The 115,343-nt window shown below is 53.5% G+C and carries 89 protein-coding genes, 1 tRNA gene, 4 pseudogenes and 3 riboswitches (2 of these 97 only partly in view); of the genes and pseudogenes, 62 read left to right on the plus strand and 32 right to left on the minus strand.

Translation table 11 applies throughout. The annotated features are described in order from the left end of the window. Positions 1-140, plus strand: the final stretch of a protein-coding gene (locus KDC22_RS02075) for a heavy metal translocating P-type ATPase (protein WP_173134966.1). 2,314 nt of this gene lie to the left of the window's left edge; 140 of the gene's 2,454 nt are visible here — the last part of the coding sequence; its start codon lies off the left edge, out of view; its stop codon occupies positions 138-140. A 259-nt stretch (positions 141-399) separates the two neighbouring features. Here the strand turns inward: KDC22_RS02075 and KDC22_RS02080 are convergent, their stop codons facing one another. Continuing rightward, entirely contained in the window at positions 400-834 is a 435-nt protein-coding gene (locus tag KDC22_RS02080) for a hypothetical protein (protein ID WP_211721919.1), read from the minus strand. 152 nt (positions 835-986) lie between these two features. Further along, positions 987-1,937: a DMT family transporter gene (locus tag KDC22_RS02085; RefSeq protein ID WP_211721920.1), complete on the minus strand. Its 951-nt coding sequence runs from the start codon at positions 1,935-1,937 to the stop codon at positions 987-989. 201 nt (positions 1,938-2,138) lie between these two features. Between KDC22_RS02085 and KDC22_RS02090 the strand changes: the two genes are divergently transcribed. From KDC22_RS02090 to KDC22_RS02125, 8 genes are all read left to right on the plus strand, one after another. After that, positions 2,139-3,482 carry an aminotransferase-like domain-containing protein gene (locus tag KDC22_RS02090; RefSeq protein ID WP_211721921.1) on the plus strand — a complete coding sequence of 448 codons (1,344 nt, stop codon included), beginning with the start codon at positions 2,139-2,141 and terminating at the stop codon, positions 3,480-3,482. An 84-nt stretch (positions 3,483-3,566) separates the two neighbouring features. Next, the gene (nfsA, locus tag KDC22_RS02095) at positions 3,567-4,319 is read left to right on the plus strand and encodes an oxygen-insensitive NADPH nitroreductase (RefSeq protein WP_173134955.1); all 753 of its coding nucleotides are present in this window, start codon (positions 3,567-3,569) and stop codon (positions 4,317-4,319) included. A gap of 428 nt (positions 4,320-4,747) precedes the next feature. Continuing rightward, entirely contained in the window at positions 4,748-6,010 is a 1,263-nt protein-coding gene (locus tag KDC22_RS02100) for an alpha/beta hydrolase family protein (protein ID WP_211721922.1), read from the plus strand. 92 nt (positions 6,011-6,102) lie between these two features. Continuing rightward, complete coding sequence (locus tag KDC22_RS02105; RefSeq protein ID WP_211721923.1) at positions 6,103-6,690, plus strand: TetR/AcrR family transcriptional regulator; 588 nt, start codon at positions 6,103-6,105, stop codon at positions 6,688-6,690. Positions 6,691-6,965: 275 nt separating this feature from the next. Then, positions 6,966-7,877, plus strand: coding sequence for an ABC transporter ATP-binding protein (locus KDC22_RS02110; protein WP_211721924.1), 912 nt, complete (start codon positions 6,966-6,968; stop codon positions 7,875-7,877). Then, complete coding sequence (locus KDC22_RS02115) at positions 7,877-8,614, plus strand: ABC transporter permease (RefSeq protein ID WP_211723861.1); 738 nt, start codon at positions 7,877-7,879, stop codon at positions 8,612-8,614. Before KDC22_RS02110 ends, KDC22_RS02115 begins: the two co-directional genes overlap by 1 nt. Before the next feature lie 6 nt (positions 8,615-8,620). Beyond that, positions 8,621-9,775, plus strand: a complete 1,155-nt coding sequence (locus tag KDC22_RS02120; RefSeq protein WP_211721925.1) for a sensor histidine kinase — start codon at positions 8,621-8,623, stop codon at positions 9,773-9,775. Then, positions 9,772-10,374 (plus strand): response regulator transcription factor, encoded by a 603-nt coding sequence (locus KDC22_RS02125; RefSeq protein ID WP_211721926.1) that lies wholly within the window; start codon positions 9,772-9,774, stop codon positions 10,372-10,374. The genes KDC22_RS02120 and KDC22_RS02125 overlap by 4 nt, the downstream gene beginning before the upstream one ends. A 928-nt stretch (positions 10,375-11,302) precedes the next feature. Here KDC22_RS02125 and KDC22_RS02130 read toward each other — a convergent pair. The 5 genes from KDC22_RS02130 to KDC22_RS02150 form a co-directional block, all read right to left on the minus strand. Continuing rightward, positions 11,303-12,139, minus strand: coding sequence for an ABC transporter ATP-binding protein (locus tag KDC22_RS02130; RefSeq protein WP_211721927.1), 837 nt, complete (start codon positions 12,137-12,139; stop codon positions 11,303-11,305). A 49-nt stretch (positions 12,140-12,188) separates the two neighbouring features. Continuing rightward, positions 12,189-12,950 carry an ABC transporter permease gene (locus KDC22_RS02135; protein WP_211721928.1) on the minus strand — a complete coding sequence of 254 codons (762 nt, stop codon included), beginning with the start codon at positions 12,948-12,950 and terminating at the stop codon, positions 12,189-12,191. After that, complete coding sequence (locus KDC22_RS02140) at positions 12,947-13,240, minus strand: thiamine-binding protein (RefSeq protein WP_173134931.1); 294 nt, start codon at positions 13,238-13,240, stop codon at positions 12,947-12,949. Before KDC22_RS02140 ends, KDC22_RS02135 begins: the two co-directional genes overlap by 4 nt. Before the next feature lie 52 nt (positions 13,241-13,292). After that, a complete protein-coding gene (locus KDC22_RS02145) occupies positions 13,293-14,363 on the minus strand; it encodes an ABC transporter substrate-binding protein (protein WP_211721929.1) in 1,071 nt (356 codons plus the stop codon). Positions 14,364-14,492: 129 nt separating this feature from the next. Then, positions 14,493-14,603, minus strand: a riboswitch (TPP riboswitch). A 72-nt stretch (positions 14,604-14,675) separates the two neighbouring features. Beyond that, the gene (locus tag KDC22_RS02150) at positions 14,676-16,127 is read right to left on the minus strand and encodes a hypothetical protein (protein ID WP_211721930.1); all 1,452 of its coding nucleotides are present in this window, start codon (positions 16,125-16,127) and stop codon (positions 14,676-14,678) included. 278 nt (positions 16,128-16,405) lie between these two features. Here KDC22_RS02150 and KDC22_RS02155 point away from each other — a divergent pair, with 278 nt between their 5' ends. From KDC22_RS02155 to KDC22_RS02190, 8 genes are all read left to right on the plus strand, one after another. Further along, the gene (locus KDC22_RS02155) at positions 16,406-16,852 is read left to right on the plus strand and encodes a pyridoxamine 5'-phosphate oxidase family protein (RefSeq protein ID WP_173134922.1); all 447 of its coding nucleotides are present in this window, start codon (positions 16,406-16,408) and stop codon (positions 16,850-16,852) included. A gap of 172 nt (positions 16,853-17,024) precedes the next feature. Continuing rightward, positions 17,025-18,065: an EAL domain-containing protein gene (locus KDC22_RS02160; protein WP_211721931.1), complete on the plus strand. Its 1,041-nt coding sequence runs from the start codon at positions 17,025-17,027 to the stop codon at positions 18,063-18,065. Positions 18,066-18,087: 22 nt separating this feature from the next. Continuing rightward, complete coding sequence (locus tag KDC22_RS02165; protein ID WP_173134916.1) at positions 18,088-18,762, plus strand: response regulator transcription factor; 675 nt, start codon at positions 18,088-18,090, stop codon at positions 18,760-18,762. Continuing rightward, positions 18,759-20,180 carry a sensor histidine kinase gene (locus tag KDC22_RS02170; protein ID WP_211721932.1) on the plus strand — a complete coding sequence of 474 codons (1,422 nt, stop codon included), beginning with the start codon at positions 18,759-18,761 and terminating at the stop codon, positions 20,178-20,180. Before KDC22_RS02165 ends, KDC22_RS02170 begins: the two co-directional genes overlap by 4 nt. A 79-nt stretch (positions 20,181-20,259) precedes the next feature. Next, entirely contained in the window at positions 20,260-21,171 is a 912-nt protein-coding gene (locus tag KDC22_RS02175; RefSeq protein ID WP_211721933.1) for an ABC transporter ATP-binding protein, read from the plus strand. Then, positions 21,168-21,884, plus strand: a complete 717-nt coding sequence (locus KDC22_RS02180) for an ABC transporter permease (RefSeq protein ID WP_173134905.1) — start codon at positions 21,168-21,170, stop codon at positions 21,882-21,884. Before KDC22_RS02175 ends, KDC22_RS02180 begins: the two co-directional genes overlap by 4 nt. A 1-nt stretch (position 21,885) precedes the next feature. Beyond that, positions 21,886-22,623, plus strand: a complete 738-nt coding sequence (locus tag KDC22_RS02185) for an ABC transporter permease (protein ID WP_211721934.1) — start codon at positions 21,886-21,888, stop codon at positions 22,621-22,623. A gap of 113 nt (positions 22,624-22,736) precedes the next feature. Next, positions 22,737-23,102, plus strand: a complete 366-nt coding sequence (locus KDC22_RS02190; protein ID WP_173134898.1) for an ArsR/SmtB family transcription factor — start codon at positions 22,737-22,739, stop codon at positions 23,100-23,102. A gap of 320 nt (positions 23,103-23,422) precedes the next feature. On the opposite strand, the gene KDC22_RS02195 is transcribed toward KDC22_RS02190, so the two are convergent. Beyond that, a complete protein-coding gene (locus tag KDC22_RS02195; protein WP_211721935.1) occupies positions 23,423-24,400 on the minus strand; it encodes a cation diffusion facilitator family transporter in 978 nt (325 codons plus the stop codon). A gap of 367 nt (positions 24,401-24,767) precedes the next feature. Here KDC22_RS02195 and KDC22_RS02200 point away from each other — a divergent pair, with 367 nt between their 5' ends. Beyond that, entirely contained in the window at positions 24,768-27,089 is a 2,322-nt protein-coding gene (locus tag KDC22_RS02200) for a heavy metal translocating P-type ATPase (protein ID WP_211721936.1), read from the plus strand. Positions 27,090-27,304: 215 nt separating this feature from the next. Continuing rightward, positions 27,305-29,299, plus strand: a complete 1,995-nt coding sequence (locus KDC22_RS02205) for a methyl-accepting chemotaxis protein (RefSeq protein WP_211721937.1) — start codon at positions 27,305-27,307, stop codon at positions 29,297-29,299. A 500-nt stretch (positions 29,300-29,799) separates the two neighbouring features. On the opposite strand, the gene KDC22_RS02210 is transcribed toward KDC22_RS02205, so the two are convergent. The 3 genes from KDC22_RS02210 to KDC22_RS02220 form a co-directional block, all read right to left on the minus strand. Continuing rightward, positions 29,800-30,762: an L-lactate dehydrogenase gene (locus tag KDC22_RS02210; protein WP_173134886.1), complete on the minus strand. Its 963-nt coding sequence runs from the start codon at positions 30,760-30,762 to the stop codon at positions 29,800-29,802. Between the two features lie 223 nt (positions 30,763-30,985). After that, entirely contained in the window at positions 30,986-31,492 is a 507-nt protein-coding gene (locus KDC22_RS02215) for a CcdC family protein (protein WP_173134883.1), read from the minus strand. 203 nt (positions 31,493-31,695) lie between these two features. Next, positions 31,696-31,956, minus strand: a complete 261-nt coding sequence (locus tag KDC22_RS02220; protein WP_036732764.1) for a GlsB/YeaQ/YmgE family stress response membrane protein — start codon at positions 31,954-31,956, stop codon at positions 31,696-31,698. Positions 31,957-32,224: 268 nt separating this feature from the next. Here KDC22_RS02220 and KDC22_RS02225 point away from each other — a divergent pair, with 268 nt between their 5' ends. Next, a complete protein-coding gene (locus tag KDC22_RS02225) occupies positions 32,225-33,277 on the plus strand; it encodes a lactonase family protein (protein WP_211721938.1) in 1,053 nt (350 codons plus the stop codon). Positions 33,278-33,368: 91 nt separating this feature from the next. Here KDC22_RS02225 and KDC22_RS02230 read toward each other — a convergent pair whose 3' ends face one another. Next, positions 33,369-35,699, minus strand: a complete 2,331-nt coding sequence (locus KDC22_RS02230) for an alpha/beta hydrolase (RefSeq protein WP_211721939.1) — start codon at positions 35,697-35,699, stop codon at positions 33,369-33,371. A gap of 430 nt (positions 35,700-36,129) precedes the next feature. On the opposite strand from KDC22_RS02230, the gene KDC22_RS02235 reads away from it, so the two are divergent. The 4 genes from KDC22_RS02235 (at position 36,130) to KDC22_RS02250 (ending at position 39,504) form a co-directional block, all read left to right on the plus strand. Next, the gene (locus tag KDC22_RS02235; RefSeq protein ID WP_211721940.1) at positions 36,130-37,251 is read left to right on the plus strand and encodes a sulfate ABC transporter substrate-binding protein; all 1,122 of its coding nucleotides are present in this window, start codon (positions 36,130-36,132) and stop codon (positions 37,249-37,251) included. A 114-nt stretch (positions 37,252-37,365) separates the two neighbouring features. Continuing rightward, entirely contained in the window at positions 37,366-38,211 is an 846-nt protein-coding gene (cysT, locus tag KDC22_RS02240; protein WP_173134871.1) for a sulfate ABC transporter permease subunit CysT, read from the plus strand. A 106-nt stretch (positions 38,212-38,317) separates the two neighbouring features. Next, positions 38,318-39,181: a sulfate ABC transporter permease subunit CysW gene (gene cysW / locus KDC22_RS02245; RefSeq protein WP_211721941.1), complete on the plus strand. Its 864-nt coding sequence runs from the start codon at positions 38,318-38,320 to the stop codon at positions 39,179-39,181. A gap of 101 nt (positions 39,182-39,282) precedes the next feature. Then, positions 39,283-39,504, plus strand: a complete 222-nt coding sequence (locus KDC22_RS02250; RefSeq protein WP_173134866.1) for a YezD family protein — start codon at positions 39,283-39,285, stop codon at positions 39,502-39,504. Between the two features lie 92 nt (positions 39,505-39,596). On the opposite strand, the gene KDC22_RS02255 is transcribed toward KDC22_RS02250, so the two are convergent. Continuing rightward, positions 39,597-39,902 carry a hypothetical protein gene (locus KDC22_RS02255; RefSeq protein WP_173134863.1) on the minus strand — a complete coding sequence of 102 codons (306 nt, stop codon included), beginning with the start codon at positions 39,900-39,902 and terminating at the stop codon, positions 39,597-39,599. 429 nt (positions 39,903-40,331) lie between these two features. On the opposite strand from KDC22_RS02255, the gene KDC22_RS02260 reads away from it, so the two are divergent. The 3 genes from KDC22_RS02260 (at position 40,332) to KDC22_RS02270 (ending at position 44,842) form a co-directional block, all read left to right on the plus strand. Then, positions 40,332-40,964 carry an NAD(P)-dependent oxidoreductase gene (locus tag KDC22_RS02260; RefSeq protein ID WP_173134860.1) on the plus strand — a complete coding sequence of 211 codons (633 nt, stop codon included), beginning with the start codon at positions 40,332-40,334 and terminating at the stop codon, positions 40,962-40,964. An 863-nt stretch (positions 40,965-41,827) separates the two neighbouring features. Continuing rightward, a protein-coding gene (locus KDC22_RS02265) for an IS630 family transposase (protein ID WP_211720575.1) occupies positions 41,828-42,968 on the plus strand; the annotation gives its coding sequence in 2 pieces (ribosomal slippage) (positions 41,828-42,267 and positions 42,266-42,968; 1,143 coding nt in all). A 47-nt stretch (positions 42,969-43,015) separates the two neighbouring features. Further along, on the plus strand, positions 43,016-44,842 hold the full coding sequence (locus KDC22_RS02270; protein ID WP_211721942.1) for an NAD(P)H-hydrate dehydratase: 1,827 nt from the start codon (positions 43,016-43,018) through the stop codon (positions 44,840-44,842). 100 nt (positions 44,843-44,942) lie between these two features. Here the strand turns inward: KDC22_RS02270 and KDC22_RS02275 are convergent, their stop codons facing one another. Together KDC22_RS02275 and KDC22_RS02280 are read right to left on the minus strand one after the other, a co-directional pair. Beyond that, the gene (locus tag KDC22_RS02275) at positions 44,943-45,398 is read right to left on the minus strand and encodes a hypothetical protein (protein WP_173134854.1); all 456 of its coding nucleotides are present in this window, start codon (positions 45,396-45,398) and stop codon (positions 44,943-44,945) included. 67 nt (positions 45,399-45,465) lie between these two features. Further along, positions 45,466-46,362 carry an SDR family oxidoreductase gene (locus KDC22_RS02280; RefSeq protein WP_211721943.1) on the minus strand — a complete coding sequence of 299 codons (897 nt, stop codon included), beginning with the start codon at positions 46,360-46,362 and terminating at the stop codon, positions 45,466-45,468. A 111-nt stretch (positions 46,363-46,473) separates the two neighbouring features. Between KDC22_RS02280 and KDC22_RS02285 the strand changes: the two genes are divergently transcribed. The 3 genes from KDC22_RS02285 to sdaAA all read left to right on the plus strand — a co-directional run bounded on the left by KDC22_RS02285 (position 46,474) and on the right by sdaAA (position 48,598). Then, positions 46,474-46,893: a GNAT family N-acetyltransferase gene (locus KDC22_RS02285; RefSeq protein ID WP_211721944.1), complete on the plus strand. Its 420-nt coding sequence runs from the start codon at positions 46,474-46,476 to the stop codon at positions 46,891-46,893. A gap of 119 nt (positions 46,894-47,012) precedes the next feature. Next, a complete protein-coding gene (gene sdaAB / locus KDC22_RS02290; RefSeq protein ID WP_211721945.1) occupies positions 47,013-47,723 on the plus strand; it encodes an L-serine ammonia-lyase, iron-sulfur-dependent subunit beta in 711 nt (236 codons plus the stop codon). Beyond that, complete coding sequence (gene sdaAA / locus KDC22_RS02295) at positions 47,720-48,598, plus strand: L-serine ammonia-lyase, iron-sulfur-dependent, subunit alpha (RefSeq protein ID WP_173134842.1); 879 nt, start codon at positions 47,720-47,722, stop codon at positions 48,596-48,598. Before sdaAB ends, sdaAA begins: the two co-directional genes overlap by 4 nt. Positions 48,599-48,635: 37 nt before the next feature. Here the strand turns inward: sdaAA and KDC22_RS02300 are convergent, their stop codons facing one another. Beyond that, positions 48,636-48,938, minus strand: coding sequence for a hypothetical protein (locus KDC22_RS02300; protein ID WP_173134839.1), 303 nt, complete (start codon positions 48,936-48,938; stop codon positions 48,636-48,638). A 71-nt stretch (positions 48,939-49,009) separates the two neighbouring features. Between KDC22_RS02300 and KDC22_RS02305 the strand changes: the two genes are divergently transcribed. Then, a complete protein-coding gene (locus KDC22_RS02305; protein WP_173134836.1) occupies positions 49,010-49,204 on the plus strand; it encodes a YwbE family protein in 195 nt (64 codons plus the stop codon). A 1,324-nt stretch (positions 49,205-50,528) separates the two neighbouring features. On the opposite strand, the gene KDC22_RS02310 is transcribed toward KDC22_RS02305, so the two are convergent. Beyond that, positions 50,529-51,338, minus strand: a complete 810-nt coding sequence (locus tag KDC22_RS02310; RefSeq protein WP_211721946.1) for an HNH endonuclease signature motif containing protein — start codon at positions 51,336-51,338, stop codon at positions 50,529-50,531. A gap of 267 nt (positions 51,339-51,605) precedes the next feature. Between KDC22_RS02310 and KDC22_RS02315 the strand changes: the two genes are divergently transcribed. The 11 genes from KDC22_RS02315 to KDC22_RS02365 all read left to right on the plus strand — a co-directional run bounded on the left by KDC22_RS02315 (position 51,606) and on the right by KDC22_RS02365 (position 68,076). Further along, positions 51,606-52,112: a hypothetical protein gene (locus KDC22_RS02315; RefSeq protein ID WP_246553253.1), complete on the plus strand. Its 507-nt coding sequence runs from the start codon at positions 51,606-51,608 to the stop codon at positions 52,110-52,112. 52 nt (positions 52,113-52,164) lie between these two features. Further along, a complete protein-coding gene (locus KDC22_RS02320; RefSeq protein WP_211721947.1) occupies positions 52,165-53,181 on the plus strand; it encodes a LacI family DNA-binding transcriptional regulator in 1,017 nt (338 codons plus the stop codon). A gap of 93 nt (positions 53,182-53,274) precedes the next feature. After that, positions 53,275-54,618 carry a glycoside hydrolase family 30 protein gene (locus tag KDC22_RS02325; RefSeq protein ID WP_211721948.1) on the plus strand — a complete coding sequence of 448 codons (1,344 nt, stop codon included), beginning with the start codon at positions 53,275-53,277 and terminating at the stop codon, positions 54,616-54,618. A 598-nt stretch (positions 54,619-55,216) separates the two neighbouring features. After that, positions 55,217-58,444: a cellobiose phosphorylase gene (locus tag KDC22_RS02330; RefSeq protein WP_211721949.1), complete on the plus strand. Its 3,228-nt coding sequence runs from the start codon at positions 55,217-55,219 to the stop codon at positions 58,442-58,444. Positions 58,445-59,168: 724 nt separating this feature from the next. Beyond that, positions 59,169-60,158 carry an ABC transporter permease gene (locus tag KDC22_RS02335; protein WP_173140772.1) on the plus strand — a complete coding sequence of 330 codons (990 nt, stop codon included), beginning with the start codon at positions 59,169-59,171 and terminating at the stop codon, positions 60,156-60,158. Between the two features lie 18 nt (positions 60,159-60,176). Continuing rightward, positions 60,177-61,067, plus strand: coding sequence for a carbohydrate ABC transporter permease (locus tag KDC22_RS02340; RefSeq protein ID WP_173140774.1), 891 nt, complete (start codon positions 60,177-60,179; stop codon positions 61,065-61,067). A 96-nt stretch (positions 61,068-61,163) separates the two neighbouring features. Further along, entirely contained in the window at positions 61,164-62,867 is a 1,704-nt protein-coding gene (locus tag KDC22_RS02345) for a type 2 periplasmic-binding domain-containing protein (protein ID WP_211721950.1), read from the plus strand. A gap of 88 nt (positions 62,868-62,955) precedes the next feature. Beyond that, complete coding sequence (locus tag KDC22_RS02350) at positions 62,956-64,851, plus strand: sensor histidine kinase (RefSeq protein WP_211721951.1); 1,896 nt, start codon at positions 62,956-62,958, stop codon at positions 64,849-64,851. After that, positions 64,848-66,431 carry a response regulator gene (locus KDC22_RS02355; protein WP_211721952.1) on the plus strand — a complete coding sequence of 528 codons (1,584 nt, stop codon included), beginning with the start codon at positions 64,848-64,850 and terminating at the stop codon, positions 66,429-66,431. Before KDC22_RS02350 ends, KDC22_RS02355 begins: the two co-directional genes overlap by 4 nt. A gap of 130 nt (positions 66,432-66,561) precedes the next feature. Beyond that, positions 66,562-67,365 (plus strand): AAC(3) family N-acetyltransferase, encoded by an 804-nt coding sequence (locus KDC22_RS02360; protein WP_211721953.1) that lies wholly within the window; start codon positions 66,562-66,564, stop codon positions 67,363-67,365. A gap of 69 nt (positions 67,366-67,434) precedes the next feature. Continuing rightward, positions 67,435-68,076, plus strand: coding sequence for a histidine phosphatase family protein (locus KDC22_RS02365; RefSeq protein WP_211721954.1), 642 nt, complete (start codon positions 67,435-67,437; stop codon positions 68,074-68,076). Between the two features lie 756 nt (positions 68,077-68,832). Here the strand turns inward: KDC22_RS02365 and KDC22_RS02370 are convergent. From KDC22_RS02370 to serS, 4 genes are all read right to left on the minus strand, one after another. Further along, positions 68,833-70,107 carry an MFS transporter gene (locus tag KDC22_RS02370; RefSeq protein ID WP_211721955.1) on the minus strand — a complete coding sequence of 425 codons (1,275 nt, stop codon included), beginning with the start codon at positions 70,105-70,107 and terminating at the stop codon, positions 68,833-68,835. 5 nt (positions 70,108-70,112) lie between these two features. Continuing rightward, a complete protein-coding gene (locus KDC22_RS02375; protein WP_173140788.1) occupies positions 70,113-71,018 on the minus strand; it encodes an ArsR/SmtB family transcription factor in 906 nt (301 codons plus the stop codon). A gap of 287 nt (positions 71,019-71,305) precedes the next feature. Then, complete coding sequence (locus KDC22_RS02380) at positions 71,306-79,219, minus strand: 5'-nucleotidase C-terminal domain-containing protein (RefSeq protein WP_211721956.1); 7,914 nt, start codon at positions 79,217-79,219, stop codon at positions 71,306-71,308. Between the two features lie 763 nt (positions 79,220-79,982). Beyond that, a complete protein-coding gene (serS, locus tag KDC22_RS02385; RefSeq protein WP_211721957.1) occupies positions 79,983-81,269 on the minus strand; it encodes a serine--tRNA ligase in 1,287 nt (428 codons plus the stop codon). Positions 81,270-81,677: 408 nt separating this feature from the next. On the opposite strand from serS, the gene ssuE reads away from it, so the two are divergent. Next, positions 81,678-82,247, plus strand: coding sequence for an NADPH-dependent FMN reductase (gene ssuE / locus KDC22_RS02390; protein WP_173140797.1), 570 nt, complete (start codon positions 81,678-81,680; stop codon positions 82,245-82,247). Between the two features lie 90 nt (positions 82,248-82,337). Here ssuE and nrdG read toward each other — a convergent pair whose 3' ends face one another. Both nrdG and KDC22_RS02400 read right to left on the minus strand, forming a co-directional pair. Then, positions 82,338-82,865, minus strand: coding sequence for an anaerobic ribonucleoside-triphosphate reductase activating protein (gene nrdG / locus KDC22_RS02395; protein ID WP_173140799.1), 528 nt, complete (start codon positions 82,863-82,865; stop codon positions 82,338-82,340). Further along, positions 82,862-84,847 (minus strand): anaerobic ribonucleoside triphosphate reductase, encoded by a 1,986-nt coding sequence (locus KDC22_RS02400; protein ID WP_211721958.1) that lies wholly within the window; start codon positions 84,845-84,847, stop codon positions 82,862-82,864. Before KDC22_RS02400 ends, nrdG begins: the two co-directional genes overlap by 4 nt. Positions 84,848-85,095: 248 nt before the next feature. Beyond that, positions 85,096-85,328, minus strand: a riboswitch (cobalamin riboswitch). 351 nt (positions 85,329-85,679) lie between these two features. On the opposite strand from KDC22_RS02400, the gene KDC22_RS02405 reads away from it, so the two are divergent. From KDC22_RS02405 to KDC22_RS02415, 3 genes are all read left to right on the plus strand, one after another. Continuing rightward, on the plus strand, positions 85,680-85,988 hold the full coding sequence (locus KDC22_RS02405; protein ID WP_173140803.1) for an MTH1187 family thiamine-binding protein: 309 nt from the start codon (positions 85,680-85,682) through the stop codon (positions 85,986-85,988). Positions 85,989-86,034: 46 nt separating this feature from the next. Beyond that, positions 86,035-86,814, plus strand: coding sequence for a sugar phosphate isomerase/epimerase family protein (locus KDC22_RS02410; RefSeq protein ID WP_211721959.1), 780 nt, complete (start codon positions 86,035-86,037; stop codon positions 86,812-86,814). 91 nt (positions 86,815-86,905) lie between these two features. Further along, positions 86,906-86,977, plus strand: a tRNA-Thr gene (locus KDC22_RS02415). A gap of 93 nt (positions 86,978-87,070) precedes the next feature. Here KDC22_RS02415 and KDC22_RS02420 read toward each other — a convergent pair. Together KDC22_RS02420 and KDC22_RS33245 are read right to left on the minus strand one after the other, a co-directional pair. Beyond that, a pseudogene (locus KDC22_RS02420) lies at positions 87,071-87,412 on the minus strand (tyrosine-type recombinase/integrase); the annotation flags it as partial. Positions 87,413-87,491: 79 nt separating this feature from the next. Beyond that, positions 87,492-88,007, minus strand: a pseudogene (locus tag KDC22_RS33245) (transposase); the annotation flags it as partial. A 21-nt stretch (positions 88,008-88,028) separates the two neighbouring features. Between KDC22_RS33245 and KDC22_RS33250 the strand changes: the two are divergent. Then, a pseudogene (locus tag KDC22_RS33250) lies at positions 88,029-88,189 on the plus strand (IS3 family transposase); the annotation flags it as partial. A gap of 28 nt (positions 88,190-88,217) precedes the next feature. On the opposite strand, the gene KDC22_RS02425 reads toward KDC22_RS33250, so the two are convergent. Next, positions 88,218-89,027: a hypothetical protein gene (locus KDC22_RS02425; RefSeq protein ID WP_211721960.1), complete on the minus strand. Its 810-nt coding sequence runs from the start codon at positions 89,025-89,027 to the stop codon at positions 88,218-88,220. Positions 89,028-89,560: 533 nt separating this feature from the next. Here KDC22_RS02425 and KDC22_RS02430 point away from each other — a divergent pair. Then, positions 89,561-89,746: a hypothetical protein gene (locus KDC22_RS02430; protein WP_211721961.1), complete on the plus strand. Its 186-nt coding sequence runs from the start codon at positions 89,561-89,563 to the stop codon at positions 89,744-89,746. A gap of 476 nt (positions 89,747-90,222) precedes the next feature. Next, positions 90,223-90,705, plus strand: coding sequence for a hypothetical protein (locus tag KDC22_RS02435; RefSeq protein WP_211721962.1), 483 nt, complete (start codon positions 90,223-90,225; stop codon positions 90,703-90,705). 228 nt (positions 90,706-90,933) lie between these two features. Here KDC22_RS02435 and KDC22_RS33255 read toward each other — a convergent pair. Next, positions 90,934-91,194, minus strand: a pseudogene (locus KDC22_RS33255) (cupin domain-containing protein); the annotation flags it as partial. A gap of 621 nt (positions 91,195-91,815) precedes the next feature. Here KDC22_RS33255 and KDC22_RS02440 point away from each other — a divergent pair. After that, entirely contained in the window at positions 91,816-92,964 is a 1,149-nt protein-coding gene (locus KDC22_RS02440) for a hypothetical protein (RefSeq protein WP_211721963.1), read from the plus strand. Here KDC22_RS02440 and KDC22_RS02445 read toward each other — a convergent pair. After that, the gene (locus tag KDC22_RS02445; protein WP_211721964.1) at positions 92,943-93,689 is read right to left on the minus strand and encodes a YukJ family protein; all 747 of its coding nucleotides are present in this window, start codon (positions 93,687-93,689) and stop codon (positions 92,943-92,945) included. The two genes, KDC22_RS02440 and KDC22_RS02445, sit on opposite strands and share 22 nt — an antisense overlap. Before the next feature lie 79 nt (positions 93,690-93,768). Here KDC22_RS02445 and KDC22_RS02450 point away from each other — a divergent pair, with 79 nt between their 5' ends. Then, positions 93,769-94,191 carry an ASCH domain-containing protein gene (locus KDC22_RS02450; protein ID WP_173140811.1) on the plus strand — a complete coding sequence of 141 codons (423 nt, stop codon included), beginning with the start codon at positions 93,769-93,771 and terminating at the stop codon, positions 94,189-94,191. A gap of 368 nt (positions 94,192-94,559) precedes the next feature. Here KDC22_RS02450 and KDC22_RS02455 read toward each other — a convergent pair whose 3' ends face one another. Continuing rightward, on the minus strand, positions 94,560-94,928 hold the full coding sequence (locus KDC22_RS02455) for a YhjD family protein (RefSeq protein ID WP_211721965.1): 369 nt from the start codon (positions 94,926-94,928) through the stop codon (positions 94,560-94,562). Between the two features lie 714 nt (positions 94,929-95,642). Beyond that, positions 95,643-95,735: riboswitch (cyclic di-GMP riboswitch) on the plus strand. A gap of 88 nt (positions 95,736-95,823) precedes the next feature. Between KDC22_RS02455 and KDC22_RS02460 the strand changes: the two genes are divergently transcribed. The 11 genes from KDC22_RS02460 to KDC22_RS02510 all read left to right on the plus strand — a co-directional run bounded on the left by KDC22_RS02460 (position 95,824) and on the right by KDC22_RS02510 (position 110,550). Continuing rightward, positions 95,824-98,781 carry a choice-of-anchor A family protein gene (locus tag KDC22_RS02460; RefSeq protein WP_211721966.1) on the plus strand — a complete coding sequence of 986 codons (2,958 nt, stop codon included), beginning with the start codon at positions 95,824-95,826 and terminating at the stop codon, positions 98,779-98,781. Between the two features lie 796 nt (positions 98,782-99,577). Further along, positions 99,578-100,537 carry an alpha/beta hydrolase gene (locus KDC22_RS02465; protein WP_211723862.1) on the plus strand — a complete coding sequence of 320 codons (960 nt, stop codon included), beginning with the start codon at positions 99,578-99,580 and terminating at the stop codon, positions 100,535-100,537. Between the two features lie 495 nt (positions 100,538-101,032). Beyond that, the gene (locus tag KDC22_RS02470; protein ID WP_211721967.1) at positions 101,033-102,559 is read left to right on the plus strand and encodes an HD domain-containing phosphohydrolase; all 1,527 of its coding nucleotides are present in this window, start codon (positions 101,033-101,035) and stop codon (positions 102,557-102,559) included. Between the two features lie 217 nt (positions 102,560-102,776). Then, complete coding sequence (locus KDC22_RS02475) at positions 102,777-103,166, plus strand: NusG domain II-containing protein (RefSeq protein ID WP_173140817.1); 390 nt, start codon at positions 102,777-102,779, stop codon at positions 103,164-103,166. Then, positions 103,150-103,713 carry a Gx transporter family protein gene (locus KDC22_RS02480; RefSeq protein ID WP_173140819.1) on the plus strand — a complete coding sequence of 188 codons (564 nt, stop codon included), beginning with the start codon at positions 103,150-103,152 and terminating at the stop codon, positions 103,711-103,713. The genes KDC22_RS02475 and KDC22_RS02480 overlap by 17 nt, the downstream gene beginning before the upstream one ends. 19 nt (positions 103,714-103,732) lie before the next feature. Further along, on the plus strand, positions 103,733-104,599 hold the full coding sequence (locus tag KDC22_RS02485; RefSeq protein WP_173140821.1) for an ATP-binding cassette domain-containing protein: 867 nt from the start codon (positions 103,733-103,735) through the stop codon (positions 104,597-104,599). Beyond that, positions 104,575-105,477 carry an energy-coupling factor transporter ATPase gene (locus tag KDC22_RS02490; RefSeq protein WP_173140823.1) on the plus strand — a complete coding sequence of 301 codons (903 nt, stop codon included), beginning with the start codon at positions 104,575-104,577 and terminating at the stop codon, positions 105,475-105,477. The genes KDC22_RS02485 and KDC22_RS02490 overlap by 25 nt, the downstream gene beginning before the upstream one ends. Beyond that, the gene (locus KDC22_RS02495; RefSeq protein WP_173140857.1) at positions 105,470-106,261 is read left to right on the plus strand and encodes an energy-coupling factor transporter transmembrane component T family protein; all 792 of its coding nucleotides are present in this window, start codon (positions 105,470-105,472) and stop codon (positions 106,259-106,261) included. The genes KDC22_RS02490 and KDC22_RS02495 overlap by 8 nt, the downstream gene beginning before the upstream one ends. 21 nt (positions 106,262-106,282) lie before the next feature. Then, the gene (locus tag KDC22_RS02500) at positions 106,283-108,208 is read left to right on the plus strand and encodes a peptidase U32 family protein (RefSeq protein ID WP_211721968.1); all 1,926 of its coding nucleotides are present in this window, start codon (positions 106,283-106,285) and stop codon (positions 108,206-108,208) included. Positions 108,209-108,342: 134 nt separating this feature from the next. After that, positions 108,343-109,647, plus strand: a complete 1,305-nt coding sequence (locus tag KDC22_RS02505; RefSeq protein WP_425516988.1) for an aspartate aminotransferase family protein — start codon at positions 108,343-108,345, stop codon at positions 109,645-109,647. A gap of 18 nt (positions 109,648-109,665) precedes the next feature. Continuing rightward, positions 109,666-110,550: a UbiA-like polyprenyltransferase gene (locus tag KDC22_RS02510; RefSeq protein WP_173140827.1), complete on the plus strand. Its 885-nt coding sequence runs from the start codon at positions 109,666-109,668 to the stop codon at positions 110,548-110,550. Between the two features lie 1,324 nt (positions 110,551-111,874). Here KDC22_RS02510 and KDC22_RS02515 read toward each other — a convergent pair. The 3 genes from KDC22_RS02515 to KDC22_RS02525 all read right to left on the minus strand — a co-directional run. Then, positions 111,875-112,855, minus strand: a complete 981-nt coding sequence (locus KDC22_RS02515) for a polyprenyl synthetase family protein (protein ID WP_211721969.1) — start codon at positions 112,853-112,855, stop codon at positions 111,875-111,877. An 18-nt stretch (positions 112,856-112,873) separates the two neighbouring features. Then, positions 112,874-113,323 carry a hypothetical protein gene (locus tag KDC22_RS02520; protein ID WP_173140831.1) on the minus strand — a complete coding sequence of 150 codons (450 nt, stop codon included), beginning with the start codon at positions 113,321-113,323 and terminating at the stop codon, positions 112,874-112,876. A 238-nt stretch (positions 113,324-113,561) separates the two neighbouring features. After that, positions 113,562-115,343, minus strand: the 3' portion of a protein-coding gene (locus tag KDC22_RS02525; protein WP_211721970.1) for an FAD-dependent oxidoreductase. Its footprint extends 96 nt past the window's final position; 1,782 of the gene's 1,878 nt are visible here — the last part of the coding sequence; its start codon lies off the right edge, out of view — the gene reads right to left on this strand; it ends in the stop codon at positions 113,562-113,564.

Raw genomic sequence — 115,343 nt, forward strand, 5'->3', positions numbered from 1 at the left:
GGGCGCTTGCTTACAATACCATTGGAATCCCCATTGCTGCGCTGGGCTTCCTGGCCCCTTGGCTGGCCGGAGCCGCGATGGCCTTCAGCTCCGTATCTGTGGTGCTGAATGCGCTGCGGTTGCAGCGCGTTAAGCTGTAAGAATCATAAGACCTGCCGGGGCCGGGGTGTTTCCGGACGGAAGACGGGCAAACTAAAGAATCGCCGGGCGTAATTGCCGGCGGTTCTTTGAGTTATTTGAGGGAATAAGAAAGACTGGAGGAAAGTAGGGAGAGGGAAGAGGGGAGAGGAGAAGGTGAGAAAGTGAGAAAGTATGAAAGAAAATGAAAAGTAGAAAATTTTAAAATTAAGATGTTAGGAATAGTCAATTAGGCAAAAGGAGATCCACCCCAGTAGCCAACTATACGGGATCTAAGGGATAAATCCCCTTGAATCCGCCGGAAGCAGGCGATGTGCGGAAATGAGAGGGAGAAATCCCTCTGATTCCTCCAGAAGCAGGCGATGTGATGAAATGAGAGGTATAAATCCCATTGAATCCGCCGGAAGCAGGCGATGTCATGGAATGAGAGGTATAAATCCCTCTGAATCCGCCAGAAGCAGGCGTTGCGATGAAATGAAAGGGATAAATCCCATTGAATCCGCCGGAAGTAGGCATTGTGATGGAATGAGAGGGATAAATCCCTCTGAATCCGCCAGAAGCAGGCGTTGCGATGAAATGAAAGGGATAAATCCCATTGAATCCGCCGGAAGTAGGCATTGTGCTGGAATGAGGGGGATAAATCCCATTGAATCTCACCAAAAGCTGGCGATACGAAAAATGAAGAGCAAAGTACACTTGAATGCTCCAGATGTTGGCCGAAGGAGGGACTGAGGAGCATTAATAGTTAGTGTTCTTGATTTCATCAGGCGCTCCCCCGGGGCAGCCGCCTAAGCCTAACAGTTGGCTTAGACTCCAGCCTGATTCACCTGTTTAGGTGATTTCCCTCCTTATGTCAGCCTTGTACCCTGCTTGTTCCGCCCCCGGGCTCCTCCCTTATACCGCCCCAGCCAATTCGTACCGACTACCCCGGCGATGATCAGGAATGATCCGATCCAGTGATAGACCGTAATCTTTTCCTCCAGGAAAAGTGCGCCGGCCACCATGGATACGATGGTGGAGAGGTTGGTGAATACGCTCATGAGCGAGGCTTCGATTTTGGATAAAATATAGGTGGAGGTCAGCGTGGTGACCAGGGAGGCGATAACGCCCAGATAGACAGCCGACAGGATAAAGGTTCCGCTCTTCAGCGGGCTCAGAAAATCCCCGAGGGTGCCGCTGGCGGTATGCCCGGTGAGCGACAGGATCAGGAAGGTGGCGAAGCCGATTCCCATCATCAGGTAGCTAAGCTCAGCGGGACTGAAGTGGCTGGAGAGTGACCGGGCCAGCACGCTGTAGCCAGCGAAAGCCAGACAGGTCAGGAACAACAGCACAATCCCGGTCATATTGGACAGCTCAATGCGGCTCCCTTTCATGACGAAGATAAATACAACGCCAAATACCGACAGGAAAATACATAGCTTTTGCAGCAGAGTTGTCTTCTCCTTCAGGAATATAGAGGCGATAATCATCGTCACCACCGGAGTAAACGAATAGAGAATTCCACCCTCGGCTGAGGTTGCACGCTGAAGTCCAAATACCTGGAGGGTGAAAAAGCCCAGCGGGTACATGGCTGCCAGCAGCAGTGCCCGGCCGATCGGCTTGCCCCGGTAGGAGATTTTGACCCAGCCGAAGGCGACGGGAACCGACATGACGGCAAAGGAGGCGGCGAAACGGTAAGTTAGAGTATCCAGCGGTCCGGCATGAACCAGAGCCACCTTGGTGAACAGGAATGAGAAGCCGATAATGAACGCATTAAGTACGGCGAAGCTGTAGGCCAGCTTAAGTCCTTGCTGCTGCATGGGTGCATCTCCTTTGGGTTAAGTGTTACTTTAAAATTAAAGGGAAATGACCGGTCCAACAATACCAGCTTTCTGCGACTGTACCGGTACAAATTGCTTATTCCAGTATCATGAGGGAAGAATAATAAGGTAACATGAACAACAGGATACGGAAGTCACAGGGAAAGTGTAAGTGACAGTGACAGCGAACGGAGGCAGGCGATGAACAGGTATCACTGGGTAATCACCGAAATGGAGAAGCGGATGAAGGAAGGGCAATACCGCCCGGGGGATAAGCTGCCATCTGTGCGCAGTGCGGCGGAATTGTACGGCTGCAGTGTCAGCACTATTTTGCGGGCTTACGGGGAGCTGGAGAGAACACATACGATCTATTCTATTCCGCAGAGCGGCTATTATATGGTGGAGAAGGCGGAAGACCCGGGGGCTGCCGCGAGCGGCGGGAAGATCGACTTCGCTTCGGCTTCACCGGACCTGAACGTATTTCCTTATCTGGACTTCCAGCATTGCCTGAACAAAGCGATTGACCAGTACAAATACAACCTGTTCACCTATGGTGATTCTCTAGGGCTGGATACGCTGCGCCGCACCCTGGTGTCTCATTTGGCGGAGTATCAGGTGTTTGCGGGGCAGGAGCGGATTCTGATTACCTCGGGGATTCAGCAGGCGCTGGAGATTCTGGCCAGGATGCCGTTCCCAAGCGGCAGGACAGAGATTCTAGTGGAACAGCCGGGTTATGACATTTATCAGCGGTATCTGGAGGCGGAGGGACTGTCTGTCAGCGGAATCGCACGGTCGGCGGCGGGGATTAACCTGGAGGAGCTGGAGGAGCGGTTCGCCAGCGGGAGATTCAAATTCTTTTACACTATGCCCAGGTATCATAATCCGCTCGGGACCTCCTACAGCACAGAGCAGCGCAGAGCCATTGCCGGACTGGCGGCCAGATACGATGTCTATATTGCGGAAGATGATTACATGGCGGATCTGGGGATCGGCCGGCGTTATGACCCTATCTATGCGTATGATCAGACCTCACATGTCATCTATCTGAAAAGCTTCTCCAAAATCATCTTCCCGGGCCTCCGGCTGGGTGCGGTTGTGGTGCCGGAGCCGCTGCTGGAGACCTTCCGCTCTTATAAGGGATACACGGATACCTCGCTGCTCTCGCAGGCTGCGCTTGAGGTATACATCAAGAATGGCATGTACGGGCATCACCGGCACAAGATAAAGGCCATGTACGCCAAAAGAATCCGGGCGGTATATGAGGCGCTCGGGCGGCATAATACGAAAGGCTTAGTAGAGCCTTCTGCGGACAGCTCCGGCACCTATATCCAGTTCAAGCTGCCGGTAACCGTGAATCTGGAACGTCTGGTCAAGCGGCTGGGCGGGCGGAAGATCAGTGTGGTGTCCGGCAACAGCTTTTATCTGCCCGCCTGGAAGTCCCGGGAGAAATTCATACGCATCAGTATTTCCCGCGCCGGAATGGATCAGATTGATGAGGGAATTGAGGCCGTTATCCAGGAGGTAGAGCGCGGGAGCGGGTGGTAGAGCAGAAGCAAATGTCTCCTGTTGTCTGAACCTTCTGATGAGATCATAATATGTCTATACACGAGTGAAGAGAGGCGATGGATTGTGAAACCTGTAAATGAAACCCTTGAACTATTGAACCGTCATACCTCTGTCCGTCAGTATCAGGACAAGCCAGTCAATGAGGAGCTGCTGGCGGCCATTATCGGAGCGGGCCAGATGGCTTCAACCTCCAGCACTGTCCAGGCCTACACAGTGATTGCCGTGACGGAGCCGGACCTGAAGGCGCAGTTGTCCAAGCTGTCCGGCAATCAGGCTTATATTGAGCAGTGTCCGGTGTTCCTGGTCTGGTGTGCCGATCTATACCGTCTGCGGGAAGCAGCGGCCCCTCATTTGCAAGGAACCCCATCCTATGAGGACACGACAGAGAACCTGATCGTAGCTACAGTCGATGTGGCGCTCGCCGCACAGAATGCAGCCGTCGCCGCTGAATCGCTGGGTCTTGGCATCGTATATATTGGCGGAATCCGCAACGAGATCGCTGATGTATCGGAGCTGCTGAACCTCCCTGAGCTGGTCTACCCGGTATTCGGCATGTGCCTCGGTTATCCGGCTGCTGTGAACGGCATCCGTCCGCGGCTGCCGCAGGCGGCGGTGCTGCATCATAACGGCTATCAGGCGGCAGCGGCGGTAGATCAGGCCAAGGTGTATGACGGTATCTCCAGAGACTATATGCGCCAGCGGACCGGCGGACAGAGCGAGATCTCGTGGTCTGAGATGATGGCCAAACGCCAGGCCCAGCCCTCGCGGATGCACATGAAGGAATTCCTGCTTAGCAAGGGATTCATGCAGAGGTAGGGAATAAGTAAGGCCTTCTCCGGAGTCTGTGGGAGAGGCCTTTTTTGATTGGAGGCGAGTGGGCCGAATGTATGCGGAAAACCGAACACAATCGGGCTGGAGCGGGTGAGTGGGCCGAATGTACGCGGAAAACCGAATACAATCGGTCTGGAGCGGGCGAGTGGGCCGAATGTATGCGGAAAACCGAATACAATCGGTCTGGAGCGGATGCGTGGGCCGAATGTACGCGAAAAAATATTGCTTAACGAGAAATTTTGCGTGTTGCGCAAATTTTTAGATCGTGCTAAAATCTGGTCAGAGGTTGGATTTCGCTGGACGCCAACACCCGGGCCCGGAATCGCGCCGTAGCCTAATTCCCTCTTCCGCTCCGCGGCTGTTTCTGCTGTGGATGATCTTGAAATGATAGATTGGAGAAGGAGGAGAATGGTATGGTACAGGTAGATGGGCAAGAGACAAAGGTGGCTGCACGTTTGACGCACAAGGTATTCTTCGAACGCGATGATATTGACTTCACGTTCCAGTGGCTGCTGTCGTTCGCACACTGCGGCGGCGTGGCACAGGGGGAATTATTCAAGCTGGCGCGGCAGATCGACCCGAACTCTATTACCAGCTGGAAGAATGAATTCGAGCAGGAAGCGGCCAAGGTGGAGGCAACCGCAGAACAAAGTCTGAAGAAGGGCCATCTGATCAGCGCCAGTGAGGCATTTATACGTGCCCACTCGTACTACAGAGCAGCTTTCTATGGAACTTTTCCCGGCGAACCGGATTTCGCGCGGTATCACGGCAAAAGTGTGGAATGCTTCCGCAAGGCGCTTGATGCGAAGTCTGAGCAGATTCCCCATGAGTGGGTCGAGGTGGAATACAAGGGGTACAAGTTCCCGGGCTGCTTCCTGAAGGCGGAACACGGTAATGCGCCTAAGCCAACGATTATTTTCCATAACGGCGGGGAAACGCACAAGGAAGATACCTATTTTCTCGGAGGGCAAGCGGCTATTGACCGGGGATACAACGCGCTGATCGTAGATCTTCCTTATGATGTATGTGTCAGATTCTATGAGCCTGAGGCGACAGCCCGGAACTTCCCGCGCGAGGAGCTGCATAATGTCTACAGAGCCACCACGGATTTTGTTCTGGCCCGTCCGGATGTGGACCCTGAGCGGCTGGTGGTCAGCGGCATGAGCTATGGTGGGGCCAAGACGATGGTGCATGCCAGCTGTGACGACCGCTTCGCAGCGGCAGTGCCCAACTCACCGGTGTACTCCATGGCGTCCTTCATTGAACGCGGCATGCCTTCGTTTCTCCGGGGCAGTGCAGAAGAAGCGGCGGAGCATACTAAGAAAATGCCATACACCGGCCAGGTCCTGTTCGCCGGATCGGCTTGGTCGCACGGCTTCGACAGTATTGCCGAGTGGTATCATGTAGCCAGGGAAGCCATCGAAGTGGACCCGAAGGACGTCAAATGTCCCCTGCTCTCCATGTATTCTGAAGCGGAGCATCCTGAGATGCAGCGGCAGGCGAGAGACACTTACGAGAAGGCTCCGAACAAGAAGAACGCGATCTTCAAGGGGACGGAAGAGGATGGTGCCGACCTGCATTGCCAGCTGAACAATTTGCCGCTCAGCTACCAGGTGATGTTTGACTGGCTGGACGAGGTTCTGGATTATAACATTCAGCTACAGACGGCGCAGTAAACGATTCTGCAGGATGATATCGGATCTGTGGTGCTGTGATTGCAGCGCCGCAGATCTTTGACTACATATAAGGATTGGAGCAATAGAGTGCCATGATGACTGAGAAACCGGGCTTGAGAGAACGCAAGAAAGAAGAGACCAGGCGGACGCTAAGCGATGTAGCATGTAGTCTAGCCATGGAGAGAGGGGCCAGTCAGGTCCGGGTGGAGGATATTGCCGCAGCCGCCAATGTCTCCATGCGGACATTCAATAATTATTTTGCCTCCAAAGAGGCCGCAATGGTTGGCAATGCGTATCAACGTTCCGAGCGGATAGCGGCTGCCCTTGCCGGCCGTCCTTCAGGTGAACCGCTTCAGGACTCGATCCGCGCCGCTGTGATTGATGGATTCGCTGAGACTACAGACCGGCAGTGGTATGCACGCATCGTCCTCCTCCGCGATGATCCGGCATTATTCGGTGCGACGCGCAAGGTGGAGATCGAGATTGAGCAGGAGCTCGCCAAGGTGATCGCGGAACGTACACATAAGGATGTGAAGCTTGATCTTTACCCGACCTTGTTGGCCTCGCTGCTCATGGCGGCGATACGCGCAGCGGTCTTCCATTGGGTAAGTGCACCTCCCGGGGGACAGACACTGCAGAATACGCTGGATCAGGCGATCCAGCAGTTGAGGTTTGAGTAATATGCACACGGAGACGCTCCTGCTACGATAACGGAATCGTGGACAGGGGCGCCTTGTTTAATTATAAGAATTTATATGTTTCACATGATACATTAGCCTTCTATTTCTCGCTGAAACGAATGCCGTCCTTTAAAAGAACGGCAAAGCCGTTTCCACTTGTTGCCGGGTGACAGTTGTCACTTTGAATCAATGACAGTCCATACTGATGTTCCTCTCCGGTCTCCGGTACTATAGCCATATAGCCAAGAGGGCAGAAGGACACGGAGGGATACACGATGGAACATGTCATTGAAATGAAGAATGTCAGCCGCAGCTTCCAGGAGAAGCAAGCAGTGAAGCAGGTGAGCTTCAGCATTAGCCGCGGCTCGATCACAGCGGTGCTTGGCCCTAACGGAGCAGGCAAAACTACCACCTTGGCAATGCTGCTGGGGTTGCTTGAGCCCTCGGAGGGAAGCGTGAAGGTCTTCGGTCTTCCGCCGACCGACGTCAAGGTGAAGCAGCGGACCGGAGCCATGCTCCAGGAGGTCAGTGTCATGGACCGGCTGAAGGTCCGGGAGATTCTGGCCCTGATCCGCAGCTATTATCCGCAGCCCATGGAGATGGAGGTGCTGCTTCAGGCGACGGGGCTGGGGGCGGCGTATCTGAACCACTATGCGGAGAAGCTCTCCGGCGGGCAAAAGCGCAGTCTCAGCTTCGCGCTGGCGCTGGCGGGCAACCCGGATCTGCTGTTTTTTGATGAGCCGACGGTGGGGTTGGATACGACAGCGCGGCGGCATTTCTGGGAGAGGGTGCGGGGACTGGCCTATCAGGGGAAGACGATTCTGTTCAGCACCCATTATCTTCAGGAGGCGGAGGATATCGCGGACCGGATTCTGCTGTTCAGCCGGGGAAGCCTGGTGGCGGACGGAAGTCCCGGGGAGATCAAGGCGAGGATTGTGAAGAAGTCACTGTCCTTCCTGCCCATCGGCGATCCGCAGCTTCTGCGCAGACAATTGCTGGAGCTTCCAGCCGTGGAAGCCTGCACCGAGAAGGACGGACGGCTGCATGTGACGACAGGGAATACGGATGAGGCGCTGCGGGCTATTTTTGTGAGCGGGCTTGCGGTGCAGGATGTGCAGATCGACAAGGGGAAGCTGGATGAAGCGTTCGAGCAGCTGACCTTGAAGCAAGAGGGGGCGGCGGTATGATGAAACCCATGATGGCCCAGTGCCGTGCAGAGCTGCTGCGGATTATCCGCAATCCTTATTATGTGTTCTGGTCGCTGCTGATGCCGATAATGTTCTATTTCATCTTCACCAGAGTGGTGAATACAGGGACGGAGGATACCGGACAGTGGCAGGCGCATTATCTGATGTCGATGGCGGCCTTCAGCGTGATGGGCTCGGCGATTATGACCCTCGGCATCCGGCTGGTGCAGGAGCAGACGCAGGGCTGGAATACGTTTATCCGGATTACCCCGCTGCCGTCTTCGGTTTATTTTCTCGGCAAAATGTTCGGTCAGAGCGTGATGCATCTGTTCTCGATTCTGTGTATTTTCTCAGCAGGCTATCTGATCAACGGGGTATCGCTGAGCGCAGCTGAATGGCTGTTCAGCGGATTGTGGCTGCTCGCCGGTTCTGTGCCTTTTCTGGCACTGGGTACGATTATTGGCTCGATGAAGCGGGTGGATACGGCAAGCGGGGTGAGCAATGTGCTCTATATGGGGCTGGCGGTGGCTGGAGGGATGTGGATGCCCCTGGATATTATGCCTGCACTCATGCAAAAAATCGGCCGCTGGCTGCCTTCCTACAATTACGGGGATGGAGCTTGGGCCATTGTGAACGGAGGGTCCCCGCAGTGGAGGGCGGTGGTGGTGCTGCTCGGTTACCTGGCTGTATTTATGATATTATCGGTCTATATCCGAAAAAAACAGGAAGCGGTGTAATGTACAATGGCACGTAAGCAGTTCCGGTTCTTTCCGCAAAGATTCGGCTTCTTCCCCTATATCTGGCTGATCTATCTGGTGTTTCCGGTCCTTAACCTTAAGGGGTATAGCGGGTTCAAGCTGATGGCGGGTTATGCGCTGGTCCTGCTGTTTCTGGTGACTTACCGTCAGCTCTACTGGCAGGAGGGCAAAGCCTTCTCCGCTTGGCTGGGTCTGCAAATACTGATCATCGTAGTGCTGTTTATCCTGTACAGTCCCTACAATTTGTATATGGGCTTCTTCACCAGCAATTTTATCGGATGGTATAGCGATTCACGCCGGTTTTGGCGGGCCTTGACGGTGTTTGCGGGGGTGCTGATCGCATTGATCCTGCTGTCTTTGGCCCATATTCAGGGCACAGAGATCCTGTTCCTGCTGCCCTTTATCATGATGATGCTGGTCACTCCCTTCGGTATCCGCTCGATGAACCGCCGGCGTCTGCTGGAGCGGGAGCTGGACCAGGCCAATGAGGTAATCAGGCAGATGGTCAAACGCGAGGAACGGATGCGCATCGCCCGGGATCTGCATGACACCATGGGGCATACCCTCTCGCTGATTACGCTGAAAAGCCAGCTGGTAGAGAAGCTGGTCGTCAAGAATCCCGAACGGGCGCAGGCCGAAGCCAGAGAGATTGAGCGGACCTCACGGGCGGCGCTGCGCCAGGTGCGGGAGCTGGTGTCGGAGATGCGCGCAGTCTCTGTCGCTGAAGAGCTGGCAGAAGCAGCGGAGATGCTGCGCAGTGCGGAGATTGCGCTGGAGGTAGACGGGGATGCGGCGCTGCCGGGTGTATCTGATCTGACGCAGAATATTCTCAGCCTCTGCATTAAGGAGGCTATCACGAATATTGTGAAGCACAGCGGCGCGGACCGGTGCCGGATTGGCATCGGAATGACAGCCGGAGAGGTACGGATCACGGTGGAGGATAACGGAGTGGGACTCGGGCAGGACCGGGGGGCGGAGGAAGCGGAGCGGCAAGGCGGCAACGGCATGAAGGGGATGGCCGAGCGGCTGTCGCTGATTGACGGTTCACTCACGCTTGCTTCCAGGGCCGGCGGGGGAACGCTGCTGACTGTGGTCACACCTAGAGTAGTTAAGGATGGGAAGGATGGGGAAACGGGATGATCAGCATCATAATTGCCGAAGATCAGCGGCTGCTGCGCGGCGCAATGGCATCGCTGCTCGATCTGGAGGATGATATTGAGGTGGCAGGTGAAGCCGGGGACGGGGCAGAGGCACTGGCCTTGATCGAACGTCTTCAGCCGGATGTGTGTCTGATGGATATTGAAATGCCGCTGATGAGCGGCCTGGAGGTGGCGGAGATCCTGAAATCGCGGGGCTGCGCCACCAAGATTATTATCCTGACCACCTTCGCCCGTCCCGGATATTTCGAGCGTGGGGTGAAGGCGGGGATTCAGGGGTATCTGCTGAAGGATGAGCCGGTGGACAAGCTGGCGGAGGCCATCCGCCGCGTGATGGCCGGTGGGCGGGAGGTGTCGCCCGAGCTGGTGTTCGGCAGCCTGCGGGAAGAGAATCCGCTGACGGACCGGGAGCGGGAGATTCTGAAACTTGCCGCAGCGGGCCGTAGCGCCGGTGAGATCGCCTCGGCGCTCCACCTCTCCTATGGCACCGTCCGCAACTACATCTCCGAGATTCTCGGCAAGCTGCAGGTCGGAAGCCGGATCGAAGCCGTGCGGCTGGCGGAGGAGAAGGGTTGGATGTAGGGAGGGAAGTGAAGGTAAGCGAAGGTAAGCGAAGGTAAGTAGAGTGAGTGCGGGTAAGTGTAGGTAGTGCTGGTAGTGCAGTGAGAGTAGTGAATGCAGTGAGTGCTGGTAGTGCAAGTGAGAGTAGTGAGTGTAAGTAATTGCAGTAAGTGCAGGTAGTGCAGTGAGAGTAGTGAGTGCAGTGAGTGCAGTAAGTGGAGGTCAGTGCAGATAGTGCTGGTAGTGCAGTGAGAGTAGTAAGTGCAGTAAGTACAGTAAGTGCAGTGCAGTGAGTGCGGGTAAGTGTAGTGAGCGCAAGTGCTGGTGAGTGTACTAGGTGCGGGATGGATGTGTGGACGACGGATGGATGGTTGGGTGGATGTGCGGATGTGTAAGGTGCGGGGAATAAGGGGTTCCAGTACATACGGTATACTTAATTGCACTCCATACAACTAAATCGTCTGATGGATCACTAATGATCCCTATAGCTGCATTTCGTACAACTAAATTGCTATTTATAGCCTGATATTACTCATTCGGGCAGATTTAGTTGTACAGACTACAGTTATAGGAGGCGAGCGATTCTTTTTATTGTTTTTAAATGTACAGAATACAACTACACGGGCGAAGTGGTTCGCAACTTACATTACACGACCTGAGTTGTTCTAGCCCATTGTATTTACTACAACAGATGCTTCCTAAATCCGCCGCAAATTTGAATCTAATGCACTTCGTACAGCAGAAATCTGCGAAGAAGGCTTTTTGGGGCCCAAGAACAGAAATCTGCTGTATGAAATACAGCAGAATTGAATATGGCCGGGAGTATTACGGATTCTATTGTAGTAAATACAATCAGCTAGAAATAGGTTGCTGCAAAAGCGCAGAAGAGTTGTACAGCAATGAGCGCGGCGGAGGCAGCACGCAACGAGCCCAGCAGGCGAAGAGCCTGCTAACTCAGGCTCTTCGCCTGCTCCTCGCGCATCCACAGCGAGAGCTGGCGCTTGAGCTGGAGGAACTCGGGCGCGTCGGTAATCTCATCGCGGCGCGGACGCGGGAAGGGCACCTCCACGGTGTGGAGGACGGAGCCGGGACGCCCGGAGAAGACGTAGATGCGGCTGGAGAGCAGCAGCGCTTCTTCGATGTTGTGGGTGATGAACAGCACGGAGCGGCGGTTCTCCTCCCACAGCTCCAGCAGCCAGCGCTGCATCTGTTCACGGGTCAGCGCGTCGAGTGCGCTGAACGGCTCATCGAGCAGCATCAGCTCCTGCGGCGCGAGCATGGCCCGCAGGAAGGCGGCCCGCTGCTGCATGCCGCCGGACAGCATGTGCGGGTAAGCGCGTTCGAAGCCGCCCAGGCCGACCTTCGCCAGCCAGTGGCGCGCGGCTTCGCGGGCTTCCTGCAGCGGGGCGCCTTGCAGCTCGGCGCCGAGCACGACGTTGTCCAGGGTGCTGCGCCACGGGAACAGCGCGGGCTGCTGCGGCATGTAGCTGATCTTGCCGCGCTGCCCGGTAACCGGGAGGCCGTTCATGCTGACGGTTCCGCTATCCGGCAGCGTCAGACCGCCGATGATGTGGAACAGGGTGCTTTTGCCACAGCCGGAAGGACCGACAATGGAGACGAATTCCTGCGGCTCTACCGTCAGGGACACCTTCTCCAGCACTTGCGTCTCCCGGCGGCGGTGTGTGAATGATTTGGAGATGCCGCTGACTTCCAGCGCGGGCGGCGCACTCCGGATCTCCCCAAGGCTGCTGCCGGGACCGTTCGTCTTCAGGTGTTGGGTATTCATGAGATGAGACACTTCGGTCAGCTCCTTCTATATATTGTTATCGACTGCGTTAAATCTCCTTGCGCGGCTTCCAGCGCACGAGCCATTTCTCCAGCAGGGCAATGAGCGCGAACAGCACCAGACTCAGGAGAACGATGATGACGATGGCTACGAACATCCGGTCCGTACGGTAGGATGCCTTTTGCAGCAGCATATAGTAGCCGATGCCTTTGTCTGCGCCGATCCACTCGGCAACTACCGCGCCCATAACAGCATAGGTGGCGGAGATTTTGAGGCCCGAGAACAGGGAGGGCAGAGAGCCGGGAAGCTCCAGCTTGGTGAAGATCTGCCACTTGCCGGCCCCGGCCATCTTCATATAATTCATCATGACCCGGTCGCTTTGGGCGAGTCCGCCCATGGCGGCAACGGCTACGGGGAAGAAGCAGACGAGGGTGATCAGGATGATTTTGGGCAGGAGGCCGAAGCCGAACCAGATAATCAGCAGCGGACCAAGGGCGATGGAGGGCACATTCTGACTGAGGATCAGCAGCGGATAGATCGCTCTTCGGAGCCAGGGCAGCAGATGCAGCAGCAGGGCGGTAAGCAGGCCGATGCCGGTGCCTACCGGGAAGCCAATCAGGGTCAGCCGCAGCGTGGCAGCCGTGTGCGCCCAGATTCCCGAGGCGTTGCCCTGCGATTCACGCGCGATATCCGAGGGGCTTGGCAGCTGCCAGGCCGGGATATGGAATACCGATACAGCCACTTGCCATGCGCCCAGAAAAAAGATGACCGCCACAAGGGGCGGCCAGATTTGTCTCCAGGTGCTTCTCACGGCCGGTATTTCTCCGTCAGCTTGTCCATACTGATGCCGCCCGGGTTATGGGCGATCTTGATCTGGGAGATCACACTCGGGCTGCCGGAGGCGACCAGCGCCTCATGCATCTGACGCACAATATCCAGCAGTTCGGACAGCTCGCCTTCCATGGTGGTCTCCAGCGGATTCACCTGATGCTTGACCCCCGACTTCTGAATAACCTCAATCGCCGTGTCCACGTAAGGGATCGAATCCTCATTGTTTGGAGTCTTGGGAATTACCTGAATGCTAAGCAGTGTATTAGCCATTATTATTCATTCCTCTCATGTGAGTTAGTGTCAGTACTATTCCACCCGGTGTTTACTGGCCTTCCGGCAAAAACTCATTCGTAAACGTACTTTCGGCATCCAGCGGCTTATCCAGCAGCTTCAGGCCGTACATCCAGTCGGCATAATTCTTCCAGATCTCAAGCTTCTGCTCTCCCCAGCGGGCGGCATCGTCTTTATATTTCGGGCTGAGCCATTTCTGGCTGGCCAGCACCAGCTTGGGGTCCAGCTCCGGTACAGCATCGGACAAGACCGTGGCTGCTTCTTCCGGGTTGTCGATGGCATACTGATATCCTTTGGTCGTAGCCTTAAGGAAGGCCTTCACCACTTCAGGGTGTTCGGCGATTTCCTTCTCACTGGTGGTCAGAACCGGGGTGTAGTAATCCAGCTGCGGCGCGTAATCCTTCAGATACAGCATATCCAGCGGCTCGCCGCGCAGCTCGGCCTCCACTCCGGTCCAGGCGTAGAAGATCCAGGCGAAGTCGATATCCCGTTTCACCGCCGTGAAGAAGTCGGCTTCGCCGATATTCACCAGCTTCACCTTAGAGACGTCCCCGCTTTCGGGGTCCATGATGGCTTTCATGGCCGCCTGCTCCGCAGGGGAGCCCCAGCCTCCGTAGGTTTTGCCTTCAAAATCCTTCGGTGTCTTAATATTGCGGTCCTTCGGAGCGGCGAAGCCCGAGGTATTATGCTGAATGATAGCAGCGATAGACACGAGCGGCACATCCTGCAGACGGGCCAGGGTGAGCGCCTCCTGGGCGCTGATGCCAAACTGGGCTTCCCCGGAAGTGACCATAGTGTCAGACCCGGCAGCGCCAGGCTGTACAATCTCAACGTCAAGGCCCTCCTCCGCGTAATATCCCAGCTCCTTCGCGGCATACAGCCCGGTATGATTCGTGTTCGGCGTCCAGTCCAGGGCAATCTTGACCGGAATCAGCTCCTCTGGGGCATCGGTCGCAGTTGCTTCAGGGGCAGCGGTGCTGTTCCCGGCGGCAGGCGCACTGGCACCGGCATTTCCTGTGTTGCTGTTTCCGCCCCCGCATCCGGCTAACGCGATAACCAGCATGGAGCTTAGCAGCAGTGTACCTGTTTTTGTGACTCCCATCTCTCTCTTCTCTCTCCTTCCAGCAATCCCTATTCTTCCAACTTTCAAGTTAGACCATACCAAAAAAGCGCCCCGAAGATCGGGACGCCAGTTACTTGCGTGAGGGGATCAACTTCTGGGCCATGATGGCACAGTGCTGATTGAGATTCCTACGCTGGCATTATCCAGATCAGGTATAAGGGTCAGTATCTTATGGGATACAATCTCAGCCGGCCAATTCCAGCACCCCTGGTTCTATGAAGTTCACGGGTATTGCTATGTTCTTACGGTGTATTATAGACGGCGGCTTCGCGGTTGTCCAGAGCCGTCTGTTCAATCCTTATCATAGTACCGCCTTTTGCGGCGGCTGCGGATTCCATTCCGCGCCTCCCGCAGCGTTAAGCCGAGACTGACTGCGATCCCAGAGAAGGTCAGGAACAGAGCGAGATATTCGAACACGGAGTACTCCAGCATTTTGCTCCAGTCGATGTTCCCTTTCAGATCCTCAATGACCTGGTTCATGCCGTAAATCCCGCTGATTACCGTAAATACAGTCAGGACCATGAGCAGGGTATCCCGGCGTTTGGCCTGGAATTTGTCCTGATACTGAAACAGATCATTCAGGGTCATCTTCACTTCATCGAACAGGGCATCATTGCCGTAGACCTTGCGCAGCTGGAAAAAAATCTCCCGCCCCTGCGACTGCGAGATAAGCTCCAGAAAATAGAATTTGGCGGAAAATTTATTGATCAGAAAGATCAGATTCTCGATCTCTTCGTAATCGTGGTTGATGCGCAGCCGGGAATGCAGATTGGCGAGCTTCAGCAGCACGATTTTATGAAAAATACTCAGCAGCAGTCCATAATAATACTCTCCGTACATCTGGTTGACCAGCTCCGTGGCAATATCGGGCTTCGCCCGGCTCAGGCAGCAGAAGGTCTGCTCGTTCGTCATATAATAGGTGTCCGGCCCCCAGCGGCTATAGCAATGATCCCGGGTGTACTGCTCGATATACTCAGGATCACTCGCGCTGGTAAAAGGCTTACCGTCTATAGTCAGCCCATCCAGCTGGGAGGCGCGGTAGCGCAGCTCTACACTTATCTCATCCAGCTCTTCCTCACGGTTGAAGCCATAGAAGGCCTGCACCAGCATCCGTTCATCCACGAAAAAAGGCAGGGTCTCGAAATAAGCGCCATCAATCTCCGCAGGGTCGAGAAACGGCTCCAGACCGGAGACGAGATTCTTGAACACGAAATCCTCCACCCGGCCGAAGGACTTCTCCTGGCAATGGATAAAGGCATGTTTATCCTGATAACACACATCCTCCAGTGTTCGGAACCGGTCAGCGAATTCCAGCACAGTGCTGAAGGGAAGGTTTTTCTCCTCGATAGCCACTCTTATGGTCAGAAAGCCCAGTTCAAACGGACAGAGGAACACATCGGTGGACAGAATCCGGAAATTCACAGACTCGAAGAGCATTTCCAGCCGGCACGGCAGATCGTTTACCCGGGAAAAGCGGCGGAAGGAATCGCTGTCCTTCTCACGCGGAAACAGCACATGAGCGGCAAACGGCAGATAGCTGCGCTCCATTTTCTCATGGGACACGCAGTAGCCTTCTCCGTAATAGGCATTCTCCAGTTCCTTGTTGTCGAGAAAAAAACGCGTGAACCCCTCCTTCTGCAGACTTGCGATCAGCTCTTTATCCTGTCCGGGCTTGATGGAGAAGGGAAAGATAAATTGCAGCAACGCTGTATGCAGGGTGGGTTCGGAATGCAGTTCAACCATGTGGGGGTTCCGTCCTTATTCGCAGAATATGGATCTTGTTAGCTATATTACCCGATTCTCCAGGCGGTCACACTTAACAGGAATAACAGGGCGGCAAAAGCGGCCAATAGCCCCGAGGTCTGGGCAGCTCCTTATAGGTGAATTTATGAACAGGTTCCGGGATTCAGAACGAACCGGACGGGTACACTATATTAGGCACAGGTTAATCATAAATCCAAACTGCGGATGTGAATATATAAACTTATATTCACATGAATTTGAAAGGAGATTAGACGTCAATGGATAACAAAGAGCTGGAGAAGAAGATCATGCAGGCGCTGGATGACAACAAGTTCGGGTCCTTCGGGACGGTTGAAGCGGGCAATAAACCTAAGGTGCGCTATATGGCGGTATTTCATGACGGACTTTCCATTTATCTCGCTACCAATCGTAAGACCCATAAGGTAGAGGAGCTGAAGGATAATCCTAATGCTTGTCTGCTGCTGGGCTACGAGCAGGGCGGCGGCAAGGATGTGCTGGAGATTGAAGCTACAGTGGACGTGACCAAGGATGAGGGCCTGCGTGCCAAGGTATGGAATGAGTCGCTGGAGAAGTGGTTCAAGGGACCGGATGATCCCGATTATGTAATCCTTGAGCTGTCCCCGTCACGGATCGAATATATGGGCAAGAACCAAGAGCATGGCGTATGGCAGGCTTCGGCCTCAGCCGCTTCCTCCGGCAAGTAACAGCGGAAATAAACGGTTCAATGATTATAGCCGGCAGAGCTTACATGTGGGCCTCCCCTGAGCCTTTTCGGTTCAGGAGAGGCTCTTTCTGCTGCTTACCCAGATGATCGCGCAGGAGGAATCATGCTATAATTGCCTCAGGTTTTTGACATCATGAGGCGGAGGGATTGCCATGAACTGTGTTGACTGCGCTGACATCGGCCCGATAGAAGATGAAGGAGAGCTGAAGCTGCGCCCCTGTACTGATCCGCTGGCGGCGGCCATTAGGAATGCGGGGTATGAAGTATACAAGGCAAGGGAGACTTGCTTAATTCCATACCACCACAAGGAAGAAGTGCTGGAGCTTATAGAATGGCTGGAGGCGGAAGAGGCTACGCCCCAATCCTTATCCTTGTGCATCGCGGGCAGAGGCGCCCGTGCTGCGCTGGACCGGTGGCTGACTCTCGATCAGCTCAAGGTCCGGTTCTCGAATGAGAGCCTGATCTCTATCATCAGGGGTCATGATTTCTGCAGCCACATGCAGCCGATTGTGAATTTCAGCGAAGAGATTGTCGGCTTTGAATTTCTGCTGCGTCCGCTGCCCCAGGGCCATTATTTTCAGCCGTATGAACTGTTCGAGATCGCCCGGCGCACAGGCTTCCATTCCTTTCTTGACCGGGCCGCCAGAATATCGGCGATAGAGACCAGCACCAGACTGCTGCCCAAGGGCATCAAGCGGTTCATAAATTTCCTGCCCTCTTCTATTTATAATCCCAAGTATTGTCTGACTCATACCTTCGAGGCCATCCGCAGGCTGGACCAGAACCCGGAGGATTATGTATTTGAAGTCGTGGAGACTGAGAAAATAAGCGATATCCCGCATCTGCGCGCCATCTTCGCCGAATACCGCCAGCAGGGGATGCGGGTTGCGCTGGACGATGTCGGCGCGGGTTATTCGACGCTAGAGCTGATGTCCAGCCTGCAGCCGGATTATGTCAAGATTGACCGCAAGCTGATCAGCTTCTGTGATCAGGATGAGAATAAGCAGCGAGTCCTCAGTGAAATCGTCTCCCGGGCCGGAGATTTCGGTGCAAGGCTGCTGGCCGAGGGAATTGAACGCCGCGAGGAGTTCCTGGTGTGCCGCGATCTGGGCATGGATCTGGGGCAAGGGTATCTGTTCGGGAAGCCGGAGGACAAGCCGCCGGGCCATTTCGGATTCACTGCTGCGATATGAAGGGAAAGGGGCGGTGAACTGCGTGAGCGTAACCGTACTGTATGTAGAAGATGACCGTGATATCGGCAATGCCGTGTCAGCAGATCTGCGTGAACGGGAATATGCTGTCCGCTGGCTGGAGAGCGGGGAGGGGGCGCTTGAAGCCGCAGAGGGCTGCCAGCTGGCCATTCTGGATGTGATGCTTCCAGGCCTGGACGGCTTCACCGTCGGTCAGCGGCTGAAGCGGGCCTATCCGGACATGCCGATCCTGATGCTCTCGGCACGCACCTCCATTGATGACAAGCTGCAGGGACTGGATTTCGCCGATGATTATCTGACCAAGCCGTTTCATCCCGATGAGCTGGCAGCCAGAATGGAGGTCCTGTTAAGAAGAAGCGGCACTGCTGCACCTGCGCCCATGATGCTTAAGCATCTGGTGGTCCGGCCGGGCAGCAGTGTGGTTATGGAAGCTGCAAGCGGGCGGGAGATTATGCTTACCGGCAAGCAGTTCCAGATCTTCTCATACCTGCTGCGGCATCTTGGACAGGTTCTGACCAAGGAGCAGATCTATGAAGCAGTCTGGGGAGAGAGTTATATGGAAGGCGACAAGACGCTGATGGTACATATCCGGTATCTGCGCGAGAAGCTGGAGCTTGATCCGGCGGCGCCGGAGATCATTGAGACGGTCCGGGGAATCGGATACCGGGTGAGAGGATGAAGGGGGCAGGACGGTTCCAGCTTCTGCACCGTTCCCTGCTCTTCCGGTATCTGCTTATTCTTGTGGCCGCGTTGTTGTTTATCCCCGTTATTGTGCCGTTGACTATTATGCTGTACAGCATCTTTGGCGGACTCGCCCATGAAGCGCCTCCCAAGGAGTATGCGCTGTATTCCAGTGTCGATAAGCTGGAGATCATGTGGCATGAGGAAGCCCGCAAGCTCCTGGACCAGCCGCCTGAGGACATCACTCAGCGGCTCAGGACACTCAGTGAAACCTATCACCATGCCAGAATATTCTGGGTGGATCACGAGGGCAGAACACAGCTGGTTACAGAGCCCTCGGGTCCTCCGCTGCTGCTGGACGGACAGGCGGCCCGGGATATCCCTGCTTATTGGGGAGCTGCCGAGGCAGTCTCCTTCATGAAGGACAGTACAGCGCTTAAACCGCTGGCGATTGTTGCCTTTGTAGGGGATCAGGCGGAAGCCGGAGAAGGCTTCATGGTTATGCAGATTCCGGAAGAAATCAAGAACGGGAGATATGCCCCGGGGCTGGATAAGTGGTATTCGATTATGATGCTGGTATTCTTGATCGTCTTCGTCGTCAGCTCCTGGCTCTTCTTCGTCATGATCCGCAGACGGCTGCTGCGGCTGCAGACTGCTATGGTCTTTACCGGGCACGAGGGCTTGCCGCAGGTGGTTCCGCCGGGTAAGCCCGATGAGATTGGCCGTCTGGAGGAGGCGTTCAATACCATGGTCACCGAGCTTAAGGCCAGCCTTGCCAGAGAGGCGGAAGAGGAAACGCTGCGCAAGCGGCTCGTGGCTGATCTCTCCCATGATCTGCGGACTCCGCTAACTGTGATCCGCAGCCACCTTCATGTGCTGGGCAAGGAATCGCTGTCGCCGCGCGGCCAGTCCTCCCTTGAGCTGATGGATCAGCGGATAGAGGGTCTGGGCATCCTGATTGAGAACCTGCTGTCCTATAATCTGCTTAGCAGCGGGCGTACCCTGCTGAAGCTGGAGCAGCGGGATGTGCTGAGGCTGCTGCGGGAGAGCGCTGCTGCCTGGTATCCGGTCTGGGAGAAGGAAGGATTCGAGGTTGAGATTGACCTGGAAGGTGCGCCGCTCTACTGGGATGTCGATGACAGCTGGTTCCGCCGGGTGATGGATAACCTGTTCCAGAATATTCTGCGCCATGCACGCAGCGGGCTGTATGTAGGGATATTTACGGAAATCCGGGACGGCAGCCGGGTGATTATCATCTCGGACCATGGCGGCGGTCTGGAGAAGAGCTCCGACTCCGCCGGAGCCGGGCTCGGCCTGTCCATTGTGGATCTGCTGCTTAAGCGGATGGAGCTGGAATGGAGCATGGAGAGTACCGGGCAGGGCACCGAGGTGGTCATTTGGAAGCGGACGGCCTGATCATTTTTAAACAAAATTTAAACTTGCTGCTTCCGTGCTTTTAACCTTGGGGCGTTATGCTGTTACCGAGGTGAAGAGAATGAAGGATACAGTGATAGAGACTAAGAATCTTCTGAAGGAATACCGCGGCCGCGCGGCCGTGAAGGAACTGAATCTGAACATAGGCAAAGGGGAGATCTATGGCTTCCTGGGACCGAACGGCGCCGGCAAAACCACAACCATCCGTATGCTGCTCGGTCTGATCAAGCCGACCTCCGGCCGGATTGAAATCTTCGGCCAGGAGCTGCGCCGCAATAGGCTTCAGATACTGCGCAAGGTAGGCTCGCTGGTGGAATCCCCGTCGTATTACGGGCATCTGAGCGCGCTGGATAACCTGGAGGCGATCCGCCGCATTCTGGATGTGCCCAAGGCACGGATTGCCGAGGTGCTGGATATTGTATCGCTTACCGGCGAAGAGAAACGGCCGGTCAAGGGCTTCTCGCTGGGCATGAAGCAGCGTCTGGGAATTGCCGCTGCCCTGCTGGGCAGCCCGGAGCTGCTGATTCTGGATGAGCCGACCAACGGGCTGGACCCGTCAGGTATTCAGGAGATCCGCTCCCTGATTAAGCGGCTGCCGGGGGAAGAGGGAATAACGGTCCTGGTATCCAGCCATCTGCTTAGTGAAATAGAGCAAATGGCCGGTACGGTCGGGATTATCCGCGAAGGGCAGATGGTCTATCAGGATACCATTGCCCATCTGCAGGAGCAGGCGGCAGGTAATCTCAGTCTGGCGGTATCGGAGCCGGAAGCGGCACTGATGACTGCGGTGCGGCGCGGATGCGGCGGGGAGCTGCACGAAGGACGGCTGATCCTGCCCCGGATGAGCGATGCCAGAGTATCACTCCTGGTCAAAGAGCTGGTCGAGGATGGTCATGCCATCTACAGGGTAGAGGAGCACAGGCAATCCCTGGAGGAATTCTTCCTGCAGGTGGTTGGGGGAGGCGCGCTATGATGTGGCGTGCACTATCGGCCGACTGGCTGAAGATCCGCGGCAAGGGCATCTGGTTCCTGGCCTTCCTGGGCCCGGTTGGCCTGATCGCCATGCAGGGACTGAATTTCGGTCTCCGCTATGATTATCTGAGGGCACAGTACCAGGCGGATTGGTGGGGGGGCCTGATTGATAATATAATCCCCTTCGTACCGATTGCCCTGTACCTTGGCGGGACGCTGATCTGCTCGCTGATTGCGAATGTTGAGCATCAGACAAGCTCCTGGAAGCAGCTTCTGGCGCTGCCCATCTCACGTACCGCTGTGTTCATGGCGAAGCTGCTGCTCTGCCTGCTGCTGCTTGCCGTGTCTTGCCTGCTGCTGTCGGCAGGGACGGTCCTTCTCGGGCTGCTGCTCGGCTTCGGCGATCAGCCGATACCTTATGCTGATGTGCTGCGGATAGGCTTCGCTGCTTATGCGGCGGCTATGCCGGTCATTGCTTTGCAGCTGTGGCTGTCTCTGTCCTACCGGAACCAGACGCTTCCGGTGTCTCTGGGAATGACGCTGTCTCTGGTCAGCATGTTCGCCGTGTATCTTACGGAGTGGATGCCGCTCTCCTGGCCGACCCTGGCCCTCAGTGCAGAGCGCCCCTGGTTGTTCAGCGGTGCAGGATTGCTGCTGGGACTCCTTGTGCTGCTGCCGGGAGCCCTGCATTTCGCGCGAAAGGATGTGGACTGATATGGGGACTTTTCTACGAATAATCTCTGCGGAGCGCCTGAAGATGTCCGGGTCCCGGGTCTGGATCTTACTTCTGCTCAGCCCGCTGATCTCCCTGCCGATTGGTGCACTTTCAGACATGCAGGAGGATAAGGTAATCACATGGCAAGTTCTGCTCAGTACGATGTCAGCGGTTCATGCAATGCTGTTTCTTCCAGTGCTCTCGGGAATCTTCGCAGCCTTAATCTGCCGCAATGAGCATAGTGACGGCGGATGGAAGCAGCTCCTGGCCCTGCCGGTAACACGGACTTCGGTATACTTCGCCAAATATGTAATGATTATGGTACTCCTGGCTGCGGTTCAACTGCTGTTCTTGGGAGGAGTTCTGGGCATCGGATTGTACCGTGGAGCAGAAGGGGGAATTCCCTGGGGGCTGCTGCTGACCAGCCTGTTCGGCGGCTGGTTTGCCTGTCTGCCGCTGGCTGCATTGCAATTGGCTGTATCCCAGGGCTGGAGCAGCTTCGGCGCTCCGCTTGCCGTGAATGTCTGCTTCACTATTCCGAATATGCTGATTGCCAATTCTTCCACCTACGGCCCTTATTATCCATGGGTGCAGCCCATGCTGGCCATGTCGCCCTTTGGGGAGGAGCGGTTCGGCGCCTTCAACCTGCCTTTGGAGAGCTTGATGATGGTCGTGTCCGGGAGCCTGGTGCTTTTCCTGGCAGGAGGCTTGTTATTCTTTTGGCGTAAGGCGGTGTAATGCGATTTGCTCTCTCTCCATGGACAATGGGCGCAGTTTTTTCTATAATTAATCGTAGAAGATACTATTAAGCGCCGGGTGAAGCCGGATTAGCATATGGAGGAGGCGGAAGCATGGAGCCAGCGGCACTTGAAGAATGCGACAACACCTGTAATGGTTCCGAACTGGAACCGGAATCTATGGCATTGATTCTGCCGGACCGTGGAACTACGGACAAGATGGCAGAGATGTTCAAGGCGCTCGGTGATCCGACGAGAGTTCGGCTCATCTATGCGTTATCCCAGCAAGAGCTGTGCGTGCATGACTTGTCGTCGATACTGGACATGGGGCAGTCGGCAGTGTCCCACCAGCTCCGCTACCTGCGCAATCTAAGGATTGTGAAGCGCCGCAAGGAAGGCAAGACGGTGTATTACTCGCTGAACGATGCGCATGTGGAGCAGATCTTCCTGCAGACCCATGAGCATATCCGTCATGAATAGATGATCCCGAAATGAAGAAGGGAAGGTCCGGCAGCCGTGAATGGGCGGCTTGGGACTTTCCCTTATTTGTTGTATATAAGACACACTTACGTTTTGAACTTGAAGCTTCGTCGTCACTTACCTCAACAATCCTGCACAAATTGCAACAATCCCCATACGATAACAGCCCGAATTGAGAATTGTTGCACTAAAAGCAGGAATCTCACTCGTCCAGGCAGCCCGGCGGGATTATTCTTGTGTTTCATGCAACAATCCTCCGGTTACACAGGTAGCCATGGAGCAAAATTGCAATTGGTACAACATCTGTGCCCCTGCTCCGATCAAACGGGAAGCTCTCCATGCTTCAAGGAGGAGCCTTCGATTTGCAGCGTCGTGTGCCGGATGCCGAAATTCTCTTCCACCACTCTGAGCGCTTCCTGCAGCACCTGTTCATGATTCGCATTATCCCTGATCAGCAGATGGCCGCTGAGTGCATCCAGCCCGGAGGTAATGGTCCAGATATGCAGGTCATGCACATCGCTGACCCCTTCGATACCCAGCAGCGCCTGCTGCACATCACGGGTATTGACGTTAAGCGGAGTCCCTTCCATAAGAATATGGAAGGCCTGCTTGATGACGCCCCAGGCGCTCCGCAGGATAAGCAATGCAACCAGTACGCTGATAATCGGGTCTGCGGCATACCAGGAGAACAGGTTCATGATCAGACCGGCAATCAGGGCGCCGACAGAGCCGAGGGCATCGCCCATAATATGCAGATAGGCACTCTTGATATTGATGTTGTCTTTGGCCCCGCTTTGGCGCATCAGTGACCAGGCACTGACGAGATTAGCCAGCAGCCCCACTGCGGCGATCAGCATCATTGTTCCACTGGCTACAGCGGGAGGCGAGGAGAAGCGCTGGAAGGCTTCCCACATAATAAAGCCGGCGATAACAAACAGCGTCACCCCGTTGAACAAGGCAGCCATAATCTCGAATCTGTAAAAGCCGAAGGAATTCTTCGCGGACGGCGGCTTCACGGCCATAATCATTGCGACGAGACTCAGGGCCAGTGACGCTGTATCACTCAGCATATGGCCCGAGTCGGACAGTAGGGCCAGACTGCCGGTGACAAGGCCGCCGAAGAATTCAAGGAACATAATGCCGCCGGTGATGATTAAGGCGATCAGCAGACCCTTCTTGTTGTCGGGCGCATGGGAATGTGAATGGGAATGCGGGCCAGAGTGAGAGTGCGGGCCAGAGTGTGAATGTGAGCCAGAATGTGAGTGCGAGTGCTGTTTGGAATGTTTAGAGTTGTTCATTAGGAAAGACCTCTTTTCCGTTAACATATGAATAGTTGCTCATATGTTAATATTATGACGGCCGCAAACAAATTACAAGCATTTCATCAACTATTTTTCCAAAAGGTTTAACCTGTCATACCACAAGCTCCGCAATAAGCCGTAAGATATTTCTCGCCCTGCCTCGTCTCCCTCTATAGACTTGTTTTTCTCTACAGCCTCGTTTTCCTCTGTTTTCTTCTATAAAAACGGAAGAAACGAATAAAGAAATAGCCGCAAACTATGGGCAGGATGCATTGACACTGTATGATTCAGGGGAATATAATAGGTGTAAGTTAACATATGAACAAATACTCATATATAGGTTTATTCAAGGGAGATGAGTCATTTGAGTACGGCAGAAGGCAGTGTAAAGCGGAAGTGGGTCCTTGACGGGCTGGACTGCGCGAATTGCGCGATGAAGATTGAGAATAAGGTCAAGAAGATCGAGGGCGTGTCCTCCTGCTCCGTCAACTTCGCTACGAAGACTATGACACTGGAGACCGCGGCCACGGTTGCGGATGAAATAGCCGAGCAGGCTTCGCAGACGGTGACTAAGCTTGAGCCGCATGTGAAGCTGCGGGAGGTTGGTGGCGGTTCGCGGGCGGTCAAGAAGCCGCTGTCTGCAGGCGGCACAGCCGCAGCGGGGCGAGTAGCTGTACAAGGACAGGGCCATATTCATTCCCACGGGGAAGCGCACGGGCATGGGCATGAACACTCCCGCGAAGCTGGACATGGGCATTCTCATGCTGCGGCTGAGCATAATCATAGCCGCGAGGATTCAGAGGGACACGGGCATAGTCATGAGCATGGGGAAGGCGATACGCGCCGCATCCTGCTCCGGCTGGGGGGCGGCGCGGTTCTGGCGGCGGCCGGGATGTTCCTGCCGGTCAGTGGAATCACCGAGCTGCTGATTTTCCTTGCAGCCTATCTGATCGTAGGCGGTGAGGTAGTCTTGGCAGCGGTCCGGAATATCGTCCGGGGCCAGGTGTTTGATGAGAATTTCCTGATGGCGCTGGCGACCATCGGTGCCTTTGCCATCGGTGAATATCCGGAAGGCGTCGCGGTTATGCTCTTTTATCAGGTGGGTGAGCTGTTCCAGGGTATGGCGGTGAACCGTTCACGCCGTTCGATTACAGCACTGATGGATATCCGGCCGGAGTTCGCTTATCTGAAGGAAGGCAATAACCTGCGGAAGGTCTCCCCGGAAGAGGTTACAGTAGGAGACAGCATCGTGGTGAAGCCGGGCGAGAAGGTTCCGCTGGACGGGATTATTCTTGAAGGCAGCGCGATGATGGATACCTCGGCACTGACCGGAGAATCGGTTCCCCGTTCCACTCAGCCGGGAAGCCAGGTGCTGAGCGGATTCATTAACCGTAATGGTGTGATTACTATTGAGGTGACCAAGGATTTCGGCGAGTCGGCCGTCTCGCAGATTCTGGAGCTGGTGCAGAATGCCACCAATAACAAAGCCAAGACAGAGAACTTCATTACCAAATTCGCCCGTGCCTATACTCCGGTAGTGGTCATAACGGCGCTGCTGCTGGCAGTGGTTCCACCGCTGGTATTGAGCGGAGCTACGTTCTCAGATTGGATCTACCGTGCGCTGGTCTTCCTGGTTATCTCTTGTCCTTGTGCGCTGGTTGTGTCGATCCCGCTCGGGTTCTTCGGGGGAATCGGAGCCGCCTCCCGGAACGGAATTCTGGTGAAGGGCAGTAATTACCTTGAAGCGCTAAATGATGTGAAGATCGTTGTGTTCGATAAGACGGGAACCTTGACCAAAGGGCAATTCACCGTGACCGGCAATGTTCCGGCGGAAGGCTTCACGGAGCAGGAGCTGCTGCGTATAGCGGCTTACGCTGAGAGTCATTCCAGCCACCCGATTGCCGAATCCATCCGTGCCGCCTACGGAGAAGCGATCCCTGGTGAGGCTATTGCTGACTATAACGAAATATCCGGACACGGTATCGCTGTTACGGTGGAGGGGAAGGCCGTTCTGGCCGGGAATGCGCGGCTGATGGAGCGTGAAGGGATTGCCAGCCGGACTCCGGAGCAGTATGGGACGATTGTCCATGTTGCCGTGGATAAACGTTATGCAGGATACCTTGTCATCGCGGATGAAGTGAAAGAGGATGCGCAGAAGGCCATTCAGAACCTGAACTCGCTGGGCATCCGCAAGACCGTCATGTTGACCGGGGATGCGGCTCCCGTGGCCGAGTCTGTCGGCAGACAGCTGGGGATTCAGGAGATCCATGCCGAGCTGCTGCCCGGCGATAAGGTCGCAGCGATTGAACGGCTGGAGCGGGAGAAGGGGCCGCGGGAGAAGATTATTTTTGTCGGTGACGGAATTAATGATACCCCGGTGCTGGCCAGAGCGGATGTCGGGATTGCCATGGGCGGGCTTGGCTCGGATGCGGCGATCGAAGCGGCGGATATTGTCATTATGACGGATGAGCCTTCCAAGATTGCCGCTGCTATAGGGATCGCCAAGCGTACGCGGACGATTGTGTGGCAGAACATTGCTTTTGCGCTGGGAGTCAAAGCCATCTTCCTGCTGCTGGGGGCATTCGGCATTGCAACCATGTGGGAGGCTGTATTCTCGGATGTCGGGGTAACGGTACTTGCTGTGCTGAACAGTATGCGCGCTTTACAGCTTCCGAAATCGGGATAACGATTGTACAGGAATTGATTATGAAATAATTATGAAAAATAAGTCTTAATGATCCTAGATATTGGGTCTTAAGGCTTATTTTTTATTGGATGTATTATGTTTTTTGTCTATTTATGCCGATATATTAAATATATATTTACAGCATATGGAAGATTACAACGGGTATCTGGGGGGATTTTGCGGTGAATGAGGCAAGTGTGTGGACAAAATTGAAAATGAATGCAAAGAATGGAAAGTCGTTATCCCTGCAAAGCAAATGGTCGCTGGTTATTTTGGCCATTGCCATTGTACCTCTGCTCGGAGCAACGATTTTTTTCATGCAGTATTTCGGGGGTGTGACCAGAGACGACAGCGAGGAGCTCGCACAGAACATTCTGGAGATGAATACCTCCCGGATCGTGGAGTGGCTGAATACCAAAACTTCGGCGGTTCAGGAGCTGGTTGCGCAGCATCCTGAATTCGACACCTCCCGGCCGGACACTATATTTCCTGTGATCAAGGTGCTGGAGGAAAGTGACAAACAATCAGAGGGTTACAGTGTAATTAACAAGGACGGGGTACTAGCCAATGCCCTCAAACTTACGGCTGACGTTGGCAAATCGGCATACTTCCTGAAGGCCAAGGAGAGTCTGGCGCCGGAAGTGGCGGAGATGTCTTTTTTGAAGCAGCTCGATAAGTTTATCATTCCGGTATTTGTTCCGGCAGTGGATAAGGATAAGAAGTTCGCCGGCGGCATTGCCTTCTCGGTGACACCCGACATTCTGATGGAGATGAGCAAGAATATTCATGTGGCCGATACCGGCTATGGATATGTGATTTCGGGCCAGGGCGATTATTATGCTTATTCGGATACGGAGCGGATCGGCAAGAACATCGCGGATTACGCGCAGACCCCGGAGCTGAAGCAAGCGATTAAGCATATTCTCGGCAATGAAGCCGGTTCGGAAGCCTACAAGGGTGAGGACGGCAAACAGGTCATTACTTATTATCGTACGGTTCCCGGTACAGACTGGAAGCTGCTGATCACTGTTCCCAAAAGCGAGATTGTTGCCAAGGTAAGCTCAGCCCAGCGCATATCCACACTGTTCATTATCATCATCATCCTGGCGGTCATTGCCGTAGCGTTAACGCTGACCCGGCTGATTGTGAAGCCGATTGTGGCGATCTCCGGGGTGATGAAAAGAGTGGCGGAGGGCCATCTCAGTGAACGGGTTACGGTGCGTTCAGGTGATGAAATCGGCCTGATGAGCCAGAGTATTAATGATATGATCGAATCCTTGTCCGGCATTGTCAGCAAAATTGATGCCACAGTAAGCAAGGTAGCTGTCTCTGCGGAAGAGGTGCTGAATAACGCCAGTCTGACCTCGAATACGTCGGCAGAGATAGAGCTGGTGGTCCAGGACGTAGCCCAGGGAATGGGTGAGCAGTTCAAAGGCTCGGAGCAGGCGGCAAGAGCTACGGAAGAGATGGCGATCGGCCTGCAGAGAATTGCGGAATCCTCCGTCAATGTGTCCGACCAGGCGGAGAGTGTCAGTACCGAGGTGGAGCACGGATATGTGGAGATTCAATCCACACTGAAGCAGATGACCGTAATCAGCGGGGCGGCAGAGGAGACCTCAGCTCTGATCCGCAACCTGAGCGGGCAGTCTGAGCAGATCGGACAGATCATTGATGTAATCTCGGAAATTTCCAATCAGACCGGACTGTTATCCCTTAACGCTTCTATTGAAGCAGCCAGAGCAGGCGAGCACGGTCGCGGCTTCGGCGTGGTAGCGAATGAAGTCAAGAAGCTGGCGGAGCGCACGAACAGCGCGATTGTGAACATTGTGGAATTAATCCGCCAGATTCAGGAATCCACCAGGGCTGCTGAGGTCTCCATGGAGAAGAGCATTGCTGAAATCGGTGACGGTATGGGCAAAATGCAAAATGTGGGCACATCCTTCGATCATATCCGCTCTTCCATCCGTGAGGTGTCGGTTCAGATTCAGGATGTCTCTGCCGTGAATGAGCAAATGTCGGCCGGAACCGAGGAGATTACAGCCTCCCTCTCCGACATGCTGATCATTGCCAGAGATTCTGCCGAAAGTGCCGAGATGGTGGCCGAGGCTTCAACAGAGCAGCGGAATCTGATGGGCAGAGTCGTAACCTCAGCCGCATCGCTCAATCAGATGATGAGCGAATTGCGCGGCGAGATCGAGAAATTTCAATAAGTTTTATATAAGATGCACATAAGATTTGTACCTGAAGCTAAGCCGTCACTACGGTGAACATTTGGACTTCCGGCCGCAGACCGCCACCAGATTTCTTGATTTAAACCGCTCTTCGCGGGTGAAATCCGGTGACTGCTGAGTGCTTCTTATATTTCGGGGATATCTTCTTCCAGATCTATTGGCAAGCAAAGTGGGTCCATGGACTATTGAATGTACAAAAGAAACCTCTCCTTTGAAATGGTTGTGTGGTAACTCCATTTTACCAAAGGACGGTTTCTTTTGTGATTTTAGAAAGATGTGAAGAAACTTTTCCCGCTTAAACAGCGGAGAGAACGGAACGACCCGCGTAAAAGCGATAGCGGTCGCCTTGGTCTCCGGATTTTCACCGCTAAGGGGAATGAAAAAAATCTGGAGACCACAGCGATTGGAACAACGGTCCGTTCGCGCAGCGTCCACCCAAGTGCTCACGTTGATTCTACTCCAAAAATAGGGCTGTTAGGCTACAGCTTCTCCTCCAGCTGAAGAGAATCAATCCCCTTGCGGATGATACTGCAGGAGGCTGCGAACTTCGCCATCTCGTCGCCGCTGAGGTTCAGCTCCAGCAGCTCCTGAATGCCGCTGCTGCTGATAATGGCTGGAACTCCGGCGCATACGGCGTTTTGTCCGTATTCACCATCCAGAATGGCGGATACGGCGATGATTTTGTGTTCGTCATTCAGAATAGAGCGTGTGATATAGGCCAGCGCACTGCCGATACCGAAGTGAGTGGAGCCCTTGCGGGTGAAAATCTCCCAGCCCGCATCCTTCGTCTTGCGGGCGATATCCATAAGGTCGAGGCTGCTGAACCGCTCGCGGTGCTGCTCCATAATCTGCAGGATCGGCTTGCCGCCGATCGTGACATGGGACCAGGCCACGAACTGGGATTCTCCATGTTCGCCGAGTGCATAGCCGTTCACGCTGCGCGGATCAATGGTGAACACCTCGGACAGCAGGGTTTTCAGCCGGGAAGAGTCGATGGAGGTGCCTGTGCCGATAACCCGGTGCCGCGGCAGGCCGGAGATTTGCCAGACCATGTAGGTAACAATATCTACGGGGTTCGCGGCCACGACAAAGATCCCGTCGAAGCCTCCGGCCATAATCTCGGTGATGATCTCCCGGGTAATGACGGCGGCTGCCTCCAGGACATCCAGCCGGGTCTGCCCCGGCTTCGGATTGGCGCCTGCTGTCAGAATGACAACATCCATCCCTGCGCAATCGGTTGCGGTGCCGGCGTATACCTTGGTGCGTGTTCCGGTGAAGTCCATACAATGCGACAGATCAAGCGCCTGTGCCATGGCGCGGTCATAAGTGCGGTCGATCATCATAATCTCATCGCAAATGGCCTGATTCACCATGGAATAAGCAACGCTTGAGCCGACCATCCCGGAGCCGACGATTGCCACTTTTCTCGATTTACTTTTCAATTGCCTTGTCCCCACTCTCTACAAGTATGGTTATATTCTAACCGATCTGATCGCAAGTTACCTGACATGGAACCGATAATGCCATCTGTACCTATAGAATTAGAATATGCAGATAGTGGGCGTTAGTGAAGGCTGGGGTAAAAGGGTGTCCCCGGCGCTCATTACGGCTGCCGGGGACACCCCCTGTTGCACAACTATATTCGGTTTGTTCCGGTCCACAGGTCTACACCCGGGGCTGCGGGATCGGCCGCTCAGCGGGTAACATCTGGGTATAATGCTTATACATGAACACTCTCCAGTGGAGAATCATGCCGAAGGCCAGAATGAAGAATAATCCGCCGGATTGCGGAACGGAAACATACCGGTTGATGAATTCATGAAGAAGCGTGCGGACCAGCAGCAGTCCAAGCAGAATGAAGGCGAAGCTCTTGGAGCGCTGGGCGTAAATCTGCCCGTCACGTTCTTCAAACCGTGTACTGCGGATCAGCGGATAGGCAAATATAAACCAGCCGATCAGGAAAGCTGCAACAGCCCACCACCAGGGGAAGCGGACTTCAGGTACGACGAACATGGCGAAGCCGGTGGACATGCCAAGCGGCGGAATCCATATTTTGCGGATGGTCACCGGGCGGGCGCTGGCCTTCATGCGGATGAAAATAACCATCAGCGCCATGAGCACGGCTCCCAGCGTGGAGCCCACATGCAGAAGTGAGGGGTTGATATTACCCATAATTCACTTTCCTCTCTGTGATTTGGGTCACTCTTTTCCTTCATTATAGCAGATATTGAATCCATTTCAGAATGAAGCTTAGGCCCCGGTTTGTACAGGGTGCACCCTGCACCGCACACAGCAAACCCGCCAGGATCTAACCCTGGCGGGTTTGCACAATAAGTATGATCCAGCAGCTTCAGAATTGAATGCTGCCATCCGGCTTAAGAACGGCTACGTCCGCCAACCGAACGCAGAATCAGGCTTACGATAAAGATCAGAACCACGGCACCAATCAATGACGGGAAGACATAGTAATCGCTGATCTTAGGGCCCCAGCTTCCCAGCAGCATGCCGCCGAGCCATGAACCGAGGATACCTGCGATAATGTTGCCGATAATTCCACCCGGAATATCGCGGCCCATAATCAACCCGGCCAGCCAACCAATTACGCCACCAACAATCAACATCCATAGCAAACTCATTATACTTCAGCTCCTTTTTTCTTTTGTACTTGTTGTCTTCGATGGTTACTATTAACCTCATGCACAGCGTTTAAATCACGTGTTAAATTTTGCCGGGCACACATTATTTAGTATTCCAGTGTGCCCAGATTTATGCTGTTTAATCCCGGTAGGGTGATGGGTACATAAAGATGTTATAGTAAATTTAGTGATCATGCCTGAGTGAGGATAGCGCTGTTCAGGTTATATAAAGCTTATACAATATACTATGTATGAAGGAGCCGCTGCCATGCACCAGCCTAATGAAGTATTATTCTATATCGGAACTTACAATAGTGAGAAGGAAGAGGCCATCCTGTTAGGTGCGCTGGATAAGGAGACCGGAGAAATGAGGGTGATGGGCGGTACCAAGGGTATCTTGAATCCATCCTATCTGGCCGTTAATCCTGCACAGACTGTATTATATGCAGTAAGCGAGCAGGATGAGGGTGAGGTTCATGCCTTTGCCATTAATCCGGGCAGCAAAGCCTTGCAGCCGCTGGGCGGCAGAGCTACCGGAGGCGGCGCTCCCTGTTATGTCTCGGTCGCTCCGCAGGGAGACTACATATTCGTGTCTAACTATACGGGAGGCAACGTCAACGTGTTCCCGCTGAATCCGGACGGGGCCTTGCAGGAGATGTCTTCCCAGGTTAAGCATGAGGGTTCGGGAACGCGCAGTGACCGTCAGGAGGCACCGCATCCGCATTCCGTTATTCCGGATAAGACGGGTGGGCATGTGCTGGTCTGTGACCTGGGTCTGGATCAGATTGTGTTCTACCGTGTGGAGGAAGGGAAGCTGGCCACTCACCGGGAGGTAGAGCTTCCGCCCGGCTCCGGGCCGCGCCATCTGGCGGTACATCCTTCGCGGCAATGGATCTATCTGGTTAACGAACTGAATAATACGGTTACGGTATTCGCCAATGACGAGCCGCAGGGTAACCTGAAGCTCCTGCAGAATATCAGCAGCCTGCCGGAGCATTATACAGCCGGGAGTGATGATACTGCTGCGGATATCCATGTATCGCCCTGCGGACGTTACCTCTACGTATCCAACCGTGGACATGACAGCATTGCCTTATTCCATATTGATAATGCTACCGGGCTGCTGGAAGCGGAGGATTGGGTGATATCCGGAGGACGCACACCGCGCAACTTCGCCCTGATCGGCGGAATGCTGCTCGCTGCCAACCAGAACAGCGGGAATATTGCCTCCTTCCGGATCGACAGCGAGACCGGGCGGCTGATTCCTACCGGCAATGAACTGGAAGTGACGGCTCCAGTCTGCCTTATAGCATTAGACTAATCCGGGCGCAGTTTGTCCATAAAAGATAAAGACATAGAAATGCCCCCTCTCCGCCGAAGTAAGCGGGGCAGGGGGCACTTTGGATTGTCCGTTAATGCATTCCTTCCAGCAGGATGTCACGCTCGTAGAAGCCGATGTCGTCCAGCATGATTTTGTCGTCTTCCCCTTGCAGGTAGAAGGTGATGTCAGTCAGCTTGTCAGGATCGAGCGCCGGCTCCTCCTCCAGAAACAGCTCGAAGGGCAGCTTGTAGGTCTGGAATACGGCTTCCGAGACGTTCCCGAATTTGCCGTCGCTGATCCGTTCTTCCAGCCATGGACTGATCGTAAATTCTGTCTGCGGCAACGGCAGAATATCCATCACCTCGTCCAGGGGAATTCTTGCGGCGGTATCATTGCTGTCGGTCAGCTCGACCTCCACCTCCGGGGAGAGGGCAGCCTCCGGCTGTTCCTCCGCATCCTCTTCCTCATAAGGGCCGGAATTATGATTCGCCAGGGAGAAGGTCAGCCCCTCGGCAGCAGCGGATTCCGCAAGCCTGCGGGTAATCGTATCGTTAAGCTTGATCTTGTAAGCCGATTCTGGTTCTTCCGGCGTCTGATCCGGGCTGCTGCTGCGTTCCAGCAGGATGCCGTATGAGGGCTTATTGTTCAATTCGCGGTCTTTGGCGGCCTCTTCGCTCCAGAGCAGGCCTTCCACTGTGGCGGTCCCGCCTTGGACCGTACCTCTCTTGCGGTCTTCCTCATAGTCCGCAACCGGGATATAGGCCCCGCTCTGGAAGCGGTTATAGTAGGCAGTATCCGGCAGCCACTGGGCCCCGCTGCGGTAATCGCGGAACAATTGCCGGTATTCGGCCTTGCCGTTCAGCGTAGTCTCCAGGAAGGCGGAGATATAGACCTTGGCGAGCTGCCGCTGCTGCTCCCCGTCCATGATTCCCGAACGCTTCAGGAAGAGGCCGGTCGGCAGCGTCTGATCATACAATCCCCAGTCCGTATTGAACTGGCTGTGATTGGCGTCGGCAATATAGAGCGAGCTTTTGAAGGCAGCGGTGTTCCCGGTGTAGGAGGAGCGCATATATTGCCGGTCTCCATAGAAGTCATGCACATCACCGTCACGGGCGCCCTGGAGCGTCAGGTAGTTCACATCAGTCAGTGTGGCCTGCTTGCTGTCGATCATTTTATCGGTAGGGGCCAGCGCAATAAGAGAAGTGATATGGAACTGCCGGGTGGCGGCAAGCACCGGATCACCCGGGAACCAGCGCGAAGCATCCGCAGCCATCGCTACAGCCTGACCGCCGCGGCTGTGGCCCAGCAGCGCCGTAGAGTCATAATCCACCTTCTGGTAGAAGGGGGTGCCGGGCTGCTCCGCGAAGCTGGCGATTTGCTGCAGATGCTGGAGAATCACCCAGGTCCGCAGCTTGAAGTCATTGTCCGGGATACCCGACCAGGCGGAATAATTCAGGAAGTTCTCGTCCAGTGTAACGGCAATGAAGCCCCGGCTGGCTAATAATTCGCCAAGATAGGCATAGCCGCCCTCGGAGTAATCCTCCATCATATGGTTGCCGTGCACCATAAGCACGAGCGGATAAGGCCCTTCACCGTCCGGCATCCACACCCGGGCATTCAGCGGGAGCGCAGTGGGGTCGAACCCCCAGAACAGGGTTCGCAGCGTCGGCCAGGAGCGGATGTACTCCGTAGCATCCACCGAAGCGGAGACTAAGGCGACATCCCGGCTATACGCCTTACGCTGCAGATCCTTGCCGCTCCCGTACGTGAAGCTGTGAAACGGATAGTCTCCCGGCCGGCCGGGATCGGCAGCGGCCAGAGGAAGAACCTGTGCGTCTGCTGCCAGGGTCCGGACCGGTGGTGAAGGAGCAGGGCGGCTCCCCGTCCCATATCCGTAGGCCAGTGCGAAGGGGGACAGGAGCAGAGCCGCTGCCAGAAGTCCGCCGGTAAGCGTTCTGCGGGTCCGCAGCAGCCCGGCGGCCAGCCCCGCTATTCCGCTGGTTAAGGCTGCGATGCAGGCGATGACTGCTGCGGCAGCCAGCTCCAGGTCGGCAAAATATAGAATGAGCAGTACAGCCCCAAGAGCGCTGAGCAAAGAGCCTGCGAACAGATGCGGAATGCGCAGTCCGGTTAAGGAGAGCAGCACGGCCAGCAGATTGCCGGCCAGCGCCATGACCAGGGTCCCGGCTCCGGCGGCCAGGATCACATCCGCTGCGCTCCCGAGTCCGGTAGGGATACCCATAACTGCTATAGTAAAAGCCAGAATACATAGCGTCCAAGGACCGCTGAGTGCAATCCTCCATAACGTTGTATCCAAACTGTACGTCTCCAGGATGCGTCTGCCTATTTCTTCAAATATACGCCTGTGGAGCCGCGGCCCCTGCGGCTGCGGCCCGGGAGCGTACTCCAAATCCATTCCCATGATGATTTCCTCCGGCCAAATATTTCTCGCAGAAACGAATGCCGTCCTTTAAGAGGACGGCGAAGCCGTTTCCACTTGTATGAATTCGCTCTATTAACGCTCTATTAAGATGTAGCAATAATAGTACTTTGGGACATCAATAACAAGTGGGTACTAGAGGAATGGCCGCCACTTCCTGCCGCGGGTCCAGCCGAAACCTGACTTCACTCCAAATTGAAAAAAACGTTTGACAGCACGCGAAGCGTTCAGTATTATATCTGTATAACCTACTAAATAGGTAGGAATAATCGAATAAGTTCTTACCGTACAGACGGAGGAACGCCCGCTTCAGGCTTGCAGATACGTGTCGATCAGACCGGTTTGACTTGCCGCAAGCGGGCTTCCTGCGTCTTTTTTTAACCAGATGAACATTATGGGGGAGTGGATTGTGATGACAAAAGGGATCAAGAAGGGGCTTCTCGCCGGGTTCACACTATTATTGACGGCAGGGCTTACGGCTTGCGGGAACAACAGCTCAGGTAACAATGCTGGTGCAGGGACAACGGCCCCGGCTGCAACAGAGGCGTCTGCGGATTCTTCGGCTGCGCCGGAGGCATCCAAGGCTCCATCCAAAGATCCGGTCGAGCTGCTGAATGTATCCTACGACCCAACACGCGAGCTGTACGAGAATTACAACAAGGCGTTCGCCGCCTATTGGGAGCAGGAGACCGGCCAGAAGGTTACGGTCAAACAATCGCATGGCGGATCGGGCAAGCAGAGCCGTGCCGTACTCGACGGACTGGAAGCAGATGTGGTTACGCTGGCGCTCGGGTATGACATTGATGCCCTTCAGGAGACCGGGCTGATCAGCGCGGACTGGCAGAGCAAATATGAACATAACAGCTCCCCGTATACGTCCACCATCGTCTTCCTTGTCCGCAAAGGCAACCCGAAGGGGATCAAGGATTGGCCGGATCTGCTGAAGGAGGGCGTGGAGGTCATTACCCCTAACCCTAAGACCTCCGGCGGTGCGCGCTGGAACTACCTGGCCGCCTGGGGTTATGCGCTTGACCAGAATAATAACGATGAAGCCAAAGCGCAGGAATTCGTGCAAAAGCTGTTCAAGAATGTACCTGTTCTGGACACCGGGGCGCGCGGCTCTACAACGACCTTCGTGGAACGCGGCATCGGCGATGTGCTGATCGCATGGGAGAATGAGGCCTATCTGTCGATCAAGGAGCTGGGCCCGGATAAATTCGAAATTGTGAATCCTTCCGAGAGCATTCTGGCAGAGCCGCCGGTAGCCGTGGTGGATAAGGTTGTCGACAAAAGAGGAACCCGTGAGGTAGCCGATGCCTATCTGAAGTATCTCTACACCGAGGAAGGCCAGAAGATTGCTGCCGAGAACTACTACCGCCCTACGCTGGAGAGCGTGAAGGAACAGTATAAGGATCAATTCCCGGAGATCAAGCTGTTCACACTGGCCGATAAATTCGGAACCTGGAAGGAAACCCAGGAGAAGCATTTCAATGACGGCGGAATCTTCGACAAAATCTACGTACCGGGCAGCTAACATTAAGATGCGGTATGGAGCCAGGCAGAACAGGTAAGCTGAATCTTGCAGGGCGGGGTCCCGTCAAGGTGCTGATCGGCCACACGCCGAAGGCAGGAAAGGATGAATGGGCAAATGAATGTCACTACTAAAGCTGCTGCTGTATCACGGCGCAGGCTTCTGCCGGGGTTCGGGATTACGATGGGGTTCAGCGTATTGTATCTGAGCCTTGTCGTGCTGCTGCCGCTGTCGGCGCTGCTCTTCAATTCGACGGGGCTGAGCTGGGCCAAATTCTGGGATGTGGCTACGGATGCCCGTGTGCTGGCCTCCTACCGTGTCAGCCTGAGTACGGCTGCTGCGGCTGCCCTGATCGACGCTGGCCTGGGACTGCTGCTGGCCTGGGTGCTGGTGCGTTATGAATTTCCCGGCAAAAGAATCTTCGACGCCCTGATCGACCTGCCGTTCGCGCTCCCGACAGCCGTTGCAGGCGTATCGCTGACCGCACTCTATTCGCAGAACGGCTGGATCGGCTCCCTGCTGGAGCCGCTTGGTCTCAAGGTAGCATTCACGCCGCTCGGCATCACGCTGGCGCTGATGTTCATCGGCATTCCCTTTGTCGTCCGCACAGTGCAGCCGGTGCTGGAGGATCTGGACAGGGACATGGAGGAGGCGGCCGCCACGCTGGGGGCAAGCCGCTGGCGGACCTTCCTGCGGATTGTCATGCCGGAGCTGTTCCCTCCGCTGCTTACGGGCTTCGCCTTAGCGTTCGCCCGGGGCATTGGCGAGTACGGCTCCGTCGTATTCATCTCCGGCAACATGCCGATGCGTACAGAAATCGCCCCGCTGCTGATCATGTCCAAGCTGGAGCAGTTCGATTACGCCGGAGCCACGGCGGTGGCGCTGTTGCTGCTGCTAATCTCCTTCCTGATGCTGCTGGTGATCAACAGCCTCCAGCACTGGGCGCGTAAGAGCTCGCGGTAACGGGGGAGAATGCTTCATAAAACTTAAGTGAATGCTTCCGAAGCGAGTTTTATTGCGATGTTTATCAAGGAGCATATGCTTCATAAAACTTTTAGGAGGAATAATAATGGCCGGTACGGTTCCCCTGCATGTCCCCGGGCCGCGAACGGGCGTGTCTTCGCCCGCGGCAACAGAGTCACGAGCCGTGAAATGGGTGCTCATCTCCCTGGCTGGACTTGTATTGCTCTGGCTGATCGCCCTGCCGCTGCTGATCGTGCTGGTGGAGTCGCTGAAGCGGGGGCTGGATGTCTACTGGGCTGCACTGACCGACCCGGATGCGGCCTCGGCGCTGAAGCTGACCCTGCTGGTCGCCGCGATTACGGTTCCGCTGAATACGATCTTCGGGGTAACGGCGGCGTGGGCTGTAACCAAGTTCCGTTTTCGCGGCAAGGGCTTTCTGATTACGCTGATCGACCTGCCTTTTGCCGTATCCCCGGTCATCGGCGGGCTGATCTTCATTCTGGTGTTCGGCTCGCATGGCTGGTTCGGTCCGTGGCTAAGCAGTCATGATATCAAGATTGTTTTTGCTTTGCCGGGTATTGTGCTGGCGACGCTGTTTATCACGTTCCCGTTTGTGGCTCGCGAGCTGATTCCGCTGATGGAGGAGCAAGGCACCCAGGAGGAGGAAGCGGCGATTACGCTAGGTGCGCGCGGCTGGCAGATCTTCTGGCGCGTGACGCTGCCTAATATCAAATGGGGCCTGCTGTACGGCATTATTCTCTGTAATGCACGGGCCATGGGCGAGTTCGGCGCAGTATCGGTGGTATCCGGGCATATCCGCGGGGAGACGAATACGCTGCCGCTTCATGTCGAGATTTTGTACAACGAATATCAATTCTCGGCATCCTTCGCCGTGGCATCCCTGCTGCTCCTGCTGGCGCTGGTAACGATGATTGTCAAGGGCCTGCTTGTACGCAAAAATGCTCATTGACAGCACTTGGGGTCCGTGCTAAGTTAATTCATAGTATACAAGGTGGTAATTACGGAATTTGGGTGGAGTTACTTCCCTAACCGGGAAAGGGAGGCTGGAGAATGGCTAAGCCGCTGAAGGTGGATGAGGTATGGCTTGCACGGATAACGGAACTTCTCGACGATATGGAATTCGGCTCATTGCACATCGTGGTGCACGAAGGCCAAATCGTACAGATGGAGCGCACGGAGCGCAGACGTTTCGGGAACAGCACAGCAAATGCACGTAATAGTGGAGAGACCGGAAGCCGGCGGACCGATACCCAGGCTGGGGGACGAGGATAATACGAATCAATGAAAAAGACCTTCGCTGGGAGAACCAACGGAAGGTCTTTTTTGTTGTTCTTGTTGTTCCGGGCGGTGCAGCAGCTTCAGCTTTAGTAGCGTGTACGCCGTGATCCGCTTAGTCCTTCTACGAGCAGGATGATCGCGGTAATGGCATGCATAATCCAGCCGACAAAAGGAATCAAAGCAACCACTGAGGTGACCACACCGACTGCATTCCCGATGATAGGTCCGCGTTCCTTCAGCAAAATGATGATGGCTACAGCATGTAGCAGAAAAGCTACTCCAAGCGGTACCCAGGCATTAGCAACCACAAAGCTTCCCCCGATGATCGGCAGCGCCAGAAAAGCCTCATAAGCGAAAGTTCCCCATTTAAACAATTTTCCTGTAGGAGACATAATGATCCCACCAACTTTCCAAGTAGTAGTGTTAAGTGTCTATCCACAGTTTACCCAAGGATGAGGATAAAGAATAACCTGCCGGTAGACAACTGGTGCAATTGCGCACGTTTCTGAGTTATTGTACGCCGGAGAAGGCGGGACGTTTCATTTTCGGCGGATATATAGATGCTTGTGCCGCCTTGCGGGGGAACCTTGGAGTCATATATATTGGTATCTGTATGGCGGAGGGGTCTGCATGAAGATCGCGGGAAGAGGGAGGATAACGAATGGACAAGCATGCACAGCCGGATATCCGGCAGGAGCTGCCTTCCGTACCGGTGATGCCCGCTTCGCAGGGGATGTTCCTGCGGCGTTAATTTTGTGTAATTATATAGAATGTACTTGGAAATCTACAGACAGTGGATAGGAAAGTGAGGCGGCGGAAGAATGGATATTGTAGTGTTTGGTGCATCGGGCAAGATTGGAAGTGCCATCGTAGAAGAAGCGTTAAAAAGAAAACATGAGGTGACTGCTGCAGTACGCAGGCCCGAAGCCTTCACCCTGGAGCATGAACGGCTGCGCGTTGTTGCGGCTGATCTTCTGGACCCGGCTTCGGTAACGGCGGCTGTGCGCGGGCATGAAGAGGTGATCAGTGCATTCGGCCCTGCGGCTGGGCACGAGAATGATCTGCTGACGGTGGCTGCTTCGCTGCTGGAGGGGATGCGCGGGGCGGGACTTGAGCGTCTGATCGTAGTCGGCGGAGCAGGCAGCCTGAAGACGGAATCGGGTGAGTGGCTGATGGACACCGCCGATTTCCCTGAGGCTTACCGTGCGCTCGCATCAGCTCATGCGAATGCCTATGAGATTTATAGAGGCTCCTCGCTGGATTATACGTATCTTAGTCCGCCTGCCGCTTTTGTCGCGGGGCGCCGTACCGGCCAGTTCCGTATCGGCCTTGACCGCCTTATTGTTGACGAAGACGGACGGAGCGGCATCAGCATTCAGGATTTCGCCGTGGCGGTTATCGACGAGCTGGAGGAAGGCAATTTCAGCAGAGCCCGTTTCACTGTGGGATACTGACAGGTGCGCCAGGGCCAGGTCCGAGGAGAGCATCATCCGAACTGCGGAAGTGGATTCATTAATAATCCAGCAATGGATGGGGCTGGGTTTGAAGTGTAGATTCGGGTGATAGTTGTACAACGTACAATTAAAAACAGTGAAAAAGACCGCTTGCAGCATATAACTGTAGTCGGTACAACTAAATCTGCCCGAATGGGTGAGAACGAAGGTGCAGACGGTATTTAAATGTACGAAATACAGCTAAACGGTTCATCGGTGGTATATCAGACGATTTAACTGTACAGAGTACAATTCAGCTTACCGCATGTACAGCGTCAGATTGGGCGCGATGAGGCGTGTAGGACTATATGAGTGAAGTCAATGGGCCGGATGTATGCGGCAAACCGTGCACATTATGCTGGCGAGAAGGTAAACGGGTTAATGTCTGCGGAAACAAACATGTCTTTCAAGGCACAACTCCAGCATGAAAATGAGCAGCGCGCCTAAAAACAGAACGTCGTCTGTTTATCTATTTAACAAATTTTAACGGAAACCCGAACACAATTGGACTGGGAGCGCCGCGTAGGCGAAATGTAATCGAAAACCGACCACAATTGGACTGGGTGCACCGCGTAGGCTGTGCGTTTATCGCAGGTTGTGCCAGAAGTATTTTCACAGAAAAACCAAACGCAATGTGCTGACATGAAGGTCATTAGGCTGAATGTATGCGAATAACCGAACACAATAGTAGGTGGTTCGATCTTACTGATTCAATTTATTCAATTTACCGTATAAAGTCTGTTGCTCTACTAGTAGAGCATCAGATTTAAAATAGTTAAAATATGGTGAATGTGATATAGTCGAGATAAAAAGAGGTGTCGACTATGAGAAACCGTGAATATACCGTTTGCTTAACCGCAAATCAGCAGAATGAATTAGTGGAGATTTGCTCAAAAGGAAAGGTGGCCGCACGATCTCTTCGGCGAGCCCAAATTCTGTTGTGGGCAGATGAGAATCGACTGGACGGAAAACTTACAGATGTAGAAATTGCCAAGCAGCTACACATCCATACGAACACCGTATATCTGGTGCGCAAGTCCTTTGCAGTGAACGGAATGCAGGCGGCGCTTGAACGAAAAAAGAGACTGACTCCGCCCAATCCTCCAAAAGTGACTGGCGAATTGGAGGCGAGAATCATCGCGCTCAGTTGCAGTACACCACCGGTGGGAAGAAGTCGGTGGACCCTTCGGCTGTTGGCAGATAAGACCGTAGAACTGGGGTACATTGACAGCATTTCGTACGACACGGTCGATCGGATTTTAAAAAAACGAACTCAAACCCCATCTTCGTAAATGTTGGTGTATCCCGCCAAAGCAGAATGCGGCGTTTGTGGCAGCCATGGAAGATGTGCTAGAGGTCTACCATTTGCCCTACAATAGAGAATGTCCTGTCATTTGCATGGATGAGAAACCCTTCCAACTGCTGGATGATAGGCGCAACCCCATTCCGATGAAACCAGCCAAGCCATTGCGAGAAGATTCCGAATACGTACGCCATGGAACCTGTAGTATCTTTATTTTCACAGAACCACTTGCAGGCTGGCGGCATGTCAGCGTTCGTCCACGACGTACCAAAATCGAATGGGCGGAGCAAGTTCGGGAACTTTTGGACGTTCATTACCCGAGCGCACCGACCCTTCGTTTGGTGATGGACAATTTAAACACACATTCCATTGCCTCGTTATATGAAGCTTTTGAACCCGAGACGGCGCTGCGTCTAGCCAAACGGCTCGAGATCCACTACACGCCTAAACATGGCAGCTGGCTAAACATTGCTGAAATTGAGCTGAGCGTCATGACAAGCCAATGTTTAGACAGACGGATTCCCTCTATGGAAGAGCTCTCCAGCGAACTAACCGAATGGGAATCGACTCGAAACGCTGTTCAAAAAGGAGTGGATTGGCAATTCACTACGGAAGATGCACGAGTCAAACTCAAAAGGTTATATCCACAGTTTAAAGACTGATGAGCTACTAGCATACTCGAAGCAATGATAAGGGAGGTTCAAGGCCAATGGATGTAGTGACAGCGGAGGAGATGCGCGCATTCGACCGTGACACGATCGGGCGGCTGGGGATTCCGGCCATCGCGCTGATGGAAAATGCCGGACGGGCCATTGCCGAGGAAGTCATCGCCCTGTGCCGCCGGCGCGGGGCTGGCGGCGTTGGCGGAGCGCGGAGGGACGGCGCAGAAGCTGCCGGGACGGCTGACGGTGGTGCGGCGGGATGGAGCGGAGTTGGCGCGGCTCATGGTGGTGCTGGCGGCGGAGCGCGGAGTGACGGCGCAAGAGCGGCCAGGACGGCTGACGGCGGTGTGGCGGAATGGAGCAGCGTTGGCGCGGCTCATGGTGAGGCTGGCGGCGGAGCGCGGAGTGACGGTGCAGGAGCTGCGGGCAGAGGCGCAGCTCCTGCACGCTTCTCGGTCAGCGCAGATGCTGCGCTGACGCTGGCCGCTGCCGGCGGAGAGCACTGGCTCGTCCTCGCCGGCAAAGGCAACAACGGCGGCGACGGACTCGCCGCCGCCAGGCACCTGCGTGAGGCCGGCATCGCCGTCACGCTGGTGTACGCGGCCGCGCCGGAGTCGCTGGCCGGCGAAGCCGCCCTGCAGCGCGATGCCGCTGCAGCCATGGGCATTCCTGCCGTAGTCTACGGCAGGGACGCCCTGGACCTTGCCGCAGGCAGCGGCATCGTGGATGCGCTGCTCGGCACAGGCAGCGCGGGAGCCCCGCGCGGTGCCTATGCGGAGCTGATTGCCGCTGCGAACGCCAGCGGCAGACCCATCGTGTCCGCAGACATCCCCAGCGGGCTGGACGCGGACACAGGGGAGACGCATGAGCCCTGCATTCATGCAGCGGTGACCGTCTGCCTCGCGTTCCTCAAGCGCGGGCTGGTGCAGTATCCCGGCGCGGCGGCTGCCGGGCGGGTCGTGGTCCGCTCCATCGGCATTCCCGCTGCCCTGGCCCGTGAGAGCGGCGTCCGGGTCAGCCTGCTGACGCCGGAGGTGCTGGCGACACGCCTGCGGGTTGACCTGTCGCGCCACCGTTCGCCCGAGGGCCACAAGGGCACCTACGGGCATGTCCTGCTTGCCGCAGGAAGCCTGCGCATGAGCGGCGCAGGCCTGTTGTCCGCCCGCGCTGCGCTCCGCGCAGGCTGCGGCCTGGTGACCTGGGCGCTGCCGGAGAAGCTGCTGCCTTATATGATCGGCTCCGCACCGGAGGTGATGCTGGCCCCGGTCACGGGCGGCGACGGGGAGTGGAATGCCGGTACGGCCGCTGAAGTGCTGCGCCTTAGTGCCAGCCGCGATTGTATTGCCCTGGGTCCGGGGCTTGGCCGGTTTGAAGGAGATACGGAGTGGCTCCGCAGACTTTGGGAGGAGACGGACTCGGCCATGGTAATAGATGCGGATGCACTGAATATACTGGCGGATGCTGAATACAGAACCTGGAGCCGCCGCCATCCGGTAATCCTGACCCCTCATCCGGGGGAGATGGCCCGTCTGGCGGGGGTCTCTACCGCAGAGGTGCAGCGGGACCGGATTGGACTGGCGCTCTCCTATGCTGTTCAGCAGGGTGTGATTCTGGTGCTCAAAGGAGCCCATACCGTGATCGCAACGCCCGAAGGACAGGCTTATATCAATATCACAGGGCACCCCGGTATGGGTACCGGAGGTGCAGGTGATGTACTGACCGGAATCATCTCCGGTCTGCTGGCTCAGGGTCTGGAAGCTGTCCAGGCGGCAGCGTTCGGCGTCTATCTGCACGGGCTGGCCGGAGAACGGGCCGCCGGGAAGCGGGATAACCCGGCGGCCCTGATCGCCGGGGATATTATTGAGGCATTGTAATTATTGAAGCCGGTACTGTTGTCCGGCATTGTCTGGGGCGGTCTCTGGCGCAGCGGTGCCGTTTCTGCCGGAGACACGCTAGCCTGGCGGCGGAACGGATTCAGAATATGATCAGGCAGAGCAGCGGAATGAACAAGGCGAAGAAGGGAAGCAGGAGTGGATAGCGTTCACCGGCAATCTGGGCCAGCCGGAATAACAGCAGCACTACGAGTCCCGTAAGGCCGGAGACCAGGGCATCGCCGCCCTGCTCCGAGGCGAGCCAGAGGCCGGCGCCATAACCGGCTACAGCATACAGAGCCAAGGCCGGACTGAGTGAAGTGGAGCGTAACAGGCGGAGCAGCGCATCGGCAACGATCGCCGCCGGTAAGCCATAGGCGTAAATGGCATAAGGCACCGATACCGGCCATCCAGCCGGAATTCCGTCCTCGTAACCATGGAACAGCATGAACAGGGATACCAGAATAAAGGTCAATCCGGCGGCGGACAGTTTGGTCAAGGCGTACATGCCTGCAGTCAGGCGGACAGAGGGCAGATCATAATCCTTGTAGGGGGTCATCGCTTAACATCCTTTCTGGGTGGGGGATGAATACGGCCGGAATGACCGCTTGAAGCCGGAACGCGGATCAGCTTGTAACCATTTGCCCTCCGTTAACATGAATACAGGTGCCTGTCACATAGGACGCATCATCACTGGCGAGGTAGACATAGGCTCCTGCCAGCTCATAAGGCTGTGCCGCCCGTTTGAACGGGGTATCTGTCCCGAATACACTGACCTCTTCCGCAGAGAAGCTGGCGGGAATGAGCGGGGTCCACACCGGACCGGGAGCTACACTGTTCACACGGATGCCGCAGTCCGCAAGAGAAAGGGCGAGGGAACGGGTGAAAGAGACAATGGCGCCTTTGGTGGAGGAATAGTCAATGAGCTCCTTGTGGCCCTGGTAAGCGGTAACGGAGGCGGTGTTAATGATGCTGCTTCCATGATGGAGATACGGGAGCGCAGCCTGAGTCAGGAAAAAGAACGGGAAAATATTGGTGCGGTAAGTCTGATAAAGCTGTTCCTCCGAGATATCCAGAATGCTCTTCTGCGGATATTGAACGGCGTGGTTGTTCACCAGAATGTCGAGTTTGCCCAAGGTCTGTACGGTGTGTTCCACCGCCGCTGTGCAGCATTCTTTATAGCGCAGATCCGTCTCAATCCGCAGACAGCGGCGTCCCAGCTCCTCAATCCGGCGTTGTGTAGCTGCGGCATCCGAGGCTTCTTCCAAATAAGCGATAGCAATATCTGCCCCCTCTTTGGCAAAAGCGATAGCAGCCGCTCTTCCAATGCCGCTGTCCCCGCCGGTGATCAGAGCGGTTTTTCCTTGAAGCCGCCCGCTTCTGCCTTCCGGATTCTCGCTGATCGGACGCGGATGCATCAGGCTCTCCAGCCCTGGCTGGCGGTCCTGGTGCTGTGGGGGAAAAGCGATAGGCTGCACTTCGCATACCGTCTTTTCACCGTAATAAGGATAAACGGAATTCATCGGGTGAATCTCCTCCCTGCTTGCTTCTCTCCGTATATTGGTATGCATGCGCCCAGAAAAGCGTGCGGCGTTATCCTTACATAGAATAAACATAGAATTGGGGGAGAATGAATGCTATACAGATCAATGACTATTGACGATTACGAAGCAGCCTACCGCTTGTGGGAGAATACGGCAGGAATGGGCCTTAGTGAAGCGGACTCACGCACGGAGATTGCCCGTTATCTGGAGCGGAATCCGGGAATCAGCCAGGTATGTGTGGAGGAGGACGGTACCCTTGCAGGCACTGCGATGTGCGGACACGACGGGCGCAGAGGATATCTGTATCATGTGGCTGTCCACAGCGGCAGCCGGGGGAAGGGCGCCGGCCGTGAGATGGTGGCGCGCTGCCTGGAGAAATTGCGGGAAGAGGGTATTCTGAAATGCCATCTGATGGTGATCGGGACGAACAGCCTGGGCCGCAGCTTCTGGAACAGCATCGGCTGGCAGGAGCGGGACGGGCTGGTCCTGTTCTCCAAGAACAGCGGATAGGTCACAGTCAATGTAATAGTGTAGCATTGGTGCGGACGCAGTATAATATATAGGAGCTGTACAATGATTGGCATTATTCACTGTGCATTGCCCAATTTGGATAGCGGGAGATCAGAACTATGCGGTTTAAGGATGTTTTCTCAATCATAGGTCCGGCGATGGTCGGGCCTTCCAGTTCGCATACAGCGGGAGCCGCGCGCATCGGCCGGGCGGCGAGGCAGGTGCTTGGGGAATTGCCGGGAGAGGCCGAGGTCACGTTCTTCGGTTCCTTCGCCGCCACGTATCAGGGACACGGGACAGACCGGGCTATAGCCGGAGGTCTGCTGGACTTCGCCACCGATGACCACAGGCTGCCTGATTCCATAGAGCTTGCGGCCGAAGCGGGGATGAAGATTTCCTTCGGCCAGGGAACGGGGCTGTTTCCCCATCCCAATACGGTCCGTCTGCGTCTTGTAGGCAGTGAGAGCGGAACGGAGCTGACGCTTACCGGTACTTCGATCGGCGGGGGCAATATTGAGATTGTGGATATCGACGGCTTCAGTGTGAAGCTTACCGGCATGTATCCGACGGTGCTGATTCAGCATATGGATTATCTGGGTGTACTGGCCAGTGTAACGGATGTGATGCGGGAAGGCCAGTTCAACATCGGACATATGTCACTGGACAGGAAGAACCGCAGCGGAGCGGCCTTGACGGTGCTGGAGCTGGACGAGGCAGCCACGAAGGAACTGCTGGAGAAGCTGCAGGCGCTTCCGGCTGTGAAGACCGTCAAAGTGGTCGATTTGAACGAAAATGGACAAGAACAGAAGGGGAAGGACATCACACCATGAATTTTCAAACACTCAGCCAGCTGGCTGTATTATGTGAAGAGCGGGGGCTTGGAATCGGTGCGCTGATGCTTGAGGAGCAGAGTGCGGAATCCGGCCGTTCCAAGGAGCAGGAATTCGCCACGATGAGCCAGTATTACGGCGTCATGAAGGAAGCGGTAGAGCGCGGCATGACGGAAGATACCACTTCACGCAGCGGTCTGACAGGCTTGGATGCCCAGAGGGTGGGCGCCTATAATGCGGCCGGTGAACCTTGCCTGGGAGGGCCGGCTGGTCAGGCTATGGCCTATGCCCTGGCGGTATCTGAAGTGAATGCCTCCATGGGCCGGATTATTGCCACACCGACTGCCGGGTCCTGCGGAATTATTCCCGGTGTGTTCCTGAGCTGTCAGGAGCGCTTCGGCTGGGACGATGACTATATGGTATCCGGTTTATTCGCTGCCGGAGCGATCGGCTATGTTATCGCTAATAATTCTTTTGTATCGGGAGCGGAAGGCGGCTGTCAGGCCGAGGTGGGCTCAGCTATCGGCATGGCGGCCGGGGCTCTGACTGAGCTGCGCGGCGGGACGCCGGCAGAGGCTGTACATGCGGTAGGCCTGGCGCTAAAAAATACGCTGGGACTCATCTGTGATCCCGTTGGCGGACTTGTGGAGATCCCGTGCATTGTCCGCAACGGCTTCGGTGCCGTTACGGCGCTGGCGGCGGCAGATATGGCTCTGGCCGGTGTCCGCAGCGTGATTCCATCCGATGAGGTGATTAAGGTGATGCTGGAGGTAGGCTCCGCCATGCCCGAGAAGCACCGGGAGACGGCAGGGGGCGGGCTGGCCCAGACGCCAACCGGCCGCCGGATCATGAAGGATTTGCGGACGAAGAAATAACCGGCGGCCGATCGGCAGGGCGGCAGTCTGCCCCGCTTCAGAGCATGCGGAAGCGTTCAAGCTGATCCCACAGGCCCTCCTGCCGGAGAATCTCTGCCTGCTTCGGTCCCATAAGGTCGAAGTGGGGGAAGGGCTGGCGGTTATGAATATACCGCGCCGGAAGACCGTGCTTCCTGCACCATTCCCGCAGGCGGGGAAGATCGCTGCAGCCCACCTTGGTGACTGTGGTGATATCAGGGAAACGCGGGTCTATCCAGTAATGGGTCAAGAAAGCAATCTCCCCTGCGGAGACTGCCTGTTTCCAGCGGGTTAATTCTGCTCGGTTAATTCCAAAGGCCATAGCGGTTCATCCTTATCTTTAAGAGTAAGTTGATTCTATATTGCAAATCAGATGTGAAGGAAGTGAGAGATATGAACGGGCAAGTGAGAGCAGACATCCGCCCCGGACTTCAGGTGGATATCGTGCTGAAGCAGGACCAGGCGACCGGCAAGCTTACACATGGCACGGTTAAAGACATTCTGACCAACTCGCCCCGCCATCCGCACGGGATCAAGGTGCGCCTGACCGACGGCCAGGTAGGACGGGTTAAGAATATCACCGGCTGAACATAGCCGAACCAAGAACTAGACTTAAGAACTTAGAAGCGCCACGAACCGGGCGGTTGTGTAATAGGACAGCCGCCCGGGGAAGGGCGTTTTTTTGAAATATAAGCATTTATATGCTTCCTGCCTAGTAGAGTACCAGATTTAATTCTGTGAATAGGGCTGAACCCCGGAGGTTCCGAATCACGGAACTACAGCGCCCGGCCGAGTTTGCTCCTAACGGACCTGAGAGGCCCTATTCCCGGAAAACACCACGTTTTGCGGTTTAACGGACGGAGTGGATCTTATCGTCTCTCTACGAGAGGTTTAAGAGTAGCAATTCCAAGAATAAGCTCCATGGGGGCCGTTCCTTTGCCGAAGTGGTGACTTTCATCCGGAATAAGAGCGCCTTAGTCCGTAACGCCTTGCCAAACGCCCGAATGAACAACTCCCCTCTTTATCTGGGAATGGCACTTGAAGGTGGGAGCTCCACTCCTGTACTCCTTCAGGTATTAGTATGTTCGCTTATTCGTATACATTGAGCAGATTACCTTCGCGCCATCACATTGTGTTCGGTTTTCCTGTGAAAATACGTCTGGCACTGCGATAAAACGCACGGCCTACGTGGCACGTCCAGTCCAAATGTGTTCGGTTTTCCGATTAGATTCGGCCTACGCAGCGCTCCCAGTCCAATTGTGTTCGGTTTTCCGATTACATTCGTCCTACGTGGCGCTCCCAGTCCAATTCTGTTCGGTTTTCCGATTACATTCGGCCTACGTGGCGCTCCCAGTCCAATTGTGTTCGGTTTTCCGATTACGTTTGGCCTACGTGGCGCTCCCAGTCCAATTGTGTTCGGTTTTCCGTTAAAATTTGTTAAATAGATGAACAGACGACGTTCTGTTTTTTAGCCACGCTGCTCATTTTCATGCTGGAGTTGTGCCTTGAAAGACATGTTTGTTTTCGCATACATTGAGCAGATTACCTTCGCGCCAGTATAATGTGTTCGGTTTTCCGCATACATCTGGCCCATTGACTTCACTCTTATATTCCTTCACGCCTCATCGCGTGCATGAGCTATGCTCAATTGCACTCTGTACAGCTAAATCGTCTGATATATCACCGATGATCGGTTTAGGTGTATTTGGTACCATTAAATTCCGCCCGCACCTTAGTTCTGACCCATTTGGTCAAATTTAGTTGCACAGACTACAGTTATAAGCGGTATTCCTTCCTTTACCCTGTTTTTAATTGCACGTTATACAACTATCGCTGAGGTTCCCTTCAAACTCACTTCATAAATAAATAGCCGGTTTGTTGTTAAACTCACTTCCTCAGTTCCCAAGGGATACTACCGGCTCATGAACTGCTCGACAGACTGGTCGGCCTTGGTCTGATTGCATAAATTACAGGCACAGACGCAGTTATCAGGCGTGGTATGGCCGCCCTTGGCCCGGGGGAGCAGATGGTCGATCGTATCCCCGTATAAGCCGCAGAAATAACAGGTGTAGTTATCCCTGGAGAGAATATAGGCGCGGAAATCTTTGTTGCTGTACAGGCGGCGGATCGTACGCCGGTTGACGACGATGGCGGCATGCTCCTTGACCAGCGTTACAGCAAGCTCCAGGTCGATCTCCTGGTGCCAGCGGCGGCCTTTGTCACTGTGCCCGCGCATCAGAATCATGCCCTTCGCCGAAGGAATCAGGGCAGAGGCATCCTGTGGATCAGGCTTCGGCCCGCGCTGCTGCGGAAGGGTGCGGCCTGTCTCGGCAGCATTGCGGGGACGGGTCTTCCCCTTGAAGCCCGCAGCCCCCGAGCTGCCCCGGGCTTCCTTGGCGCGTTCGGGCCGGGAAGGCTGACGGAGCTGGGCAGCAGGAGGCTTTGCAGTGCCAGCACCTGCTGCTCCGGATATAGAGACCAGGGGCTTGTCCCGCTTCGCGGGTCCCAGGCCGGCCGGACGTTCCGGCAGCGCTGGCTCCGCGCTGGCACGTACCGGAGGCAATACAGCATCTGCTCCGCGAAGCTTGCGGCATTCCCGGCAGGCTCCGCGCCGGGACACTCCCTTCGAGCGCTTGCCTGTACGTCTGCGGAATTCAGAGAGCGGCTTAAGCTGATGACAATAAGCACATTTTTTGGATGTTGCGAGAATAGGTTCAGTCATAAGTATAGTTGGCAGGACGGCTCCTCTGCCGTCAACTGTCCAATCCCTTCTGTATTTTGAGATATAAATGTATATGTTGCATGCGGCTCATAGAATTTCGGTATTTGACCTGATTGATACTAGTATAGCGTAAAGCGCAGACATTCACACAGCAGGCACAAAATGGCGCAAAATCACCATCAGTGTGACATCCCTCCCGTCAGCCCTGAGGAAAAACCTGTAAAATATTAATAAAGCATGAGACTAGGATCTGAAACGATATTAATTATGAACCTGAAATGGGGAATCGGAATGACTTCTGCCACAAAAAAGCCGGGAGCTGTAATTCTGCTGTATGTCCTTCATGCATTTTTGAGTCTTGGGGCTGTCGCCGGAGGGCTGGCGCTGCTGGCTGATCCCAGCGGGGATATGCTCGGAATGCCGGCTTCGGTGCTGGAAAGATCGCCATTTGACAATTTTGTGATTCCGGGACTGCTGCTGCTGGCTTTTTTTGGGCTGCTCCCGCTAATGGTGCTGTTCGGCCTGCTTAAGCAGCCGCAGTGGAGGTGGGGCTATAGACTGACCCCATTCAGGTCGCTGCATGCTTCGTGGAGCTTCTCACTGTATATCGGCTTCGGACTGATTATCTGGATCTTGGTGCAGACCTATATGATGGATGCCGTCAGCGTGATTCACGTGCTCTATACGTCTCTGGGGCTGCTGATTCAGATCGTTACGCTGCTGCCTGCGGTACAAAGATATTTTATGCTGGACGGCTGTGCGGAAAGAAGTTAGAATGTCAGTGAACATAAAAGGGCTTACATTGAGCTGCGGGAGTGAACCGGAAATGACTACGATCTATGATATTGCCAAAAGGACCGGCTACTCACCAACCACGGTGTCCAAGGCGTTCAATAACTATTCTGATGTGCGGGAGAAGACGCGCCAGGAGATTCTGCGTACCGCCCAGGAGATGGGGTATCTCCCTAATGCGCATGCACGTACACTGACGACCAAGAAATCCTGGACCATCGGCGTGTTGTTTGTGGAGAATACGGGAGCGGGTATCCGTCACCCTTTTTTCAGCGCAGTGATTGAGAGCTTCAAGCAGGTTGCCGTAGCCAAGGGCTATGCCCTCATGTTCATCTCGAAAGATGTCGGAGGCAAGCAGAGCGGATATCTGGAGAACTGCCGGATTCGCGGAGTCGACGGAGTGGTTGTGTTTCTCTCTGATTATGATGACCCGTATTTCAAGGAGCTGCTGGAGAGTGATATTCCTACTGTGGTTCTCGATTTCGAGACGGAGCTGTCGCATACGGTCTGCTCGGATAACAGGAGCGGCGCCCTGCTGGCAGTGGAATATCTGACATCGCTCGGACACCGCAGAATTGCCCATATCTCGGGGGGCGGGAATACTTATCCGGGACAACAGCGTGAGCTGGGGTACAGAATGGCGATGGAGCAGAAGGGGCTTGAGGTACCGGACGAGTATGTTGCTGAGGGAGCCTTCTATTCACTGGAGAACGGCTACGGCGCAATGAAGTCTCTGCTTGAGCTGCCGCAGCGGCCGACGGCTGTTTTTGCTTCGGGTGACTTGCTTGCACTGGGTGCAGTTATGGCTGCCAAGGATCTGGGGCTTGCTGTACCGGGGGATATTTCCGTGATGGGTTATGATGACATTGAGCTTGCCGGATATGTAACACCTTCGCTGACTACTGTACGTCAGAATACGGAGCTGCTGGGAACACGGGCGGCTGAGCTGCTGCTGGCATCCATGAATGGTCCGCGTACCAGCCAGGAAGCAGTGGTGCTGCCGGTGGAGATCATTGTAAGGGATTCCTGCGCACCGCCGGGCCAGTCCTGAAAGTGCGTTCATTCGGGAACACCTTTTTTTTCGGCAAAATCGAAACCGGTTTCGATTTCTTTCGTTTTCACCATTCGAAGAGGAGTGATTGACATGTTCACCGTTCAAACCGTAGTAACTGCCAGAGATACGGGGGATCGCCTGAGTCCCAAAGCAGGCCTTCCCTTCAAAGCGGGCCTTCCCGGTGCAACACCGGAAATACGGCTGCACCCGGAGCAGGAGTATCAGACCATCCTTGGTTTTGGCGGCGCCTTCACGGAGGCAGCGGCCTATACCTTGTCGCGGATGAGCCCGGCGAAGCGGGCTGAGGTCATCGGGCGGTATTTTCACCCGGTGGACGGGCTGAATTACAGTATGGGCCGTGTGCATATCCATAGCTGCGATTTCGCACTCGGCAATTATACCTATGTGGAGGATGGCGATACGGAGCTGGCGACCTTCGACATCTCGCATGATCATCAGTGGGTGCTGCCGCTGATCAAGGATGCCATGGAGGTCCGGGGCGGACCGTTCACGATGCTGGCTTCGCCCTGGAGCCCGCCGGCCTGGATGAAGACGAACGGGGAGATGAATAACGGCGGTTCGCTGAAGCCGGAATATGCGCCAGTCTGGGCGAGGTATTATACCAAATTTATTGAGGCCTACCGCAAGGAAGGCGTTCCGGTCTGGGCGGTCTCTGTGCAGAATGAGCCGGCAGCGGTGCAGACCTGGGATTCCTGTGTGTACAGTGCTGAGGAAGAGCGTGATTTTGTCAAAAACCATCTCGGCCCCGTGATGCACGAAGCCGGAATGGGCGATGTGAACATCGTGATCTGGGACCATAACCGCGATATTATGATTGAGCGCGTGACCCCGATTCTGTCGGACCCGGAAGCTGCAAAGTATGTCTGGGGGACCGGTATCCACTGGTACGGCGGCGAGGAGTTTGACAAGGTAGAGAAGGTGCATGAGCTTTTCCCGGATAAGCATGTACTCTTCACTGAAGGCTGCCAGGAGGGCGGCGTGCGGCTGGGGGAATGGTTCACAGGAGAGCGCTACGGCCGGAATATGATTGGCGATCTGAATGCCTGGACCGAAGGCTATCTGGACTGGAATCTGGTGCTGGATGAGACGGGCGGGCCGAACCATGTGGGGAATCTCTGTGATGCTCCGGTGATTGCGGATACGAATACGGACGAGGTTCACTATAACAGCTCGTATTATTACATCGGGCATTTCAGCAAATTCATTGCACCGGGTGCGGTGCGGATCGGGCTGAATGCGGATGCTGAAGGTGTGCTGGCCGCAGCGTTCCGCAACCCGGACGGCAGCCTTGCTGTGGTGCTGATGAATGAAGGCGAGGAAGAACGCTCCCTGACGCTGGGCCTTGGGGATGAAGTAGCCGAATGCAGCCTGCCTGCGCACTCTATTGCGACACATCTGATTAGGCAGGGTTAGGCCTGCGGGGGAGACGGAAAGAGGATGAGTCGTTCCGGCAAAGTGGTGTGGGGATGAGTAGAAGCTGGGAGTTGGGGGCTAGTAGCTGACAGTATGGGGGTAAGGCTGGAGGGTAGGAGGTAGAATCTAGTGACGGATAGGCTGGCGCTGGGAGTTAGAGGCTAGTAGCTAAGAATAGGAGTTAGAAGCTGCAAGCTACAGTCTTAGTCGGAGCGGTTTCACCCCCCCTCTTTAGCCATCTATTGCACTATGTACAGTAGATGCCCCCTAAATCCGGCGAAATTAGCGATCAATTGCATTATGTACAGCAGAATTCAGCTGAAGAGGCCTTTTCGGGCAGAAAGCTGGAAATCTAATGTATGAAATACAACAGAAGGCTGGTCGGGAGCGTAATGAGACAAATTCTATTGTACAAAGTGCAATCACCCAGGCGAGTGGCCATTTTTCAAGAAGTGTAAAGGGGGGGCAGCAGCCATTCAGGGGTCGCAATTACCCAGAAGTTATATAGCACGAGAAAGTTCAGCCGACAACGTAGCTACTGCGGGCCGGTAGCTGAAGCGGGCTGCAAGCGTTTATTAATATTTCTAGGAGGATAAGTATGAGCAATTATTATTTTGATTCAGGTAAATTTGTAATCGAGCAGTTCCATGAAGGCAAGCCGTTCGCCAGCTTCCTGCCCGGCCTGGCCGGGCTGAAGGGGATACCGATGTGGACGTTCTATGTGAACCGCGGCCAGGGGATCAGCAGCTTCGGCGTGCGGGACAAAAACTCACCGATTATGGAGTTCTCTCCAGCCAATATCTCCTACAAGAATGTAAGCTCCACCGGCTTCCGCACCTTCATCAAGCTTAAGGGCAGCACGGAGATCTATGAACCGTTCCAGTCGGCACGGCCGGACCCGGCCGCGAAGCGGATAATGACAATCCTGCCGAACGGCCTGACCATTGAGGAGTCGCATGCCGGACATGGGCTGAAGACAACGGTCCACTATTACAACCTGCCGGGTGATGACTATGCCGCACTGGTCCGTCAGGTGGAGATCGAGAATACCGGCAGTACAGAGCTTGCGCTGGAGCTGCTGGACGGTCTGCCGGAGGTGCTTCCATTCGGGGTGGAGAACAGTAACTATAAGGAGATGGGGAACCTTCTCCGCAGCTGGATGGATGTGTTCAACCTGGAGAATGGAATTCCGTTCTACAAGCTGCGTTCCAGTACGAATGACGATGCGGAAATGAGCTCGATTGAAAGCGGACACTTCTATCTCTCCTCCACGGCAGAAGGGGAGCAGTTGTATCCGATCGTGGACTATGAAGTGATCTTCGGCGGGAATACTTCATTGACATATCCCGACCGCTTCGCGGCGCTGCCGCTGGCCGAGCTGCTGGCACAGGAGCAGTATCCGGTCAACAAGGTGCCGTGCGGATTCAGCGGCGCCGCCAGAACGCTTGCCCCGGGCGCTTCTCTGAAGCTGAACACCATCATTGGACATGTGAATGATATTGGCAGAATCAATCACCGGGCGGCGGAGCTGTGCCGTGAGGAGTATTTTGCCGCCAAAGCCCTTGAAGCTGCCGCTCTAACCGAGGATTTAACGGCGGATATTGCTACCCGGACGTCCTCGCCGGTATTCGATGCCTATTGCCGCCAGTCGTATCTCGACAATCTGCTGCGCGGGGGCTATCCGTTTATCTTCGATAATGGGGCTGAGGGCTTCGTCGTACACCTCTACTCACGCAAGCATGGCGATATGGAACGGGATTATAATTTCTTCTCGCTGGCTCCGGAGTATTATTCCCAGGGCAACGGTAACTTCCGTGATATGAACCAGAACCGGCGTAATGATGTCTTTTTCCATCCCAAGGTGGGCAGCTTCAATATCAAAATGTTCTACAGCCTGATTCAGGCGGACGGCTATAATCCGCTCAGTGTGCAGGGCACCAGCTTCGAGATTCTGCCGGATGCGGGGGATCAGCTTAAGGCGTGGCTGGCCGGAGCGCTTGCAGGCGGTGATGCAGGACTGGAGCGGCTGCTGGCCGGGCGCTTCACGGCAGGCAGTCTGATTAACTATATTGCCGATCATCAGATTACGCTGCAAATAAGCGAGCAGGAGTTCCTCAGTGGTGTGCTTGCCCTGTCGCAGCAGAATATTGAAGCCGCCTTCGGGGAGGGCTTCTGGTCCGATCACTGGACGTACAATCTGGATCTGGTGGAAGGCTATCTTGATATTTATCCTGAGCGCTGCGGGGAGCTGCTGTTCGGGGATGAGACCTATGCGTTCTACGACAGTGCAGCGTATGTCCTGCCGCGCAGCGAGAAATACGTGATCAGCGGCGGCAAGGTCCGGCAATTTGGAGCCTTGCTGGAGGATGAGGAGAAGCTGCATAAGCTAAAACGCAAGGCCTCTGATACCCAGTGGCTGCGGACACAAGGCGGACATGGGGAGATCTACCGGACCAGCTTGTTCGTGAAGATGCTGTCGCTGGCCCTGAACAAATTCACCACTCTTGACCCGTACGGCATGGGTGTTGAGATGGAGGCGAACAAGCCAGGCTGGAATGATGCCATGAACGGGCTGCCGGGACTGGTTGGCTCCGGTATGAGCGAGACGCTGGAGCTTAAGCGGATGCTGGTGTTCATGCTGGAAGCACTGGAGAACACTGCGGATCTGCCTTCAGCAGTGGCACTTCCAGCGGAGATAGCGGCGCTGCTGACGCAGGTAGACCCTGCTGTAACTGAAGCGCTGGACGGCTCACTGGATTCATTCCTGTATTGGGACCGCGTGGCCTCGGCACGCGAGGCTTACCGGGCAGAGATCCGCTTCGGGATTACAGGTGAGACCGCCGAGTGGTCCCTTGCGGTGATCCGCGATATGCTGGCCCGGTGGCTGCGTAAGGTGGATCAGGGTATTAAGCTTGCGGTGACCATGGGCAATGGACTGGTTCCAACCTACTTCCGGTTCGAGGCTACACGCTTCCAGCCGGTCACCGATGAAGCCGGAGAGCCGGTAATCAGCGGTTATGGACTGCCGAAGGCCAGAGTAGAGGCGTTCGAGGCTTCCGCTCTGCCGTATTTCCTGGAAGGCCCTACCCGCTGGCTCAAAACCCTGGACAATAAGCAAACCGCCAAGGAAATCTATACCAAAGTGAAACAAAGCGGCCTGTTCGATCCGGTTACCTCCATGTACCGGACTTCGGTGTCGCTGGAAGAGGAAACGCATGATATCGGCCGCATCCGGGCCTTCACGGCGGGCTGGCAGGAGCGGGAATCCAACTTCCTGCATATGTCGTACAAATATTTGCTGGAGCTGCTGAAGGCCGGTCTGTATGAAGAATTCTACAGTGAGCTGAAGACCTCACTGATTCCGTTCCTTGATCCTGAGGTATACGGACGCAGTACGCTGGAGAATTCCTCGTTCATCTCAACGGGCGGGAATCCTGATCCTGCTACGCATGGCCGGGGGTTCGTGGCCAGACTGAGCGGCTCTACAGCGGAGTTCCTGAGCATGTGGAGAACCATGATGGCGGGAAGTCACCTGTTCTCCATGGAGACTGGCGAGTTGACCCTGACTCTGAATCCGTCGCTGCCTGGATGGCTGTTCGACGAGCAGGCTAAGGTATCCTTCACGCTGCTCGGCGGTACAGAAGTGACGTACTATAATCCGCGTAAGGCAGATACCTTCGGGGACAGCAAGGCGGTGATCCAGAAGCTGACGTTAACCCTCAGGGACGGCGGGGAGCGCGTGATTGCCGGCAGCCTGCTGCGCGGCGAAGACGCCGAGGCCCTGCGGCGGGGAGAGATCGCCTCGATTCTGGCGGCAATGGAATAATCGCAATCTGCAGGTGCAGCAGATTCAGCTACAGGCTATAGGAGGAGACCCGGTGGGGTCTCCTTTTCTTCGTAATTGGGAAATTTACTCTGACTCGTTCGAGAGTAGATGGCTGGATAGGTGAATGAGGTGCAGAAGTGCTCCTTAATTTGCCGGGAATAAACTGGATGGGGTAATGAGGTGCAGAAGTGCTCTCTAATCTGCCTGAAATGGACTGGTGGGTGAAATGAGGTGCAGAAGTGCTCTCTAATCTGCGGGAAATGGGCTGGTGGGTGAAATGAGGTGCAGAAGTGCTCTTTAATCTGCCGGGAATGGGCTGGTGGGTGAAATGAGGTGTATAAGTGCTCTTTAATTTGCCGGAGAGAGTTGGGTGGGTGAAATAAGGTGCATAAATGCACCTTGGCACGCCCTGGCCCCACCCCACCGCGCCCCCTGCCCAACGTGCTACCCGTCCCACCGCGCTACCCGCCCTACCGCGCTACCCGCCCTACCGCGCTACCCGCCCTACCGCGCTACCCGCCCCACCGCGCTACCCGCCCACCGCGCAACCCGCCCCACCAATATGCCGGAAGCAGCCAGGTATATGAAAGGATGTGCCAAGCCGAAATATGAGCCCCTAAATACGAAATCTGGGACCTATCACGGAGGGACTAAAACGCATACAATAAGTACACAGAGATGAAAACGCTTCACAATAAAGATAGGTATTCTGGAGGTCCATACGATGGAGAACAAACGAAGCACCAAGCCTGGTCCGGGAATCGGACCGCTTATTCCGGCCACAATCGAAACCGGTTCAGGTCGCAAGAATTCACTGTGGAAAAGGTTTGTAGCCCAGCGTCATCTGCAGACGATGGCCCTGCTCGGCGTAGCCTGGATGGTCATCTTTAACTACATTCCAATCTATGGCTTGATTATTTCCTTCAAGGAATATAACATCGTCAAGTCGATTGCCGAAGCCCCGTGGGTCGGTCTGGAGCATTTCCGGGAGCTGTTCGCTGACGATGATCTGCCCAATGTCATCCGCAATACGCTCGGCATCAGCTTGATCAAGCTGCTTATCGGGTTCCCGCTGCCGATTATATTCGCACTGTTTCTCAATGAGGTCCGTTCCATCCGGTATAAGAAAGCGATTCAGACGATCTCTTATCTGCCGCATTTCCTGTCCTGGGTTGTACTTGGCGGCATCCTGGCCACCTGGCTGGCCGATGTAGGAATTATTAACAATATTCTGCTTGCCCTGAATCTGATCGACCAGCCGATCACTTATCTGGCGGAACCGAGTTACTTCTGGACCATCATCATTACCTCGGACATTTGGAAGGAGCTTGGCTGGTCAGCGATTATCTATCTCGCGGCGATCGCCGGTGTCTCTCCGGAAATGTACGAAGCGGCTACGATTGACGGGGCGGGACGTTTTCAGAAAATGTGGTTTGTCACACTTCCGGCGATCCGGGCAACGATCAGCATTCTGTTCGTGCTGGCAGTCAGCGGTGTACTGAACTCCAACTTCGACCAGATTCTGGTCCTGCGAAATTCACTGAACGACAGTACTTCTAACGTAATTGATTACTACATCTATCAGACAGGTATTATCTCTAACCGCTTCTCCTATTCTGCGGCGGTCACCCTGGTCAAAGCGGTCATTGCACTGATTCTGCTGCTGATTGCCAATCAGGTATCCAAAAAAATCAACGACACGTCGCTGTTCTAGGACAAGGAGGACCTATATATGTTTGCTCTCAAACGTAAAACCAAAGGCGAGGCTATCTTCGATATTGTCAATAATCTCGTGATGCTCTGCGTCTGCTTCCTGACGCTGTATCCGATCTGGTATGTGCTGGTCAACGCCTTCAATGACGGCAATGATGCCATGCTGGGCGGAATCTACTGGTGGCCGCGGATGATCACCCTGAAGAATTTTGAAGCAGTCTTTGCAAGCCCGGGGATTATGCTGGCGATGGGGATTACGGTTGCCAAGACGGTCATCGGTGTGGCTGTCCATGTCTTCTTCACCGCGATGGTAGCTTATGCGTTATCCCGCAGGGATCTGGTCGGCGGAAAAATTTACATTCTAATCGGTACGATTACCCTGTTCTTCAACGGCGGTCTGATTCCGACCTTCCTGCTGAACCGCGATCTTCATCTGCTCGATAACTTCCTGGTCTATATCATTCCCGTCATGTTCAGCTTCTTCGATCTCATCATCTTCATGACCTTCTTCCGGGAAATTCCCGACGGTCTGGATGAGGCGGCGCGGATAGACGGAGCCAACGACTGGTCCATCCTCCTGCGGATTGTGCTTCCGGTATCCATGCCGGTTATTGCGACCATTGCGCTGTTCCACGGCGTATATCAGTGGAATGATTATTTTGCCGGTATCATCTATGTCAACAATGTGGATCTGCAGCCGATTCAGACCTATCTGTTCCGGGTCGTGGCCCAGTCCAGTTCCAATACCATGATGACCGCTGTTCAAGGCAGCGCAGCAACGAGAACGGTCACTTCGCAGTCTATCAAGCTGGCAACAATGGTAGTGACAACGCTGCCCATCGTGTTCGTCTATCCATTCCTGCAGCGTTACTTCGTCAAAGGCATGATGATCGGCTCGATCAAAGGCTAAACAGCCAAACCACAGGTAACTCCTCCAGCGCCCGGGTGTCTTAAGGGCTACGGGGTTGAGCTTATAATTAATTTTCTCTAGAAAAGGGGTAAACAAATGGGCATGAAACATAAGCCAAAGAAAATGGTCCTGCTGCTCTTGGGACTAATGCTGACCTTCTCTGCAGCGGGCTGCTCCAGCAATAATAATGCCGCAAGCGGAAATAAGGGGAATGACAAGCCGGCGAACACCGAAGCTACAACGGCACCGGCAACAGACGCAGCAGCCACAACAGCACCGGCAGCTTCAGCTGATGAACCGGGCTGGAAAAGCGACACTTCACCGATTACGTTTGACTGGTATCTGAACTTTGCCTGGTTCCCGAATAAATGGGGTGTAGACCCGACCTCGCAATATATTACGAAAAAAACCGGCGTTAATCTTAACTTTATCGTTCCGGCTGGTAATGAGAATGAGAAGCTGAACACGCTGATTGCTTCCGGCAAGCTGCCGGACTTCATCACACTCGGATATTGGGAAGATGCCATTAAGAAAATGGTCGAAGGCGAGCTGGTGCTTCCGCTGAACAAGCTGGCTGAAGAATACGACCCGTATTTCTTCAAAGTGTCCGATAAAGACAAACTGGGCTGGTACACCCAGCCGGACGGCAATGTATACGGCTATCCTAACTCCTCCTCCTCTCCTGCAGATTACGAGAAATACGGCGATACCTATGTATCGAACCAGACCTTCGTAGTCCGCAAGGATATCTATGAAGCGATCGGCAGCCCGGATATGCGTACGCCTGAAGGATTCCTCGCTGCGCTGAAGGCGGCACAGGAGAAATTCCCTCAGGTCAACGGCCAGCCGCTGATTCCGCTGGGTCTGCATGAGTTCACTGAGAACGGCAATGACTCGCTGGAAGGCTACATTCAGAACTTCCTGGCGATTCCTTGGGAAAAAGACGGCAAGGTGTATGACCGCGAGACAGATCCTGAATATGTACGCTGGATGAAGACCCTCCGCCAGGCGAATCAGGACGGACTCTTGGCGAAGGACATCTTCATTGACAAACGTGCACAAATGGAAGAAAAGATCGTGCAGGGCCGCTACTTCGCTATGCTGTACCAGCGGACTGACTTTGCTTCCCAGCTCGGAACGATTTCGCAGAAGAATCCCGATCAGGTCTATATTGCTGTAGACGGACCGGCCAACACTAAGATGGACCCGCCTGAACTGAACGGCCCTGGGATCTCCGGCTGGACGGTAACGCTGATCTCCAAGGATGTTAAGGATAAAGCACGTGCGATTAAATTCCTCAGCTATCTGAACAGTGAGGAAGGCAACAAGGATCTTTATCTGGGCGAAAAGGGTGTCAGCTATGATACAATTGACGGCAAGGACCAGTTCCTTCCCGAAGCGCTTAAGCTGATGAACACGGACCGTGCAGCATTTGATAAGCAATTCGGCTCCTCGTTCACGTTCTGGATGATGCAGAATACGAATATTACGGACCAATGGAAACCGGAATCGGTTGAGCCTTACAAACAACTGGAAGACTGGACCAAAGGCAAGTCGATTAATACTTCCGAATTCCAGCTGATCGACCCTACCGGCAACTCGCCGGAAGGCATTGTCGCCACCAAGCTGAAACAGCTGCGCGGCAAAACGATGCCGAAGCTGCTTATGGCAGATTCCGATGCGGAATTTGATAAGATCTGGAGCGAATATCTGACCAAAAAAGAAAAAGAAGGCCAAGCGACCTTCGATGCTTACCGTCAGACGAAATATGAAGAAAACAAGAAAAAGCTAGGAATGTAGCTTTCTATACCGGACCCAATTGCCCGCCGACCGCGGGCTTTTGGGTTATTTTAAAGTTGGGCGGCAGAAAGGTAACGGAGAGGTGAGCATGCGCGAGCGTACAGGAGCATTATGGAATTCCTTCCGCTATTGGTGGGGGCGGAGGTCACTGCAAAGCCGGCTGATTGCGGCCTATATCTTCATTATTCTGGGACCCAGCCTGCTGGTGTCCTTCTATTCGTATAAGGCAATCAACAATACCTATATGCGGGATTCCATCGAGAAGAACAGCTATCTGCTGCAGATGGAGAAGCTCTATGTGCTCAACCAGATTGAAGCGATGGCACGGGTAGCCCAGATGGCATCTTCGGATAAAGGGGTGGAGAGCTATCTCGTCAGTGAAGACGATCCCACGCTTGGGGAACTGATTGATTTCAATACAACCACCTATGTGAGCTTGAGCCAGATGCAGTTCAATAATCCGAATATAGAGCATTTGCGGCTTTTTTCCGCCAGCAGGAATGTGCATGAGCTGTGGCCGGTGATCTTCCGTGAGGACCGGGTATCCATGGAGCCGTGGTTCCAAAAGGCACTGCAGCGGGAGGGGGAACACTTCTGGTCCTTTCAAAAGACCGATCCCGACCTCATGAAGCGCTATTCCGGGGAAGTGGAGCCTGGCCCCGCCAAGGTCTCCCTGCTGAAAGAGATCAGTATTCCTAAAGGCCACCATGTCGGAATGGTTCAGGTGGATATGCTGCTGAGCAAGTTCGTGCCCAAAGCGTATACGTCAGTACAGGATAATGAATCCCAGATGATGCTCGCTGATGCGGAGTTGAATCTGTTTACCCGGACCGATCACTCTGTCTTACCGGAGAATGCGGGATTGGCTGCGGCCATCAAAGACAGGCTGGCGGTATTCCGCAAGACTGGTGAATGGGAGATGGAATATAAGGAGAACGGGAATTCCTTCATGTTAATTCAGGCGCCGCTGGAGCAGATTGACGCCTCGCTGGTCACGGTGGTCTCGATGAAGGGCTTAATGATGGATATTTCGCGGACGCGGAATCTGATAATCGGGGTGAACATCGGCTTTATTTTCCTGGTGACGGCCATTGCTTATGTGCTGAACGCATTTATTCTGAAGAATCTCCGCCGCCTGACCGAAACGATGAAAAAAGTGCGCCGGGGCGAGCCGTATGGCAGTATCCGGGTTAGCGGGGGCGGTGAGGTCGGTGAGCTGGCACATCATTTCTCCAAGCTGATGAACACCATCAATACGCTGGTGGCGCAGGCGGTGCATAAGCAGGCGTTGTCCAAGGAAGCGGAGCTGCGGACCCTGCATAATCAGATTGACGCCCATTTCCTCTATAATACGCTGGAGAATATCAAAATGCTGGCGGAAATTGAGAATCAGCGGACGATCTCAGATGCTCTGACCCGGCTCGGCGGTATGATGCGGTATAATTTCAAGTGGACCGGTGAATATGTGAAGCTGAGAGACGAGATCCGTCACATTCAGAATTACGTAGAGGTAATGAATATAAGGTTCGAACACACGATTCAGTTGGAGCTTAATATTGACAGCACTTATCTGGAAGTGGAGGTGCTTAAGATGTCACTGCAGCCGATTGTTGAGAACAGCGTGAAGCATGCCTGGAACGCAGAAGGGGTGGAGCTCACGGACCGGATTGTACGAATTGATCTTACGGAGGCCGAAGGTGATATCTTCATTGTCGTCCGCGATAATGGTCTGGGGCTGACCCCGGAGCGGCTGACCCAGCTGCATGAAGGGATTTATGCGAAGGAGGAACCGGGGGCGGACCCTTCCGGGACCAGCAGAGGCGGATATAAGGCGGGAGGCGTCGGGCTGCGTAATGTGCATCAGCGCCTGCAGCTATTCTACGGTGAGGCCTATGGACTGGAAGTGCAGAGCGAAGCAGGGAAATGGACCGCTGTGTACATGTCTCTGCCCAAAGTTCTATTAACGGGGGATAACCAGCGATGACGAATCTGATGATTGTAGATGATGAAAAGATGATCCGCCAAGGCCTGAAGGTGATGATCGAACGGGAATATCCGGCTCTCTACAGTATAACGATGGCAGGAAACGGTGCCGAAGCACTGGAGCAGTACAGGCAGCAGCGGCAAGATGTGATTATAACCGATATCCGGATGCCGATCATGGACGGAATTACGCTGCTGGAGCGGCTGTCTGCGGAGGCAGGACCGGGAGAGGCGCCGGCTGTCATTATCCTTAGCGGACATGATGACTTTGAATATGCCAAAAGCGCGATCCGCTACCGCGTCAAGGATTATCTGCTGAAGCCGATCCGCCGCGAGGAGCTGTTCGAGATTCTTGAACGGATTGCCAGGGAGGAGGCGGACCGGGAGTCCAGCAGCCACAAGCAGAAGCAGGAAGCAGAGGGCTACCGCCGTGAGCTGCGGGCTGCCCGTCTGCGGGGACTCCTGATGCAGCAGGAGGCGGAAGCATCGGCGGCACAGCAGGAGGAGCTGGCGGGGTTTGCGGTGCCTTTTACCATAGGCGTACTGACCTATTACCACAGCGACGGGGCACGGATGAAGGCCGGAGAAGTGCAGGGGCTGCTGGAGCAGCTCATAGGACCACTGGAGCAGAAATTCACAGAGATCCTGACGGATGGAGACGGGAAGCTGGTGCTGGTCGGCAGCGGAGAGAGCTTCCTGGAGCTGGCAAGGAAGGCCGAAGCGAAGGAGCTTAAGCGGCTGCTGCTCGGAATCAGCAGTGAGAGCCGCAGTGCGGAGCAGTTCCGTACAGGTTACCTCGAAGCCTGCCGGGCGCTGCAGTATACGTTCCTGTCCCCTCAGGCCAGCTTCGTGGACTATTCGGCTATTCAGGCCGGGCGCCTGAGCTTCCCTACCCCGGAAGAGGAGCTGCGCAAGCTGCTTAATATGCTGGGAACCGGGCGGGAGAAGGAGATTAAGGCGCTGCTTGGCGTTATTTTTCAGACTGAGCATCTGCTTAATCTGGATCTGACTTACCTGGAGAACGTAGGACGGAGTATCAATGAACGTGTATTGGATGAGGTATTCCGTGTGCATGGTGAAGCTTCGGTGGAAGTGCTGAAGCTCTACCGCCTGGTGGGCAACCTGCACAACTTCCGCCATTTTCACGACTATTACCGTGCGCTGGAGCATTTGCTCCTGAGCGTGAACGATTATATTATAGGAATCAAGTCTGCCCATACCGAACATGCCGACATGGAGGAAGCGCTGGCTTATATCGAAGCGAACTATACCCGTCCGTTGAACATGGCTATGGTCAGTAATTATGTCTCTTTGAACTATTCTTATTTCAGTGAAGCGTTCAAGGCTTATACCGGAGAGAGCTTCGTGCTGTATCTCAAAAAAGTCCGCATCCGCCACGCCAAAGAGCTGCTGGCCGATAACCGGGTCAAGCTGGCCGGTGTCTCGGAGGCTGTCGGCTTTGAGAACAGCAAGCAATTCGCGCGGGTATTCCGAGAGCTGGAGGGCATCTCTCCCGGCGAGTTCCGGGCGAAGCTGCTGATGGGGCGTTATCCCGGCCAGGCTGAGGATAAGGAGTCTTAGGGACCGGCAGCGGCCGAAATTCCAAATGTTCACCGCAGTGACGATGAAGCTTCAAGTTCAACACTTAGGTGCGTCTTATATTAGGTAGTGAGTCTTATTTAGGTTGAATGGAAGGTCTGGAGGTAGGAACATGGAAGAAGTACAAGGAACACTGATTACAGTAGAGACACTTGCCGAAGATTTCCGGAGACTGGGCGTGCAGGAAGGAATGACGGTGCTGCTGCATTCTTCCTTCAAATCCCTGGGGCAGTGGGTAGCGGGGGGACCGGTTGCTGTGATCCTGGCGCTGGAGCAGGTGCTGGGGAAAGCAGGCACACTGGTGATGCCGACGCAATCCGCGGATCTGACCGATCCGTCAGGCTGGAGCAATCCGCCGGTGCCGGAGGCCTGGTGGCCGGACATCCGCGAGTATATGCCTGCGTACGACCCGGACCTGACCCCGCTGAGAGGCATGGGGATTATTCCGGATTGCTTCCGCAAGCAGCAGGGCGTCCGGCGCAGCGGACATCCGATTGATTCTTTTGCCGCCTGGGGGAAGCACCGGGATCTCATCATTGACGGGCATGGTCTGGAGTATGCCTTCGGTGAGCAGTCTCCGCTGGCCCGGATCTATGAGCTGGGGGGAAGCGTGCTGCTGCTGGGTGTAGACCATCTGAATAACACCTCGCTGCATCTGGCGGAATACCGGGCGGACTATGACGGGAAGCAGGAGGTCATGGCAGCCGCGCCGATGATGGTAGATGGTATCAGGCAATGGGTGGAATTCAGTGACTACAACTGGAACTCGGATGATTTCGCGGAGCTTGGTCTGGACTTCGGCAAGGAGACCGGTCTTATTGCCACGGGCCTGGTGGCTGGTTCAAGGGCACAGCTGATTCCGCAGCGGGAGATTGTAGATTATGCGGTGAAGTGGCTGGAACGCAGACGCACATGAGACTTACGGCATCATGAGTTATGATGGATAGAGCAAAGAGAGAGATCGTCTTGAGGGGAGAAGGGTTTCATGACTACTACAACAACAATATACATTACCCGGCACGGGCAGACCGAATGGAATGTGCAGAAGCGGATGCAGGGCCATCAGGATTCGGAGCTTACGCCGCTTGGGGTGCAGCAGGCAGAGTGGCTGAGCCGGGGCCTGCAGGGTGTTCATCTGGATGCGGTATATGCCAGCTCCAGTACCCGGGCGCTGCGGACTGCAGAGATTATCCGGGGAGAGCGGACGCTGCCGCTAACCGCCTGCGATGAATTCAAAGAGATTGGCATGGGCGTCTGGGAAGGCCGGGATTCTGCGGAGCTGGAGCTTCAGTATCCCGAGCAGCACCAGTTCTTCTGGGGCGACCCGGAGCAGTTCAGTGTCGAGGGCAGCGAGACCTTCGCTGCGGTGCAGGAACGTGCGCTCCGCAAGCTGCGGGAGATTATAGACCTCCACGCAGGCGGCACGGTACTCATTGTGACGCATACGGTAGTGATTAAGGTGTTGATGGCTTATTTTGAAGACCGGGCGATGAATAAGCTGTGGGATCTGCCCTACATCTATCCCACCTGTCTATGCAGGATTGATATTACGGACGGTGTCCCCGAGATTGTGCTGCATGGCGACACCAGTCATTATGAGACCAGTGAGAACGGGATGGAATCCTGAGCCTGAGCGGTTTGGAGTTCTTGGCTTCATAGGGTGTGATGCTTAGGAATGACAAGTGTGATAAGCAATAGGTGAGTGATAGGTGATATGGCGATAAGCAACGGAGACAACGCTAGGCTATGAAGCGATAAATGAAAGCAAATAGGTGACAGGCAACAAGCGATAGGGAACAGGGTTGTAGGCGATGTGCAGTAGGTGACGGGTGATAAGCAACGGCAACAAGGCGATGTGCAAGGCGGGCATCGCCTGTTCGGTGTGTCATGCACACCGTCTTATTGCGGTACGCCCGTGAATAGTGGCTAGCAGTAATAGAGGTTCGAAGCTCTGACGAGTGGTACACGGGCGAAATCCTGCCCAAAGTGCAACAATGTGGCTCGGGCAGCGGCACAACAGCGGGAATCATGCACGAAATACAACAATTAGTCTCAACTCTACAAGTTATCAGCGAATATCCTGCAAAAAGTGCAACAATGTATCCCAGCCCGCATCCTATCTGTAATAGATCCTGCAGAAAGTGCAACAATGTGGATCGGGTAGCGGCACAGCAGCGGGAATCGTGCCCGAAATGCAACAATTAGTCTCAACTCTACGATATATCAGCGAATATCCTGCAATAAGTGCAACAATGTATCCCAGCCCGCACCCTATCTGTAATAGATCCTGCAAAAGGTGCAACAATGTGGATCAGGCCAGCCGCAACCAACCGGAACCAGTCGTGACTAGTCCCAACTGACTTAAAGCCTAAGTGTGTCTTGTCTATACAGATATATTGCCCGTTAGAGTAGTATCCCTGCGCAGCCGGGTGGTCTGCTCCAGCACAGACAGGTCGCCGTCCAGCGTCTTCAGGCCGGGCAGGCGCAGGGCCACTCCGGCGTACAGAGCCGGAAGAATGCCTGCGGTAAGCAAAAGAACAGAGACCCCGTACAGCTCAGCCACCGCACCGCCTGCCAAGGCGCCAAGCGGCGAGAGGCTCCCGCCAATCAGGAAGCGGACCGAATTCACCCGTCCCTGGAGATGGCCGGGGACCAGCCGCCCGTGCAGAGAGGAGCTTAAGGAGCTGAAGAAGGGCCCCATTAGTCCGGCGGCAAATACGGCGAACAAGGCGAAGGAATAGCTGGGGATGAAGCCCCACAGCATCGTGATGATGCCCGATAGCCCCAGGCTTCCGAGCATCACAGCGCGCCGCTTCTGGATCTCACCCATGAGGGAGATTGCACCAAGCCCGGCGAGGTATCCGAGCGCAGAAGCTGTGGACAGTGTGCCCACAGCCGCCGCATCGCGGTGCAGCACTTCACGGACATAAGGGACCATCATGGTCCAGATGGCCATGGAGCTGAGATTGCTGACTGCGGCCATCATCATGATCGTCAGCATGGCGGGGAACTGCCGGTAGAACGAGAAGCCTTCGGCTACCTCCCGGAGATAGCTGGAGAGCGAGAAGGCAGCAGCAGGGCCTGCTGCCGATTGCTTGCCTACCCGGGGCAGCCATAGGAGCATTGCAATCGCAGCCGTATAACAGACCGCGTTGACCCCGAGGGCGGGCAAGGCTCCGCTGGCTGCGGTCAGTATGCCCGCAAGCGCCGGACCCAGCAGCGCGGCGGCACCTTTGCAGCCGTCGATGATGGCGAAGGCACGCATCAGCTTGCCGGTGCCGGCAACGCCGGGAATGACGGCCATTGCCGTTGGCATGAACAGTGCGGAGCAGGCCCCGCTCAGACTGGCGGCGGCGAATAATTGCCAGAGCTGCAAGTGACCGGCGAGGCCCATACCCAGCGGCAGCAGGAGGGCGAGCAGACGCAGGGCTGCCAGGCAGGCCATGAACCGCACACGGGGCAGCCGGTCAGACAGCGGGGAGCCGAGGAGGCGAAGCACCTGCTCAGGAAGCATGGAGCTGAGGGCAAGAGCGCCCATCGCCAGCTTGGAGCCGGTCAGCTCATAGACCAGCCATTCCATCGCCAGCAGCCCAAAAGCATCGCCGAAAGCGCTCAGTGAAACGGTAGACAACAATCCGTAATAGCTGCGTTTATGCATGACCCTCACCCCTTCAGGTAGTCTCCAATTTGTCCCGGCAAAGCATTCAGTGCCTCCAGGCGCAGACTGTAGGAGGTGCTTTTGCCGCTGCTATGAACGATGACCAGACCCGCTGCCCGCAGCGCGATCAGATGGTAGTGGATGGTGCTTTTGGACAAGCCTACCGCCTTCACAATCTCCGTGAAATTGAGCTGGCTGCCGGTAAGCTGCCGGAGAATGAACAACCGGGTCTCGTCCGATAACGCCCGGGTTAGCCGCAGCAGCGCAGCAGCAGGCCGTCCTTCTTCCGGAGGAAGCGCATCGCAGGAATAGCTGGTGAACATGAATTCATTATAGAGAGACGAAATAACCAAAGGGCGTGCATGATACTGAGGCGTAAGAATGACCTGCTTCAGGGTCTCCGACGGATAGAGCCGCATCCCTTCGGTGGCTTGCTCATAAATCTCCATATCATTCGTGCCATCCAGCAGCGCCGCTCTTCCCTTGGCCTCCTGCTCCAGCCCTTCTATAATAGCCGGGTCTATGCTGCTGAAATACCCGTCATTCCATGCCCGGATCACTTCAGCGGCGGAGTCCCGCAGCCCGGCAAGATTCGAGGGAACGCTCTGTCCGAAACGGCCGGAAATGTCATACAGCTCTCCCGCAGACAGCGACTCGAACCAGTTCAGGAATCCCCCTGCCGTGCGGTCTCCGGGACAACTCCAGATGTAAGGAGACAGACTGAAATTATCAGTGAGCTTCAAGACTTCTTTCATTCGCTGGAGCATTACAGGGGCGAACCGGGTCTGCACCTGGCGGACCCAGGGAGTCCCGGCGTCCATGGCATTATGGTTCTGCTTGCCGATAAAAGCATTTAGGCTGGTGAGGCACTCATAGATTGGCGCGAAGTCTAAGGTCACTTTGTAATCCATAGGGTTTCCTGCTTTCTGAAGAAAATGATTTTTGTTCTATAGTTATAGAACTTAATATATGTTTTATAATAAACGAACTAAATTGCATTATCAATAGCGGAGATTCTTGTCTCTAATATTTTTTGGCGGGCTTTTGAGGCGATAGTGTGTTACGGAGTTTATCGTGCGAAGTCCTATGATTCTGGTCTAATATTGGCGAAAAAAGGCGGTTCCTGCAGCGCATCACGCGCCTTAGGAACCGCCTTTTCATTGAAGATGAAACTTGCTCATTCTATAACGCTGCAATGTTAGTTAATGAATTGAAGGGACTTCAGGGTCTTCTCCAGCATCGTAGCTGCTTCCGCACGGGTAGCCAGCTTCGCCGGAGCAAATGCACCGTCAGGAGTTCCCTGAATGATGCCTGCGGAGGCTATTTCTGCTACTGCTGCCCTGGACCAGGCCGGGATGCTTGAGGCATCGCGGAATTTAGCCAGTACGGCTGGATCAGCCGTCAGGGTCTGGCCGGTGAACTTCATGGCTTTGGACAGTACCGCCGCCATCTCCTGGCGGGTGATCGGGCTGCCTGGCTTGAAGCTGCCGTCTGTATATCCGGTTATTAGGCCTGCTGCGGCTGCCGTCTGAACAGCATCAGCATACCATGCGCCTGCCTTCACATCACTGAAGGTGGTTCCGCTGCTTACCGGGGCAAGCCCAAGCGAGCGGGTCATCAGTGCTGCGAATTCTGCCCGTGTAATCGACTGCGCAGGCGAGAAGACGGTGTTGCTGGTGCCGGTAATAATCAGCTTGGAAGCCAGCAGGTTAATGGAAGATTGTGCCCAGTGTCCTTTGGTGTCGCTGAAGCTCTTAGCGGATTGTACCACCGTGTAATAGCTGTTGCTGTTGCGCTTAATCGTTACTACCGTATTTCCGTCTGCCGGGACCCCGAAGACAGAAGGTACGAAGGATAGCTTGCCGGTGGCCGGGTCATAGGATATACCCGTTGCACTTTGGGCATTCAGCGCCCCGGTTGCAGTTAGCGTGCGCTTCACATAGGTGCTGCCGAAGTGGTTCAGCGGTACACTCTTGCCGCCCGCTTGAGCGGTCATGCTGAACTCAATGACAGGTGCGGCTAATGTGACAGTACCGTTCTGTGCTGCGATAGCCTTCTTCAGACTTTCCAGCGTAGCAGTATCTGCTTGAAGCAGCGATACAGTAACGGTGAAGTCGCTGGTGCCCAGCTGTGCAGCCAGCGCAGTTCCGTTAATCAGACTCAGCGGTAGCGAGTATGATGCTCCGCCTGTAGAGGTGAACGTAATTACTGTATTCCGGTTCACTGCAGCCTGCTGAACCAGTACGCTGCCTGGCAGCACAACCTGGGCACCGCCTGCTGAAGCAGTAAGCGGAATAATCAGCTCACTGGTTCCAGCAGGCATTGCGGCGAGCCGGGCAGTCAGATCGGCTGCAGTAATCGTCGTTACCAGCGGACCCGCTGGTGCGGTAGCTGTGGCTGTGGCAGTTGCAGCCGGACTAGGTGCTGCTGTTGGTATAGTCCCTCCAGACCCTCCCTGAGGAGAGGTTGGCGTTGGTGTCGATGTTGGTGTCGGTGTCGCACCTTTGAGATCGGTGATGCGGCCTTCCGTACCAATGTTCACCTGTTTGAGTTCTTTCAGATAATCGGTAAATACCTCATAGTCCGGCAAATACAACTCATAATAACGTCCGTCTGCTTTGGCCTGGGCCAATGAGCGGTAGAAGTCACCACCGCCAGCCATGAAGGAGTTAGTAGACAGAATGTAATACGCACCAGGGTCGATGGCGGTGTAGCTGCCATCCGCCTGTTTGACTTCTACAGAGATAATACGTTGACCTTTCTGCTCCACAACATTCGTTGACGGGGTGATGATTTCCTCAGGCTTAGTGGAATCATAGGTGTATCGCATTCCTGAGACCTGAGGGAAACGGCCCTCATCTGTTTTCACCCCACTGACACCATTCTCCAGAGCATCAATAATTTCCTGTCCTGTCACCTTCAGGGCAACCAGGCTGTTGGAGAATGGCATTACCGTCAGCACTTCACCGAGGGTGATATCCCCTTGATCAATACCGGCACGGATACCACCGCCGTTCTGAATGGCTACGAAGCCCTTGATGGATGGAAGCTCAGGCTCCGGGATCAGCTTGCTAACCAGCTCCTTTGCTTTGTAATTGATACCATCTGCAATCAGGTTGCCAAGATTAGTTTCTTCCTTACGGACCACACGGGTAAGCTTCCCGTCGATTAACCGGTCGTAGACCAGAGGGACAGCAGAATTGCCAACCACAGTCTGGCGAATTACGGCCAGATCGGCGTCATACTCAGCTAGCATCTCTTTGGCCTTAGCATCTTCGGTATACTTCGTCGTGTCGATTAGCTTACCGTTGTAGGTAGTAATGATGCCGTTATCGTCGAAATTGACATCAAGCTCGCCGAGGTACGTACCATATTCACCAGTCTGAACAATCAGCGTAGGCTCAGTGTCTGAATTGAAGACCACAGGAGCATCAAGCTTGGTATGGGTGTGGCCGCCGACGATAACGTCGATGCCCGCAACCTCTACCGCCAGCTTCTGGTCAACATTGTATCCCAAATGGGATACAGCGATAATTTTGTTAATGCCCAGCGCCTGTAATGATTTGACTGTATTCTCGGCGCTGGTCTTGTAATTTTTAAAGGAGATGTTGTCGCCTGGTGAGGACAGACCCACCGTATCCTCGGTAGTCAGCCCGAAGATCCCGATCTTCTCGCCGTATACCTCTTTAATGATGGAAGGGTAGATATGACCGTTCTCTACCGGAGTATCCATATCCGATCCACCGACCTTATTCACAAAGATATCCTTCAGCTCATTTTCTTTGGTAGTAAAGTCAATGTTGGAACTGATAAACGGGAATTCTGCTTTGTTAATAAAGGTTCTGAGTGTCGGCAGTCCTTTGTCGAATTCGTGGTTCCCGAAAATCATGGCATCGTATCCGATGTAATTCATGAATTTCAGATCGGCGAGCCCTTCGAACTTAGTGAAGTAAAGGGTGCCGGAGAATACATCCCCTGCATCGAGCAGGATGGAATTGTTGGTACGCTCCTGCTTAATTGCAGTCATCCGTTTAACCACCGTTTCCAAATGACTGTGGGTATCATTAGTGTGCAGAACTCTCAGAGAGAAGTCATTATCTGGAGGTGTCGCGCCTTTGAGATCCGTAATCCGGCTCTCGATGCTGGAGGTCACCGGTTTATGCTTCTTCAGATAAGAGAGCAGGACTTCAAAGTCCGGTAGACCCAGCTCATAATAACGCCCGTCTGCCTTGGCCGAGGCCAGGGCGCGGTAGAAGTCCCCGCCGCCTGCCATGAAGGAGTTCGTGGACAGGATGTAATAGGCCTTAGGATCAATTGGCAGGTAGGAACCGTCAGGCTGTTTGATCTCTACGGAGATAATCCGGTGTCCTTCTTGGGTTACTTTTCCAGTTAATGGGTCTACAATTTCAGGTAACTTGGTAGAATCATACGTATACTTCATACCAGCTACCTGAGCGAACCGGCCTTGGTCTGAGCTGAGCCCGCTGACCGAATTCTCCAGTGAAGAAATGATTTCCGCACCCGTGACTTTTAGGGCAACCAGGCTGTTATTGAACGGAAGAGTAGTTAATACTTCCCCCATTGTGATGTCGCCTTTGTCAATGGCTGCACGGATACCACCGCCGTTCTGGATAGCAACAACACCTTTGATGGTATCAAGTTCAGTATTTGGTACAAAGTTTGGCATCAGCTCTGTTACTTTCTCCGCGATGCTGTCGGCAATCATGTTGCCGATCGGTGTTTCTTCCTGGCGTACAACACGGACAGATTTGCCGTCGATGTTCCGGTTGGTGTACAAGTCAACATTGGAGTGTCCTACTACCTCAGCCCGGACAGCTGAAAGCTTGGAGTCATATGTGGAAGCCAGCTTGGCTTTGGCCGCCGGATCTTCAGCATATTTAGCCACTTCCAGCAGCTTGCCGTTGTAGGATACAATCTCGCCCTTCTTGTCAAAGGTTACATTTAGCGCCCCTAAATATTGGCTATACTCTCCAGTCTGAACGACCAATACAGTTTTACCTGTACCTACGTTGGTAACCGGTTCAGGAGGATTGTCGATCTTCGTGTGCGAATGTCCGCCGACGATAATATCGATTCCCTGAACGGCTGCGGCCAGATCCTTGTCAACGGTATAACCGAGATGGGTTACGGCGATAATTTTGTTTACGCCTTTGGCTTCGAGCAGAGCTACTGTATTCTTCGCACTCTCGACATGATCCTTGAAGCTGATCTTATCTCCTGGTGAAGATAATCCTACAGTATCCTCAGTGGTTAAGCCGAAGATGCCCACCTTTTCCCCATAGACGTCTTTGATCACCGCCGGATAGATGTTGCCGTTGTAAGCAGTATCCCCTTGCGCAATGGTGACAATGTCATTATGGAATTTGTCTGCAAGCTCACTGTTTTTGGATGTAAAGTCAATGTTGGAGCTTGCGAACGGGAACTTTGCAGCCTCTACAAAATTCCTGAGAATCTCAGGGTGCTCCTTATTCTGGTCGAATTCATGGTTGCCGAAGGTCATTGCGTCATAACCGATGTCATTCATGAAATCAACGTCAGCCATTCCCTTGAATGTAGTAGAATACAGCGTTCCTGAGAACACATCGCCTGCATCAAGCAGCAGGGTATGGCTATTGCGTTCCTGCTTGATGGCCGTGGTACGTCTGGCGATGCTCTCCAGATGCCCATGTGTATCGTTCGTATGCAAAACACGCAGATCGAAATTGGACAGATCAAATTGTGCTACAACCGGATCATGGTCGGACACCCGTCCGCGGGATTGAGGGAAGTCTGCATTCAGATGGACGACATCTACTTGTGCGGAATTTGCAATATTTTTGCTGGCCAGGATATGATCAAGTACCTGGGAGTTCCCGTCATACGTATAGGTGTACTGTTCATTCAGCGGCAATTTCTCGATCAGGTTGTCGAGCTCGTTGCCTTTGAGAATGGCTGCGGTCTTGGTGAATTGGAAATCGTTCAAATCGCCCACGGCTACAATATTTGCAGACGGATTGGCGCTCAGGACCTCTTTGACAAAGCCGTTCACGACAGCAGCAATTTTGTGGCGCGTCGCTTCACTAGAGAGCAGTGGAGGCTGAATGCTTCCGAACGGCCCGTTGTCACCGGATTTTGAATTAAAATGGTTAGCAATTACAATGACTTTCTCGCCATTAAATTCAAATTGGGCCGCGAGCGGCTTGCGTGAATTGGCAAATGCATCATTCGTCGGATCGATTCTTCCCGGATTGTAGGTCAGTTTATCTGCGTCTGCATTGTAGCTGACAGATTGGAGGGCAGAGCCCTTGTGTCCGGTAATGCTGTCAGCAAGCTTGACTCTTGCCGGATTATACAGGAACCCTACGCGGATGTTTCCGCCCGGTGCCCCGCCGTCTGCTTTATTTACAGGAGCAATGTCAACGTAATTATAAGCTGGTCCACCGGCGGTCTGAATCGCCTGAATCAGTTCGGCGGCATTAGCTTCGACTGTACCATTGTCGACCTCACCATTGCTGTCCTGCATCTCCACAACGCTGATGATATCCGGCTTTTTCAGATTGACTGTGATAGACTGGGCCAGCTTCTGAATCTTCGTGGCCCCTACGCCTGGATAGTAGTTCTCAATATTGTAGGAAGCAACCAGCAGCTTCTCTTCATCTACAGTAATAGTAGAGGTTTCCTGTGTGAAGCTGCTTGTGGTGATACCAGGCAGGCTTCCACTTGCAGGGATAACTTTGTAGTTGCCGTTGTTGTAGCCGATAACGCCTGTAACATCACCATTGAACTTATCACCTGTACCGACTTGCTGGCCAGGATCACTGTAGGCGATCAGGAGGCGCTGCGGGTTGAGATTGTCTGCTCCCCGGAGTACGAGGCCCCCGGCAGGTGTAATGACATCTTCTACCCCATTGTCTACTCTTGCCGGAATGTTATATACGATTGATGTACCGCTGCCGCTTGTCCAGTAAGGACTAATAATTGTAGGGGCAGGAAGGGTAACGAGCATACCTTCAAGAGACTCATAGAAATCCATGGCATCTTCAGAAGGCTGGAATTCAGTTAAATTATCATTATCAATGATCGAAGAAGGGATAACCCGTCCGCCCTTGCCCAGCACTACTGGTTCTGGCAGGACTGCTCCCTTGGCTATTGTATGGATGGTGCTGAGTGTGATTTGTGTGGAAGTCATGTTGCTGCTGCTTCCCTCATTATATTCGGATACAACTCCTGAGACGGATACATGATCCCCGATATCAGGCTTCAGGCCGGTGCTCGTGCTGTATACGAATATTCCTTCGGAGGTGCTGTCATTATCGTCCGGTTCAAGGTCCTGAATGAAGAAGCCTTTATAATTGCCGTTTGCAAAAGTATATCCGTATTCAGTAACTATCCCTTCGACATCCGTAACAGTCTGTCCGGTATATTCAGAGGTGTGGGATACGCCCTGAATATCATGGATGCGGGGAGGCTCTGAAGCTATATACTCGAAAGTATAGGCCTTACTGGTCTGACCTGTGACTGAAGCAACAGCCTTAATCACCGTGTCTGCCGTTATCGGGATGGGGGCTGTGTACAACGTACTGGCTGTTGTTGGCTCTGATCCGTCAAGCGTATAATAGACTGCTGCTCCTTCGGTGGGGCTGGACAGCGTAACAGAGCTACCGGTGATGATCCGGCCCGCACCGGGGCTGGCGGTAACAGAGAACAGTTCTTCTACCAGACTCTCTGCGCTGAGCGGAATGAACTGATAGGCATCATTAAATTGTTCAATTACACCAGTGATTTTATCAAAATGTTTATCCTTTACCAGTTGGGGAAGTCCGGAATAAATTTTAAATGTCTGGCTGCCTTGGCTGGCGATGACATTATTTCCATCTTTACTAATGATGGTCAAATCTTCCATGGTGACGAGCTGCGCTTCATGGGCTTCACCATTGGCAGCTGTCAGGTCAGCGGCAGTGATTAGCTTAGCGGCAGGTGCACCGGCATTTGCAGTGATAACTTTGTATTCAAGTCCAGTGACAGGCTTGAGTTCTTGCAGGTTACTGTAAATATCCATAGCACCTTGAACTTCAACGAGATCTCCGACCTCCGCGAATGCCGGGAATCCGTACAATACGATGGCTCTGGACGAATCCTGAATGTACATCTTCGCCCCGTCGATATGGGTAACGATCCCTTCAGTCCAGACATTCTGACCTTTGACCGCAGGTCTAATAGAAGCAATATCCTGCTTCTCAAGGATGGTGTAATCATAAGTCGACACCAGACTGTACACTGAATCCGATACCGAGGCGTAAGTCTTGATTGTAGTAGGTGAGTTCAGCAGGATTTCACCGCTATACGGTTTGAATTCTCCTCCGGAGCCACCTGTGTAGACTGCGGCATAGACAGATGCACCTGCTGTGGATGTGGTAAGGGAGATCGCTGTTCCGGCCGGCCAGGCATTGGCTGCCGGGATGGCCGTTACCGCTGCTACAGCCGGAGCGGTACCATAGCTGCTATTGCGCGGATCAGGGGATTGAACTATGAAGTCTGCAGCATTGTTGTCTGTATCCAAGCCGCGGCTGCCTGCGGGTGCGCCTACTGCAGCCTTGCGCACAGCGGCGAGCGTGCTGCTCAGTACTCCTGTAGGTCCGCTGCCTTCATAAGCAGTCGCGGCCCCGAAGCCAACCATATCAACACGTGCATTGGCGGTATCTATGAGGTCAACTTTACCGCCGGAAGCTCCCAATTGTAATATTCCTGTATAATCAGGGGCAGGCAAGTCCTTCGTACCTCCGGTACCGGCCGATTGCTGGATCAGAAAATATCCTTTAGCAGGAATGGTACCTGTTAACACTGTGATAGCGGTTGTCGTATTGAGATCACCGTTGGCGCCGGCGCTCGCATAACGCACCTTCCAGCCCTCAAGACTCACTGTTGTATCGGTAGGGTTATATAGTTCAATAAAATCATTCTTCAGTTCAGCCCCGCCGTTTCCGCCGCCGCCGTAGACTTGTGAGATTACAATATTATTGTTATCCGTCGCTGCCTGTGCACTCTGTCCGGCAGGTAGTGCAATGCCGATGAGCATTAGAACTGCAAGCCCTGCTGAGAACCATTTTCGCATCCTGTGAGAAATAATCATTATCCTAAACCCACTCCTCTCGAAACTATAATGTACAACCTTCATAATCATACCATTTATTTGTAAAATGGAAGGTTGTATGATATGAATATATATTAAATTCTCACTAATTAAAAATAATAGAGTGAACTTTATACAACATGCATAAAAATATTTAATATATATAGTAAATAATCTATGACACCTTGCGACCGGAGAGAGGTTATATTCAAGAAAATACTATTTTTGCTTATAAGCAACTCTAATACTCATTTGAAAAGGATGGGTAGGGTATACACAGGAGCTTAATTGTATTCTGTACAGCTAAAAGACGATGAAATCACGGATCTGCCGGGTTAACTGTATTCTGTACAATTAAAAACATCGGTGAACCTGCTTTTGCGGAATATGGGGGATTTTAGCTGTAGAAAATGCAATTAAACCCTTCTCGGGCTAATTCCAGATCGCTTTAGTTGTACAAACTACAGTTAGAGCTTTAGCAGAGCTCGTCACAGACAGCTCAAAGTTCCAATAAGGGCCAGCCAGCGGCCTTAATAAAACAAAAACCCCTCGCTCCACCATTAAGTGGATAAGGGGTCTTCTGCAAACATCATAGTTTAAGGAATACCTGATCTGACTACGCTCTCCAGATGCGGCTAATCTTCACCGGCTGGGCTTCATGAAGCGTTTGGCAGCAATGCCAGTCATGATCGGCATCATGTCGTCCCCGTGAGGAAGACATAGGCGTGCCGAGCGAAAGTGTGCTTCACTTTATACCAAGTTCAATCCACTCAGCCCCGCCCATATAAGGCCGCAGCGCCTGCGGGATATAGAGCGTTCCGTCCTCCTGCTGGTGGTTCTCCAGCAGCGGAATCAGAATGCGGGGAGTGGCCACCGCAGTGTTGTTAAGGGTATGGCAATATTGCAGCCGCCCGTCTTCATCGCGGTAACGGATGCCTGAGCGGCGGGCCTGGAAGTCGAGCAGGTTGGAAGCCGAATGCGTCTCCCCATAAGCTTCTCTGCTGGGCATCCAGGTCTCGATGTCATACTGCTTATGGGTCTTCATCGCCATGTCGCCGCTACAGACAACGACTACCCGGTAAGGCAGCTCCAGCAGCTGCAGAATATGCTCTGCATTGCCGAGAATCTCCTGGAGCATCTGCTCCGACTCAGCGGGGTCGTTGCGGCACATTACCACCTGTTCAATCTTCGAGAACTGGTGTACCCGGTACAGCCCGCGCACATCGCGGCCGGCCGAGCCTACCTCGCGGCGGAAGCAAGCCGACATCCCGGCCAGCCGCAGCGGCTGCTCAAGCTCCAGCGTCTCATCGCTGTAGAGCGAGACCAGCGACACCTCCGAGGTGCCGGCCAGCCAGCGCTTCTCTCCCGTCAGCTCGTAGGTCTGATCCATGCCGCCGGGGAAGAATCCGGTCCGCTCCAAGGCCTCCGGCCGGACGATCACCGGCACATCCATGACGGTGAAGCCGCGCTGCATCAGCACATCCAGGGCCAGCCGCTGCACAGCGAGGTGCAGCAGCAGACCGGCTCCCTTCAGCACATAGCTGCGGGGGCCGCCGGCCTTGACGCCGCGCGGAAGGTCGAGGATGTCGTGCAGCTCTCCGAGCTCGACATGGTCCCGCGCGCGGAAGCCGAATACCGGCGGCGTGCCGTACCGCCGCAGCTCCACGTTCGCGCTATCATCCGGCCCGATCGGCGTATCGGCCGATACAGGATTCGGCGCGAGCAGCAGCAGCTCCCCGCAGCGGCGCTCCGCCTCCAGCAGCTCGGCCTCAAGCTTCGTCAACTCGCCATTAAGCGTCCGCACCTGCGCCTTGGCCTGTTCTCCGCCTTCGGCGTCGCCCTGGCGCAGCCGCCGCTCGACCTCTTTGGTCAGCGCGTTCCGCTCCGCCCGGCGCTGTTCGGTCTCCCGGCGGGCCAGCCGCCGCCGGTCATCCCATGCCAGCAGCTCCGCAAGCGGGAACTCCAGCCTTTTCCACTCTGCCGTCTTCCGTACAATGTCCTCATTCTCCCTGATCCAATTCATGTCCAGCATGCCGCATCCGCTCCTTCTTGGGGTTATAAAAATGCAAAAAACGCCCTCATCCATGGGACGAGGAGCGTCAGCTCGCGGTGCCACCCAGGTTGACCTCATTCACGTTAAGCAACTCTAATGCACGGAATAAGGCCCTCTTTGGTCTTCGCGGTAACGGGCGAAACCCGGTAAACTTAGGGAACAGGGAGCTGCTCCGGTCGCAGACGCCTCGCGGTTGGATGCCGTTCATTGGCCTGGTCGGGATATAGGTTTGCCGTTTATTATAACCAGAGCAGCGCCGGGTTGCAAGTATAATTGAGGTTTGACAAAATTCCTTGTACTCTGCTAGGATTATTACTAATTTGAAGTATCAGTGTCCGGTGCAGCAGCCCGGCATATCCTATAATAGCAGACGGAAGAGGTGCGGAAATGGCCAAAATAGTAGTAATCAACGGAACGCCATCCCTGGTGTCCCGGATCAATGCCGTGATTGAATATGCAGAGAATGGTCTGCGGGAGCGCGGGTTTGAAGTGGAGCGTATTAATGTAGCGGAGCTTCCGGCGGAGGATCTGATCCACACCAAATTTGAGAGCGAAGCCATCGTCAAGGCGAACGGTCTCGTAGCCGAAGCCGATGCGGTAATCGTAGTCAGTCCGGTGTACAAAGCGTCCTATACCGGAGTGCTGAAGACCTTCCTGGATCTGGTTCCGCAAAAAGGGCTGGCCGGCAAAATCGTTCTGCCGCTCTTCATGGGCGGAAGCCTCGCGCATCTGCTCGCCATTGACTATGCGCTGAAGCCGGTACTATCCGTGCTGGGCGCCCGCTATATTCTTGGCGGAGTCTATGCGGTAGACTCCCAGGCTGTCCGTAACGACCAGGGAGTGGTCGAGCTGGCGGAAGAACTTAAGCTGCGCCTGAACAGCGTGCTGGAGGAGCTGGCGGAAGAGACCGAGCATAAGGTGGCACGTAAGGCAGGGCAATCAACAGCCGTAGAATAACGTTAGGCTGCTGCCTCCATCTGCCCGGTACAATCAAAAGGCACTACACTAGCCGAATGCGGGAGTGTAGTGCCTTTTTGTATGTGAATGTTATACCCCTTGAAAGCACAGCTCCGGCTCCCACAGTACGACCATATCGCCCGCCAGGCTCGCCGGAATATCAATAATCCGCTGGTTGCTGCTTCCCCGGTAGGAGAGGGTCAGGTCTTTGAGTTCTTCGACGAACCGGCCGTCGATCACCACCTGGCATAAGGCCAGCAGCTTCCATTCCGCTGAACCGGGGGAAGCCGTAAGCTCCTCGTACGTATAGCCGGTGTAGATCCAGACCGGGAAGCCCGGCAGCTTGGCCCGCAGCTCGTGAATGAACGCTGCCGCTTCCTCTGCCGAGAAAAAAGGGTCCCCGCCCGCGAGCGTCAACCCGTCCAGCAGCGGATTGCCCGCGATCTCTTCTATAATCTCCTGCTGCCGCTCCGGGGTGAAGACCTCTCCGTAGTTAAAGTTCCAGGTCTTCGGATTGAAGCAGCCTGGGCAGCGGTGGCGGCACCCGCTGAAGAAGAGGACGGCCCGCAGGCCTTCCCCCTCATTGATCGACTCCGGGTAATATCCGCAGATATTCATAGATGCTTAACGCGGTCCCGGACTTCGGCCTGCTTGGCAGCGTTGAAGCGGGTCTGATAGTCGCCGGTCAAATATCCGGTTACCCGGCGCAGACGGCGGATATGTGTAGTATCTTCATGCGCATTGCAGGTAGGGCAATTCGTACCGATTACACCTTCATAGCCGCAGCCGGAGCAGCGGTCGATCGGGTGGTTGATGCTGAAGTAGCTGATGTCCTGCTCCAGCGCGTATTTGATGATTTTGACGAAGGCTGCAGGGTTGCTCCGGGCATTACCGTTCAGCTCTACATAAGAGATCGCTCCGGCGTTGCAATATTCATGGAATGGGGCTTCCAGGCTAATCTTCTTGGCTGCGCTCAGTTCATGATAGACCGGGATATGAAAAGAGTTCGTATAGTATTCACGGTCGGTTACACCCGGGATCGAGCCAAGAACCTTGCGGTCGATCTTGGTGAACTTGCCGGAGAGCCCTTCGGCCGGGGTGGCGAACAAGGTAATGTTCAGATTAAGCTCCTCGCTCTTATGGTCGCAATATTCACGCATGTGGCGGACGATGGCCACAGCCTTGGCATGGATCTCCATATCTTCGCCATGATGCTTGCCGTACATGGCCTTCATGCATTCTGCCATCCCGATGAAGCCCAGCGACAGGCTGCCATGCTTCAGCAGTTCACCGACACTGTCATCGGGGGCAAGCTGCTCGCCGCCTTCCCAGACGCCTTCGCGCATCATGAAATCGGAGGCTTTGGCCTTCTGCGCAGCCTGAATACGGAAACGGTGCAGCAGGCCGTCCAGCGCCACATCCATATAGTGATTCAGGTCTCCGATGAATCCTTCTTCATCAGCGGCCAGGCGCCGGCCGGTCACGGTTCCGTAAGTAAGACCCAGGCGCACAAGGTTGATCGTATTGAAGGACAGGTTACCTTTGCCGGAGCAACGGTTGCGTCCGAAGCGGTCGCCGAGAACACGGGTCCGGCAGCCCATTGTAGCAAATTCGGTATCCGGGTCCGCCGGATCATAGTATTGCATGTTCAGCGGAGCGTCCAGATTGGCGAAGTTCGGATACAATCTGCGTGCAGAGCACTCTGCGGCCTTCAGGAACAGCTCATAGTTGGGATCGCCCGGCTGCTGGTTGACGCCTTGCTTGCATTTGAAAATCTGAATCGGGAACACCGGTGTCTCCCCGCTGCCAAGTCCATTCATCGTGGCCGTCAGGAGGGAGCTGATTACAAGCTGGCCCTCCGGTGAGGTACAGGTCCCGTAGTTGATGCTGGTGAATGGAATCTGGCCGCCGGAGCGGCTGGACATTGTATTCAGGTTATGTACCATACTCTCTGCTGCCTGGAGTGTCTCGCTCTCCGTCTCCTTCAGGGCGAAACGGAAGGCGCGCGGATACTGCTCTGCCAGATCGGTGCGGCTCATTGTGATCTCGCCAAGCTCCGCTACTACTGCCTTTTCCTCGAAATATTCCACGCCCTTGCGGAACAGCTTCGCGAAGGACTTGGTGACATAAGGGGCCAGGTCATAGTCCAGCTTGTTGGCAGATACGCCGCCGTACTGGGCATTCTGCTGGGACTGGAAAATAATCGCCACCAGCGACATCGCCGTCATAATCGAGTTGGGAGGACGCACGCTGCCGTTGCCGGTATTGAAGCCTTCGCGCAGAAGCCGTTCAAACGGAATGAAGATGCAGTTCGTGGTTCCGATGGCATATTGATCCAGGTCGTGTACATAAACGACATTATCAAGAGAAGCCTGCACGAGCTGCGGCGGCATGGTGAAGTTGCGGGCATACCACTTGGAATATTCACTGCCGAATTTGCTCATTTTGCCGGAGAAGCTCTCCCCGTTCAAATTGGCGTTCTCGCGCAGCAGATCCAGATCCCGGCTGTCGATAATATCCCGTCCCAGATGAATGACCTCTTCCAAAAGAACCTCCTGTGCAGCTTGTCCTTCGTTATAACGTTTCTCCAGCAGCGTCATTATATAGCTCTCTCCTCTCGTATTGTAAGCGTCAATCTCTATCTGTAGTCTGTCAGGAAGTCAGTAAAAAAAGCATCTCCGGCCGGAAAGGCGGGAAATGCCCGAATGCGTAACGCAGAGCCGATACCTGAAGACGATAAACGTATCGTCCTCAGGTATCGGCAGCCTCTGGCCCGGATAACGGGAGGCTAACTCTGCCCGTGCTTGGCCGCATACGGACACCTCGCCTGTTCCTCGCAGGAGTCGTAGCGGTGCCACCGAAACAGGCAGGTCTCCTGGCTTCCGGCATAGCCTCAGGCGCCTTCCCGGGGAGCATATTCCGCTCCTTAGTGGCAGTTGGCCGGAGGGTGTAGCTCCAGGAGCGCAGGGCACCTTGGAGCAGCCGGTTACAGTGGCGGGACCGCAGCGGTTTTGCACCGCGTTTCCCTATTAAGTCTCCTCTCCATTGAGAGAGTGAAACACCTGTTTCTACTATATTTTGTTACTGTTTAATAAACGTAACTCAATATATTGTGTTTGTAAATGTTTTTTTGTAATCCCGCACGGGGAGCGGGTTCCGCGCTTTTACTCACAGCTGATCCACAGTTAGTCCACAGGTAATCCACAACTTTCCTATTAATTCGGCCGAAATGATTCATGAAATCTCCGAAAATACGCCACAAAGAATCCATAAATAGAGTGCGTCTAATCCTCGCAATTCGTCTGGAAAGATAGAATAGAAGAAAGGGGGATTGGCGATTTGTGGGCGGGCCGGTGAAGGGGTACAATAGGAGGGAAGGCCAGCATGCGATGATCAGGTTAGGCATACCACATATTCAGGAGGGATGTCACAATGGCAATTGGCGAAGTGACCGTTATTCCAATCGGCACAGGCAGCACCAGTCTCAGCAGCTATGTGGCCGACATGCAGCGTGTGCTGCAGACGGTGGAGGGAATTACCTATGAGCTTACTTCCATGGGGACGATTATTGAAGGGCCGGTCGGGCGGATTCTGGCTGCGGTAGAAGCGCTGCATGAATCGCCCTTTACCTCAGGAGCACAGAGAGTCTCCACCTCCCTTAAGATGGATGACCGCCGTGACAAGCCTTCCACGAGCCGCAGCAAGCTGGAAGCGGTGGAACGCAAGCTGCAAGGAGAGTAACCCATATAGTATCTAATCAGAATCACCGATAAGGAGCGGATTCTTCATGACAGAAGCAGCACAGCAGATCGGAATTCAAATGTATACACTGCGTGACCAGACGGAGCGCGATTTCCTCGGCACACTGGCCAAGGTTGCAGAGATGGGGTACCAGGCCGTGGAATTCGCCGGTTATTTCGGAGTATCTGCAGCGGAACTGCGCCGTAAGCTGGATGAACTTGGCCTGGCCGCCCCTTCGGCGCATGTAGGCCTGGACTTCAGTAGTCTGGAGAAGATGGAACAGGCCTTAGCCAAAGAGATTGAATACGCGGTTGAGCTCGGACTGCAATATATAATCACCCCGTCGGCGCCGCTTCCTCCGAACCCTACTATGGAGGATGTAACGAGGGTCATTCCATTCCTGGAGAAGGCCTCCGAGATGGTCCGGGCAGCAGGCATGCAATACGGCTATCACAACCATGATTATGAATTCGCAGAGGTAGACGGCAAGGCAGTCATTGATATCTGGCTGGAGCAGATTCCTGCGGAGCATATGCTGGCAGAGTTTGATCTGGGGTGGGTATACAGAGGCGGAGCCCGGCCTGTTGATTATGTCTCACGGTACGCCGGACGTGTTCAGCTGGTCCATATTAAGGACTTCGGAGCAGACCATGAGGAGACAGATCTCGGCAAAGGCCAGGTTGATTTCCAGAGCGTCTTCAAGATCGCGGAGCAGAGCGGAATTCTCTATTATATTGTAGAGCAGGAGGCCTACGAGGTATCTTCACTTGCAAGTGCTAAGCTCGCGCTGGATTACTTCCGCGGGCTGGGGCTGATGAAGGGTTAATATAATGCAACAGCTTTCAGCGGAAAAGGGCTTGCGTTTTCCGCTGGAAGAGTTATAATATTTTTTGTTTGGCAGATGCAAATGTCTGTAAGCTGGTGTAGCTCAGGGGTAGAGCAACGCACTCGTAATGCGTAGGCCGGGGGTTCAATTCCCTTCACCAGCATCTTTACAAAGTCGATAGTGGCGCGGGTTCCCAGGGTTTTGGGGGTCGCGTTTTTTTGTGGGAAAAGCTGAACTTCTAACATTCTTCTAACCTTTACTCAACTAAAGTGGTTATTTTACCCTCTTCCTTTACTTCATGGCGGGTTCCTAAGATAGAGTCACCGATGCCTCGAAGCACTGCTTCCTGCAGATTGGGCAGGACATGAGAGTAAGTATCCAAGGTAACATTGATAGAGGAATGCCCCAGTCTCTCCTGGACGATCTTGGGATGAACCCCGGCCTTCAAGAGCAGAGTTGCGTGAGTATGCCTGAGATCATGGAAACGAATGTTTGGGAATGATGGGTGTTCCTTGGTAATCTGCTCAAGTATTCGATAATAATGACGCATTAAGAGACGTGGACCAACCGGGGTACCAATGCTGGTCTGGACAACCAACCCGGTATACCGTTAGATCTCAAGCTGAGGACAAGATGAAAATGGACAGACGGGCAAAATTTTTCGGAAGATTGAAAATTTAAGCGGCGTTTGTGACTTGTCGTCTCGATATAGCTAGCGCGGAAGCAAGCAAAACAATAGCATTCAAATATTGATGAGTTGTGACTTTCTGAATGCCCCAAACCTGCAATTGGTCTGCGGTGAGGTATGAGTTCATTCGAGAATTACATCGTCCTACACTCGTTCGTTGGTTGTAGAGTTCTTTCCAATTCTTGCTTTCTCGGTGTGGTAACGCATAGCGGCGAAAATCGTCTCTGCTGCTGCTGACCTTAACGACCATTCCGTAATTGGACGACTAACAGGCCGTCATACCTAAAGGACAATCCACTTGTCCGGTAGCATGTGGACGACGAAACTTCAAACGTCCTTTTCCTGTCCCCCAATACGTCATCAGAACCCCCATTGAACAGCAAGGTGTCCCTTTGCTTGTCATAGTTGGGATTTCCTTTTCGTTCTGCGGATTCATGGGAATAATCGCTTGGGCCTTGATGCTACGAGCCGTTTCGTAGTTTTTCATTTGGTCATTTGTAGGATCATTTTCACCGCGAGGTAACGTTGGGATAACGCCCGATAAGAATCATTCTTTGGGCATTTAAAGACGAGGCCTGTCTTGAAAATTGTAAAAAAATAGAAAAATCGAGGAAGGAAATAAAGAGCTACATGCTTTACTACAATTTCAGATATCAATGGAATTTAAAGAAGATGACTCCTGTATAATACAGAAATCACCTTCACATACCTCATATCACAGATGTGTTATAGATGCATACGCATTCTCTTCCGCAGTAACAGCTGTGTTAAACATGGCAATTACTCCTCCAGCAGTAACAGCTGATAATATTCCAAGGCTAACTAATCCAGGAGGGCCTAACCATGGGGCAGTCAATGAACTTCCTGTTAATCCAGCCAATGCCGTTGCGTAAGCCGCTCTATAGTTCGAATAAGCATTTCCAAAATTATCTACATCTTGTCTCGCTCTATTAAAACCGCCGTTTGTACTTGTAACTCCATATTTTGAAACATTATTCCCCTCAGGTTCGCCATGACCATTCCCCTTACCAACCCAGTTATAATTCATAGATTCGTAAGCTCTAAAAGTATAACTTGTCCATGCATCGTTAGAATAGTAGTGACAAACTGCTGCAAAACCACCTGTATCCCCAGCGCGAGCGGATAAACCTTTTTGGACAGCGTCTATATCTTTCTTTTCTCCGTTAATAAACAATTCGTTATTATTTGCAAATAGAACTACAGTTTGGTCGGTAGAATCGTTATACATTGTACCATACTCTTCTTGATAAGCAGGTAAGATAGTATAGTCATAATTGATGTCGACAGTGACTTCAGTCCCATTCGTTTTTGTAACACCTGTAGAATCTGTAGTTACTGTTACATTTCCAATTATTTCCTTGAAATCACCAACCACAACATTGTTCGTAAAACTACTGGTTTCTTTCACTACTTCTGGAGTTACTATTTCTTCTGCAAGTGCAACAGAACCCATGCTAGAAATTATGATAACTAAAGCGACAAATGATGAAATTAACCTTTTCATTAATGTAACCCCTCTTCTTAAGATTATTGAACTTTTAGAAAGAAACGATTTTTAGATATGTACCAAACAATTCACCACCAATCCGAGAATGAGTGAGTAGTAACTGCCCTAAACTTGAAATTTTCCGATTAAATAATATAATTGGAATTATATCCATTATGAACCAAGGGTGTCTATGTTAAAATAGGTATAAATGTTCAAATAATAGAAAAAAATGTCGAATATTAGGGACGCTGCTGTGTGTGTGTAGAATATTAAGGAAAAAGGGGAATTCAGGTTATGCTTGCAGAAAAACTAATCCGGATTACTGGAATAGTTTTAGAGAGAGTTTTTCGCTCGTGTTATGAATACTTATAAGCTGCAGCAAATGAATAATAGACTAGGAATTGGCCATTATAAGGAAATCAGTCATGCTCGAATATCATTTGAGTAGTTTCGTTGATTTATTTTTACAATGTTAAACACAGAACACGGAGATAGAATCCAACTCTTATAAGGTAAGGCAGAGGAAACTGAGAGGTCCTGCTCTTAAATTGTCTAATCAACAAAACGAGATTAAAGAGCCTGACAGACCAGAGGATCTAATGAATGAGGAACAAGTGGACCTACTAAAACTTAACACTGATCAACTGAAAGAGATTGCCAACATTGGTCAATTAAATGGTAAGAACGAAGATATCCTCACAGAAAATCGAGAATGTAATTATGCTGAACTATAGATTTTGTGCTTGTGCTGAAACATTGGGCTAGGTTTTGTACACATTTCCAAACCAGCTTCAATCTTAGTGCTCGGGATGAAGCCCTACGGGCAGGAAGGGGCGATTCGGCTACCTTAATTCTTAAAGCTAATGAAAAGGGATCAATCAGAAAGAACTGGTTGATCTTATAATCACAAAGAGGATATTATGAACTGATCTGCGAATTACACTTAAAAAAATGTTCCAAAATATGGATATTTTAAGGATTCCTTATTAACTCTTTATAAAGCTATGGAGGGAATGGTTATTAAATTTATGTATTGGTTGATTTTATGGGGGTATTGGCGTTAGCGGGCGAATACAATAGAACTATAGAAACACAGTAGTGTGTTAAACTGTACATTCAAGGGAACAATTAGTTTATCCCGCATCAGCCATAGATGTTTGATTGCTTATTATTGGAAGTGGACAATATCTCAGGAGGGATTGGAGAAAGTATGAAGAAAAAAGACTGGATTGTAGTAATTTTAGTAGTTTCTCTATTTGGGAATGCTGCATTATTTATGAATCAGAAACGTGTCAGCAGAAACGAAGATTTGAAATATGAATTATTGAATGCTTACATTCAACGAGATCTAGCTCAACTTGAAGAAACTATACAATATCAACAAGATAATAATTGGAAAAATGAAACGCTTGTTACACAGAAACTAGATGATACCATCGATTTAATTATCTTGCACAGTGGAATGGAACGACATAAGGATAGAGAAGATACCCTTATGAAATTGTACGATTACATGAATGAGTTCAAGGTTGGTGACACTACTTTTGATGTTAGCCTAAACGATAAGCAACGAGCCGATTACATCCTTTTAGGTCAAAAGCTGCGTTCTAACGGGTGGAATTTTGGTGTAGGATATGATAAAAGCTGGGATTCTTTTGCATCAAAAGTAAACGAGTTCGTAGGAGAATCATAGAAGTTATTATATGCATCGCTCTATCTCTAATTGGGATGTTTTATGGTGGAATTACAGTAATTTTTATACACATATAGTTTAAGAGCCTGTTCAAAAAGCTATCAATTTCAGAAAGAAACAAAAATGCATCGATGCATTAAATGGTAAAATGGAGGTATCCTTACAACCATCAAACCAACTATGCGAGGTGCATTTTCATGGAGTTGCAGTTAGAACTGCTACCCTACCTAAACCGATATCATCGCCAACATTGATACTCATCAAAGTCACTTGAAATGTTTCCCTGTCCATAAAGCAGTACGGTAAGTTTTGCTTTGCTACCTGTTCAATATTCACTACAAGTGGACATTGTCCATAATCTCTTAAGTTTATTTTTCCATAGGGGTAACAATTATAATAATGTTGAGGCAGATATGTCTGATAGTTGTTAATCCAATTGTTATGCATAGGGTAATGCAATTGATACTGATGGCATGAATTATGGTACATACTCATTCTCCTTTTACGATTTTGTGTGTACTTTAGTCATATGCATCTGCCTATATAAAGGAGTGCAAAACCTGCAAAAGTGGGCTGGAGCCTAAAGAGGCCAGGCATAAGAAAATTTCAAATAGCTTCGTCCTTCGTTTCAATGGAAGGTTAAAGACGTCTATAATAAACGTGTAAACACAAGGACACCGATGTGCAAGGCGGTTTAGGAAGAAGTGATATGCTGGTCCAATACTCAGTGTTATTCCAGCGGGAAGGCGGTGCTAAGGTAGCATTTCCGTTCTAACAAAACTTCTAACCAATCTTCTAACAACAACCAAATATCAACAAAACTTTAGAAGTAACTATATGCTTAAAACACGCGATTTATTGCCCAACAGACCCCAGGAAAACCTAATAAATATATGCTGGGTCGCACTCGTAATGAGTAGGCCGGGGGTTCAATTCCCTTCACCAGCATTCTTTCAAAGCCGATAGTGGCGCAGGTTCCCGGTTTTTTGGAACTGCGCCTTTTTTCTATTCAGGCATCAACGTCTAATATTCTTCTAAACTTTATAACAAACATTCTAATATAGTATAGTGTTAAGCATATGGTTGGATGCTAGGAGGCGAGAGTCTTATATGGGAAACCGGACATTCCTGAGTGTTACCAGTGCCGATACAGATTGGATTGATTATGAGAATACAGCTTTCGAGACGAATAATTTTCTCGCTCCAGTATGGTTTTGTCTGGTCAGCCAAGACCAGTTCCAGCGCTATAGCAGGCAGCTTATGCAAGCTTGGAGCAAGATTCAACCCCATATGGACCAACCGGATGTGGAGGATTTGCCGGAGTGGGAGCAGTTCTCCGAGGCCTTCCAATGGCAGATTCCATGGGCGGATGCTGCGGAGCAGCTACGCCTGAGTGTACCCGGCACGCTGGCCCGTTTCCCGTCGCTTGCCACTCCTGTACAGGAGTGGCTGGAGACCTTATCGACCCATGTACAGCGTTATTCATCTGCCGTTATTCATCTGGAGCTTTCGCAATATTTCTCGTTCACGGGCGATCCCGTCCTGTATCTGAGAGACATTCAAGAATACGTTACCCTCTGGCAGTCGCCGCATCCCTCGCAGGAGAAGGTCTGGCAGGGAGCAGCCGATAACTTCTATATGCTGAATGGGGAGCATTTGCCATGGAGAGAACGTACGGCAGCTCAACCGGAGCGAGCTGCCGATATTCAGCCAGCACAGTCCATACCTCCGGCATCCGGGAAGCGCCAGTCCAAATGGCGGCAGGAGCTCTACATCTGGTTGCTTGCGATTCTATCCGCAGCCCTCTTTTTTACCGTCTATATCAAGACCTCCAGTGGTTGGTTGGCGGTGCTCTGCTTCTTCATCCCCTCTATGTGTATCGTTTGGTGGAATATAATTAACGGTCGTAAACAAACCTCCCGTCATCAGCTCGAAGCGGCTAGGACCTTGAAGAGGAACAGTCCCCCTTCTGATGCTGTGCTCAGGATTGAGTATTTCGCCGGGCATTCACCTATTGGGGTGGATGGCATGGAGACCGGTCCTTCGGAGGATAAAGCGTTACCGGATCTTATCCCTTGGCTGCAAATCCTGCAAGCGTCGGTGCTTTCATCTCATGTGGTTGAGCTCATCATCTCTGCTAACCATTCACCAGTCTCTACCTTACCAATTCATTTGAAGCTGGATGAACAGCTGGATGCCAAGGATATCGTATCAGCGGTTAATGCGATGGTGCTGGCTCATGACAAAGCATTCGTATGATTACATTCACTGACTGGCTTGGTCGCATCGCCCTGGTCGTTAGTACACCAGGACTGAGACTGGAAGGCCAGGAAGATAGCGACCCATCTGCGTTCATTCTCAAAATGAATGAGGACGCCGCCGTCTTGCCATGCGCCATTTTCTCTAGCGTACCCGCCGGCGTTGCCTTGATTCATATGAATATTATGAACTCCGCGTCCGGGAGTGAAGCCGAAATACTTATCGGGCTTATCCTCTTCCGGCCCCCAAGGCTCGCCGAATACGTACAGGGTTGCATCCTGTTCCTGTGCCTCCTTTAGATAAGAGGTGATTTTGTCATACAGATTGTTGTGGGGATCGCTGTCTTCGGTTTCATTCGGGTTCGTATTAGGCAGAGCTACCATCTTGTTAGGGATCACCAGGTTCCCGCGGATATAATCAAGGGCAAGATTCCGGTTGTCCCTGGTTATCTCCGTGAAGCCGGATTCAAGTGTGAGCCAACGCGCCGTTTCATCTGACTTGAAATCTTCCCCTACATAATAAAGCACCTGATTGGCTGTGTCTTCCGGTAAATGCTTTGCTTTCTCGCTGGATTGGATGTTGATCGCTAATCTATACTTTTGGATGAAGTCATCTTCAGCCAGTACCTCAATATGATTGTTTTTGTCACCTAGCTTATATATAGTTTCTTCATTGGATAGTTTGCATTTTAATACGCCGTAACCACGATTGAACCCGTTACCCATCCTTCATCAGTCCTCCTTCATAACCCTTATTCTTTCCTTGGGAGGCTATAGTAATGCATCAGAGGAGGCAAGCTATATTATGAAATGTCTGACCATTCGACAGCCGTGGGCAACCCTGATTGCGCTGGGTGAAAAGCAAATTGAAACCCGCTCCTGGCGGACGTCCTACCGGGGGACATTGGCCATTCATGCCGGGATGCAGGTGAATAAGGCCATTTGCAGGACAGAGCCTTATCAGTCCTTGCTCGCCCGTCACGGGTTCACTGCCGACAACCTGCCGGTTGGAAGAATTGTGGCGACCAGCCGTCTTGCGGATTGCTGTGAGGTTACGCTTCAGCAGGTACAGCAGGGCTGGCCGGGCGGAAATGAATATATATTCGGCAATTATACAGAAGGCAGGTTCGCCTGGAAGCTGGAGGAGGTTGTTCCGCTGGTACATCCTATACCTGCCAAAGGACGCTTAGGGTTCTGGGAGTATCCTGTTCTTGAAGAGGAGGATTGACTCCGCCCCGTGTCACAGGGAATAATAATTTTCATCAAAATCCGTGGTTAGCTGGTATAATTGGGATATTCGGCGGGAAATCTTCCTATATATAAGGATAGCGGGCTCTGTGGCGGTAAGCCGCTGAAGCCGGAGCAGAAATGCCGGGAAGGAGCGTATGCATAATAGATGGGTAGCCTTCTTATTGCATGGCTTTGTATGCTTTGTTTGTTTATTGTGTTTAAGGATCAGGTAAGTCGTAGGATTCTGTATCCTGTAGCTTTTGCGGTTATTTGTGGTACGTTAGGGTACTGGACGGTGTTAATGTAATTGGCATCCGGGGTTCGCTCGATTCAAAAGTCCTGCCGCTTGCGGCAGGACTTCTTTGGCTACCAAATTGCAATCCTCTTCTCCATCCCCAGGTAGCTGCGCATATGCAGGGTGGCTTGGGCGGCAATCACATCATCCAGCAGCAGCATCCGCTCATGATAACCCCTGCAGACGAATTTGGCTTCCACCCCAATCTCCAGCCGCTGCTGTTCATAGACCCTCAGACCACGGGCCCGCATCCCGGCACGGACCTCCCGCAGATCGGCAGTTGCGGCATGGACGGCACTCTGAATCACCTCCAGATAAGGCGCGGGCGTGCGCAGCTCGGATGACATCACGGAAGCATCGCGTTCAAAGGCGGATATAATAAGCGGCAGCAAAATATAGGATTTGACCAGCAGGTTGTCCTGGCTCTCTGCTCTCTGCATCCCTCTCAACCCCTTGGCAAGAACATATATTCGCATTGTAACTCAAAGTGCAAAGAATAATCAACGAAATTTATAAACTCAGGCTAACTATGTGACATAATTCACAATAAAATATAAAGAATTATTTTATATTAAAATTGAAATAATAAAGATTAAAAAATCAGTTCAAAGGAGAATGGCAATGAGTCATGAAGGAAGTCTCCGCCGCGGTTTGGTATTCGGGTTCATTCTAAGTGTTCCTCTATGGGTGTCGATCATTGGCTGGGTTCAACTGCTGGGGGTTGCTTAAACGGGTGTTGTCCATAATTGGGTGACACCTGTTTTTTGGGTTTATAGTAATCCATAAATAGGTAATATTACATACCGAAAGGAATAGACTGTAATTATATATACAAATAGAATGATAAATAGGACATATGTATCAAATTTTAATAATAAAAATTAATATAATTATAGAGGATAAGCTACAAGTACTGCGGTTAGGGTCTGATTTCTTGGATTTTTTCGGCAGGCGCAGAAAAGGGTAGTGAGGCCTTAGCCCTTGGGGGACAAGGGGTTGGAGAGAATTATTTTCGAGGGAGTAGCTAAAAATATATTGGAAAAGGATTGACAATAGGACTGGAGACCGGATAAACTGAAATTAGTACAAAAGTAACAAATGTCATAGACTCAACAACGATAATACATAAGCAACTATCAATTTCATATCGAAATCATGTACAAACGCAAACCGTTTCGAAAGAGCGGGACGCAAAGTCAGGAATCTACCGCCCCTTAAGTTGAGGCTAAGGTCGTCCGGCCGCCGTGAAGCTAACCCTTCTTGGCGGTCTTTTTTTGTTATAGTTATGCGGCAGATTCATAGAATAGTTAATAGTTAAATAGGAGGTGTGGACTATTGAGAACTAGAGTGCGGAGAACAGCCGCTGTCTTTCTGGCGGGCATCATGACCTTATCTAGCGCCTTTTCTTGGGGGACGGAGGTAAGGGCAGCTTCGGGTGTGCCTTATAACCCTACAGCGGTTTTGGGAGTTGCAGGCAATTTTAATGCTTTTCTATTCGGAGATTTCGCACAAGGTAATGATCAGATTGAAGGCCGCCTGGCAGCAGCGGGGGATATTACTCTCTCCGGTGGGTACGGAGTGGCCAGGGCATACAGGAATTCAACACCTACGGATGTTCTCGTCGCCGGCAGGAAATTTACACATTCGGGCAGCGGAGAAATCTACGGAAACGTGGTCTATGGGGACAGCATTTCAGCCAATGAGCCTAGCGTTAACATCAAGGGCACGAAGAAGCAGGGCAGCCCGATTGATTTTGCAGCAGAGAGGCAGTATCTGATCTCGCGTTCCGCAGAATACGGGGCATTGTCCAGTACCAATGAGGTTGGTAATAATCATTACGGAGGACTTACCATCAATGCACCGGACCGCTTCAATGTGGTTCATCTGGATGCTGCCACGCTGGCAACTACAAATCATATTCAATTTAACATTGCCGGGAATGCCACATTGATTATTAATATAAGCGGATCTACAGTCAATGTGCCAAGCTTTGCAATGAATAACGGCAGAGCAAGCCAGGTATTATTCAATTTCTACGAAGCGACAAAGGTGGATATCGCGTATACATCCTTTTTTGGGACGATACTCGCTCCTAACGCGGATGTCCATTATTCCGGAGCGGAGCTGTACGGGACTCTAATTGCACAATCTTTTAGCGGCGGAGTAGAGCTGCACCTTGGAATGTACGAGGGAGAGGGACCGCCGCCGAGTCCAACGCCGACAGTAACGCCAACGCCTAGCCCAACACCGACGGTAACACCGACACCGACAGTGAAGCCAACACCGACGGTAACACCGACACCAACAGTGAAACCTACGCCGACGGTAACACCGACACCAACAGTGAAGCCTACGCCGACGGTAACACCGACACCAACAGTGAAGCCTACGCCGACAGTAAAACCGTCACCGACACCTAAGTGCACCCCGACGCCAATACCGACGGTGAAGCCAACGCCAACGCCTACGGTGAAGCCGACGCCGACACCAACAGTGAAGCCGACGCCGACGGTGAAGCCGACGCCAACACCGACAGTGAAGCCAACGCCAACACCGACAGTGAAGCCGACGCCAACGCCGACGGTGAAGCCGACGCCAACACCGACAGTGAAACCGACGCCAACGCCGACGGTGAAGCCAACGCCAACACCGACGGTGAAGCCAACGCCAACACCGACAGTGAAGCCAACGCCAACGGCAGTACCAACACCGACGCCGACGGCAGTGTCAACACCGACACCAACGGCAGTACCAACACCGACGCCGACGGCAGTGTCAACACCGACACCAACGGCAGTACCAACACCGACGCCGACGGCAGTGTCAACACCGACACCAACGGCAGTACCAACACCGACGCCGACGGCAGCACCAACGCCAACACCGACTGCCGAGCCGACACCAACACCGACGGTAGAGCCAACACCGACACCAACGGAAGCGCCGACACCGACGCCGACGGCAGTACCAACACTGACGCCGACGCCAACGCCGACGGAAGAGCCAACACCAACGCCGACGGCAGTACCAACACCAACGCCAACGGCAGTGTCAACACCGACACCAACGGCAGTACCAACACCGACGCCAACGGCAGTACCAACACCAACGCCGACGGTAGAGCCGACACCAACACCAACGGCAGCACCGACACCAGAGCCGACGGTAGAGCCGACACCAACACCGACGGCAACACCGACACCAACGGAAGAGCCAACACCGACGCCAACGGCAGTACCAACACCGACGCCGACACCAGAGCCGACACCAACACCGACGGCAGCACCGACACCAACGCCGACGGTAGAGCCAACACCAACGGCAGAGCCAACACCGACGCCAACGGCAGTACCAACACCAACGCCAACGGTAGAGCCAACACCAACGGCAGCACCGACACCAGAGCCGACACCAACACCGACGGCAGCACCGACACCAACGCCGACGGTAGAGCCAACACCAACGGCAGAGCCAACACCGACGCCAACGGCAGTACCAACACCAACGCCAACGGTAGAGCCAACGCCGACGGCAGTACCGACACCAACACCGACGGTAGAGCCAACACCGACGCCGACGGTAGAGCCAACACCGACGCCAACGACAGAGCCAACGCCGACACCAGATCCAACATCGACGCCAACGCCGACACCAGACCCAACATCGACGCCAACGCCGACACCAGATCCAACATCGACGCCAACGCCGACACCAGATCCAACATCGACGCCAACGCCGACACCAGATCCAACATCGACGCCAACGCCGACACCAGATCCAACGTCGACGCCAACGCCGACACCAGATCCAACGTCGACACCAACGCCGACACCAGATCCAACACCGACGCCAACGCCGACACCAGATCCAACATCAGCATCGACACCAGCACCTACATCGCCGCCATTTAGTTTCCCTCCAGTGCCAACGCCGACTCCGATTATCGGATTCATCGTAAGCAATGATGTGGCTATTGATGAGGTGGCTATTGATGAAGATCCACTGCCGCTAGGACCTGTAGCAACTCCAGCAGCAACGCTGGCACCAACACCAGCGCCGACACCGGCTGTAGCGGTTGCTCCAGTAGCCGCGACACCGGAGCCAACTCCGTCAGCGGTACCGGCGGATGTAATCATTGTTGATGAGGAAGTTCCTCTAGGCGGTGTGCCTGCGGATGGAGTTCTGCCGAAGACAGGTGAATCCAGCCCTGCGCCATATTATTTTGCCGGTTTAGCACTTGCCGGTCTGGGCTTGATTCTTAGAAGAACCGCCAGAAACGGCAAACGCAAGTGAGTGATCCGTACTGAGATTAATACAAAGCAATGACCCAGTATTTTGACAAGAGCTGCTTTGGGAGAGGACGTTCTCCTGGAAGCAGCTCTTTGCTGTTGTTTAGGAGATTTTAATTTTCGTCTGTGTGCGAAAACAAACATGTTTCAAGGCACAACTCCAGCATGAAAATGTGCAGCGCGCCTAAAAACAGAACGTCGTCTGTTCATCTATTTAACAAATTTTAATCGGAAAACCGAACACAATTGGACTGTGAGCGCCGCGTAGGCCGAATGTAATCGAAAAAACGAATACAACATGCTGGCGAGAAGGTGAGTAGGCAAATGTATGTGGAAAACCGAATCCAATAGGATACAGAGAAAAGCCAGCCTGCTATAGGGAGCGGACAGCGGCTAATAGGTGGATTTTGTCCAACTGCTGATGAATAAATTAACCCCGGCGGGACAGCAGATGGATAAACAGCACTTAAATCATCTCAAGTCAGTAAAAATGGGCCAAACTAACAATAGCAGATGCTGTTTTTCCACTTGCTTGCCTGTAAACGTTAGAAATGGATGAATTAAAGTACGTTTGTCCACTTGTTTGTCGGAAGAGCTTGAAGAGCTTTGAAGAGCCTTGAAGAGTCTTATAGAGTAAGGGGGATTTGCTGAGTATGTGGGGAGGGAAGACTTGCGGGGGCTGCGGGCTGTATTTTTAGTTAACTTCATCCCGTGCTATACTAGGCTCAAATTAATCATAAGCAAGAGATCACATTCCCGAAATGGAGTGTTTGCTTACTGAAGGGGGAACGTTAATGTGGATGCTTTACCTGCTCGCGGTTCTGATTGTGGCTGCCGGAGGTGTGGGATATGCCGGTTATTATTTTTATGGAGTAGCCATTAAGCGCGCGCCCAAGGAATTCCTGGCGAAGACTCCCGATTTGAAGGTCGATCCGCCGGTAGCCGGTGCTTCGTGGGGAGAAGGGGCGGAGTGGGTGTCACGGCAGAGCTTCCGCACGGTGGAGCTGGTTTCGGAAGATGGCCTGAAGCTGCGGGGATATTACCTCGGATCTGAGCGGGCAGCAGGCCGGACTGTAATTATAGCCCATGGGTATTCCGGTAAAGCCAAGGACATGGGGGCCTCCGCCAAAAACTATTATGACAATCTGGGATACAATGTACTGTTGCCTGATGCCAGGGGACATGGGGATAGTGAAGGGGATTACATCGGCTTCGGGTGGCCGGAGCGCCGTGATTATCTGAAGTGGATTGAATTTGTCCTGCAAGAGACCGGTCCGGCCGCGCAGATTGTGCTGCATGGCGTATCTATGGGTGGAGCCACGGTGCTGATGACTGCCGGTGAGGAGCATCCTCCGCAGGTCAAGGCCGTTGTCGCCGATTGTGGTTATACCTCGGTTGAGGCACAGTTGTCCTACCAATTGCGGCGGATGTATCATCTGCCAAGCTTCCCGTTTGTGCCGAGTGCCAGTCTGGTGACCCGGATGAAGGCCGGTTATTCCTTCGGTGAAGCGTCTGCGCTGAATCAGGTACGCAAGGCCCGGGTGCCGATTCTGTTCATCCACGGAGATGCGGATACCTTTGTGCCTTTTGCTATGATGAATGAGCTGTATGAAGCCTGCAAGAGCCCGAAGGAGAAGCTGGTGGTGCATGGAGCGGGGCATGGTCTAGCGTATGATATGGATAAAAGCACATACATCCGCACAGTAGGCGAATTCGTGGAACGTTATGTACACAGCCCGACAGCGGCTGAATTCATCTGATACAAGCCCCAGAACGTAGACGCGCCCGATATCCGTAAGTAACGGTTATCGGGCGCTAATTATGTTCCACACATGGAGCCTTTCCCCAGAACAGGGAAGCAGCACGCCATGTCTTATCGGTATATTAATCCCCCGCCGTCTGTGAGCAAGACGGGTGTCGTTATTCCTTGTTATTTCCAGCAGCCGTGTGGCGAGAATAATCCTTCCAATACGACAAAAGCCCTACCTCTCTTTTGTCCTTGCGGCTCCGTGGCCGCGCCAGTGTGAATCGGAATGCTATGTTCGAATTTAATCTCATAAAAGGGATAAGTACTGCAAGAAAACGTAAGATATTGTGTCCAAACCGCCGATAATATAGACAAGTGATTCATCGGCCTGACATCTTCTTGATGGGGATAAACATACTCGAAAACAAATATTATTTTATTATAGCATGGACTTTATATAAATGCAAATGAATATTGGGCTGAGACCGGGACGGAAATGAGGGGACAGATGAGACTATACAGAAGCTTTTTGAGGAATCAGATCCGGAACTATATATTCGGCTCTACAGTAGCTGTGCTGGCAGTAGGGAGTTTGCTTATGTTATCTTCCCTGGAGATCAGCCGCGTGGAGTTTTTGCGACTGCTGCTTGTGCTTGTTGTTTCCTTTATGAGCATGGCAGCTATAGAGATTACTGTCTTTCTTAAACAGATCAGGCCCATAAGGACCGCATTGTATGAAGAGAACATTACACTATCCATGCTCGAAGAAGCCTATCTGCATACGCACCAGCTGCCCAAACGGGCCATTCAGCGGATTATGGGGCCGCATCTGATCGGATTATCTCTGCCGGCGCTCCTCCTGACGTTCTGGATGATTTACAATGGCTGGGTTACGTTCCCGTATGTCTATCTGGTGCTGGCTACCTGTTGTGCGGTGCTTGTAGCATGTATGCACGCGCTGATTGAATTCTTCCTGACCTGCACCGCCATTATTCCGCTGATCAAAGAATTCAGAAACCTTGCACTGGAGCGGTATGGCGTGGATTTTTCCCTGGAGGGCCATGTGTTTGTGCCCATTCGTCCCAAATTTCTGGTCAGCTGTATGCTGATCGGCACCTTCCCGCTGTTTCTGTTTATTATGGCCACACACATCCGCCTGAACGGCGATGGGGATTCTATAGTCGTAGTCGGACTTCAGAGCTACTGGGCCTGGGCGGGGATGGTGCTGCTGATCGGTACGTTGTTCTCCTCCATCGCGGCATGGCTGCTCACCAAAAGTGTTCAGCATCCGATTAATGAGCTGTATCAAGCGATGAACCAGGTGAAGGACGGACACCTTGTTCAGGTGCAGGATGAGTATTCTGATGAATTCTCCAAGCTGGTAGCAGGCTTCAATATGATGGTCCGCGGGCTGCAGGCCCGGGAGCAACAGAGCCGGCAGCTGCTGGACAGCTACTTCTCCACCCTCGCAGTGGCACTGGATGCCCGGGACTCTTATACGGCAGGACACTCGCTCCGGGTAGCTGAGTATTCGGTTATTATTGGACAGCTGGCCGGACTGAGGGGTCAGGAACTTGATGATCTGCGGAAGTCTGCCCTGCTGCATGATATTGGCAAGATCGGGGTGAGAGACAGTATCCTGTTCAAGGAAGAAGCCCTTACGGATGAGGAATTCCTCCAGATTCAGAGTCATACTATGCTGGGGGAGAATATTCTGCGGCAGATTGAACCGGCAGAGAAGATGGCACCCTATCTGGGCGGGGTCCGCTCTCACCATGAGCGTTATGACGGCCGGGGCTACCCGGACGGTCTTGCCGGTACGAATATTCCGTTGCACGGCCGGATTATCGCTGTGGCGGATGCATATGATGCGATGACGTCCGACCGGCCTTACCGTAAAGGGATGGATCATGAACGGGCGCTGAGCATACTGGAGCAGGGCAGGGGCAGTCAATGGGACCCTGAATTCGCCGGATTATTCCTTGCTTACTTCGGACGGAAGCCGGAATCCCGCAAAGACGGTTATCCCGCTTAAATAGGATAAAGGTGCCGGGACAGCGGTAATCTTAATAAATGGGTTGTCAGCAAAGCGGCCGCTATCCAGTTTATGGAGGTTCGCTTCGCTTTCCCGTGCCTATTTTGTGAACTGCCGTTGAAATACGACAATTAACGACCACATTCATTGAAGGATTGAAGACGGACCGTTATAATTATTAAGTCTGGATTTTAATTAAAAAATAAGGGAGATTTCTATGAAACGCGCAGATGTGCTGCTGATTTCTATTGTTCTGATTGCTGCGCTCGCTTTTCTGGTGCCGAGATGGCTGTCTAATGATGCAGATAAGGGTGGGCCGGGCAAGGAACTCACGGCCAATATAACAGTAGATGGAAAGTTATTCAAAACGATAACACTTACCAAAGAAGAGCAGACTATTGAAGTCCGTACGGAGCGGGGCTATAACATTCTGAAGGTGTATGATTACGGGGTTGAGATGTTCGATGCGGATTGCCCCGATAAGGTGTGCCTTGGCTTCGGATTCATCACTCTGCCCAAGCAGACCATTGTCTGCCTTCCGCACCGGGTGTTAGTGGAGATCGCAAGTGCGGCCGGGGAGGATGAAGTAGATGCCTATGTCCAGTAGTGAATCGGCCACAGCGCTGAAGCGGACCGTCATTATTGCCATATTTGCCGCGGTTGCCGTGGTGCTGAGTATTGTGGAGGCGCAGATCCCGCTCGCAGGAGTGGGACTGATGCCCGGGGCGAAGCTGGGCTTTGCCAATATTATGATTTTGACCTGCATTTACTTTTTGCGCGCACGCGATGTGTTTGTACTGGTTATCCTGAAGACGCTGCTGACCGCCTTCCTGCTCGGGACGCTGTCCAGCCTGCTGTTCAGCCTGTTCGGCTCACTGTTCAGCTTCATCGTTATGTACGCGCTGGTGAAGCTGGGCCGCAAAAAATTCAGTGTCATCGGCGTCAGCATTGCCGGCGGCCTGGCCCACAATACGGGCCAGCTGCTGGCGGCCTCATTCGTGTTCAATTCAACCAGTATCTTCTATTATCTGCCGATTCTGCTGATTACCGGGATTGTTACGGGGATTGCTGTCGGCTTCGCTGTCCGGTACGTGGTAGACTCGTTATCCAAAATCTCCTTGTTTGAAGAGTTCCTGAACGGACCGGGTCATTAGCTGCGGAAGGATGAGTAACATGAATCAAGCGAACATAGAGACAAAGTCCGGTACGGAACCGGCAGTGATTGTACTTGAGGGAGTATCCTTCGGCTATGATCCGGAGCATCCGATTCTCCATGATATCAACGTGTCTATCCCGCAGGGCCAGTGGTTGAGTATTGTAGGGCCCAACGGCTGCGGGAAATCGACACTGGTTAAGCTTCTGAATGCGCTGCTCCCGAAGAGTGCCGGCCTCATCTCTGTCTGCGGACATACACTGCAGGAAGAGACAATTCAGTCCATCCGCCAATGCATCGGGATGGTATTTCAGAATCCCGATAACCAGTTCATCGGGCAGACGGTAGAGGAAGACATCCTCTTCGGCCTGGAAGGCCTGTGCCTGCCCTATGAAGAGATGAAGGAACGGCTGGATTACTATACCGGGAAGCTCGGCATCGACCATCTGCTGTCCAAGCATCCCGGGGAGCTGTCGGGCGGACAGAAGCAGCGTGTAGCCATCGCCTCGATCCTTGCTATGAAGCCAGGCATCGTCATCTTCGACGAGGCCTCTTCCATGTTGGACGAAGGCAGCCGCGACGAGCTTATGGGTATTCTGCGGGATATGCAGGCAGAGGGAAGCTATACGATTCTGCTGATTACCCATGATGCCGATGAGATTCTGGCTTCGGACCGTGTGCTGGCCCTGCATGGCGGAAGCATAGCGGCGGATGTATCGCCTGCGGAGCTGTTCCGGGATGCTGAGCTGCTGGAACGATGCCATTTGCGGGAGCCCTACACCTGGCGTCTTGCCCGCGAACTGCAGAGCCGGGGAATTACGGTGGACGTACCCGCCAGCGAAAAGGAGCTTATAGACACACTATGGCCATACAACTACAGCAAGTAAGCTACACGTATGCCGACCGCAGCATGTGGAGGCAGACGGCGCTGCACGGGATTAATCTGAATATTGCCAAGGGGTCGCTGACGGGGATTGCCGGAGCAACGGGCTCCGGCAAATCTACCCTGCTCCAGCTGTTCAACGGCATCCTCAAGCCGACGGAAGGCACGGTGCAGGTGCTGGATGTAACCATAACAGCAGGGGAGAAATCCCCGAAGCTGCTTCCGCTGCGCCGGAGGGTGGGCCTGGTCTTCCAATTCCCGGAGCAGCAGATGTTCGAGGATACGGTGGAGAAGGATATCTGCTTCGGGCCGCTTAACTTCGGCTTCACGCTGGAGGAGGCCAAGGAGCGGGCACGGAAAGCGATGACCGACATGGGGCTGGATCTTGCCCTGCTGGAGCGGAATCCCTTCCGCCTTAGCGGAGGGCAGATGCGCAAGGCCGCCATTGCTTCGGTGCTGGCGATGGACCCGGACATCGTTGTGCTGGATGAGCCCACAGCGACGCTGGACCCGGTCAGCCGCGCGGAGCTGATCGCGCTGCTGGAGCGGCTGTGCCGCGAGCAGGGCCGGACGATCATCATCGTGACGCACCGGATGGATGAGCTGCTGCCGTATGCCGACAGCTGGGCCCTGCTCAAGGGAGGCGAGCTCGCCTTCCAGGGCAGCGGCCAAGAGCTGGCCGCTGATCCGGCGATTCTGGAGCGCTGCGGACTGACCATTCCGCAGTCTCTCCGGTACTGGCAGGCCGTCTCGACGCGCTTCGGCCTGGGCACAGAGAAGCCGCTCCTGACGGCAGAGGCCCTTGCGGAACGGATCGCTGCCGTGCTCGAAGAGCGCAAGAATGCCGCCGGAACGGAAGAAATGGGGAGTGGCCATGAATGAGCGTCTGCTGCTGGGACGCAGCATTGATACGGGCTCCTGGGTCCATAAGCTGGACCCCCGGTCCAAAATCACCGGGATGCTGCTCTACGTAGCTATCATCCTGCTATCTACTTCCTGGATGGCGATGGGGCTGCTCGCAGTGTTCTCCCTCCTTGTGATGGCGACGACCCGCATCCCGCTTAAATATTTCATTAAGGCTGCGAAGCCGCTGCGTTATCTGATGTTATTCATCTTTATCGTACAAGCACTGTCCGTGAAGAGCGGGGATGTGCTGTGGTCGCTGGGCTCTTTCTCACTGTATGAGGGCGGCTTGCGGCTCGGGGCATTTTCGGTGATCCGCATGCTGTTCCTGCTGACCTTCACGGCCCTGCTAACCTTCACCACGACCCCGGGCAAGCTGAACCAGGGACTCGAAGGGGTACTCGCTCCGTTCAAGAAGCTGGGGCTGTCCCCGGACCGGATCACGCTGATGATCAGCATTGCGCTGAGATTCATCCCGACGATCCTGGATGAGGCGCAGATTATCCTGAAGGCGCAGGCCTCGCGGGGTGCCGATCTGAAGGAGCTGCCCCTGAAGGAGAAGGCGCGGATGCTTGTCTCGCTGCTGGTTCCGGTCATCGCCAGCGCTTTCCGGCGGGCCCAGGACCTGGTGTATTCTATGGAAGCCCGGGGCTTCCGCATGGATGCGCCGCGCAGCCGGTATCACCGCCTCAGGTGGGGTGCGGCGGATACGCTTTTTGTTGCTATGTTCATTGCTCTCGGAATTGCAGTAGCATTATTGTAAGACATTTAGGAGGATACGGAAATGGCACGTTATTTTAATGGTAAAGAGGTTGAATTGTTGGCGCCTGCGGGAACCTTCGAGATCTTCAAGGCGGTTATAGAATCGAAGTGTGATGCGGTGTATTTCGGCGGTCCGGTGCTGAATATGAGAATGATGCGCAAGGGCTACAACCTGAGTCATGAGGAGATTATCGAGGCTGTATCTATCGCCCACAAGCTGGATAAAAAAGTATACGTTACTGTAAACAATCTGTTCAGCGAAGAAGATGTGGAAGAGGCCAGAGAGTACCTGCAGTTTCTGGACGGTGCCCGTCCGGATGCGCTGATCGTGCAGGATATGGCAGTGCTGGAGCTGATCCGCGGGATGGAGCTGAGTGTTCCGGTTCACGCTTCGGTTATGATGAATGTGCATAATCTGGAGATGATTCACGCGCTTAAGGAGCTTGGGGTCAGCCGGGTCGTTACCTCGCGTGAGATGGATCTGCAGACCGCGAAGCTGCTGGGACGCCAGAGCGGGATGGAGCTGGAATATTTCATCCATGGCGATATGTGTTCGGTACACGGGGCGAACTGCTATTTCAGCTCCCAGGTGTTCGGGATGAGCAGCAACCGGGGCAAATGCATGAAGCCTTGCCGCTGGGATTACCGGATCAAGCGTGACGGCTACGTCTTCCCTGCGGAATATCCGCTGGCGGTGAAGGATATGTTCATGTATGAGCATCTTCCGGAGCTGATCGAATCGGGTATTACCTCCTTCAAAATCGAAGGCCGGATGCGCGACAAAGAGTTCATGGTGATGCTGTCCAACAGCTACGGCGATGCGATTGACCGTTATATTGATGATCCGCTGGGCTTTGACCGTACCTTGGATTCCAAAGAGCTGTACAACAACCGCAAACGTGATTTCTCGACCGCTTATGCTTTTGGCAGACCGGGGTTGACCAATATTAACCGCCGCTATGAAGGAACAGGCAAGTTCTATAGCACCGGCAAAGTGTTCAGTACGCCGACTGCAGAACGTGAGCTGTCCGGGGAACGGGTAATGGAGCTGCGCAAGCGTCTGGCTGAAGATAAGCGCAGTAAGCAGATCAAGCCTGAGCTGGCCGTGCGCGTGAATAATATGCAGCAGGCGCGTCTCGTCCTGGAGATGGGGGTAGAGAGCTTGTATCTGCCGGGTGATGTGTTTGAGCCGGACCGTCCTTTTACGAAGCAGGATATTAAGGAGCTTGGAGCAATAAAAGGCCTGACCAAGCTGTATCTGGGCATGCCGCGCATGATGACGGAGCTGCATTTTGACCAATATGATCATTTGCTGAACGGGGAGAGGCTGCCGATTGACGGCCTGATGATTACCAACCTGGGCGCGATCCGCCGCTACCGCGGAACCGGTTATCCGATGATTGGCGATGCCAGCTTGAATGTGTACAACCACTTGTCTGCCGGATTGTATGCCGGACTCGGACTTACGAAGCTTACGGTCTCACCGGAGATGACTCTGGAGCATTTCGCCTCCTTCACCTCGCGCAGTGAGCTGCCGCTGGAGGTTGTGGTGCACGGAACGCCGGCGCTGATGTATATGGAGCATGATCTGTATGAGAACACCGAGGTGATGGAGCCGATCGGGGAAGAAGACAACCAGTTTGTCCGCAATAGTGTGCTGGTGCTCAAAACGGATAAGGGCGAGAACCCGGTCTACCGTGACCAATACGGCCGCTGCCACCTGCTGTTTGCCAAAGAGCTGTGTTATCTGCCGATGCTTGGGGAGATGATGGGACTGGGTATTGCCAGCTTCCGTATTGAAGGGGCCACATACAGCACGGAAGAGCTGCGTACGATCATTGCTGCTTACCAGGCGGCGATTCACGGAACGAAGCTGGAGGATGATCTGCTGGGCGGATTGAAGCCGTTATATGCGGGATACACCCTGGGCTCACTGCAATTTAACTGAACATAATTCAATTTTAAAATAATACGGTGCGAGTTATAATAAGGTTATGTAATGTACTTATAAGTTACTTTTTTCACAAACTAATGAACGAGCGAGAGTATCCGATTTGTAGAGGGCATCTTGGATGACCGGCAATGGAAAGCGAGGAAACCTTCATGGAACAGAGCAATATCATTGGAAGAGAAGCGGTAGCCGCCAAAAGAAAGCAGTACTTCTACCCGTGTACCGCACATTTTTACCGGGATGCTCCGCAATTGGTACGCGGCAGTATGCAGTACGTCTACGACGAGAACGGTAAAGAATATACGGATTTCTTCGCCGGGGTATCGGTTGTCGCCTGCGGTCACTGTAATCCGGCGATTACTTCCCGCACGATAGCGCAGCTGCAACAGCTGCAGCACACCTCAACGGTCTATTTGACTCAGCCGAATGTAGAGCTGGCGGAACGCCTGGAGGGTCTGCTGCCTGGCGCTCTGCGCCGGACGTTCTTCGTCAACAGCGGCTCGGAAGCAAATGAAGGGGCGCTGCTGCTGGCCCGGATGCACACCGGACGCAAAGGCTTCATTGCCCTGGAAGCGGGCCTGCATGGCCGGACCAATCTCACCATGAGTGTGACCGGTCTGCAAATGTGGAGAACCGATGCCTATCTGGATGAAGATGTGACGTTCATTCAGCGCCCGTATCATCCGGAGATGACGCTGGAGGAGGCCGCTGCGCAGTCGATCGAGAGTCTGAAGGCTGTTCTCGCCGAGAAGGGGGATACCATCGCCGCGATGATCGTGGAGCCGATTCAGGGGAATGGCGGGATGATTATGCCTGCACTGTCTTATTTCCGTGAGGTGAAGGCGCTGCTTGAGCCGTATGGCATCCTACTGATCGACGATGAGATTCAGACCGGCTATGGCCGTACCGGAGCTATGTTTGCGATGGAGCATTATGGCGTTGTTCCGGACATTATCAGCATGGCTAAAGCGCTGGGTAACGGAGTGCCTGTCGCTGCATTTTCTACTACGGATGAGATTGCGGCTTCGCTTAATAAGCCTTCGGCCTCGACGTTCGGAGGGAACCCGGTCTCTGCGGCTACGGCGCTGGCTGTGCTGGATTATATCCGTGATGAGCGGCTGCCGGAGCGTGCGGCTGAGCTGGGCGGACGGCTGAAGGCGGGCCTGCTGCTGCTTCAGGAGCGTTATACTGCTGTGATCACCGATGTACGGGGAACCGGATTCATGCTGGGTGCCGAGCTGGCCGGCTCAGAGGCAGAGGATGCTGCTGTGCGGACAGACCATGTGCTGGAAGAGATGAAGGACCGCGGATACCTGATCGGCAAAAACGGCATAGGCCGCAACGTGCTCGCCTTCCAGCCGCCGCTCGTTGTGACTGCTGAGAATATCGACGCCATGCTTGCTGCCCTGAACGAAGTGCTGCAAGCGATCCACTGAAGAAAGAGGCATAACATTATGGTACTCATTAATGCTTTTAAGCATACGGCACTTAAATTGAAAATGTTCAGCGAGCTTGTGATGTTCTCCCATACGCTTTTTTCGCTCCCTTTTGCCATCATCTCGATGGTGTGGGCGGCAGGAGGCTGGCCTTCGGGCCATATGATGTTATGGGGACTGATTGCACTCATCGGTGCACGCAACGGAGCCAATGCCTTCAACCGTCTGGTGGACCGCACCTTTGACGGCAACAATCCGCGTACCGCCCACCGGCATCTGCCGCAGCGTCTGCTCGCCGAGAAGGAAGTCATCCTGTTCATCATCATTAACTATGCGCTGTTTATTGTGGCTTCCGGGATGCTGAACCTGCTCTGCCTGCTGCTGTCGCCGGTAGCTATCGTCCTGATCTCATCCTACTCCTATACGAAGCGCTTCACCTTCCTCAGCCATCTGTACCTGGGGTTTGTGATTGCTTCGGCCCCTATCGGCGCCTGGTTTGCAGTCACGGGGAACATCGCCTTCACCCCATTCGTGATCGGAACCGTGGTGATGCTCTGGATTGCCGGCTTCGACATCATCTACGGGACCCAGGACATTGAGTTTGACCGGAAAAACGGTCTATGGTCCATTCCGAGCTTCTTCGGTCTGGAGAATGCGCTACGGATCTCCAAGGGGCTGCATTTCATTATGATTATGCTGCTGCTGTTCCTGTACCTCTGGCGTGATCTGGGCTGGATGTATCTGGTCGGCATCGGGCTGGCCACCGTCCTGCTCATGACGGAACACAAGATTATTAAGCCTGCTAACCGCAAGATGATGAAGGTGGCTTCTTATAATTTGAATCAGGTGATCAGTATGGTGATATTGCTGTGTACGCTGATTGATTATTTTTACGTTAATTAGGTGGTGGGGGGAAGGAGGTTGGGAAGCTGCACTGCGCGGAATGTTTGGACTTCCGGTCGCTGTTAACTTCGGATTCCCTGATTAGAACCGCAGGCCGCGGTAGGAATCCGAAGTTAAAGGCGAACGCTGACGCTCCTCCAGTTCCAAAATTCCTCTCCGTTCCGTCCTAACCTCCCCCCAGGCAAGATTAACTTCAAAAAGACAACAGGCCTGCCCAGCGGGGCGGGCGGCAAAAAGCGCGATAAGCTTAGGCTTCGCGCTTTTCTTCATGGCTTCGAGCAAGGGCAGACCTTAAGAGCGCCCCTAAAGGGCGACTCCTCAACCCCAACCCCAACCCCAACCCCAACCCCAACCCCAATCCCAACCCCAACCCCAACCCAAGAGCGACCTGATCCCGACCCCCCATTGCTAAACACACTCACGTTCGCTGCGCTGCGTTCGCTTGTTTAGCGGGGCTACCACCAACTAAAGTTTAAGCTATTGCACTTTGTGAAGTAGAAGCTGGTGTAATTGCCCAAAAAAACACATCTATTGTATTCTGTGCAGTAGAATTTGCTCGAAGTGGGTATTTTGGGCCGAAGTTCTGAAATCAACTGTATGAAATGCAATAGAATGGGTTGTAGCTCGAGATTATGCGAATTCTAATGTACAGAATACATTCAAGGACGGAAAAACTCAGTAAAATAGCTACTTTATTGTAAACACACTCGCGTTCGCTGCGTTGCGTTCGCTTGTATAGCGGATAGATGAGATGTGAGCGGATAAGTGTATTTCGTACAACTAAAAGGCGGCCAGAAGGCAGATTTCGTATGATACATGCATTCTGTACAACTAAAAATGCTGAAAAGTAGCTTTTGTGGGCATTCCAGCCTAAATAGGTGTACAGAGTGCAGTTATAACAATTGCTGCATAGTTATGGACGACTTTAGTTGTAGGAAATACAGTTAGTCGGCCAATGAGGTAAATAAGTTCAGGGAACAAAAAAACGAGCCCTACTCAGGCTCGTTTACTTAAAATGTGTGAATACATATAACGTGGAGGATGGAGTGTACCGTATGCGCTAATACAGCAGTGTGGAGCGTACCTGTATGCACTAATACAGCAGCGTCATGCGTGCAGCATCATGATACAGCAGGGTTAGTTAACTGAACCAATGAAGCTGCACAGACCTTTGCACGGAAGCTGGAGAATGGCTTCACGATGGCGGCAGCAGCAGACTGAGCCAGGCAGCCCCTACTGACGGCCTCAGCGCAGGGCAGTGTATCTCTGGCCGTAATATCGCTGGCCGTAGTAGCGCTGCCCGTAACCCCCTCAGCCCGGCGGCTCAGTGGTCGCGGCCGGCGAAGTATTGCAGCAGGGTCTCCAGATCGGCGTGCGCCGGGAAGCTGGAGAGCTGCTTCACGATGGCATCAGCCTGGGCCAGATAGTCCTGGCTGACGGCCTCAGAGCGGGCCAGGGCATCGCTGCCCTTGATCAGCTCCAACACATGCGCCACTTCCGCAGCAGAAGAGGCTGGGCCTATCCTGCGGATGACCGGAGCAAGCTCGGCGTCCTGCAGAGCAAAAAGTACAGGCAGGGTAACCTGCCCCTGGCGCAGATCACTGCCAGCCGGCTTGCCCAGCACATCCGCCGATTGAGTGAAGTCAAGAATGTCATCCTGAATCTGGAATGACATCCCCAGCGCCTCACCGAAATCGTAGAGGAGCTGGGCGATCTCATCGGTGCTCTCTGCCGATAGAGCGCCTACCTTCAGACAGGTAGCCATGAGCAGAGCTGTTTTGTTACGGGACTTCTCCAGATATTGCTCCAGCGTAAGGTCATAGTCGAAGACATGCTCCATTTGCTGATATTCACCCAGGCATAGCTGGGCCGTGGCCACAGAGGACAGGTCGTGAACATAACGGTCCTTATCCCCCGAATACTTGCTAAGCAGCTCAATTACGCGGGCGGACATATAATTGCCGATATGCACAGCAGATTGAATGCCGGTCTTGGTGTGCAGTGCAGGCTCGCCCCGCCGCAGCTCGGCGTTGTCAATAATATCATCATGAATCAATGAGGCAACGTGGATAAATTCAGCCGCAGCCGATAATTGCAGTGTTCTGCGCCCGGCAGGCTTACGCCCGAAGCGGCTCCCTACAATGACCATCAGCGGGCGAAGGCGCTTGCCGCCGGAGCCTGTCAGCTCGAGAATACTCTGCGCCAGCTGCGATTTCTTGGGCACATCCTTATCGCGGGTCACCAGATTCTTAATTTCATGGTTAATTTCATTCAGGTCAATATTCAAGGATTCATGCAGCTTCATCGTTTGTGTTCCCACCTGTCAAATGGCTTTGCTGGTACGGCTTCGTTGTCTGCGCTCCTGAATGAGGAATTCATCAAACTCCCGGGCCGGATTATGTTCCGTGAACTCTCCATTTGAACGTGCTATCTGCATTTTTTTGATCGAGGGTGCCATATACGCCACCAGATCCAGCTCCCGGCATTTCACTGCAAACTGCAAATAGAAGCTGTATAGATAATCTCCATCCAAAATGTTGCGGGTCAGGTCAGGATGATGTGGGACACATTCCATATGGCGCTGTGCGGCCACGGTAAGAATGGTATAAATACCTAGCAAATGGACTTTGCGGTCATATTCCAGATCATGGCGTTCCACTACCGAGAGCAACTGCTCGCATTCTGCCGGAGAGAGAGACAACTGAATTCCGGCGATCTGGGACATTTCAGCCTGAAGCAACCGGAACGTATCTTCCATGAGTTTTTGGTTCACAAGCTTCTCTCCTTCTGTCGGTTTTGCCGGAAGCAACCATAGCCCTGATTATCCCTACAAAACCATTTTGTTGAAAATCCGCACACAACTGTACTTTCACCTTGTTAAACAAGGAGAGTAATGTGTCCTAGGGACACATTACTCTTAAGAATATCCTATTCAGCTTGCAGCAGCGCAGCATGAGCATACGCCGCTGTTATTAATAAAGTTACTTCTTATACACAAGATACCCGTTTCCTCAGTCGGTATACAGATACCAGCGCCGGACGAGTGGGATCTTCTTCCACTGCTTCTTGAGCCAAGGAAGAACATAGTAGTCCAGACCGAACACGCTGCCGGAGCCGCCGATGCAGGCAATAGCTGCCGCAACATACCAGAGCATTTCTGTTGCTGCCATCTTGGTAGTCCAGATCATGACTGCCATTCCTATAGTAGCCAGGGCAGAGATTGCTGTGAACAAACCAACGATCAGCATAACACCGAAGAGAATTTCGGCACATACCATGCCGATTTGGAACCATTTCGCCAGGAAGGTGTAAGAACCATCCGGGTTGTAGAACATAAGATCCATGAACCAGTTGGAAATATCGTAAATGAAGCCTGGAACCGGGAGAGCCGATACAGCTTCTTTGGCAGTGGATACTGCGGAAGCGGCAGATTGGGCATCTACGGTTGTTTTGACGGCATCAACAGCTACACTGGCAGCTGAAGTGGCGTCTGCATAAGGAGCAGCAGGAATCAGGAAAATCTTATTCGGATCGACCCAGATCTTGCGGATCTTTTCTATACCTTCATATAACCACATTCCCCCCAGAAGCATACGGAGAGGGACGAGCCAGAAGTTCGGCGAGCGCTTGGAGAAGTATCCGCCCACGAAGCTCTTGCGGTTCTCAACATGGAAGAACTCGTGCATCATGTAAGTCCAGACTTTGTTGAAGCCTACAACCTGGGACAGATAGAACATATTGATGAAATGTTTGGACAACATAGCCATGAAGCCGGTCAGCATGAAGAACTTGCCCGGAAGACCAACGTTCGCTACACCGTAGCGGCTGCCGATCGAAACCATGGTGCCGTGGAATCCTGGTTTGTATGCTTTTTTGGGCGTACCTTTGATATCGGCAGTAATATTGCCCGCGATAACCGGAGCCGCCTGTTCAGCATTCTCAACCATTTGTGGAACAGGACGTTCTTCGCCTTCAGGGATGAAGAAGATGTTATCCCCTACAACGTATACGTTCTTATGGTCAACACTCTCAAGGTGTTCATTGGTAACAATACGTTTGCGGCCTTGCTGTTGAACATCAAGGTTGCCAACGATTTCGGAGCCTTCAACACCGGCTGTCCAGACGATCGTCTGAGCATCCACGATGTTTTTCTCGCCGAGGGCTACAGAACCTGTGCCTACTTCGGTGATTTTGGCGCCTGTAACAATTTCTACATTCATCTTGCGCAAGCGGGCTTCGGCCTTCTGAATCAGCTTCTCCGGAAGGATCGGCAGAATCTTCGGCGCCATATCAGCCACAATCAGTCTTACTTCAGAAGGATCAATGAAGAATTCCTTACACAGCTCCTCGCGTTGCTCAGCCATTTCACCTACGAGCTCGACGCCGGTGAAGCCGGCACCGATGATTACGAAGGTCAGCATGGAACGGCGGACTGCCGCATTCTTTTCCTTCGCAGCTTTGGTGTACATGTCGCGGATCTGACGCTTCAGGGCCACTGCATCATCATAAGACCAGAAGGAGAAGGTGTTCTCTTCAGCTCCCGGGATTCCGAAGAAGGTTGGCTTGCTTCCTGTGCCGATTACCAGGTAATCGTAAGCATAGGTGGCTTTGTCGGACTTCAGCTTCTTGTTCTTGAAATCAATGTTGCTGATTTCGTCCAGAACAACATCTACCTTCAGGCCGGCAAAAATTTTCTTCAAGTCAATTTTGATCGAATCCTCTGGTGCGCGATTCGCAGAAACCTCATGCAGCTCAGTCAAAAGAGTGTGGTATGGATTTCGGTCGATCAGTTT

The organism is Paenibacillus tritici (genome assembly GCF_018207515.1).
Classification (GTDB): domain Bacteria; phylum Bacillota; class Bacilli; order Paenibacillales; family Paenibacillaceae; genus Paenibacillus_AQ; species Paenibacillus_AQ tritici.

Coding starts and splice junctions, on each gene's coding strand:
- KDC22_RS02085 (WP_211721920.1), bottom strand. CDS start 1,937: ATGCAGCAGCAAGGACTTAAGCTGGCCTACAGCTTCGCCGTACTTAAT.
- KDC22_RS02090 (WP_211721921.1), top strand. CDS start 2,139: ATGAACAGGTATCACTGGGTAATCACCGAAATGGAGAAGCGGATGAAG.
- KDC22_RS02100 (WP_211721922.1), top strand. CDS start 4,748: ATGGTACAGGTAGATGGGCAAGAGACAAAGGTGGCTGCACGTTTGACG.
- KDC22_RS02105 (WP_211721923.1), top strand. CDS start 6,103: ATGATGACTGAGAAACCGGGCTTGAGAGAACGCAAGAAAGAAGAGACC.
- KDC22_RS02110 (WP_211721924.1), top strand. CDS start 6,966: ATGGAACATGTCATTGAAATGAAGAATGTCAGCCGCAGCTTCCAGGAG.
- KDC22_RS02115 (WP_211723861.1), top strand. CDS start 7,877: ATGAAACCCATGATGGCCCAGTGCCGTGCAGAGCTGCTGCGGATTATC.
- KDC22_RS02120 (WP_211721925.1), top strand. CDS start 8,621: ATGGCACGTAAGCAGTTCCGGTTCTTTCCGCAAAGATTCGGCTTCTTC.
- KDC22_RS02125 (WP_211721926.1), top strand. CDS start 9,772: ATGATCAGCATCATAATTGCCGAAGATCAGCGGCTGCTGCGCGGCGCA.
- KDC22_RS02130 (WP_211721927.1), bottom strand. CDS start 12,139: ATGAATACCCAACACCTGAAGACGAACGGTCCCGGCAGCAGCCTTGGG.
- KDC22_RS02140 (WP_173134931.1), bottom strand. CDS start 13,240: ATGGCTAATACACTGCTTAGCATTCAGGTAATTCCCAAGACTCCAAAC.
- KDC22_RS02145 (WP_211721929.1), bottom strand. CDS start 14,363: ATGGGAGTCACAAAAACAGGTACACTGCTGCTAAGCTCCATGCTGGTT.
- KDC22_RS02150 (WP_211721930.1), bottom strand. CDS start 16,127: ATGGTTGAACTGCATTCCGAACCCACCCTGCATACAGCGTTGCTGCAA.
- KDC22_RS02155 (WP_173134922.1), top strand. CDS start 16,406: ATGGATAACAAAGAGCTGGAGAAGAAGATCATGCAGGCGCTGGATGAC.
- KDC22_RS02160 (WP_211721931.1), top strand. CDS start 17,025: ATGAACTGTGTTGACTGCGCTGACATCGGCCCGATAGAAGATGAAGGA.
- KDC22_RS02170 (WP_211721932.1), top strand. CDS start 18,759: ATGAAGGGGGCAGGACGGTTCCAGCTTCTGCACCGTTCCCTGCTCTTC.
- KDC22_RS02175 (WP_211721933.1), top strand. CDS start 20,260: ATGAAGGATACAGTGATAGAGACTAAGAATCTTCTGAAGGAATACCGC.
- KDC22_RS02180 (WP_173134905.1), top strand. CDS start 21,168: ATGATGTGGCGTGCACTATCGGCCGACTGGCTGAAGATCCGCGGCAAG.
- KDC22_RS02185 (WP_211721934.1), top strand. CDS start 21,886: ATGGGGACTTTTCTACGAATAATCTCTGCGGAGCGCCTGAAGATGTCC.
- KDC22_RS02190 (WP_173134898.1), top strand. CDS start 22,737: ATGGAGCCAGCGGCACTTGAAGAATGCGACAACACCTGTAATGGTTCC.
- KDC22_RS02195 (WP_211721935.1), bottom strand. CDS start 24,400: ATGAACAACTCTAAACATTCCAAACAGCACTCGCACTCACATTCTGGC.
- KDC22_RS02205 (WP_211721937.1), top strand. CDS start 27,305: ATGAATGCAAAGAATGGAAAGTCGTTATCCCTGCAAAGCAAATGGTCG.
- KDC22_RS02215 (WP_173134883.1), bottom strand. CDS start 31,492: ATGGGTAATATCAACCCCTCACTTCTGCATGTGGGCTCCACGCTGGGA.
- KDC22_RS02220 (WP_036732764.1), bottom strand. CDS start 31,956: ATGAGTTTGCTATGGATGTTGATTGTTGGTGGCGTAATTGGTTGGCTG.
- KDC22_RS02225 (WP_211721938.1), top strand. CDS start 32,225: ATGCACCAGCCTAATGAAGTATTATTCTATATCGGAACTTACAATAGT.
- KDC22_RS02230 (WP_211721939.1), bottom strand. CDS start 35,699: ATGGGAATGGATTTGGAGTACGCTCCCGGGCCGCAGCCGCAGGGGCCG.
- KDC22_RS02235 (WP_211721940.1), top strand. CDS start 36,130: ATGACAAAAGGGATCAAGAAGGGGCTTCTCGCCGGGTTCACACTATTA.
- cysT (WP_173134871.1), top strand. CDS start 37,366: ATGAATGTCACTACTAAAGCTGCTGCTGTATCACGGCGCAGGCTTCTG.
- cysW (WP_211721941.1), top strand. CDS start 38,318: ATGGCCGGTACGGTTCCCCTGCATGTCCCCGGGCCGCGAACGGGCGTG.
- KDC22_RS02250 (WP_173134866.1), top strand. CDS start 39,283: ATGGCTAAGCCGCTGAAGGTGGATGAGGTATGGCTTGCACGGATAACG.
- KDC22_RS02255 (WP_173134863.1), bottom strand. CDS start 39,902: ATGTCTCCTACAGGAAAATTGTTTAAATGGGGAACTTTCGCTTATGAG.
- KDC22_RS02260 (WP_173134860.1), top strand. CDS start 40,332: ATGGATATTGTAGTGTTTGGTGCATCGGGCAAGATTGGAAGTGCCATC.
- KDC22_RS02270 (WP_211721942.1), top strand. CDS start 43,016: ATGGATGTAGTGACAGCGGAGGAGATGCGCGCATTCGACCGTGACACG.
- KDC22_RS02275 (WP_173134854.1), bottom strand. CDS start 45,398: ATGACCCCCTACAAGGATTATGATCTGCCCTCTGTCCGCCTGACTGCA.
- KDC22_RS02280 (WP_211721943.1), bottom strand. CDS start 46,362: ATGAATTCCGTTTATCCTTATTACGGTGAAAAGACGGTATGCGAAGTG.
- KDC22_RS02285 (WP_211721944.1), top strand. CDS start 46,474: ATGCTATACAGATCAATGACTATTGACGATTACGAAGCAGCCTACCGC.
- sdaAB (WP_211721945.1), top strand. CDS start 47,013: ATGCGGTTTAAGGATGTTTTCTCAATCATAGGTCCGGCGATGGTCGGG.
- sdaAA (WP_173134842.1), top strand. CDS start 47,720: ATGAATTTTCAAACACTCAGCCAGCTGGCTGTATTATGTGAAGAGCGG.
- KDC22_RS02300 (WP_173134839.1), bottom strand. CDS start 48,938: ATGGCCTTTGGAATTAACCGAGCAGAATTAACCCGCTGGAAACAGGCA.
- KDC22_RS02305 (WP_173134836.1), top strand. CDS start 49,010: ATGAACGGGCAAGTGAGAGCAGACATCCGCCCCGGACTTCAGGTGGAT.
- KDC22_RS02310 (WP_211721946.1), bottom strand. CDS start 51,338: ATGACTGAACCTATTCTCGCAACATCCAAAAAATGTGCTTATTGTCAT.
- KDC22_RS02315 (WP_246553253.1), top strand. CDS start 51,606: ATGAACCTGAAATGGGGAATCGGAATGACTTCTGCCACAAAAAAGCCG.
- KDC22_RS02320 (WP_211721947.1), top strand. CDS start 52,165: ATGACTACGATCTATGATATTGCCAAAAGGACCGGCTACTCACCAACC.
- KDC22_RS02325 (WP_211721948.1), top strand. CDS start 53,275: ATGTTCACCGTTCAAACCGTAGTAACTGCCAGAGATACGGGGGATCGC.
- KDC22_RS02330 (WP_211721949.1), top strand. CDS start 55,217: ATGAGCAATTATTATTTTGATTCAGGTAAATTTGTAATCGAGCAGTTC.
- KDC22_RS02335 (WP_173140772.1), top strand. CDS start 59,169: ATGGAGAACAAACGAAGCACCAAGCCTGGTCCGGGAATCGGACCGCTT.
- KDC22_RS02340 (WP_173140774.1), top strand. CDS start 60,177: ATGTTTGCTCTCAAACGTAAAACCAAAGGCGAGGCTATCTTCGATATT.
- KDC22_RS02345 (WP_211721950.1), top strand. CDS start 61,164: ATGGGCATGAAACATAAGCCAAAGAAAATGGTCCTGCTGCTCTTGGGA.
- KDC22_RS02350 (WP_211721951.1), top strand. CDS start 62,956: ATGCGCGAGCGTACAGGAGCATTATGGAATTCCTTCCGCTATTGGTGG.
- KDC22_RS02355 (WP_211721952.1), top strand. CDS start 64,848: ATGACGAATCTGATGATTGTAGATGATGAAAAGATGATCCGCCAAGGC.
- KDC22_RS02360 (WP_211721953.1), top strand. CDS start 66,562: ATGGAAGAAGTACAAGGAACACTGATTACAGTAGAGACACTTGCCGAA.
- KDC22_RS02365 (WP_211721954.1), top strand. CDS start 67,435: ATGACTACTACAACAACAATATACATTACCCGGCACGGGCAGACCGAA.
- KDC22_RS02370 (WP_211721955.1), bottom strand. CDS start 70,107: ATGCATAAACGCAGCTATTACGGATTGTTGTCTACCGTTTCACTGAGC.
- KDC22_RS02375 (WP_173140788.1), bottom strand. CDS start 71,018: ATGGATTACAAAGTGACCTTAGACTTCGCGCCAATCTATGAGTGCCTC.
- KDC22_RS02380 (WP_211721956.1), bottom strand. CDS start 79,219: ATGCGAAAATGGTTCTCAGCAGGGCTTGCAGTTCTAATGCTCATCGGC.
- serS (WP_211721957.1), bottom strand. CDS start 81,269: ATGCTGGACATGAATTGGATCAGGGAGAATGAGGACATTGTACGGAAG.
- ssuE (WP_173140797.1), top strand. CDS start 81,678: ATGGCCAAAATAGTAGTAATCAACGGAACGCCATCCCTGGTGTCCCGG.
- nrdG (WP_173140799.1), bottom strand. CDS start 82,865: ATGAATATCTGCGGATATTACCCGGAGTCGATCAATGAGGGGGAAGGC.
- KDC22_RS02400 (WP_211721958.1), bottom strand. CDS start 84,847: ATGACGCTGCTGGAGAAACGTTATAACGAAGGACAAGCTGCACAGGAG.
- KDC22_RS02405 (WP_173140803.1), top strand. CDS start 85,680: ATGGCAATTGGCGAAGTGACCGTTATTCCAATCGGCACAGGCAGCACC.
- KDC22_RS02410 (WP_211721959.1), top strand. CDS start 86,035: ATGACAGAAGCAGCACAGCAGATCGGAATTCAAATGTATACACTGCGT.
- KDC22_RS02425 (WP_211721960.1), bottom strand. CDS start 89,027: ATGAAAAGGTTAATTTCATCATTTGTCGCTTTAGTTATCATAATTTCT.
- KDC22_RS02435 (WP_211721962.1), top strand. CDS start 90,223: ATGAAGAAAAAAGACTGGATTGTAGTAATTTTAGTAGTTTCTCTATTT.
- KDC22_RS02440 (WP_211721963.1), top strand. CDS start 91,816: ATGGGAAACCGGACATTCCTGAGTGTTACCAGTGCCGATACAGATTGG.
- KDC22_RS02445 (WP_211721964.1), bottom strand. CDS start 93,689: ATGGGTAACGGGTTCAATCGTGGTTACGGCGTATTAAAATGCAAACTA.
- KDC22_RS02450 (WP_173140811.1), top strand. CDS start 93,769: ATGAAATGTCTGACCATTCGACAGCCGTGGGCAACCCTGATTGCGCTG.
- KDC22_RS02455 (WP_211721965.1), bottom strand. CDS start 94,928: ATGCAGAGAGCAGAGAGCCAGGACAACCTGCTGGTCAAATCCTATATT.
- KDC22_RS02465 (WP_211723862.1), top strand. CDS start 99,578: ATGCTTTACCTGCTCGCGGTTCTGATTGTGGCTGCCGGAGGTGTGGGA.
- KDC22_RS02470 (WP_211721967.1), top strand. CDS start 101,033: ATGAGACTATACAGAAGCTTTTTGAGGAATCAGATCCGGAACTATATA.
- KDC22_RS02475 (WP_173140817.1), top strand. CDS start 102,777: ATGAAACGCGCAGATGTGCTGCTGATTTCTATTGTTCTGATTGCTGCG.
- KDC22_RS02480 (WP_173140819.1), top strand. CDS start 103,150: ATGCCTATGTCCAGTAGTGAATCGGCCACAGCGCTGAAGCGGACCGTC.
- KDC22_RS02485 (WP_173140821.1), top strand. CDS start 103,733: ATGAATCAAGCGAACATAGAGACAAAGTCCGGTACGGAACCGGCAGTG.
- KDC22_RS02490 (WP_173140823.1), top strand. CDS start 104,575: ATGGCCATACAACTACAGCAAGTAAGCTACACGTATGCCGACCGCAGC.
- KDC22_RS02495 (WP_173140857.1), top strand. CDS start 105,470: ATGAATGAGCGTCTGCTGCTGGGACGCAGCATTGATACGGGCTCCTGG.
- KDC22_RS02500 (WP_211721968.1), top strand. CDS start 106,283: ATGGCACGTTATTTTAATGGTAAAGAGGTTGAATTGTTGGCGCCTGCG.
- KDC22_RS02505 (WP_425516988.1), top strand. CDS start 108,343: ATGGAAAGCGAGGAAACCTTCATGGAACAGAGCAATATCATTGGAAGA.
- KDC22_RS02510 (WP_173140827.1), top strand. CDS start 109,666: ATGGTACTCATTAATGCTTTTAAGCATACGGCACTTAAATTGAAAATG.
- KDC22_RS02515 (WP_211721969.1), bottom strand. CDS start 112,855: ATGAAGCTGCATGAATCCTTGAATATTGACCTGAATGAAATTAACCAT.